105 protein-coding genes and 1 pseudogene (1 of these 106 cut by a window edge) are annotated in these 112,027 nt (G+C 61.8%); 63 read left to right on the top strand and 43 right to left on the bottom strand.

The features are described 5' to 3' along the window. Window positions 1–102: 102 nt before the first annotated feature. Entirely contained in the window at window positions 103–300 is a 198-nt protein-coding gene (locus AC0VX3_RS19240) for a CsbD family protein (RefSeq protein WP_475521860.1), read from the bottom strand. A gap of 158 nt (window positions 301–458) precedes the next feature. Here AC0VX3_RS19240 and AC0VX3_RS19235 point away from each other — a divergent pair, with 158 nt between their 5' ends. Continuing rightward, on the top strand, window positions 459–2,261 hold the full coding sequence (locus tag AC0VX3_RS19235; RefSeq protein ID WP_475521859.1) for a sensor histidine kinase: 1,803 nt from the start codon (window positions 459–461) through the stop codon (window positions 2,259–2,261). Window positions 2,262–2,383: 122 nt separating this feature from the next. Here AC0VX3_RS19235 and AC0VX3_RS19230 read toward each other — a convergent pair whose 3' ends face one another. From AC0VX3_RS19230 to AC0VX3_RS19220, 3 genes are all read right to left on the bottom strand, one after another. Further along, window positions 2,384–2,590 (bottom strand): hypothetical protein, encoded by a 207-nt coding sequence (locus tag AC0VX3_RS19230; RefSeq protein ID WP_342893912.1) that lies wholly within the window; start codon window positions 2,588–2,590, stop codon window positions 2,384–2,386. A 120-nt stretch (window positions 2,591–2,710) separates the two neighbouring features. Then, the gene (locus AC0VX3_RS19225) at window positions 2,711–3,220 is read right to left on the bottom strand and encodes a Dps family protein (protein WP_475521858.1); all 510 of its coding nucleotides are present in this window, start codon (window positions 3,218–3,220) and stop codon (window positions 2,711–2,713) included. 40 nt (window positions 3,221–3,260) lie between these two features. Then, window positions 3,261–3,473 carry a hypothetical protein gene (locus AC0VX3_RS19220; RefSeq protein WP_475521857.1) on the bottom strand — a complete coding sequence of 71 codons (213 nt, stop codon included), beginning with the start codon at window positions 3,471–3,473 and terminating at the stop codon, window positions 3,261–3,263. A gap of 651 nt (window positions 3,474–4,124) precedes the next feature. On the opposite strand from AC0VX3_RS19220, the gene AC0VX3_RS19215 reads away from it, so the two are divergent. The 3 genes from AC0VX3_RS19215 to AC0VX3_RS19205 are packed head-to-tail and all read left to right on the top strand — an operon-like array spanning window position 4,125 to window position 6,010. Then, window positions 4,125–4,460 (top strand): ElaB/YgaM/YqjD family protein, encoded by a 336-nt coding sequence (locus tag AC0VX3_RS19215; RefSeq protein ID WP_342893915.1) that lies wholly within the window; start codon window positions 4,125–4,127, stop codon window positions 4,458–4,460. Continuing rightward, window positions 4,460–4,879, top strand: a complete 420-nt coding sequence (locus AC0VX3_RS19210; protein ID WP_475521856.1) for a hypothetical protein — start codon at window positions 4,460–4,462, stop codon at window positions 4,877–4,879. Before AC0VX3_RS19215 ends, AC0VX3_RS19210 begins: the two co-directional genes overlap by 1 nt. A gap of 51 nt (window positions 4,880–4,930) precedes the next feature. Further along, on the top strand, window positions 4,931–6,010 hold the full coding sequence (locus AC0VX3_RS19205) for an AI-2E family transporter (RefSeq protein ID WP_475521855.1): 1,080 nt from the start codon (window positions 4,931–4,933) through the stop codon (window positions 6,008–6,010). Between the two features lie 451 nt (window positions 6,011–6,461). Here AC0VX3_RS19205 and AC0VX3_RS19200 read toward each other — a convergent pair whose 3' ends face one another. Next, window positions 6,462–6,758, bottom strand: a complete 297-nt coding sequence (locus AC0VX3_RS19200; RefSeq protein ID WP_475521854.1) for a hypothetical protein — start codon at window positions 6,756–6,758, stop codon at window positions 6,462–6,464. A 190-nt stretch (window positions 6,759–6,948) separates the two neighbouring features. Between AC0VX3_RS19200 and AC0VX3_RS19195 the strand changes: the two genes are divergently transcribed. Further along, entirely contained in the window at window positions 6,949–7,953 is a 1,005-nt protein-coding gene (locus tag AC0VX3_RS19195; protein ID WP_475521853.1) for an amidoligase family protein, read from the top strand. Beyond that, window positions 7,950–8,675, top strand: coding sequence for a gamma-glutamyl-gamma-aminobutyrate hydrolase family protein (locus tag AC0VX3_RS19190; protein ID WP_475521852.1), 726 nt, complete (start codon window positions 7,950–7,952; stop codon window positions 8,673–8,675). The genes AC0VX3_RS19195 and AC0VX3_RS19190 overlap by 4 nt, the downstream gene beginning before the upstream one ends. Before the next feature lie 81 nt (window positions 8,676–8,756). On the opposite strand, the gene AC0VX3_RS19185 is transcribed toward AC0VX3_RS19190, so the two are convergent. The 4 genes from AC0VX3_RS19185 to AC0VX3_RS19170 form a co-directional block, all read right to left on the bottom strand. Beyond that, window positions 8,757–9,578: an amidohydrolase family protein gene (locus tag AC0VX3_RS19185; protein ID WP_475521851.1), complete on the bottom strand. Its 822-nt coding sequence runs from the start codon at window positions 9,576–9,578 to the stop codon at window positions 8,757–8,759. After that, the gene (locus AC0VX3_RS19180) at window positions 9,575–10,006 is read right to left on the bottom strand and encodes an RbsD/FucU family protein (RefSeq protein ID WP_475521850.1); all 432 of its coding nucleotides are present in this window, start codon (window positions 10,004–10,006) and stop codon (window positions 9,575–9,577) included. The genes AC0VX3_RS19185 and AC0VX3_RS19180 overlap by 4 nt, the downstream gene beginning before the upstream one ends. Continuing rightward, the gene (locus tag AC0VX3_RS19175; protein WP_475521849.1) at window positions 9,996–11,048 is read right to left on the bottom strand and encodes an aldo/keto reductase; all 1,053 of its coding nucleotides are present in this window, start codon (window positions 11,046–11,048) and stop codon (window positions 9,996–9,998) included. Before AC0VX3_RS19175 ends, AC0VX3_RS19180 begins: the two co-directional genes overlap by 11 nt. Before the next feature lie 78 nt (window positions 11,049–11,126). Beyond that, entirely contained in the window at window positions 11,127–11,840 is a 714-nt protein-coding gene (locus AC0VX3_RS19170) for a GntR family transcriptional regulator (protein WP_475521848.1), read from the bottom strand. A gap of 107 nt (window positions 11,841–11,947) precedes the next feature. Here AC0VX3_RS19170 and AC0VX3_RS19165 point away from each other — a divergent pair, with 107 nt between their 5' ends. The 6 genes from AC0VX3_RS19165 (at window position 11,948) to AC0VX3_RS19140 (ending at window position 18,774) form a co-directional block, all read left to right on the top strand. After that, on the top strand, window positions 11,948–13,474 hold the full coding sequence (locus AC0VX3_RS19165; protein ID WP_475521847.1) for a UxaA family hydrolase: 1,527 nt from the start codon (window positions 11,948–11,950) through the stop codon (window positions 13,472–13,474). Between the two features lie 42 nt (window positions 13,475–13,516). Continuing rightward, window positions 13,517–14,272 carry an SDR family oxidoreductase gene (locus AC0VX3_RS19160; RefSeq protein ID WP_475525208.1) on the top strand — a complete coding sequence of 252 codons (756 nt, stop codon included), beginning with the start codon at window positions 13,517–13,519 and terminating at the stop codon, window positions 14,270–14,272. Window positions 14,273–14,307: 35 nt separating this feature from the next. After that, window positions 14,308–15,834, top strand: coding sequence for a sugar ABC transporter ATP-binding protein (locus tag AC0VX3_RS19155; protein ID WP_475521846.1), 1,527 nt, complete (start codon window positions 14,308–14,310; stop codon window positions 15,832–15,834). Then, window positions 15,831–16,835: an ABC transporter permease gene (locus tag AC0VX3_RS19150; protein WP_475521845.1), complete on the top strand. Its 1,005-nt coding sequence runs from the start codon at window positions 15,831–15,833 to the stop codon at window positions 16,833–16,835. The genes AC0VX3_RS19155 and AC0VX3_RS19150 overlap by 4 nt, the downstream gene beginning before the upstream one ends. A 72-nt stretch (window positions 16,836–16,907) precedes the next feature. Continuing rightward, the gene (locus AC0VX3_RS19145; RefSeq protein ID WP_342893928.1) at window positions 16,908–17,852 is read left to right on the top strand and encodes an ABC transporter substrate-binding protein; all 945 of its coding nucleotides are present in this window, start codon (window positions 16,908–16,910) and stop codon (window positions 17,850–17,852) included. 67 nt (window positions 17,853–17,919) lie between these two features. Next, window positions 17,920–18,774, top strand: coding sequence for a fumarylacetoacetate hydrolase family protein (locus AC0VX3_RS19140; RefSeq protein WP_475521844.1), 855 nt, complete (start codon window positions 17,920–17,922; stop codon window positions 18,772–18,774). A 310-nt stretch (window positions 18,775–19,084) separates the two neighbouring features. Here AC0VX3_RS19140 and AC0VX3_RS19135 read toward each other — a convergent pair whose 3' ends face one another. Beyond that, a complete protein-coding gene (locus AC0VX3_RS19135; protein ID WP_475521843.1) occupies window positions 19,085–19,648 on the bottom strand; it encodes a helix-turn-helix transcriptional regulator in 564 nt (187 codons plus the stop codon). Between the two features lie 94 nt (window positions 19,649–19,742). On the opposite strand from AC0VX3_RS19135, the gene AC0VX3_RS19130 reads away from it, so the two are divergent. From AC0VX3_RS19130 to AC0VX3_RS19005, 26 genes are all read left to right on the top strand, one after another. Then, window positions 19,743–21,068, top strand: coding sequence for an acetylornithine deacetylase/succinyl-diaminopimelate desuccinylase family protein (locus AC0VX3_RS19130; protein WP_475521842.1), 1,326 nt, complete (start codon window positions 19,743–19,745; stop codon window positions 21,066–21,068). Continuing rightward, complete coding sequence (locus AC0VX3_RS19125; protein ID WP_475521841.1) at window positions 21,055–22,539, top strand: ABC transporter substrate-binding protein; 1,485 nt, start codon at window positions 21,055–21,057, stop codon at window positions 22,537–22,539. Before AC0VX3_RS19130 ends, AC0VX3_RS19125 begins: the two co-directional genes overlap by 14 nt. Before the next feature lie 92 nt (window positions 22,540–22,631). Further along, on the top strand, window positions 22,632–23,579 hold the full coding sequence (locus AC0VX3_RS19120) for an ABC transporter permease (protein ID WP_475521840.1): 948 nt from the start codon (window positions 22,632–22,634) through the stop codon (window positions 23,577–23,579). After that, window positions 23,580–24,410, top strand: coding sequence for an ABC transporter permease (locus AC0VX3_RS19115; RefSeq protein WP_475521839.1), 831 nt, complete (start codon window positions 23,580–23,582; stop codon window positions 24,408–24,410). It abuts the gene before it with no gap. Next, entirely contained in the window at window positions 24,407–25,996 is a 1,590-nt protein-coding gene (locus tag AC0VX3_RS19110) for an ABC transporter ATP-binding protein (RefSeq protein ID WP_475521838.1), read from the top strand. Before AC0VX3_RS19115 ends, AC0VX3_RS19110 begins: the two co-directional genes overlap by 4 nt. A 10-nt stretch (window positions 25,997–26,006) precedes the next feature. Beyond that, window positions 26,007–27,461, top strand: coding sequence for an aldehyde dehydrogenase family protein (locus tag AC0VX3_RS19105; protein ID WP_475521837.1), 1,455 nt, complete (start codon window positions 26,007–26,009; stop codon window positions 27,459–27,461). A 371-nt stretch (window positions 27,462–27,832) separates the two neighbouring features. Further along, the gene (locus AC0VX3_RS19100; protein WP_475521836.1) at window positions 27,833–28,573 is read left to right on the top strand and encodes an SDR family oxidoreductase; all 741 of its coding nucleotides are present in this window, start codon (window positions 27,833–27,835) and stop codon (window positions 28,571–28,573) included. Window positions 28,574–28,833: 260 nt separating this feature from the next. Then, window positions 28,834–29,776, top strand: a protein-coding gene (locus AC0VX3_RS19095) for an IS630 family transposase (RefSeq protein WP_475521835.1) whose coding sequence is annotated in 2 segments (ribosomal slippage) — window positions 28,834–29,169 and window positions 29,171–29,776 — 942 coding nt in all. Because the reading frame shifts where the segments join, the coding sequence is not laid out codon by codon here. 136 nt (window positions 29,777–29,912) lie between these two features. Continuing rightward, window positions 29,913–32,207: a bifunctional salicylyl-CoA 5-hydroxylase/oxidoreductase gene (locus AC0VX3_RS19090; protein ID WP_475521834.1), complete on the top strand. Its 2,295-nt coding sequence runs from the start codon at window positions 29,913–29,915 to the stop codon at window positions 32,205–32,207. Then, window positions 32,204–32,947 carry an SDR family NAD(P)-dependent oxidoreductase gene (locus tag AC0VX3_RS19085; protein WP_475521833.1) on the top strand — a complete coding sequence of 248 codons (744 nt, stop codon included), beginning with the start codon at window positions 32,204–32,206 and terminating at the stop codon, window positions 32,945–32,947. The genes AC0VX3_RS19090 and AC0VX3_RS19085 overlap by 4 nt, the downstream gene beginning before the upstream one ends. Next, window positions 32,947–33,426 carry a MarR family winged helix-turn-helix transcriptional regulator gene (locus tag AC0VX3_RS19080; RefSeq protein WP_475521832.1) on the top strand — a complete coding sequence of 160 codons (480 nt, stop codon included), beginning with the start codon at window positions 32,947–32,949 and terminating at the stop codon, window positions 33,424–33,426. The genes AC0VX3_RS19085 and AC0VX3_RS19080 overlap by 1 nt, the downstream gene beginning before the upstream one ends. Beyond that, window positions 33,419–34,219 carry an enoyl-CoA hydratase family protein gene (locus AC0VX3_RS19075; protein ID WP_475521831.1) on the top strand — a complete coding sequence of 267 codons (801 nt, stop codon included), beginning with the start codon at window positions 33,419–33,421 and terminating at the stop codon, window positions 34,217–34,219. The genes AC0VX3_RS19080 and AC0VX3_RS19075 overlap by 8 nt, the downstream gene beginning before the upstream one ends. Beyond that, a complete protein-coding gene (locus tag AC0VX3_RS19070; RefSeq protein ID WP_475521830.1) occupies window positions 34,219–35,373 on the top strand; it encodes an acyl-CoA dehydrogenase family protein in 1,155 nt (384 codons plus the stop codon). The genes AC0VX3_RS19075 and AC0VX3_RS19070 overlap by 1 nt, the downstream gene beginning before the upstream one ends. Before the next feature lie 3 nt (window positions 35,374–35,376). Continuing rightward, window positions 35,377–36,996 carry a benzoate-CoA ligase family protein gene (locus AC0VX3_RS19065; RefSeq protein ID WP_475521829.1) on the top strand — a complete coding sequence of 540 codons (1,620 nt, stop codon included), beginning with the start codon at window positions 35,377–35,379 and terminating at the stop codon, window positions 36,994–36,996. A 167-nt stretch (window positions 36,997–37,163) separates the two neighbouring features. After that, complete coding sequence (locus AC0VX3_RS19060) at window positions 37,164–38,300, top strand: ABC transporter substrate-binding protein (protein WP_475521828.1); 1,137 nt, start codon at window positions 37,164–37,166, stop codon at window positions 38,298–38,300. A 53-nt stretch (window positions 38,301–38,353) separates the two neighbouring features. Continuing rightward, window positions 38,354–39,274 carry a branched-chain amino acid ABC transporter permease gene (locus tag AC0VX3_RS19055; protein ID WP_348150553.1) on the top strand — a complete coding sequence of 307 codons (921 nt, stop codon included), beginning with the start codon at window positions 38,354–38,356 and terminating at the stop codon, window positions 39,272–39,274. Next, on the top strand, window positions 39,271–40,254 hold the full coding sequence (locus AC0VX3_RS19050; RefSeq protein ID WP_475521827.1) for a branched-chain amino acid ABC transporter permease: 984 nt from the start codon (window positions 39,271–39,273) through the stop codon (window positions 40,252–40,254). The genes AC0VX3_RS19055 and AC0VX3_RS19050 overlap by 4 nt, the downstream gene beginning before the upstream one ends. Then, a complete protein-coding gene (locus AC0VX3_RS19045) occupies window positions 40,247–41,026 on the top strand; it encodes an ABC transporter ATP-binding protein (protein ID WP_475521826.1) in 780 nt (259 codons plus the stop codon). The genes AC0VX3_RS19050 and AC0VX3_RS19045 overlap by 8 nt, the downstream gene beginning before the upstream one ends. After that, window positions 41,023–41,712, top strand: coding sequence for an ABC transporter ATP-binding protein (locus tag AC0VX3_RS19040; RefSeq protein ID WP_475521825.1), 690 nt, complete (start codon window positions 41,023–41,025; stop codon window positions 41,710–41,712). Before AC0VX3_RS19045 ends, AC0VX3_RS19040 begins: the two co-directional genes overlap by 4 nt. A 56-nt stretch (window positions 41,713–41,768) precedes the next feature. Further along, window positions 41,769–42,164, top strand: coding sequence for a RidA family protein (locus AC0VX3_RS19035; protein WP_475521824.1), 396 nt, complete (start codon window positions 41,769–41,771; stop codon window positions 42,162–42,164). A gap of 256 nt (window positions 42,165–42,420) precedes the next feature. Then, window positions 42,421–43,143, top strand: a complete 723-nt coding sequence (locus AC0VX3_RS19030) for a FadR/GntR family transcriptional regulator (RefSeq protein WP_475521823.1) — start codon at window positions 42,421–42,423, stop codon at window positions 43,141–43,143. Continuing rightward, a complete protein-coding gene (locus AC0VX3_RS19025) occupies window positions 43,136–44,302 on the top strand; it encodes an aminotransferase class I/II-fold pyridoxal phosphate-dependent enzyme (RefSeq protein ID WP_475521822.1) in 1,167 nt (388 codons plus the stop codon). Before AC0VX3_RS19030 ends, AC0VX3_RS19025 begins: the two co-directional genes overlap by 8 nt. Before the next feature lie 43 nt (window positions 44,303–44,345). Beyond that, a complete protein-coding gene (locus AC0VX3_RS19020) occupies window positions 44,346–45,602 on the top strand; it encodes an ABC transporter substrate-binding protein (protein WP_475521821.1) in 1,257 nt (418 codons plus the stop codon). After that, window positions 45,599–46,528 carry a carbohydrate ABC transporter permease gene (locus AC0VX3_RS19015; protein ID WP_475521820.1) on the top strand — a complete coding sequence of 310 codons (930 nt, stop codon included), beginning with the start codon at window positions 45,599–45,601 and terminating at the stop codon, window positions 46,526–46,528. The genes AC0VX3_RS19020 and AC0VX3_RS19015 overlap by 4 nt, the downstream gene beginning before the upstream one ends. A gap of 1 nt (window position 46,529) precedes the next feature. After that, window positions 46,530–47,378, top strand: coding sequence for a carbohydrate ABC transporter permease (locus AC0VX3_RS19010; RefSeq protein ID WP_342893959.1), 849 nt, complete (start codon window positions 46,530–46,532; stop codon window positions 47,376–47,378). Window positions 47,379–47,390: 12 nt separating this feature from the next. Then, window positions 47,391–48,467, top strand: a complete 1,077-nt coding sequence (locus AC0VX3_RS19005; protein WP_475521819.1) for an ABC transporter ATP-binding protein — start codon at window positions 47,391–47,393, stop codon at window positions 48,465–48,467. Window positions 48,468–48,571: 104 nt separating this feature from the next. Here the strand turns inward: AC0VX3_RS19005 and AC0VX3_RS19000 are convergent, their stop codons facing one another. Then, entirely contained in the window at window positions 48,572–48,763 is a 192-nt protein-coding gene (locus AC0VX3_RS19000) for a hypothetical protein (RefSeq protein WP_475521818.1), read from the bottom strand. 318 nt (window positions 48,764–49,081) lie between these two features. Here AC0VX3_RS19000 and AC0VX3_RS18995 point away from each other — a divergent pair, with 318 nt between their 5' ends. From AC0VX3_RS18995 to AC0VX3_RS18970, 6 genes are read left to right on the top strand one after another with little or no spacing between them, the layout of a single operon-like run. After that, window positions 49,082–50,107, top strand: a complete 1,026-nt coding sequence (locus AC0VX3_RS18995; protein ID WP_342893961.1) for a LacI family DNA-binding transcriptional regulator — start codon at window positions 49,082–49,084, stop codon at window positions 50,105–50,107. 38 nt (window positions 50,108–50,145) lie between these two features. Further along, the gene (locus tag AC0VX3_RS18990) at window positions 50,146–51,096 is read left to right on the top strand and encodes an ABC transporter substrate-binding protein (protein WP_475521817.1); all 951 of its coding nucleotides are present in this window, start codon (window positions 50,146–50,148) and stop codon (window positions 51,094–51,096) included. Further along, on the top strand, window positions 51,093–51,908 hold the full coding sequence (locus AC0VX3_RS18985) for an ATP-binding cassette domain-containing protein (protein WP_475521816.1): 816 nt from the start codon (window positions 51,093–51,095) through the stop codon (window positions 51,906–51,908). The genes AC0VX3_RS18990 and AC0VX3_RS18985 overlap by 4 nt, the downstream gene beginning before the upstream one ends. Continuing rightward, window positions 51,905–52,909 carry an ABC transporter permease gene (locus AC0VX3_RS18980; RefSeq protein ID WP_342893964.1) on the top strand — a complete coding sequence of 335 codons (1,005 nt, stop codon included), beginning with the start codon at window positions 51,905–51,907 and terminating at the stop codon, window positions 52,907–52,909. Before AC0VX3_RS18985 ends, AC0VX3_RS18980 begins: the two co-directional genes overlap by 4 nt. A gap of 1 nt (window position 52,910) precedes the next feature. Next, window positions 52,911–53,981: a phosphotriesterase family protein gene (locus AC0VX3_RS18975; protein WP_475521815.1), complete on the top strand. Its 1,071-nt coding sequence runs from the start codon at window positions 52,911–52,913 to the stop codon at window positions 53,979–53,981. Window positions 53,982–54,008: 27 nt separating this feature from the next. Then, complete coding sequence (locus AC0VX3_RS18970) at window positions 54,009–54,779, top strand: glutamine amidotransferase (RefSeq protein WP_475521814.1); 771 nt, start codon at window positions 54,009–54,011, stop codon at window positions 54,777–54,779. 21 nt (window positions 54,780–54,800) lie between these two features. Here the strand turns inward: AC0VX3_RS18970 and AC0VX3_RS18965 are convergent, their stop codons facing one another. Further along, complete coding sequence (locus AC0VX3_RS18965) at window positions 54,801–55,697, bottom strand: ribokinase (protein WP_475521813.1); 897 nt, start codon at window positions 55,695–55,697, stop codon at window positions 54,801–54,803. A 28-nt stretch (window positions 55,698–55,725) separates the two neighbouring features. Here AC0VX3_RS18965 and AC0VX3_RS18960 point away from each other — a divergent pair, with 28 nt between their 5' ends. From AC0VX3_RS18960 to AC0VX3_RS18950, 3 genes are read left to right on the top strand one after another with little or no spacing between them, the layout of a single operon-like run. Further along, window positions 55,726–56,568, top strand: coding sequence for a BtpA/SgcQ family protein (locus tag AC0VX3_RS18960; RefSeq protein WP_475521812.1), 843 nt, complete (start codon window positions 55,726–55,728; stop codon window positions 56,566–56,568). Then, a complete protein-coding gene (locus AC0VX3_RS18955) occupies window positions 56,565–57,233 on the top strand; it encodes a TenA family protein (RefSeq protein WP_475521811.1) in 669 nt (222 codons plus the stop codon). The genes AC0VX3_RS18960 and AC0VX3_RS18955 overlap by 4 nt, the downstream gene beginning before the upstream one ends. Then, the gene (locus AC0VX3_RS18950) at window positions 57,230–58,522 is read left to right on the top strand and encodes a Zn-dependent hydrolase (protein ID WP_475521810.1); all 1,293 of its coding nucleotides are present in this window, start codon (window positions 57,230–57,232) and stop codon (window positions 58,520–58,522) included. The genes AC0VX3_RS18955 and AC0VX3_RS18950 overlap by 4 nt, the downstream gene beginning before the upstream one ends. Window positions 58,523–58,616: 94 nt before the next feature. Here AC0VX3_RS18950 and AC0VX3_RS18945 read toward each other — a convergent pair whose 3' ends face one another. The 7 genes and pseudogenes from AC0VX3_RS18945 to AC0VX3_RS18915 form a co-directional block, all read right to left on the bottom strand. After that, the gene (locus tag AC0VX3_RS18945; protein WP_342893971.1) at window positions 58,617–58,757 is read right to left on the bottom strand and encodes a hypothetical protein; all 141 of its coding nucleotides are present in this window, start codon (window positions 58,755–58,757) and stop codon (window positions 58,617–58,619) included. Further along, window positions 58,758–60,167, bottom strand: a complete 1,410-nt coding sequence (locus AC0VX3_RS18940; RefSeq protein ID WP_475521809.1) for a metallophosphoesterase — start codon at window positions 60,165–60,167, stop codon at window positions 58,758–58,760. Between the two features lie 179 nt (window positions 60,168–60,346). Continuing rightward, on the bottom strand, window positions 60,347–61,864 hold the full coding sequence (locus tag AC0VX3_RS18935; RefSeq protein ID WP_475521808.1) for an ABC transporter substrate-binding protein: 1,518 nt from the start codon (window positions 61,862–61,864) through the stop codon (window positions 60,347–60,349). 27 nt (window positions 61,865–61,891) lie between these two features. Then, a pseudogene (locus tag AC0VX3_RS18930) lies at window positions 61,892–63,876 on the bottom strand (dipeptide ABC transporter ATP-binding protein). After that, window positions 63,873–64,727 (bottom strand): ABC transporter permease, encoded by an 855-nt coding sequence (locus AC0VX3_RS18925; protein ID WP_475521807.1) that lies wholly within the window; start codon window positions 64,725–64,727, stop codon window positions 63,873–63,875. The pseudogene AC0VX3_RS18930 and the gene AC0VX3_RS18925 overlap by 4 nt, the downstream one beginning before the upstream one ends. After that, on the bottom strand, window positions 64,724–65,662 hold the full coding sequence (locus AC0VX3_RS18920) for an ABC transporter permease (protein ID WP_342893977.1): 939 nt from the start codon (window positions 65,660–65,662) through the stop codon (window positions 64,724–64,726). The genes AC0VX3_RS18925 and AC0VX3_RS18920 overlap by 4 nt, the downstream gene beginning before the upstream one ends. A gap of 8 nt (window positions 65,663–65,670) precedes the next feature. Then, the gene (locus AC0VX3_RS18915; RefSeq protein WP_475521806.1) at window positions 65,671–66,558 is read right to left on the bottom strand and encodes a proline iminopeptidase-family hydrolase; all 888 of its coding nucleotides are present in this window, start codon (window positions 66,556–66,558) and stop codon (window positions 65,671–65,673) included. 231 nt (window positions 66,559–66,789) lie between these two features. On the opposite strand from AC0VX3_RS18915, the gene AC0VX3_RS18910 reads away from it, so the two are divergent. Both AC0VX3_RS18910 and AC0VX3_RS18905 read left to right on the top strand, forming a co-directional pair. After that, window positions 66,790–67,557 carry a helix-turn-helix transcriptional regulator gene (locus tag AC0VX3_RS18910; protein ID WP_342893979.1) on the top strand — a complete coding sequence of 256 codons (768 nt, stop codon included), beginning with the start codon at window positions 66,790–66,792 and terminating at the stop codon, window positions 67,555–67,557. Window positions 67,558–67,664: 107 nt separating this feature from the next. Continuing rightward, window positions 67,665–68,555: a proline iminopeptidase-family hydrolase gene (locus tag AC0VX3_RS18905; RefSeq protein ID WP_475525207.1), complete on the top strand. Its 891-nt coding sequence runs from the start codon at window positions 67,665–67,667 to the stop codon at window positions 68,553–68,555. 10 nt (window positions 68,556–68,565) lie between these two features. On the opposite strand, the gene AC0VX3_RS18900 is transcribed toward AC0VX3_RS18905, so the two are convergent. Genes AC0VX3_RS18900 through AC0VX3_RS18890 form a run of 3 tightly spaced genes read right to left on the bottom strand, consistent with a single transcriptional unit; the run spans window position 68,566 to window position 71,443 of the window. Further along, window positions 68,566–69,864 (bottom strand): TRAP transporter large permease, encoded by a 1,299-nt coding sequence (locus tag AC0VX3_RS18900; RefSeq protein ID WP_342893980.1) that lies wholly within the window; start codon window positions 69,862–69,864, stop codon window positions 68,566–68,568. Continuing rightward, window positions 69,861–70,469, bottom strand: a complete 609-nt coding sequence (locus AC0VX3_RS18895) for a TRAP transporter small permease (protein WP_475521805.1) — start codon at window positions 70,467–70,469, stop codon at window positions 69,861–69,863. Before AC0VX3_RS18895 ends, AC0VX3_RS18900 begins: the two co-directional genes overlap by 4 nt. After that, window positions 70,466–71,443: a sialic acid TRAP transporter substrate-binding protein SiaP gene (locus AC0VX3_RS18890; RefSeq protein ID WP_475521804.1), complete on the bottom strand. Its 978-nt coding sequence runs from the start codon at window positions 71,441–71,443 to the stop codon at window positions 70,466–70,468. The genes AC0VX3_RS18895 and AC0VX3_RS18890 overlap by 4 nt, the downstream gene beginning before the upstream one ends. A 235-nt stretch (window positions 71,444–71,678) precedes the next feature. Between AC0VX3_RS18890 and AC0VX3_RS18885 the strand changes: the two genes are divergently transcribed. Beyond that, window positions 71,679–72,449, top strand: a complete 771-nt coding sequence (locus AC0VX3_RS18885) for a GntR family transcriptional regulator (RefSeq protein ID WP_475521803.1) — start codon at window positions 71,679–71,681, stop codon at window positions 72,447–72,449. A 90-nt stretch (window positions 72,450–72,539) separates the two neighbouring features. On the opposite strand, the gene AC0VX3_RS18880 is transcribed toward AC0VX3_RS18885, so the two are convergent. After that, a complete protein-coding gene (locus tag AC0VX3_RS18880) occupies window positions 72,540–72,998 on the bottom strand; it encodes an Lrp/AsnC family transcriptional regulator (protein ID WP_475521802.1) in 459 nt (152 codons plus the stop codon). Between the two features lie 141 nt (window positions 72,999–73,139). Here AC0VX3_RS18880 and AC0VX3_RS18875 point away from each other — a divergent pair, with 141 nt between their 5' ends. Beyond that, a complete protein-coding gene (locus AC0VX3_RS18875) occupies window positions 73,140–73,574 on the top strand; it encodes a universal stress protein (RefSeq protein WP_348150493.1) in 435 nt (144 codons plus the stop codon). A gap of 21 nt (window positions 73,575–73,595) precedes the next feature. After that, a complete protein-coding gene (locus tag AC0VX3_RS18870; protein ID WP_342893986.1) occupies window positions 73,596–75,137 on the top strand; it encodes an alanine/glycine:cation symporter family protein in 1,542 nt (513 codons plus the stop codon). An 831-nt stretch (window positions 75,138–75,968) separates the two neighbouring features. On the opposite strand, the gene AC0VX3_RS18865 is transcribed toward AC0VX3_RS18870, so the two are convergent. The 3 genes from AC0VX3_RS18865 to yghU form a co-directional block, all read right to left on the bottom strand. Continuing rightward, on the bottom strand, window positions 75,969–77,402 hold the full coding sequence (locus AC0VX3_RS18865) for an NAD(P)(+) transhydrogenase (Re/Si-specific) subunit beta (RefSeq protein ID WP_475521801.1): 1,434 nt from the start codon (window positions 77,400–77,402) through the stop codon (window positions 75,969–75,971). 12 nt (window positions 77,403–77,414) lie between these two features. After that, complete coding sequence (locus AC0VX3_RS18860) at window positions 77,415–78,986, bottom strand: Re/Si-specific NAD(P)(+) transhydrogenase subunit alpha (protein ID WP_475525206.1); 1,572 nt, start codon at window positions 78,984–78,986, stop codon at window positions 77,415–77,417. Between the two features lie 406 nt (window positions 78,987–79,392). Next, entirely contained in the window at window positions 79,393–80,262 is an 870-nt protein-coding gene (yghU, locus tag AC0VX3_RS18855) for a glutathione-dependent disulfide-bond oxidoreductase (protein WP_475521800.1), read from the bottom strand. Window positions 80,263–80,700: 438 nt separating this feature from the next. On the opposite strand from yghU, the gene AC0VX3_RS18850 reads away from it, so the two are divergent. Together AC0VX3_RS18850 and AC0VX3_RS18845 are read left to right on the top strand one after the other, a co-directional pair. Further along, window positions 80,701–82,101 carry a selenium-binding protein SBP56-related protein gene (locus tag AC0VX3_RS18850; protein WP_475521799.1) on the top strand — a complete coding sequence of 467 codons (1,401 nt, stop codon included), beginning with the start codon at window positions 80,701–80,703 and terminating at the stop codon, window positions 82,099–82,101. A 12-nt stretch (window positions 82,102–82,113) separates the two neighbouring features. Then, window positions 82,114–82,764, top strand: coding sequence for a hypothetical protein (locus AC0VX3_RS18845; protein WP_475525205.1), 651 nt, complete (start codon window positions 82,114–82,116; stop codon window positions 82,762–82,764). 110 nt (window positions 82,765–82,874) lie between these two features. Here the strand turns inward: AC0VX3_RS18845 and AC0VX3_RS18840 are convergent, their stop codons facing one another. From AC0VX3_RS18840 to AC0VX3_RS18825, 4 genes are all read right to left on the bottom strand, one after another. Then, window positions 82,875–83,309 (bottom strand): universal stress protein, encoded by a 435-nt coding sequence (locus AC0VX3_RS18840; protein WP_342893990.1) that lies wholly within the window; start codon window positions 83,307–83,309, stop codon window positions 82,875–82,877. Continuing rightward, window positions 83,306–85,942: a TRAP transporter permease gene (locus AC0VX3_RS18835; RefSeq protein ID WP_475521798.1), complete on the bottom strand. Its 2,637-nt coding sequence runs from the start codon at window positions 85,940–85,942 to the stop codon at window positions 83,306–83,308. The genes AC0VX3_RS18840 and AC0VX3_RS18835 overlap by 4 nt, the downstream gene beginning before the upstream one ends. A 184-nt stretch (window positions 85,943–86,126) precedes the next feature. After that, the gene (locus tag AC0VX3_RS18830; protein ID WP_475521797.1) at window positions 86,127–87,095 is read right to left on the bottom strand and encodes a TAXI family TRAP transporter solute-binding subunit; all 969 of its coding nucleotides are present in this window, start codon (window positions 87,093–87,095) and stop codon (window positions 86,127–86,129) included. Between the two features lie 58 nt (window positions 87,096–87,153). Then, window positions 87,154–88,023, bottom strand: coding sequence for a MurR/RpiR family transcriptional regulator (locus AC0VX3_RS18825; protein ID WP_475521796.1), 870 nt, complete (start codon window positions 88,021–88,023; stop codon window positions 87,154–87,156). A gap of 292 nt (window positions 88,024–88,315) precedes the next feature. Between AC0VX3_RS18825 and AC0VX3_RS18820 the strand changes: the two genes are divergently transcribed. Next, a complete protein-coding gene (locus AC0VX3_RS18820) occupies window positions 88,316–89,194 on the top strand; it encodes an alpha/beta fold hydrolase (RefSeq protein WP_475521795.1) in 879 nt (292 codons plus the stop codon). 59 nt (window positions 89,195–89,253) lie between these two features. Here the strand turns inward: AC0VX3_RS18820 and egtD are convergent, their stop codons facing one another. Together egtD and egtB are read right to left on the bottom strand one after the other, a co-directional pair. Beyond that, on the bottom strand, window positions 89,254–90,201 hold the full coding sequence (gene egtD, locus AC0VX3_RS18815) for an L-histidine N(alpha)-methyltransferase (protein ID WP_475521794.1): 948 nt from the start codon (window positions 90,199–90,201) through the stop codon (window positions 89,254–89,256). Further along, window positions 90,198–91,463, bottom strand: a complete 1,266-nt coding sequence (egtB, locus tag AC0VX3_RS18810; protein ID WP_475521793.1) for an ergothioneine biosynthesis protein EgtB — start codon at window positions 91,461–91,463, stop codon at window positions 90,198–90,200. Before egtB ends, egtD begins: the two co-directional genes overlap by 4 nt. Window positions 91,464–91,981: 518 nt before the next feature. On the opposite strand from egtB, the gene dapA reads away from it, so the two are divergent. After that, entirely contained in the window at window positions 91,982–92,863 is an 882-nt protein-coding gene (dapA, locus tag AC0VX3_RS18805) for a 4-hydroxy-tetrahydrodipicolinate synthase (RefSeq protein ID WP_475521792.1), read from the top strand. Window positions 92,864–93,250: 387 nt separating this feature from the next. Next, entirely contained in the window at window positions 93,251–93,925 is a 675-nt protein-coding gene (tssD, locus tag AC0VX3_RS18800; protein ID WP_475521791.1) for a type VI secretion system tube protein TssD, read from the top strand. 1 nt (window position 93,926) lies between these two features. On the opposite strand, the gene metG is transcribed toward tssD, so the two are convergent. The 3 genes from metG to AC0VX3_RS18785 all read right to left on the bottom strand — a co-directional run bounded on the left by metG (window position 93,927) and on the right by AC0VX3_RS18785 (window position 98,132). Then, the gene (gene metG, locus AC0VX3_RS18795; RefSeq protein ID WP_475521790.1) at window positions 93,927–95,453 is read right to left on the bottom strand and encodes a methionine--tRNA ligase; all 1,527 of its coding nucleotides are present in this window, start codon (window positions 95,451–95,453) and stop codon (window positions 93,927–93,929) included. A gap of 325 nt (window positions 95,454–95,778) precedes the next feature. Then, window positions 95,779–96,774, bottom strand: a complete 996-nt coding sequence (locus tag AC0VX3_RS18790; RefSeq protein ID WP_475521789.1) for a YeiH family protein — start codon at window positions 96,772–96,774, stop codon at window positions 95,779–95,781. Between the two features lie 20 nt (window positions 96,775–96,794). Further along, window positions 96,795–98,132, bottom strand: coding sequence for a cytochrome-c peroxidase (locus AC0VX3_RS18785; protein ID WP_475521788.1), 1,338 nt, complete (start codon window positions 98,130–98,132; stop codon window positions 96,795–96,797). On the opposite strand from AC0VX3_RS18785, the gene AC0VX3_RS18780 reads away from it, so the two are divergent. Next, window positions 98,115–98,597 carry a tetratricopeptide repeat protein gene (locus AC0VX3_RS18780; RefSeq protein WP_475521787.1) on the top strand — a complete coding sequence of 161 codons (483 nt, stop codon included), beginning with the start codon at window positions 98,115–98,117 and terminating at the stop codon, window positions 98,595–98,597. The two genes, AC0VX3_RS18785 and AC0VX3_RS18780, sit on opposite strands and share 18 nt — an antisense overlap. Window positions 98,598–98,707: 110 nt before the next feature. Here the strand turns inward: AC0VX3_RS18780 and AC0VX3_RS18775 are convergent, their stop codons facing one another. The 6 genes from AC0VX3_RS18775 to AC0VX3_RS18750 all read right to left on the bottom strand — a co-directional run bounded on the left by AC0VX3_RS18775 (window position 98,708) and on the right by AC0VX3_RS18750 (window position 104,598). Continuing rightward, on the bottom strand, window positions 98,708–99,766 hold the full coding sequence (locus AC0VX3_RS18775; protein WP_475521786.1) for a TRAP transporter substrate-binding protein: 1,059 nt from the start codon (window positions 99,764–99,766) through the stop codon (window positions 98,708–98,710). A gap of 28 nt (window positions 99,767–99,794) precedes the next feature. Beyond that, a complete protein-coding gene (locus AC0VX3_RS18770) occupies window positions 99,795–101,288 on the bottom strand; it encodes a TRAP transporter large permease (protein ID WP_475521785.1) in 1,494 nt (497 codons plus the stop codon). After that, entirely contained in the window at window positions 101,288–101,878 is a 591-nt protein-coding gene (locus AC0VX3_RS18765) for a TRAP transporter small permease (RefSeq protein WP_475521784.1), read from the bottom strand. Before AC0VX3_RS18765 ends, AC0VX3_RS18770 begins: the two co-directional genes overlap by 1 nt. Window positions 101,879–102,038: 160 nt before the next feature. Then, window positions 102,039–102,554 (bottom strand): flavin reductase family protein, encoded by a 516-nt coding sequence (locus AC0VX3_RS18760; RefSeq protein WP_475521783.1) that lies wholly within the window; start codon window positions 102,552–102,554, stop codon window positions 102,039–102,041. Beyond that, window positions 102,554–103,444 carry an aldo/keto reductase gene (locus AC0VX3_RS18755; protein WP_475521782.1) on the bottom strand — a complete coding sequence of 297 codons (891 nt, stop codon included), beginning with the start codon at window positions 103,442–103,444 and terminating at the stop codon, window positions 102,554–102,556. The genes AC0VX3_RS18760 and AC0VX3_RS18755 overlap by 1 nt, the downstream gene beginning before the upstream one ends. Continuing rightward, window positions 103,444–104,598 (bottom strand): LLM class flavin-dependent oxidoreductase, encoded by a 1,155-nt coding sequence (locus AC0VX3_RS18750; protein WP_475521781.1) that lies wholly within the window; start codon window positions 104,596–104,598, stop codon window positions 103,444–103,446. Before AC0VX3_RS18750 ends, AC0VX3_RS18755 begins: the two co-directional genes overlap by 1 nt. A gap of 182 nt (window positions 104,599–104,780) precedes the next feature. Here AC0VX3_RS18750 and AC0VX3_RS18745 point away from each other — a divergent pair, with 182 nt between their 5' ends. Beyond that, entirely contained in the window at window positions 104,781–105,491 is a 711-nt protein-coding gene (locus AC0VX3_RS18745) for a GntR family transcriptional regulator (protein WP_475521780.1), read from the top strand. 33 nt (window positions 105,492–105,524) lie between these two features. After that, window positions 105,525–106,649 (top strand): Gfo/Idh/MocA family protein, encoded by a 1,125-nt coding sequence (locus AC0VX3_RS18740; RefSeq protein WP_475521779.1) that lies wholly within the window; start codon window positions 105,525–105,527, stop codon window positions 106,647–106,649. 54 nt (window positions 106,650–106,703) lie between these two features. Here AC0VX3_RS18740 and AC0VX3_RS18735 read toward each other — a convergent pair whose 3' ends face one another. Next, window positions 106,704–107,141, bottom strand: a complete 438-nt coding sequence (locus tag AC0VX3_RS18735; RefSeq protein WP_475521778.1) for a hypothetical protein — start codon at window positions 107,139–107,141, stop codon at window positions 106,704–106,706. Window positions 107,142–107,382: 241 nt separating this feature from the next. Here AC0VX3_RS18735 and AC0VX3_RS18730 point away from each other — a divergent pair, with 241 nt between their 5' ends. After that, window positions 107,383–109,989 carry an SH3 domain-containing protein gene (locus tag AC0VX3_RS18730; protein WP_475521777.1) on the top strand — a complete coding sequence of 869 codons (2,607 nt, stop codon included), beginning with the start codon at window positions 107,383–107,385 and terminating at the stop codon, window positions 109,987–109,989. A gap of 47 nt (window positions 109,990–110,036) precedes the next feature. Here the strand turns inward: AC0VX3_RS18730 and AC0VX3_RS18725 are convergent, their stop codons facing one another. After that, window positions 110,037–110,453, bottom strand: a complete 417-nt coding sequence (locus AC0VX3_RS18725; protein WP_475525204.1) for an Lrp/AsnC family transcriptional regulator — start codon at window positions 110,451–110,453, stop codon at window positions 110,037–110,039. Between the two features lie 141 nt (window positions 110,454–110,594). Between AC0VX3_RS18725 and AC0VX3_RS18720 the strand changes: the two genes are divergently transcribed. Continuing rightward, the gene (locus AC0VX3_RS18720; protein WP_475521776.1) at window positions 110,595–111,869 is read left to right on the top strand and encodes an aminotransferase class V-fold PLP-dependent enzyme; all 1,275 of its coding nucleotides are present in this window, start codon (window positions 110,595–110,597) and stop codon (window positions 111,867–111,869) included. A gap of 14 nt (window positions 111,870–111,883) precedes the next feature. Further along, a protein-coding gene (locus tag AC0VX3_RS18715; protein WP_475521775.1) for a class II glutamine amidotransferase crosses the window boundary here: on the top strand, window positions 111,884–112,027 show its beginning. The gene runs 645 nt beyond the window's last position; only the first 144 of its 789 coding nucleotides appear in the window; the start codon lies at window positions 111,884–111,886; its stop codon lies beyond the right edge, outside the window.

The raw sequence follows: 112,027 nt of genomic DNA, 5'->3' as shown, positions 1-112,027 counted from the left end.
CAGCATCGTGCCGACTGAAGTCCGATATTCGGAACGAAGATCTTGCTTGAAAAAAAAATTGAAACGGTCGGAGAGAAGGCGGGCATTGCCCGCCTTCCTCTGTCAGTTGCTGGAAAGCCAGCTGTCGATTTCCTGCTCCGCTTCATCGCGGGTCTTGCCGTACTTCTGCTGGATCAGGCCGGCGAGTTCGGTGCGGCGGCCTTCGATACGGTCGAACTCGTCGTCCGTCAGCTTGCCCCACCGGGCCTGCGCCTTGCCCTTGAATTCCTTCCAGTTGCCTTCGATCTGGTCCCAGTTCATGGTTGAATATCTCCTTGATTTCGTTGACATCAGGGAAACGGTTCCAGACGGTGAAGGTTCCGGTAAAAAGTGTCGGCAATCAACAAACAGACCACCGCAAACAGCGTGGTCCGGAAGGACGGGAATGACCGATCACCCACGAAGGGAGCCGGTGTGAGATGGCCGATCTTCTGACTTATCTTTTCGGCGCCGCGTCGTTCATCCCGCATGGCTATTGCCTGCTCTGGCGGCCCGACCTGGTGGCTCTTCACGCGGTCTCGGACGTGCTGATTGCACTTGCCTATATCGCCATTCCCGTGGCGATGCTGACCTTCCTCCACAAGCGGCCCGATATTCGCGGAAATTCGCGCAAGATCGGCTATCTGTTCGTGGCGTTCATTCTGGCTTGTGCCCTGACGCATCTGTTTGATCTGGTGACCCTTTGGTGGCCTGCATACGGCGCTCAGGGACTGGTCAAGGCGGTCGCCGCCCTGATTTCCGTGGTCACCGCCGTGGTAGCCTGGCTGATGCTGCCGAAGCTCCTCGCGATTCCCTCCCTGCGCGACCTTGAACGGGCCAACGAACTGTTGGAAGTCGAAAACCTTGAGCTGAACACCGAAGTTGGCAAAAGCCGGAGCGAACTCAACCGGATCAACGACCGCTTCGAAAAGGCACTGACCGGGTCGAATATCTCCGTCTTCTCCCAGGACGCCGATCTGCGCTACACGTGGATTCACAATCCGAGATTTGGATTTGACCCGGGGGAGCTGACCGGCAAGAGGGACGAGGACGTGCTGCCGGCGGAAACGGTGGCCGAAGTGGTTCCCCTGAAGCAACGGGTGATGGAGACCGGCGAATCCGCGTCGGCCTATGTCGCGATTGAAAACGAGGAAACCGGAACTGTCTTTCTCGATCTGATCGTCCACGCCACCCGGGACGCGGATGGCGTGACGGACGGTGTTCTGTGCACGGCCGTCGACATGACGGAAAAGCATCTTTACGAGATACGTCTTGCCACCATGGCCAGCCAGCTCGCCGATGCGAACATGCGGTTCGAAAAGGCTCTTTCCGGGTCGCTGATCACCGTTTTCGAGCAGGACAGCAATCTGAAATACGTTCACGTCGTCAATCCGCCTCCCGGTCTGACGGCCGAGTTCTTTCTGGGCCATTCGGATTCGGATCTTTTTTCCGAGGAAGACCAATTGCAGATGGTTCCGGCCAAGCAGGCCGTTGTCAGGTCGGGTGAAAGCAAGGTCATCGAGGTTGACGTGGACATCGACGGCGGCACGAGGAACTATCATGTCCGGCTCGATCCGGCCAAAGACGGCGAGGGCACCGTCACCGGTGTGATCGGAACCGCGGTGGACATGACGCAAGAGCGTGAGAACGAGCGCCAGATGCACCTCGTCATGCGCGAGTTGACCCACAGGTCGAAAAACCTTCTGGCGGTTATTCAGGCAATGGCCCGGCAAACGGCTGCGAGATCGGACACCACAGACGATTTTGTCGACAGCTTTTCAGCCAGATTGCAGGCGATGGCGGCCAGTCACGACCTGCTCGTGTCGCAATCCTGGTCCGGCGCGGACATAGGCGAGCTTGTGCGCGCCCATCTCGGCCAGTCCATCGATCTGGGCAGCTCCCAGATCAATATTCACGGCGACGCAAGAACGATCTCCGCCGACGCCGCGCAAAACCTGGGACTTGCCCTGCACGAGCTGACGACAAACGCGGCGAAATACGGCGCGCTTTCGGTTCTGGAAGGACATCTGGAGGTGTCGTGGGAACAGGTCGGGGAGGTGATCCGGCTGACCTGGACGGAAACCGGAGGGCCGGAAGTGGTCGAGCCGAAGAGAACCGGCTTTGGCCGAAAGCTTCTGGAACGGCTGGTCGGGCCCTCCCTGGATGGAGATGTCACGATCATGTTCAAGCCGGAAGGGCTGAGCTGCGTGATCGAGTTTCCGGTTCACCTCCTGGCAAAATGACCGGCAAAGGTGGTTGATCACGGTCTTTGACGCCAGTGGCTGAACGCCGAAACCGGCCACCGTGCCGTTCAAGGGGTTTGGCAATGCAGATCCCGTTGGACAGACCCGGTGGAGGACCGGGGTTATCGGCGCAATTGCTTCAAGGCCGCATCGATCTCGCAAATCAACCGGTCGCGGTCGGCCTGACCGCGCGGTCCGTAGGTCGCATGGGACAGGGTCGCGCGCCATGTCTGGAGCGCCGTCCATTTCTGCGCTCTCGTCAGGCCCGGATCGTCCAGTACGCCGTAGGGAGATTGAAAGCCCGCAAATCTGTGAGGTACGCTGATCATGGCCTTGCTGCGCCTGCCTGGAATTTTGCGCAAGGGCCGCGCACCGCCGGATGCGGCATGCGGCCCTCGAGGTCGGGTCCTTGCCCTCGCTCTGCGCGGTTCAATCGGAGCTCCGCGCGGTCACTCGGCAATCAGGGCGCGCAACATCCATGCCGCCTTTTCGTGGAAGGCGATCCGCCCGGTCAGCAGGTCTTCCGTGACCACGTCGCTGTGATCGCCGGCATAGGTCGCCATGTCGCGCATTTCGGCGGCAATCATCTCATGACTGCGGACAAGATCCTGAACCATGTCATGAGCGTCCGGCAGACCGCCGGACGGCAGGCTGATGGTCAGGTTCAATTTGCCTTCATCGACATTGATCGGCGCACGGTGGCCGAGGGCCCGGATCCGTTCGGCAAGCTCGTCCGTTGCGGCAAACAGGTTTTCATAGTGGTTTTCCGTCAGATCGTGGATCGACTTGAACAGCGGGCCAACCACGTTCCAGTGATACAGATGCGACTTCACGGTCAGCATGTAGGTTTCCGCAAGGACCACGGACAGGTGCTTGGCGAGCTGTTCGCGCACGTCATCTGCGACGCCGGTTTTCAGGTCGTCGACTGCGGGGGTTTCGATATTCAGAACACTGGACATGGGATTTCCTTCTTTCTTTGAGGGGACCTGCGGCACGGGATCATTGGCTCGGCCGGGAGCCGGTTGCCCCTGCGCCGGGAGCGCTCTCGATGATGCCGAGGTCCGGCAGGACGCCGGTCGTTTGAAGCAATGCAAGACAGGCAAAACCGATCACCACCAGCGCGATGCTGGCGACGAGGACAGCAAGAACCGGGCGGCCGCGTTCGGCCTGTCGCGCCTGCGTCGAGGTCCGTTCCGTTTCCTGGGTCTTCATGACTTTTGCCTTCCGGTTCGTTTCGAGCGTTGGATACGTTTGGTAAAGTTCCCTGAAGTGCTAAAGTTCCGGACAAAGGAACGAAAAGATTTTTTCCGAAATCGAAATAAACGTAGAGATGTATCCGAGAGCTTTCATCGGGTGTTGCCTTGGTTTTGCAGATATTCGAAACCGTTGCGAAAATTGTTTTCAAGGCTGAGTCAAAGGAATGACTTGCCGAAGTTTTCCGCGAAGATTCGGATCTTTCCGGAAACGTTCAAAAATTTCGGAAATGTGGATTTTGATCTGAGTGATCATTCATTTTTCGTAGGTCGCGAGGGACGGCGCGCAGCACGGCCCACCTGGAACGGAGGGCGGTGCACCAACGGTCCACGGGCGCCAATGGTCACCCAGAAGCTGACTGATGAAGGCCGCATGCAAGTGGGCGGGCAGGATCTGATCGATGCCTTGCGGACTTGAAGCACGCGCGAAAAGTGCGGTTGGCGGGCAGGGCGCCGGGAACCAATTGGACCTCCGGCAGTTTACCCGGTGCGCCGCGCTTGATGCGGTCGCAACCCGGCAGAGCCGACCGACAGGATCGCCGGACACGAAATTCCGCCGTATCCGCTCCGTGAGCGGGCGGCCTGTCTCTCAACCCACTGGAGTGAAATGATGGCTACTGCAAAGACCGCAACCGGAACTGCCGCGAATGATTCCGTCAATGCGCATGACATCGAGGTGGATATCGAGCGCATCCGTGGCGATATCGCGGCCCTCGCCGGGTCCTTGAAGAAATACGGCGCCGGCAAGTCCGACGAATACAAGTCCCGCGCAGCCGCGGCCGGTGAGGATCTGACCAAGATGTCCCAGGATGCTCTCAGCGATCTTGCCGCCGAGCTCAAGGGCTACGAGCGCGCCCTGACCAGCGAAGTCCGCCGCCATCCGCTGCAGGCCATCGGCATCGCCGCCGGCATCGGCTTTCTCGTCTCGGTTCTGGTGCGCCGCTGATGATGCGTGCGCTCCCGCTTGCGCTGTCCGCGGCCACACGGGACGTGCGCGGCGTCTTCCGCCGCGCCAGGCGCAATGCTGCCCTGATGCTGATTTCGGGCATCTGTTTCGGCACAGCTTATCTGGCCGCCCTCGTGGCGGCCGGGGCGTATCTGGCTCCGATTTACGGTCCGGTGATGGCCGCGCTCCTGATTGCGGCGTCAATGGCCGGGATCGGTATCGTGATCCTCGTTGTGATCAAGGTGCTGAAGCACCTTGAAAAACGCAGGCATGCGCGCCGGAACGCCGCCACAAGGCTGTCGGCCGCGGCCGCCATCTCCATTCTGCCGCAGATTACCGGGTCCAAGGGTCTTCTCGTGGTCGCCGCTCTTGGCGGTCTGGCCTACCTGGTTGCCCAGGGGCAGGGCGGGGAAGAATAAAACATAATGTTGCCGCCAGCCGGCGCCGGTCAGGCGTCCAGGGAGCTACCGATGACACATCAGGCAGGCATACCAGCAGATCGCGAGGCGCCAATGCCCCCGCAGCCTGCCTGGCCAATCACGGTCGATCCCGTTACCAGGGGCGCACTGGTCGTTCTTAGCGCGATTGCCATTGTCGCGGCATTGGATATCGGCCAGATCATTTTCGCGCCGGTCTGCCTGTCGATTGTGGTCGGCTCGATCTTCGGGCCGGCCGCCGACAGATTCACGCGCATGGGCGTGCCGACATGGATTTCGGCCATCGTCATGGTTGTCCTCTTCGTCCTGCTGTTGCTGACGGCGGGCGCAGCCTTCATGGTGCCCCTGTCCGACTGGCTCGACAAACTTCCGTTGATCTGGTCCCGGCTGCAGTCCCAACTGGTCAGCTGGCAAGGGTTCTTCAGCTCGGTCAGCAGCCTCCAGCAGGAACTGCAGAGCGCCATGGGCCAATCGGACAGCATGCAGGTCAGCGTCGACGACACCTCGGCGGTCGAAAGCGTGTTCTATTTCGCGCCTGCTTTCATCGCTCAGGTCATTCTGTTCCTGGCGAGCCTCTATTTCTTCATCCTGACACGGCCGTACCTGCGCCGGTCGGCCCTGGAGCTGTCGCCCGACAGCGACAGCCGCCGGAGTATTCACACAATGCTCAAGACCATCGAGACGCGGCTCACCACCTATCTTTTCTCGATCACGCTTGTGAACCTGGGGCTCGGGGGTGCCGTCGCGCTGGTGATGTGGCTGCTCAACGTCCCGTCTCCGCTGCTGTGGGGCATGCTGGCCGGCATGTTGAATTACGTCGTCTATGTGGGCCCCGCCGTCATGGTTCTGGTGCTCACCTGCGTCGGTCTGGCGACCGGTACCACGATTGTCGCGATCCTGACCCCGCCGGCGGCCTATCTGTGCCTCAATCTCATCGAGGCGCAGTTCGTCACACCCACGGTGCTCGGACGCACGATGACGCTCAACCCCTTCCTTGTCTTCCTGACTATTGCCTTCTGGATCTGGCTCTGGGGACCGGCTGGCGGGTTTGTTGCCGTGCCCCTTCTGCTCGTGGCGGGGTCCATCATGGAAATCATGTCGGAGCGGCCTTGAAACCCGCTCCGGTCTCACCATTCACCCCGGCTGTACCGCTTCTCAGGCAGGCGCGGGCAGCCAGGGTGCATTCATTGTTGCCGCCAAAAAGAGTGACCGACCTCTTTGAGGGCGGTTTCAGAGTGTTCGCATGGATCTGTTCTCATCGGTGTCATCCCCGCACGCAGCGAAGGTAACTTCCGGGGTCGGGGAACTGATGGGTATTCAGGGGAGCTTGAAGCCTGAAGCCAGCAGGGCCCGGGTGTTCGTCTGCAAGCAGGCAGACCTCGGCTTTTACCGGGGTGCCTGGGAACCGTGTCCGGGCTTTCTCGCCTGACAGGGGCCAAGGTCAACGGAATTTGCCGAGGTCGCGCAATCAAGCACGGTCCTCGGCAAATTTCGCTGGCCTTGCACCGGGCCGGCGCAGGCAGAACAGGTTGTGTTGACCATCGAGGCCTCCAGAGTCCATGTGTCAGTCTCTATAGGCCATCAGGTCAGGCGCGACGGGCCAGCCGGTGCAGGACGTCTTCTGGAAGCTTGCGACACAGCGCATCGGGCGTTCCTTGACATCGGACAGTTTGACCTTCAGGTCGCCTTTGCCGGTGGTCGCGGTTGTCTCGGCCATGGCGATCACCCGTTTCGAACCGGCTGTCGCTTCGACAGCGTCGTCGGACATGATCTCGACGGCTCCAAGAGCGCTTGCCATGAAGGCGGTTCCGAATATCACCGGCGTGCTTGCAGCCAGTATGCGTTTGCGAAAAGTCATCATATCACTACCTCCACCCAGCAAACGCACGAGTTAAGAAAAGGTTTCAAAAAGGGCCGCCGGGCGGCGTTTGCCGGTGCCGGCTCGACACTGGATTCCGGAAATCACGCACCGGATTGCCGGCTGCCGTCGCCGCCTTTGTGGAACGATTCCCGGGGGAGACACGTTTGCCCCCTGAACAAGGGTGATCGTTATGAAACAGTCAGAACAGCATGAACTGGACACGACGCGCGTGGAGGACACCTCCGGGCGCGCGTCTCTCGAGGACACCTCCGGGCGCGCGTCTCTCGAGGACAGGCGCCGGGTCGGCGTGGAAGTCGAATTTGGCGGCATGAGCGCGCGTCAGGCCGCGGAAATCGTCCAGTACCACCAGGGCGGTGTCATCAACGAGATTGATGCTCATCGGTTTTCCGTCAAGGAAACGCGCATTGGCGGCATTCTTCTGGAACTCGACAGCAAGTATGTGCACAGCCCGCAGGAAGCCTCCGGCCTGGAGCGCCAGGTGCGCCGCATTGCCGGTGACGTGACCGGTTCCCTCGTTCCGACGGAACTCGTGACCGATCCCCTGCCGGTGTCGGACCTGCCGGAAGTCGACCGGCTGATCGTTCATTTGAGCGAAGCCGGCGCGCTCGGCACGCAGCAGCCTCATCTTGCCTGCGGTCTTCACCTCAACATCGAATGGCTGGACCGGGACGTCACGTCCATCCTGCGCGTGCTTCAGGCCTATCTGCTGATGGCGCCGGCGCTGCGCGAAGCCATCGACCTGGACACGACGCGTACTCTTCTGCCCTTTATCGGGCGCTTTCCCAAGGCCTATGAAGCCAGGGTGCTGGATCCGGACTATCAGCCCGATTTCCAGACCTTCGTGCGCGACTATTGCAAGTCGAACTCTTCGAAAAACAGGGAACTGGACCTGCTGCCGTTGCTCGCCTCCATTGACGCGAACGCGGTCAGGGAAGCCCTCGGGCACGAGCAGGAAGCCGTCAGGCCGACGTTCCATTACCGCCTGCCGAATGCCCGTCTTGGCGATCCCGACTGGTCGATCGTGGCGGAATGGAAGCGTTGGCTCACGGTGGAAGCGCTGGCTTCGGACCGGGTGCGGCTCCGCGAGCGCCTGTGCGAGTGGCGTGGCCGCAATGGCAGGTCCGACCCTGTCCGGTCCATCCGGCAACTGTTCAATCGGGTGATAAGCCAATGAAACCCCTGATAGGTGTCTCCACCTCGGTGCGCGGCGGCTGGCGGTCGTTCCTGGCCATCCGTTTCGCCTTGTGGCGTGTCGGCGCGAAAGCCCGCCGGATCACGGCGGCAACGGCGCAAGAGGCCGACTTCGACTTTGACGAATTCGACGGACTGATAGCCGGCGGCGGCGACGACATCAGCGCCACGCTGTATGGCGGCGAACTGACGCCTGACGTGCGCCTGGACCCCGAGCGCGATGCGCTGGAAACCAGGCTGATCTCTGCTGCTGTCGAGCGCGGTATTCCGGTACTCGGGATCTGCCGAGGAGCGCAGATGATCAATGTCAGCTTCGGCGGCAGCCTTCACACCGACGTGTGGGAAGTGTTCGTCAAGGCTCCGAAGCTGAGAACGGTGTTGCCGCGCAAGAAAGTCAACATCAACCGGGGAACATGGCTGAGCGCCGTTCTGGACTGCAATCCCTGCCGTGTGAACGCGTTGCACCACCAGTCGGTGAAGGATCTGGGCAGGGGTCTGAAGGTGAGCGCCGTGGACGACTTCGGCATCATTCAGGCCATCGAGGGAACGTTCGAGACGCAGGTGATCGGCGTGCAGTGGCACCCGGAGCTGATGCCGTTTTCGCACAGCCAGACGGATCTGTTCACCTGGCTTGCGAACAGCGCCAGGAACCGGGTGCTGATCGAACAGCAGTGTGACCCCGGCGCCCTGCGGGAAGCCTGCTGAACCGGTGGGGGCGCCGTGACCGCCTGCCCTGGCCGACTGAGCCAGGGTGCCGCTGCAGCCGCATTGCCTTGCTGCGGTTTCCTAAAGGTAGACGCGCGCCGCTGTTCCCCCCATGACGGCTTCCCGCTCGGACGCGCCCAGGTCTTGCAGAAGGTCATCTGTGATCCGGGCCCATTCATCATAGGAACAGGCCAGGGTGCAGACAGGCCAGTCGCTGCCCCAGATCAGCCTGTCGGGGCCGAATGTCTCCAGAAGATGGCCGACATAGGGTCTGAGATCGTCAAGGGTCCAGTTGTCTCCGGCTTCCGTCACCAGTCCTGACAGCTTGCAAACCGCGGAGGTGTTGCCCGCAATGGTTCTCATGTCCGCTGCCCAGTCCTCAAAGTCTCCGTTTGCGATCCTCGGTTTCGAACCGTGATCCACCACCATGCGCAGGTCCGCATGCCGATCGGCCAGGCGCAGCAGATTGGGAAGGTGCTGGGGCAGCGTAAGGGCATCAAAGACGAGATCGGCGTCAACGAGTGCCCGGTAAGCCGGGTCGAGGCGGGAGTGCAGCATCCAGCCCGGATCGGCGATGTCCTGGATCATCGGCCGCAGACCGACGAGCTTGGGGTCGCTGGCGAGCGCCGCGATCTGGTCGGGGGCGTCGGCGGCCTCGAAATCGGCCCAGCCGACGACGCCCTTGATAAAATCGTTCTGTCGGGCCAGATCCAGCAAGAACCGGGTCTCCGCAACCGTCGGCGCGGCCTGCACCAGGATGGTTCCCTCGATCCCGTGACGCTCCAGCAAGGGAGCCAGATCTTTCGGCAGAAAGTCCCGGTAGAGCGGAGCAAGCTCGGCAGTCAGCCAACCGTAATCCGCGCGCGCAAGCTTCCAGAAATGCTGGTGCCCATCCAACCTCATGGTTCGATGATGCCCTTTGTCAGGATGATATTGCCGTAAAGGCGCTGTTCGCCGGTCTGGACGACGGCAAAGCCCGAGCTGGCCATGTCGTAGAAAGCCTGCCGTTCCAGCGTGCCGATCCGGGCCGGCTTGTCGGCGACCTCGTCGATGATGGACTGGAACGCGGCCACGATTTCGGGAACCGCGTCCGGGTCGCCGACCACCTGCATCGTCTGGGCCGGCTCAGGCACGAATGTGTCCAGCGGCATCAGCGTGAGGACCGCCCGCAAGATGTCCGTGGCTGAAATGCCGTCCAGACGAAGGCAGTCAGGACCGGAGCTTTCACCCGGAAAATTGGCATCGACGATGGCGATGCGGTCACCGTGCCCCATGGCCGCAAGCGTGTAGAGCAGGGACGGGCTGAGGAGAGGGGGCAGATTACGCAGCATTGGAAGCCTCATTGGGGAGCGGTGCATCCGGGCGGACAAGTCCTTCGGTGCGAAGGTCCGACCAGAATGCAGGTGGAATGATCCTGTGAAGGAGCGCGATATTGGCTTCCACCTCGGCGGCGTTTACCGCGCCGGGGATGACCGTTTTCACGCAAGGGTGACCGAGAACGAACTGGAGCGCCGCGGCAATCAGCGGCACCGAATGAGCCGCGCAGACCGCTTCGATCCGCCGGACCCGGTCGAGGATGTCGGGCGGGGCGTCCGCATAATTGTATTTGGCGCCCTCGACGGCGCCCGTCGCCAGAATGCCGGAATTGTAGGGTCCGCCCAGAATGATGCCGACATCGCGCTTCTCGCACAGGGGCAGAAAGCTCTCCAGAGCGTCCTGTTCCAGAAGCGTATAGCGTCCGGCAAGCAGGAAACAGTCGAAATCGGCAAGGCCGAGCAGTTTCTCGCAGACCTGCCACTCGTTGACGCCGGCCCCGATCGCGGCGATCTCGCCGGCAGCCTTCAATTCGCTGAGCGCCTTGTAGCCGCCGTCGTCGAAGAGCTCGCGGACGCGGGCGTCGCTGGCTTCCTGCGAGCCTTGCGAGAACGCGCAAACGTCATGCACGAACACGATGTCCGCGTTGGCGACCCGAAGCCGCTCCCTGCTGGCCTCGTAACTGCGCATGACACCGTCATAGCTGTAGTCGAAGACGATCCGCTTTTGCGGCACGTCGACAAACGCTTCCGGCGTCACTTCATCCGGCTCGCAATCGAGCAGCAACCGCCCGATCTTGGTGGAGAGCTGAACGGACTGCCGCCCGAAGCGTTCGATCGCCTCGGCAAAGCGCATTTCCGAGAGGCCAAGTCCGTATTGCGGTGCCGTGTCGAAATAGCGGATGCCGTGATCGAAGGCGGCCTGAAGCGCCGCCTGGGCATCCGCCTCGGCGACCTTCCGGTAGAGGTTTCCGAGCGGCGCGCCGCCGAATCCCATCACCGTCAGATCAAGTCTGCGGGCGGTTCTGGCGTTCAGCCGCCGCGTGGTCAGTGCGGTCATGAAATCTCCCTGGGCGGTTTCTGTCTTTGTCTGTCCGCTTTTGCTTCGGACTTGCGTGTCGGGCCCGAAGGCCGGTTTTCAATCAAACAGATCGGGCCGGCTGACCGCCAGCGGTTCCAGACGCGTTACCAGTTCGCTCAAGTGCATTTGCATGGCCTTGCGGGCGCGTTCCGGGTCATGATCGCGGATGGCTTCCAGAATGATCCGGTGTTCCTCATGAGCCTCCTGTGCCCGACCGCGCATCGGCAACAGCAGTTGCCGGGCCCGGTTCACCTGGATCCAGCCGGTGGCCGCGAAGGCGTTCAGCTTCGGATAGCCGGTGAAGGACAGGATGAGCTCGTGCATGCGCTCGTCCTCCCGGTAGAAACCCGTCTCGTCATTGTCGTCCAGGCACAGCGCCTGAAGCCGGAGGTTCCGGGTCAGCTCCGCAAGCTGTTCTTCCGAGTGTTCCGCGGCCACCTTTGCCACGGCGGCCAGTTCGATCGCCTCACGCAGGAACGCGCCCTCGCGGATTTCCGACATCGAAAACTTGGTGACACGCGACCCCGATTGCGGAATGACCTCGACGAGCCCTTCGCCCGCAAGCCTGGTGATCGCCTCTGTGACCGGGGATCGCGACACACCGAGCTGTTCGCAGATCATCTGCTTTTTCAGCGGCGTTCCCGGCGGCAGATCCATGGCCAGAATGGCCGTTCTCAGGGCCTCGTAAACACGCTGCGCCAGAGAACCGGACAATTTTCCGATGTCCGGAAGCGTGATTTCTGGAAGATCTTGTTCGGGTGTCAGGGACATGACTATCTCGATTAGAATGCTAACATGTTAGTTGACACAGATAGTCTGTCAAGCTAATCCTGAGCCAGGAGCGGTGCTCGAAAAGCGCCGGACAGGGAGAGACTTTCGTGCTGCAGCCTCATGCCAACTCGATTCTTCTCAACAACGAGGACAACATCGTTGTCGCGCTTCAGGACATAGAAGCGGGGACAAAGGCGGCCTTCGTGGAAGTGCCGCTGCCCGGCCAGATCCAGCGTGGCCACAAGATCGCGCGCGGCCCCATCGCGGCCGGTGAAAACGTCATCCGCTACGGACAGATCATCGGGCAGGCGAAATGCGACATCGCCCCGGGCGCGCATGTTCATGTTCATAATCTCGGCATGGGCGATCACAGTCAGGACTACCAGCACGCGGAGGCCTCGGTTCCTCTCGAGCCGATCGCGCAGGAGCGGACCTTTCAGGGATACCGCCGGGCAACCGGGCGGGTCGGTACGCGCAACTATATCGGCATCCTGACCTCGGTGAACTGCTCCGGGTCGGTTGCGAAATTCATCGCCGAGGCGGTGGAAAAATCGGGCCTCCTGGACGCCTATCCGAATGTCGACGGCATCGTGCCGATCGTGCACGGCACCGGCTGCGGCATGTCCGGCAAGGACGAAGGCTACGCAACCCTGTTCCGGACGCTGTCCGGATACGCCCAGCATCCCAATTTCGCGGCGATCCTGCTGATCGGGCTCGGCTGCGAAGTCATGCAGATCGCCGATCTTGTCGGCGACCGCAAGATCCGGCCGGACGGCGATCTCAGGTACATGACGATCCAGCAGACCGGCGGCACCCGCAAGACCATCGAGGCGGGTCTCGAACATATCAAGGACCTGGCGGAACTGGCCAGCAAGGCCGTGCGCACGCCGGTGCCGGTGTCGGAGATCACCGTCGGTATGCAATGCGGCGGCTCGGACGGCTATTCCGGCATCACCGCCAACCCGGCGCTGGGCATTGCCTCCGATCTTCTCGTGCGCCACGGCGGCACCACAATCCTGTCCGAGACCTCGGAGATCTATGGTGCCGAACACCTTTTGACCCGCCGGGCGGTGTCCGTCGATGTCGGCAGGAAACTGATCGAGCGTGTGCGCTGGTGGGAGGATTACACCGCCCGCAACGGCGGCGAGATGGACAACAATCCGTCTCCCGGCAACAAGCGCGGCGGATTGACGACAATCCTGGAAAAATCCCTCGGCGCGGCGGCCAAGGGCGGCTCGGCACCTCTGGTCGATGTCTACAAGTTCGGCGAACCCGTTGACAAGAAGGGCTTCGTCTTCATGGACAGCCCTGGTTTCGACCCCTGTTCCGTGACCGGCCAGATTGCTTCGGGCGCCAACATCATCGTGTTCACGACGGGACGCGGCTCCGTTTCCGGATACATGCCGACGCCCTGCATCAAGCTTGCCACCAACAGCGAGATGTACGGCCGCATGTCCGAGGATATGGACATCAATTGCGGCGACATCATTTCGGACAATGTCAGCCTCGAGACCAAGGGGCAGGAGATCTTCGACAGGATCGTCGCGGTGGCCTCGGGCGAGAAATCCATGAGCGAAGACCTCGGCTTCGGCGGTGTCGAGTTCGTGCCCTGGCAGATAGGCGCGGTGATGTAGCACGCCTGCATGAAGACAATGTCCCCATAGGGTATCGGGAGGATTTCAGTGCGATTGAATAACAAGAACATTCTGGTCTCGGCAGCTGGCCAGGGCATCGGCCGCGCAAGCGCGATTGCCTGTGCACGGGAAGGCGCGAAAGTTTTCGCCGTCGATATCAACGAGGCGACGCTGGCAACCCTTGCTGAGGAGTGCCCGGAGATCCAGGTCCACAAGCTGGATGTGTGCGACCGCGGCCAGATCAACGCGCTGGCTGAAAAGCTGCCGCAACTCGACGGTCTCTTCAACTGTGCCGGCTTCGTTCACCACGGCTCGGTGCTGGACATCTCGGAAGAGGACTGGATCTTCAGTTTCGACCTGAACGTCACCTCCATGTACCGCATGATCCAGGCGTTCCTGCCGGGCATGCGAGAGCGCGCGAAGGTGCAAGGCACGGCGTCCATTCTCAACATGTCGTCGATGGCCTCTTCCCTGAAGGGCTTTCCCGTCCGCACGCTCTACGGCACCACCAAGGCTGCCGTTCTCGGGCTGACCAAGGGCGTCGCCGCCGATTTTGTCCAGGAAGGCATCCGCTGCAACGCGCTGTGCCCTGGAACCGTCGATACGCCATCCCTTCGGGGCCGGATCGCATCGGCGCCCGATCCGGTCGAGGCGGAAAAGAATTTCATTGCCCGCCAGCCCATGGGCCGGCTGGCCACCGTCGACGACATGACCCCGATGGTCGTCTATCTGCTGTCCGATGAAAGCCGGTTCGTGTCCGGACAGGCACTTCTTGTCGATGGAGGTGTCACCATCTAGGTGGCACATCCGTCGCTGTTTGGGAGGACTGCGCGATGACAGACCTGGTCAGGATGACGGGAATCGAGAAACGGTTCCCGGGCGTTCATGCCCTCAAGAATGTCAGCTTCGACCTGGGTTCCGGCGAGGTCCATGCGCTCATGGGCGAGAACGGTGCCGGCAAGTCCACGCTGATGAAGATCCTGTCCGGCATCTACCCGAAGGACGGTGGCGAGATCCTGGTCAACGGCGGGGAAGCGGACCTCGACGGTCCGAGGGCCGCTCAGGACCTGGGGATCGGCATCATTCATCAGGAACTCAGCCTGATGAACGACCTGACGGTGGCCCAGAACATCTTCATCGGCCGCGAGCCCCGTCTCAGGTTCGGCCGGCTGGACGAGGCCGCGCTCAATGCAAGGGCGGTCGAGATCTTCAAATCCATGAACCTCAAGCTGGACCCGAGGACGATCGTCGGCGAACTGACGATTGCCCGGCAGCAGATGGTGGAGATCGCCAAGGCCCTGTCCTACCGCTCCCGCGTGCTCATCATGGACGAGCCGACCGCCGCCCTGAACGATGCCGAGATCGCCGAGCTGTTCACCATCATCCGGCGCCTGAAGGCGGACGGCGTCGGCATCATCTACATCAGCCACAAGATGGACGAACTCAAGCAGATCGCCGACCGGGTGACCGTGATGCGTGACGGCGCCTATGTCGGAACGGTCGGGGCAAAGGAAACGCCCGTTGCCAAGATCATCTCCATGATGGTTGGACGAGATGTTGCCAGCGAACCTGTCGACATTCCCGATTTTGATAACGCGGAAACTGTTCTGGAAGTTCGAGGGCTCTCGCGGGGACGCGAGATCCGTGACGTCAGTTTTTCGGTCCGCAAAGGTGAGATCCTCGGTTTTGCCGGGCTCATGGGAGCAGGCCGGACGGAAGTCGCCCGCGCCATTTTCGGCGCAGATCGCCGGGACAGCGGCGAAATCCTCGTTCACGGCAAGCCCTGTGCAATCTCGCAGCCTTCCGATGCGGTGAAGGCCGGGATCGGTTACCTGTCGGAGGACCGAAAGCATTTCGGCCTGGCCACCGGCATGGATGTACGGACCAACATTGCGCTGGCCAGTTTCGATCGCTTCTCGAGCCGGCTCGGTGTCCTTTCCGAAGAGGGCATGCGCCGAACGGCGCAGGATTATATCGGCAAGCTTGAAATCCGCACGCCCTCGGACAGGCAGGAAGTCCGGCTTCTGTCCGGCGGTAACCAGCAGAAAGTTGTTATCGCCAAGTGGCTTTTCCGCGATTGCGACATTCTGATTTTCGATGAGCCGACCCGCGGTATCGATGTCGGTGCCAAATCTGAAATCTACAAGCTGTTGAAGAATCTCGCGAGCGAAGGGCGGGTGGTGATCGTGATCTCCTCCGAGCTTCCGGAAATCATGCGGCTCAGCCACCGCATCGCGGTCATGTGCGAGGGACGCCTGACTGGCATCCTGCCGGGCGGGGATGCGACCACCCAGGAAGACATCATGCACCTGGCGACGCTTCGGGCGCCATCCATGCAGCCAGAGGGATATCCGCAATGACGGCCGTCAACACAAGTTCCACACCATCCTTTGCCGCCCGCCTGTTCGAGGCGGGCGCGCATCAGAAATTGCTGGCCTTCGCCAGTCTGGTACTGCTGCTGATCGGGTTTTCGATTGCGTCACCCAACTTCATGCAAACATCGAACATGATCGCGATCCTGCAGGCGACTTCGGTCAACGGCGTGCTGGCGGTGGCGGCGACGCTGGTCATCATCACGGGTGGTATCGACCTGTCGGTCGGTACTTTGATGACATTTTGCGCGGTTATTGCCGGAGTTGTGCTGACCAATCTGGGTCTGCCCCTGCCGCTGGGTGTGATCGCGGCCATTGCCGCCGGAGCCTTTTGCGGTTTGTGCTCGGGCACCTTTGTCGCAAAGATGAAGATTCCACCCTTCATCGCAACCCTCGGGATGATGCTGATCCTCAAGGGCCTGTCGCTGGTGATCTCCGGTACAAGGCCGATTTACTTCAACGACACACCCGGTTTCGACCAGATTTCTCTTGGATCCATCATTGGCAAAGTTGTGCCGTCCCTGCCGATTCCGAACGGTGTTCTGATACTCTTCCTTGTGGCCGGCTGTACCGCCTGGATACTGAGCCGGACCGTTCTCGGCCGCTATTGCTTCGCGCTTGGCAGCAATGAGGAAGCTGTGCGCCTGTCCGGCGTCAATACAGACCGCTGGAAAATAGCCATCTATGCGTTGGCAGGGTCGATTGTCGGCATTGGCGGACTGGTCATGGCCTCACGCCTGAATTCCGCTCAACCGGCACTGGGTCTGGGATACGAGCTGGAGGCGATTGCCGCCGTGGTGATCGGCGGGACATCGTTGTCGGGTGGCCGCGGCACCATCGTGGGCACCTTGATCGGTGCGCTCATCATGGCCGTTCTGACCAACGGTCTGCGCGTGTTGTCCGTCGCCCAGGAATGGCAGACGGTGGTGACCGGAGCAATCATCATTCTTGCGGTCTATGCGGACATGGTTCGCAGGCGGAAATCGTGAATCTACCAATCAGAAGAGGGTACCAAAACCCCACGAAACAAAGGTTTTATCCAAAAAACGAAGGAGAGGAATATGTTCAACAGGCGTCATATCATCGGGGCAGCGGGCGCTGTCGCGTTCATGCTGTCCGGCAACCTGGCCTCGGCCGAGGACAAACTCTACGTTCCGCTGATTTCGAAAGGCTTTTCGCACCAGTTCTGGCAGGCGGTGAAGATCGGCTCGGAGAAGGCCGCTGACGAATTCAACGTCGAGGTCACATTCGAAGGCCCGGACAACGAAGGTCAGGTGGACCGGCAGATCGATATGCTGGCCGCCGCATTGGCAAAAAAACCGGCTGCAATCGGGTTTGCTGCGGTGGACAGCCAGGCTTCAATTCCGATGTTGCGCAAGATCAATGAGGCCGGCATTCCGGTGATTGCCTTCGACAGCGGCGTCGACAGCGAAATTCCGGTGACCACGGCAACAACCGACAACGTCGCCGCCGCCGCGCTTGCTGCGGACAAAATGGCCGAAGCCATCGGTGGTGCCGGCAAGGTCGCGGTAATTTCGCACGACCAGACCAGCCGCACCGGCATCGATCGTGTGGATGGTTTTGTCGACCGGATTGCGAGCAACTATCCTGATATCGAAGTCGTATCGGTTCAGTATGGCGGTGGTGACCACCTGATTTCGACTGAAATCACCAAATCGATCCTGACGGCCAATCCCGACCTGAAGGGTATGTTCGGTGCCAACGAAGGTTCGGCTATCGGCGTGGTCAACGGTGTGAAGGAAGCCAAGGCTGATATCGTGATCATCGGTTTTGACAGTGGCGCGGCACAGAAAGAAGCCGTTCGCTCGGGCATCATGGCCGGCGCGATCACACAGAACCCGGTGGGTATCGGATATGAAACCGTGAAGGCAGCCGTCAGAACCCTGAACGGGGAAAGCGTGCCGAAAATCATCGATACCGGCTTCTACTACTATGACAAGAACAACATGGATGATCCCGAGATCGCTGCCGTGTTGTACGATTGATCGAATCGAAGACCTGTGAGCCCGGCCGTCAAACTGGCCGGGCTCCGTCCATTGAGGATAGCTGAAAATGAAATTGCTGCGATTTGGCGCACCCGGTCAGGAAAAACCCGGCCTTCTTGACGCCGACAACCGTGTTCGCGATCTGTCTGCCATTGTGCCGGACTTTTCGAACGATGCTCTCTTGCCGGAGAGCATCGAGCGTCTTCGCGGACTTGATATTTCGACTTTGCCTCTGGTTGAAGGCACACCCCAGGCGGACCTGCGCCTCGGACCCTGCGTCGGCGCCATCGGCAAGTTCATCTGCATCGGCCTCAACTATGCCGACCATGCCGCCGAATCCGGTATGGATGTGCCTCCGGAGCCGGTGGTCTTCAACAAGTGGACCTCCGCGGTCGTCGGTCCCGACGATGACGTCAGAATTCCGCGCGGTTCGGAAAAGACCGACTGGGAAGTCGAGCTCGGCGTCGTCATCGGCAAGGGTGGATCCTATATCGACGAAGCCGATGCGATGGGTCATGTCGCCGGTTTCTGCGTCGTCAACGACGTGTCTGAACGCGAATATCAGCTCGAGCGCTCCGGCACCTGGGACAAGGGCAAGGGCTGCGACACCTTCGGCCCGACCGGCCCCTGGCTGGTGACACCGGACGAGGTCGGCGACCACGACGACCTGGGCATGTGGCTCGAGGTCAACGGCAAGCGCTATCAGAACGGCTCCACGAAGACGATGGTCTACCGGGTGCCGTTCCTGGTTTCCTATCTCAGCCGCTTCATGAGCCTGCAGCCCGGCGACGTCATCTCCACCGGCACGCCTCCGGGCGTCGGCATGGGTCAGAAACCGCCCGTGTACCTGAAGGGGGGCGAGGTCATGAAGCTTGGCATCGACAAGCTCGGCAGCCAGACCCAGAAGGTGGTCAAGGCCTGAAGCCGATTGAAGGGCGCCGTGGCGAGACCACGGCGCTTTCGCCCGCATCATTGCCGGCTTCAGTGGCCGTTCCTGCGCGGGCAGGGCGGTTGGGCTGCTGTGTGACGCCTCCGGCCCGGAAGCGCCGGCACGCCTCACGATTGTCATCCCGGCCGCAGCGAAGCGGAGAGCCGGGACCCCGGACCCACCGAGGCCTGCAATGAGTTTCCGCGCGGATGATGAAGAATCCTGGGTCTCCGCTTTCGCGGAGATGATACTCTGATGCGCGGTAGCCCTTCAATGTGACCGCCGCCTCCGCCGCCGCTCTTCCTCACCATCCCGTGTTGCCGCTGCCATGCCCGGACAACCGTGCCAGCAGAACGGCCACGTTCTTCACCTGAAACTTCTTCAGGAGCCTAGCGCGCACGTCCTCCACCGTGCGCGGCGACAGGCCAAGCACCCGCGCCATTTCCTTGCTCGTCTGGCCCTTTGACAACAGCAGCAGAACTTCGCGCTCGCGTTCCGTGAGTTTCGGGCCTTCGGTCGCATTGTCGATCAGGGCAAAGCTCAGCACCGTGCGTTCGAGCGGGGCTTCCGGTGTCAGGGTACGGGCGCGGAACCGGCACCAGACCCGGGTCCCGTCAGCCCGGCGCATCAACCGCTCGTCGGTGTAGGGCAGGGACTGTCGCAGGGGTTCCAGGCCGATGTCCCGGATCTGGTGAAACTCCTGGTCGGTTCCGTAGAGCAGTCGAAAGCTTCGGCCGATCAGCTGATCCTTGCGGTAGCCGAACATGGCGGCGAAGGTCTGGTTGCAGGCACGGATTGTCCTGTCTTCTGTCAGGGCAAGCCCCATCGGGGCGTTGTCGTAAGCAAGCTGGTCGAGATCGATCGTCATGGCTATTGGGGTCACCGTGAAACTACGGTATTGGCACCGTAGGATGAGGGTAGCATAGTTTCCTGATGGTTTTGCCGATGGAGATGGCGCCGATATGCCGCTTGCAGACAGACTGATCCGGGAAATCGATGCCAGGCGCGACGATCTGATCGCGCTGACACAGGATCTGCTGCGCATTCCGACCTTGAATCCGCCTGGCGAGAACTACCGAGACATCTGCGAGTATCTCGGCAAACGCCTGCAGACGTCCGGCTTCGACATCGAACTGGTTCGTGCCCATGGCACCCCGGGCGACAGCGAAAAATATCCCCGCTGGAACGTGGTGGCCCGCCGCGAAGGCGGACGAACAGGTGAATGCATCCATTTCAACAGTCATGTCGATGTCGTCGATGTCGGCCTTGGCTGGACGAAGGACCCCTTCGGCGGCGAACTGATCGACGGCAGGATCTACGGCCGGGGCGCCTGTGACATGAAGGGCGGTCTGGCGGCAAGCATCATAGCCGCGGAGGTGTTCCTGGCGGTGTCGCCCGAGTTCTGCGGGGCGATCGAGATCAGCGGCACGGCGGACGAGGAATCCGGCGGCTATGGCGGCGTCGCCTATCTTGCCGGCAAGGGCTATTTCAGTCCGGACCGCGTCCAGCATGTCATCATTCCCGAACCGCTCAACAAGGACCGGATCTGCCTTGGCCACCGGGGTGTCTGGTGGGCCGAGGTCGAGACCTATGGCGAGATCGCCCATGGCTCGATGCCGTTTCTGGGGGATTGCGCGGTCCGGCACATGGGGGCGGTCGTTGCGGAAATGGAAGACAGCCTGTTCCCCGCGCTTGCGCAAAAACGCACGGAAATGCCCGTGGTTCCCGAAGGCGCGCGCCAGTCGACCCTGAACATCAACTCCATTCACGGAGGTCAGTCCGAAGGCGATGCCGACTTCACCGGCCTGCCCAGCCCCTGCGTCCCCGACAGTTGCCGGATGGTGATCGATCGCAGGTTCCTGATGGAAGAGAACATCGACGAGGTCGAGGCGGAGGTTCTGGAAGTCCTGAAGACCGTCGAGGGCCGGCGCGACACATTCCGCTATGATGTGCGCGAGTTGCACCGGGTGCTGCCGAGCATGACCGACAGAAATGCCCCGGTTGTGACCACGGTCGCCCGGGCGATCGAAAAGACGATGGGACGGGAAGCACAATATGTCGTCAGTCCCGGCACCTATGATCAGAAGCACATCGACCGGATCGGCAAACTGAAAAATTGTATTGCCTATGGCCCGGGCATTCTGGACCTGGCGCACAAGCCGGATGAATATGTGGGTGTGGAAGATATGCTCGACTCGGCGAAGGTGATGGGCCACGCGCTGATCGATCTTCTGGCCGGGGACCACGATCGGCCGAAGGAAGAAGGGGGAAGTCATGCGTTTTCGTAACATCGGACTGGGCATCATCAGTGCCCTGGCGTTGACCGCGAGCCAGGGGCTCGCGCATGCCAGGGGCGACATCGTCGTCGCCATGCAACTGGAACCGCCGCATCTGGATCCCACCAGCGCGGCCGCGGGCGCCATCGACTCCGTTCTTTATGCCAACGTCTTCGAGGGCCTGACCCGGTTCGGACCGGACGGCTCGGTCAATCCGGGCCTGGCCGCAAGCTGGGACATTTCCGCCGACGGCAAGACCTATACGTTCACCCTGCAGGACGGCGTCAAGTTTCACGACGGCACCGACCTGACGTCCGAAGACGTCAAGTTCAGCCTGGACCGTGCCCGGTCCGACGACAGCCAGAATGCCCAGAAGGCGCTTTTTGCCGGCATCGAGGCGGTGGAAGCGGTCGATCCGCTGACGGTCAAGGTCACCCTCAAGGAGCCGAACGGCAATCTCCTGTTCAATCTGGCCTGGGGCGACGCGGTCATCGTGGCCCCGGAAACCATCGGCGGCATCAAGTCCGCTCCGGTCGGGACCGGGGCCTTCAAATTCGCCCACTGGGTCCAGGGTGACCGCATCGATCTGGAGAAAAATCCGGACTACTGGGGCACGGCCGCCAAACTCGACAAGGTCACCTTCAAGTTCATCTCCGATCCGACGGCCGCCTTCGCGGCAGTCATGGCCGAGGATGTGAATGCCTTTGTCGGGTTTCCGGCGCCCGAGAATCTGCCGCAATTCGAGGCCGATCCGCGCTTCCAGGTTCTGGTCGGCTCCACCGAGGGCGAGACCATCCTTGCCATCAACAACAAGCTGCCGCCGCTCGACAACGTCAAGGTCCGCGAAGCGATTGCCCATGCGATCGACCGTAAGGCGATCATCGACGGAGCCATGTTCGGCTACGGCACCCCGATCGGCACCCATTTCGCGCCACATCACCCGGATTACGTCGACCTGACGGAAAAGAGCCAGTACGATCCCGAGTTGTCCAAAAAGCTGCTGGCGGAAGCCGGCTATGCGGAGGGCTTCTCGACCACCTTGAAGCTGCCGCCACCGTCTTATGCGCGCCGGGGCGGGGAGATCATCGCCTCGCAATTGCGTGCCGTCGGCATCCAGACCGAGATCTCCAACCTGGAATGGGCGCAGTGGCTGGAACAGGTGTTCAAGGGCAAGGATTTCGGCCTGACCATCGTCAGCCATACCGAACCGATGGACATCGGCATCTATGCCCGTCCGGACTATTACTTCCAGTATGACAATCCCGATTTCCAGAAGCTGTTCGAGACCCTGAGCGCCGAAAACGATCCGGACAAGCGCTCCGCGCTGTTGAAGCAGGCGCAGGAAACGATTGCCGGAGACTACGTCAACGGCTTCCTGTTCCAGCTGGCGTTCCCGACGATTGCCGACGCCAGGATCAGGGGGCTGTGGATGAACCAGCCGACCCAGGCAACCGACCTGACGGCCGCCTACTGGGTGGACTGACCTGCCGACAGCCGGATGGCCTCGCGCGGGCGGGGCCATCCGGCAGAGTTTCTCTTTCCTTTCCCGGGTCCCGGACGGCGAATGACGCACACATGCTGCAGTATTTCCTGAAACGACTGCTGTCCCTGGCGCTGAGCCTGGTGGCCGCGTCCGTGGTCATTTTCCTGACCCTGGAAGTGGTGCCGGGCGACCCGGCGGCCTATATGCTCGGCCTGAATGCCCAGGAGGACACGCTGGCGGCCCTGCGCGAGGAACTGGGTCTGGGCGGCACCCTGGTGCAGCGGTATGTTTCCTGGTTCGGCGGACTTCTGGTCGGCGATTTCGGCACGTCCTACACCTACCGGACACCGGTCGCGGACATGATCGGCGACCGGCTCTGGGTGTCCCTGCCTCTGGCACTCTACGCGCTCGCTTTGAGTACCCTGATTGCCTTTCCGGCGGGCATTTTTGCGGCGTCCCGGCGCGGGTCGACGGCGGATGCCGCCGTCATGGGCGTCACCCAGCTCGGTGTTGCGATCCCCAATTTCTGGTTCGCCATGCTGATGGTGCTGGTTTTCGCCATCAACCTGCGCTGGTTTTCCGCCGGCGGATTTCCCGGCTGGAACGCCGGTTTCTTTCCGGCGATGAAAGCGCTGACCCTGCCTGCGATCGCCCTGGCCCTGCCGCAGGCGAGCATCCTGACCCGGGTGATGCGCTCCAGCCTGCTCGACACCCTCAACGAGGATTTCATCCGCACCGCCCGGGCCAAGGGGCTGTCACGGGGCCAGGCCCTGTGGCGGCATGCGGTGCGCAACGCGCTGATCCCGGTGCTGACGATCCTCGGGCTGCAGTTTTCATTCCTGCTGGCCGGTGCGATCATCATCGAGAACGTGTTTTTCCTGCCCGGTCTCGGCCGGCTGGTCTTCCAGTCGATCAGCGCGCGCGACCTGATCGTGGTCGAGAGTGTCGTGATGCTGCTGGTGTTCGCGGTGATCCTGGTCAATTTTGCGGTCGACATGGCCTATGCTTGGGTGGACCCGCGCCTCAGGGGGCGCAGGTAGATGGCCCCGTTCTTTCACAGCCGCACGCTCCTTCCGGGGGCCATCCTCACGCTGATTTTTTCCGGCGCCGCGCTGATCAGCCTGTTCTGGGTGCCCTATGACACGACGGTGCTGGACATTGCCAACCGCCTGAAACCGCCGAGCTGGATGCATCCTTTCGGCACCGACCAGTTCGGCCGGGACATCCTCAGCATGATCATGGTCGGCGCGCGTACCTCGATTGCCGTGGCCCTTGTGGCCGTCGGCATCGGCATGCTCGCCGGCGTGCCGCTGGGTCTTGCCGCAGCCGCCGGCAAGGGCGGACTGCCGGACGAGGTCATCATGCGCGGCAACGATCTGGTCTTCGCCTTTCCCAGCCTCCTGATCGCGGTCATGATCACCGCCGTCTTCGGCGCCTCCGCGCTCAACGCCATCATCGCCATCGGCATCTTCAACATTCCGGTGTTCGCGCGCCTGACGCGCGGGGCGGCGCTGTCGCTTTGGAACCGGGAGTACATTCTGGCGGCAAAGGTCGCCGGCAAGGGAAGGGCACGGATCTCGCTGGAACACATCCTGCCCAACGTCGCCAACCTGCTGATCGTCCAGGGCACGATCCAGTTCTCGCTCGGCATCCTGGCCGAAGCGGGCCTGAGCTATGTCGGGCTCGGCGCGCAGCCGCCGCTCGCCAGTTGGGGCCGCATGCTGGCCGACAGCCAGACGATGATATCGCTCGCGCCGCATCTGGCCCTGTTTCCCGGATTGGCGATCCTGTTGACGGTGCTCGGCCTGAACCTGCTGGGCGACGGTCTGCGCGACCTGCTCGATCCGAAACTGAGGAGGGCGCGCGTGTGAGCCTTCTCAAGATCGACAACCTGTCGCTTGCCATTCACGGACAGCCGATCCTTGATAACGTCTCCATGGAGGTGGCGCCGGGCCGCATTCTGGGGGTCATCGGGGAAAGCGGCTCCGGCAAGTCGATGACCGCCTTCTCCGTGCTGCAACTGCTGCCGGACGGTGCGGCCTGTTCCGGACGCATCACGCTGTCCGGCAAGGATATCCTGTCGCTGTCAGAAGCAGGACTGTGTGGCTTGCGCGGGCGGGATGTCGGCATGGTCTTTCAGGAACCGATGACCGCGCTCAACCCGCTGAAAACCATTGGCGATCAGGTCGCGGAAACCATCCTGGTCCACGAGCGGGTGTCCAGATCGGCGGCGATGGACCGTGCCGCGCAGGCGCTGCGCCGGGCGGAGCTGCCACAGGACAGGTTTCCACTCTCCCGCTACCCGCATGAACTCTCCGGCGGCCAGCGTCAGCGGGTCGTGATCGCCATGGCGATCGCGCTCCGGCCGAAGCTGCTGATCGCCGACGAGCCGACCACCGCACTCAACGTCACCACCCAGGCCCAGATCCTCGATCTCCTCAAGCGACTGGTCACCGAGGATGGCATGGGCCTGATGCTGATCAGCCACGATCTGGCCGTCGTCGCCGATCTCGCCGACGATCTGGTGATCATGAAGGAAGGCCAGGTGGTCGAGAGCGGGTCTGCCGCCGACCTATTCAGGTCCCTGAGCCATCCCTATTCCCGCGCGTTGCTGGAAGCGTCCGGCCATGTGCCGGAGCGAACCGGCACGCCCGTGCAGACACCCCTTCTTGAGATGCGCGATGTGGTGCGGGACTACACCGGTCATTCCCATGGCTGGTGGGGCCGGAGCACGCGGTTTCGCGCCGTCGATGGGGTCAGCTTCGAAATACGCAAGGGCGAGAGCCTCGGGCTGGTCGGCGAGAGCGGCTGCGGCAAGTCCACGCTGACCCGCGCCATTCTCGGTCTGGAGGAGGTGCAGGGCGGCGAGATCCTGTTCGACGGCGCACCTGTCTTCACCCATCATCACGCCAATGTCGCGGTGCGCCGGCGCATGCAGGTGGTGTTCCAGGATCCCTATGGCAGCTTCAATCCGCGCTGGAAGGTCGACCGGCTGATTACCGAGCCGTTTCATCTTCTGGAAACCCCGCCAAAAGGGCGGGACAGGTCGGATGCGGTGTCCGAGGCGCTGGAAAGCGTCGGTCTGAGCGCTGCGGACGGTGGCAAGTACATTCACGAGTTTTCCGGCGGCCAGCGCCAGCGGATCGCCCTTGCGCGCGCGCTGATCATCCGGCCCGATCTGATCATCCTCGACGAGGCGGTGTCGGCGCTGGACGTCTCGGTCAGGGCGCAGGTGCTCGACCTGCTGGCGGATCTGGGCGGCAGGCTCGGCCTGACATATCTGTTCATTTCTCACGATCTCGGCGTGGTGCGCTCGATCACCGACCGTGTGCTGGTGATGAAATCCGGCAAGATCGTCGAGGAAGGCCCGACCGGTGCTGTCCTCGATCAGCCCCGGCATCCCTACACACAACAGCTTGTCGCCGCCGCGCCGGTTCTCCCGGCGCAGGCGACTTGAAGGAGAAATGATGACCCGGGAGCTGGACCTTTGGTTCGATCCGGCGAAATGCCTGATCAACGGACAATGGCTTTCTCCGTCCGGCGGACAGGAGTTGCCCCTGAGCGACCCGTCGACGGGGGCGTGTATCGGCGCCATCGCGCGCGGCGGGGCGGCGGATATCGACGCGGCTGTTGCCGCAGCGGAGGCGGCGCTCGCCGGAGACTGGGGCCGGGCGAATGCCGTGGAGCGCGGCCGGGTTCTCTTCCGCCTGCAGCAGCTTGTTCTGGAAAAGGTCGATCACCTGGCCCGGATCGAGGCGATCGATGTGGGCAAGCCGCTGAAACAGGCCCGGGCCGACGCGGTGGCGCTGGCGCGCTACCTGGAATTCTACGGCGGGGCCGCCGACAAGCTGCACGGGCAGACGATCCCGTATCTGGACGGCTACACGGTCTACACCCTGCGCGAACCTCATGGGGTCACCGGGCACATCGTGCCTTGGAACTATCCCATGCAGATCATCGGCCGCTCGGTCGGCGCGGCGCTGGCAACCGGCAATGCCTGTGTCCTGAAACCGGCGGAAGACGCCTGCCTGACCGCGCTCGCCTTTGCCGATCTCGCCCGTCAGGCAGGTCTGCCGGACGGCGCGCTCAACGTGGTGCCGGGTCTCGGCTCGGAAGCCGGCGCGGCACTGACCGCGCATCCGCGCGTTCATCACATCAGCTTCACCGGATCGGTCGCCACCGGGGTGCATGTGCAAACGGCGGCGGCGCAAAACGTCGTGCCTGTGACCCTGGAACTCGGCGGCAAGTCGCCCCAGCTCGTGTTTGAGGACGCGGATCTTGAGGCCGCCCTGCCGTTTCTTGTCAACGCGGGAATCCAGAATGCCGGCCAGACCTGTTCGGCGTCCTCGCGCATTCTGGTGCACCGGTCGCGGCTGGACGAGGTCACCGGTCTGATGGCCGCGCGCTATCGAGCTCTCAAGGTGGGACCGGCGCTCGCCGATCTGGATGTCGGACCTTTGATCTCGGCAAGGCAGAAAAGCATTGTCTCCGGGTTCCTGGACCGGGGCGCGGACCTTGAAAAGGCCGCCGAAGGGGGGCTCCGGGATGCGCCTGAAGGCGGCAATTATGTGCAGCCGACGCTGTTTGCCGGCGTCACGCCGGATCATGTACTGGCGCGGGACGAAATCTTCGGTCCGGTACAGGTGATCATTCCCTTCGACGACGAGGATGAGGCCATAGGGATAGCGAACGGCACCGACTACGGACTGGTCGCCAGCATCTGGACCCGCGACGGGGCTCGTCAGATGCGGGCCGCAAAAAAGATCCGCAGCGGCCAGGTCTTCATCAACAACTACGGCGCCGGAGGCGGCGTCGAGCTGCCCTTCGGCGGCACGGGCAGGTCCGGCCACGGCCGGGAGAAAGGCTTCGAGGCGCTCTACGGTTTCACCACGCTGAAGACCGTGGCCGCCTACCACGGATGACAAACGTATTTCTCTTCGGCGCAGTGGGGCCGCAGCGATAAGCAGCTTGGAGAACTTAGGAGACAATCGAAGCAACCAGTGCCTGCCTTCCCGGACGCAGCTTAGCGAAGATCCGGGATCCAGTACCCTTGGCGCCGGTTTAGGTTCCGGAACTCATGGGGTACTGGGCTCCTGCCTCCGCAGGGGCGGTCAGGGAGAGAGGGCCCCGAAAACTCAAGCCTTTTCCAATGTAAATTCAAACCGGACAGCCGTGTGGCATGCCCTGCAATGACGTCAGTTGATTGGCGCGTGAACACCCGGTGCCCGGCGACATGTGAATTCGAACCGATGTGGAAAACTCGCTACTGGTTCGAGACAGACAGGAGACACACATGAGACTTGAGGGAAAAAAAGCCATTGTCACCGGTGGCGCGTCCGGTTTCGGGGCGGGGATCGTGCGCAAGTTCGCGGCTGAAGGCGCGAAGGTGATGATCGCGGATCTGAACATGACACTGGCCGAAGAGATCGCGGCGGAAGTGGACGGACTGGCGCTCAAGACCGATGTCTCCAGCAATGACAGTGTCAGCCATCTGGCCGATGTCGCATCGACACTGCTCGGCCCCGTCGACATTCTGGTCAACAACGCCGGTATCACCCATCTGCCAAAGCTCATGCAGGACGTGAGCGAAGAGGAATTCGACCGGGTCATGGCGGTCAATTGCAAGTCGGTCTATCTGACCGCCCGGCATTTCGCTCCGGCCATGATCGAGGCGGGCAGGGGGGCAATCCTCAACATCGCCTCAACCGCCGGCCTCAGTCCGCGTCCGAAACTCAACTGGTACAATGCCTCCAAGGGCTGGATGGTGACCGCGACGAAAACCATGGCTGTCGAACTGGCGCCGTCCGGCGTGCGCGTCAATGCCCTGTGTCCGGTCGCCGGCGAGACGCCGCTCCTGAAAAGCTTCATGGGCGAGGACACGCCGGAAATGCGCGCCAAGTTCCTGTCGACGATTCCGATCGGCCGGTTCTCGACCCCGGAAGACATGGGCAACGCCGCCTGTTTCCTGTGTTCGGACGAAGCGGGCATGATCACGGGAGTGGCGATGGAGGTCGATGGCGGGCGTTGTATCTGACCGCGTTGTGACAAGTCCCAAAGACCCCCACTCCTAACCCCAGCCCACAAGGAGGAGGCGGAATCGGCCGCAACTGCTGACAGTCCTTTCGTCGACTGGTCTTTCCCTGAGGTCGAGGCCTTCCGGTTGGTGCTGCGTAGGTCCCCTCTCCCTTGTGGGGAGGGGCTAGAGCGGTTCATGTTTATTCAGAATCGTAAGGGATTCCCATTTTCTTTGATTTGTGATTCAAGATTGATGCTGGATTTGGAGGCCAGGATCACATGACAGCACCTCTTTCCAATGATCTTCGCAAGCGGGTAGTCGCGGCGGTTCTTTGTGGCGAAAGCTGCCGATCTGTTGCCACGCGTTTTGGCGTTTCGGTGTCTTCCGTTGTGAAGTGGTCTCAGCGCTATCGCGAGACGGGCTCGGTGGCACCGAAACAGATTGGTGGTTATCGGAAGCCGGTTCTGGAGCCGTATCGTGACTTCATCATCGAACGGATCAATCAAACACCGCATCTTACTCTTCATGGTCTGAAAGAAGAGCTGTCCGCACGCGGGGTTAAGGTCTCGCACAATGCGGTCTGGCAGTTCTTGCGGCGCGAGGGCCTCCGGTTCAAAAAAAACACTGTTTGCTCTTGAGCAAGCTCGCAATGACGTCGCGCGAAGGCGGCGGCGTTGGAGATCCTTTCAGGGGCGTCTTGACCCGGAACGTTTGGTTTTCATCGACGAAACCTGGATCAAGACCAACATGGCTCCCCTGCGTGGTTGGGGGGCAAAGGGCAAACGCCTTCGTGGCTTTGCGCCGCACGGTCACTGGCGCACACTGACCTTTCTCGGCGCGCTGCGCTGGCATGGCCTGACCGCACCGTGTGTCTTTGATGGTCCGATCAATGGACAATGCTTCCGCGCCTATGTCGAACAGATCCTCGTCCCGACGCTCAAAACAGGCGACATCGTAATCCTGGACAATCTGGGAAGTCATAAGTCAGCCAGCGTGCGTCAGTTGATCAAGGCCGCCGGAGCCAGGATCTGGTTCCTGCCACCCTACTCACCGGATCTCAATCCAATCGAACAAGCATTTGCCAAAATTAAGCATTGGATGCGAACTGCTCAGAAACGTTCAATAGAAGACACTTGGCGACACGTCGGCGCCCTCGTCGCAGATATTCAGCCAGGCGAGTGTGCAAACTATATCACAAACGCCGGATATGATTCCGTCTAAACATGAAACGCTCTAGGGGCGGGGGTGCTTTCGACTGTTCGCTGCATTCGACAAAATTATTTCAAGCTTGAAGTTTCAGACTTGAAATAAATTCTCCTCTGTGGTTCGCTGATCCTGTCACAACACGGAGGGTCACATGCGCATAGCTTGTCTTGGTGGAGGACCTGCCGGTCTCTATTTCGCCATTTCGATGAAACTGCGTGATCCGTCCCACGAGATCGACGTGATCGAGCGCAACCGGGCCGATGATACATTCGGCTGGGGTGTGGTGCTCTCCGACGAGACCCTGCAGAACCTCGCCGCCAACGATCCGGTCAGCGCGAAGGCCATCGGCGAGAATTTCGCCTACTGGGACGACATCGCCCTGCATCTGCGCGGTGAGCGGCTGGTCTCCACCGGCCACGGCTTCTGCGGCATCGGTCGCATGAAGCTGCTGCTTCTGCTGCAGGACCGGGCCCGCGAACTCGGCATCAATCTGAAATTCGAGACCAATGCCGACAGCGCCGAGGACTATTGCAACAACTACGATCTGGTGGTTGCCAGCGACGGCCTGAATTCCAGGACACGGACGCTCTACCAGGACACGTTCAAGCCCGATATCGAAGAGCGGCTGTGTCAGTTCGTCTGGCTCGGCACGCACCAGAAATTCGCCGACGCCTTCACGTTCATCTTCGAGGAAACCGAGCACGGCTGGGTCTGGGCGCATGCCTACCAGTTCGATGACGACACGGCGACCTTCATCGTCGAGTGCGCCCAGGACACCTATGACGCCTTCGGCTTCGGCGAGATGAGCCAGCAGGACAGCATCCGGGTGTGCGAGGAGATCTTCAAGGACCATCTCGGCGGCCATCCCCTGATGACCAACGCCAACCACATCCGTGGTTCCGCCTGGATCCGTTTCCCGCGGGTTCTGTGCGAGAAGTGGAGCCACGAGAACGTGGTGCTGCTGGGTGATGCCGCGGCAACGGCGCATTTTTCCATCGGTTCAGGCACGAAACTTGCCGTGGAATCCGCGATCGCCCTGGCGGACTGTCTGCACAACGAACGGGACATGGCCTCGGCTTTCGCCCGCTATGAACAGGACCGCCGCCTGGAAGTGCTGCGCCTGCAATCGGCCGCGCGCAACTCGCTGGAGTGGTTCGAGCATGTCGAACGCTATCTGCATCTCGACCCGGTGCAGTTCAATTATTCCATGCTGACCCGGTCCCAGCGGATCAGCCACGAAAACCTGCGCCTGCGTGACCCGCAATGGCTGCAATCGGCAGAGCGCTGGTTCATGAACCAGGCGGGTGTCTCTCCCGAGGCACCGGTGCGCACGCCCATGTTCACGCCGTTCAGCCTGCGCGCAATGGAACTGAAGAACCGCATCGTCGTCTCGCCGATGGCGCAGTACAAGGCGGTCGACGGTGCGCCCACCGACTGGCATCTGGTGCATTATGGCGAGCGCGCGAAAGGCGGTGCGGGCCTTGTCTTCGTCGAGATGACCTGCGTCAGCGCGGAAGGGCGGATCACACCCGGCTGCCCGGGCCTCTATGCACCCGAACACGAGGCTGCCTGGAAGCGCCTGACCGATTTTGTCCATGCCGAGACCGATGCGAAAATCTGTTGCCAGATCGGTCATTCCGGCCGCAAGGGCTCGACCCGGATCGGCTGGGAAGGCATGGATCAGCCGTTGACGGACGGCAACTGGGAGCTGGTCTCGGCCTCCGCCATTCCCTGGTCGGACGGCAATGCCGTGCCGCGCGAAATCACACAGGCCGAAATGGACGACATCAAGGGCCAGTTCGTGGCCGCGGCTGAAATGGCCGAGCGCGCCGGTTTCGACATGATCGAACTTCATGCCGCCCACGGCTACCTGCTGTCCTCCTTCATATCTCCGGTTTCCAACGTGCGCACAGATGCTTACGGTGGATCTCTGGAAAACCGCATGCGCTGGCCGCTGGAAGTCTTCGGGGCGATGCGCGCTGTCTGGCCGGAGGAAAAGCCGATGTCCGTGCGCATTTCCGCGAACGACTGGGTCGGCGATGAAGGCGTGACGCCGGACGAGGCGGTCGAGATTGCACGCATGTTCCGGGACGCCGGTGTCGACCTGGTCGATGTGTCCGCCGGTCAGACCACGCCCACAGCGAAGCCGGTCTACGGGCGCATGTTCCAGACGCCATTTTCCGACCGGATCCGCAATGAGGGCGGACTGCCGACCATGGCGGTCGGCAACATCTTCGAGGCCGATCACGCCAACTCGATCCTGATGGCCGGACGGGCGGATCTGGTTGCCGTCGGCCGGCCCCATCTGGCGGATCCCTACTGGACCTTCCATGAAGGCGCCAGGATCGGCGACCGCGATGCGTCCGACTGGCCCAAGCCTTATCAGCCCGGTCGCGATCAGCTCTGGCGTCTTGCCGACCGCGAAGCGGAGATGGAAAAGGTATGAGCGTGAAGGACCGTCATATCGTCGTCACCGGCGGTGGCAGCGGCGTCGGCGCCGCCTGCGCGCAGCTCTTTGCCGAAAAAGGTGCGAAGGTCACGATCTTCGGGCGCACTGCAACAAAGCTGGCCGAACAGAAGCTGTCCTGTCAGGTCTGCAACGTCACCGATGCGGATGCCGTCCGCGCGGCCATGACCGCCGCCCGCCAGGAGCATGGTCCCGTCGACGTGGTCGTCGCCAATGCGGGCGCGGCCACCAGCAAGCCGTTTGCGAAGACCTCCCCGGAAGACTTTGAGGCCATGCTCGCGGTCAATTTCTTCGGCACCTCGAATGTCTGGCAGGCAGCCCTTGACGACATGAAGGACCGCGGCTGGGGACGCATGATCGCGATCGCCTCGACCGCAGGGCTCAGAGGCTATCCCTATGTCAGCGGCTATTGCGCGGCCAAACATGCGGTCGTCGGCCTGACCCGATCGCTGGCGCGCGAGCTGGCCAGGACCGGCATCACGGTCAATGCGATCTGCCCCGGCTTCGTCGACACGCCGATGCTGGAAAAATCCATCGATCTGATCGTCGACAAGACCGGCATGACCCGCGAGGCGGCCGCCGATACACTCAAGGCCGACAATCCGCAGGGACGGTTCATCCAGGTCTCGGAAGTGGCCGAAGCCGCGCTTTACCTGTGTTCGCAGGGTGCAAGATCCGTCAACGGACAGGCCTTGACCCTGGCGGGAGGAGAACTGTGATGCCGGATCCCGGCCCTGCAAACGAACATTTGTCCAAGGCGCGTCTCCGCCTCTGGCTGAAGCTTTTGAAATCCGTCAACGGCATCGAGGCGGAAATCCGCCGGAACCTGCGCGAGCAGCATGGCACCACGTTGCCGCGCTTCAACGTCATGTCCGCGCTGGCCAGGTTTCCCGACGGGCTGAAAATGTCGGACCTGTCCACGTATCTGAAGGTCTCCAACGGCAATGTCACCGGCATTGTCGACAAGTTGACCGAAGAAGGGCTTGCCGTGCGGGTGGCCGTGCCCGGCGACCGGCGGGCCCAGCAGGCCCGGCTCACACAAAAGGGCAGGGACACGTTCGCGGACCTTGCCAGCCATCATGAAAACTGGATCAACGACCTTCTGGACGGCTGGCTGCCTGAGGACATCGACGCGCTGTCGGCGCGGCTCGACACGGTCCTGAACCGTCAAAACCAGGAGGAGGCAGTCAATGGGTGAGAATGTGACGCATTTCAGGTGCGACATCGACGGCGGAATCGCACGCATTTCGCTCGACCGGCCGGAACGCAAGAACCCGCTGACCTTCGAAAGCTACGCGGAACTGCGCGACTGGTTCCGGGACCTGCATTATGCCGAAGACGTTCATGCGGTGGTGATCCTGCCCAATGGCGGCAACTTCAGTTCCGGCGGCGACGTGCATGACATCATCGGCCCGCTGACGAAAATGAACATGAAGGAGCTTCTGGCCTTCACCCGCATGACCGGCGATCTGGTAAAAGCCATGCTGAATTGCGGCAAGCCGGTGATCGCCGCCGTCGACGGCATCTGCGCCGGGGCCGGGGCGATCATGGCCATGGCCGCCGATCTGCGCATCGCCACCCCCGAGGCGAAGGTCGCCTTCCTGTTCAACCGGGTCGGCCTTGCCGGCTGTGACATGGGCGCCTGCGCGATCCTGCCGCGCATCATCGGCCAGGGCCGGGCCGCGGAACTTCTTTATCTCGGCCGCTCGATGAAGGCGGAGGAGGGCCACGCCTGGGGCTTCTTCAACTCCGTCGTACCGGCAGCCGAGCTCGAAAGCGCCGCGCTGGAGATGGCCGGGCGCATTGCAGCCGGCCCGACCTTCGCCAATTCCATGACCAAGACCATGCTGGCCCAGGAATGGTCCATGACCCTGGAACAGGCCATCGAGGCCGAAGCCCAGGCCCAGGCGATCTGCATGCAGGGCAATGACTTCCGCCGCGCCTATGAGGCGTTCGTGAAAAAGGAAAAGCCGGTGTTCAAGGGGGACTGATGTCGGATAAATCCTTCTTGCATTGGCCGTTTTTCGACGACACGCACCGTGCGCTGTCCGAGGATCTGGAAAACTGGGCAGACGCAAATCTGGTGCCTGCCGATCACAGCGATACGGACATGGCCTGCCGGGATCTGGTCGCACGGCTGGGCAAGGCCGGATTTCTGCAGCACTCGGGGGCCGGGGACGGGGTTCTCGATGTCCGCAGCCTGTGTCTGATCCGCGAAACGCTCGCGCGTCACGACGGCCTCGCGGATTTCGCCTTCGCCATGCAGGGTCTTGGCACCGGTGCGATCTCGCTGTTCGGCACCGACGCCCAGAAGGCCGACTGGTTGCCGAAGACACGGTCCGGAAAGGCCATCTCGGCCTTTGCGCTCACGGAGCCGAAATCGGGCTCCGATGTCGCCAACTCCACCATGACCGCCACGGATGACGGCGATGCCTATGTGCTGGATGGCGAGAAGACCTGGATATCGAACGGCGGCATTGCCAACGTCTACACCCTGTTCGCACGGACCGGCGAGGGGCCGGGCGCGAAGGGCCTGTCGGCCTTCATCGTGACGCCTGATCTGCCGGGGTTCGAAGTCGCCGAACGCCTGGAAACGATCGCTCCCCATCCGCTCGCGTCCCTGCGGTTCACGGGCTGCCGGGTCCCGAAGGCCAATCTCCTCGGCGCGCCGGGGGCGGGGTTCCGGATCGCCATGTCGGTGCTCGACATCTTCCGCTCGACGGTTGCCGCTGCCGCGCTCGGCTTTGCCAGGCGGGCACTGGATGAATCCCTCTCTCGTGTGATCACGCGGGAAATCGGGGGGGCGCCGCTGTTCGACCTGCAACTGGTGCAGGGCCACATCGCGGATATGGCCCTCGACATCGATGCGGCCGCCCTGCTGGTCTACCGGGCCGCCTGGACCAAGGACAGCGGAGCGCCGCGCGTCACCCGCGAAGCGGCCATGGCCAAACTGTTCGCCACCGATCAGGCGCAGGCGGTCATCGACAAGGCCGTGCAGCTTCATGGCGGTGACGGCGTACGTTCCGGTTCGGCGGTCGAAAAACTCTACCGGGAGATCCGCGCCCTGCGCATCTACGAGGGGGCTTCGAACGTCCAGAAAATCATCATCGCGCGCCAGACGCTTGGCGCCTTCCAGGGAGACTGATCCATGCTAGGTCCCTCCGCCCATATCGATACCTTCACGCGGGACAATCTGCCGCCCGAGAGCACGTGGCCCGATTTCCTGCTCGACGGGTTTTCCTACCCGGAGCGTCTCAATGCAGGCGTTGAATTCACCGACAGGCTGGTCGCCCAAGGGATGGGCGATCACACGGCGCTGATCGGCAACGGCCGCAGGCGCACCTACAAGGAACTGGCCGACTGGACCAACCGCCTGGCTCATGCGCTCACCGAGGATCTGGGCGTGAAGCCCGGCAACCGGGTGCTGATACGCTCGGCCAACAATCCGGCCATGGTCGCCTGCTGGCTCGCGGCCACAAAGGCCGGCGCGGTTGTCGTCAACACCATGCCGATGCTGCGGGCAGGGGAACTCGCCAAGGTCGTCGACAAGGCGGAAATCGAGTTCGCTCTCTGCGATACGCGTCTGATGGACGAGATGGTCTCCTGTGCAAAGTCGTCGCCGGTCCTGAAAAAAGTCGTCGGTTTCGACGGCACGTCCAATCACGATGCCGAGCTGGACCGGCTGGCACTGGAAAAGTCCGTCCGCTACGACGCCGTGCCGACAGGGCGCGACGATGTCGCGCTGCTGGGGTTCACGTCCGGGTCGACCGGAACACCCAAGGCGACCATGCATTTCCATCGGGACCTGCTGATCATCGCAGACGGCTATGCGAAGGAAGTCCTCAACGTGACACCGGAGGATGTCTTCATCGGGTCGCCGCCGCTCGCCTTTACCTTCGGTCTCGGCGGCCTGGCGATTTTCCCGCTCCGGTTCGGCGCGGCGGCAACGCTTCTGGAAGCCGCCACACCGGCGAACATGATCGAGATGATCGAAAAATACAAAGCCACCGTCTGCTTCACTGCGCCGACCGCCTACCGGGTCATGCTGCAGGCAATGGACGCGGGTGCGGACCTGAGCTCGCTGCGGGCTGCGGTTTCGGCCGGCGAGACCCTGCCGGCACCCGTCTACGATGCCTGGAAGGCGAAGACCGGAAAGCCGATGCTCGACGGTATCGGTGCCACCGAAATGCTGCACATCTTCATTTCCAACCGGTTCGAGGATCATCAGCCGGCCTGCACGGGAAAACCCGTCAGCGGCTACGAGGTCAGGATCATCGGCGAGGACGGCCAGCCTGTGCCGGCCGGAGAGGTCGGCCGGCTCGCGGTGCGCGGTCCGACCGGTTGCCGTTATCTCGCCGATGAGCGCCAGAATGACTATGTGGTCGAGGGCTGGAACATCACCGGCGACAGCTTTTCCATGAGCGCGGACGGCCATCTGCATTTCGCCGCCCGCAACGACGACATGATCATCTCCGCCGGGTATAACATCGCGGGCCCGGAGGTGGAGGCCGCGTTGCTGGCGCATCCGGCCGTCCTGGAATGCGCCGTGATCGGTGTTTCCGATGAGAGCAGGGGCGCCATCGTTCAGGCTCACGTGGTTTTGGCCGCCGGCAGCGAAGCGTCAGAAGATCTCGACAAGGCCTTGAAGGATCACGTGAAGGCAACGATCGCGCCCTACAAGTATCCGCGTTCGATCGTGTTTACCGAGACATTGCCGAAAACCGAAACCGGCAAGATCCAGCGCTTCCGGCTGCGTCCGGATGCCTGAGGCTGGTCTGAGACTGGCCTGAGACAGGCCAGAGACAGAAAGGACACCCGTGCGGGGCGCGCGGGAATAACAACAACGCCCCGACGCCGACCGAACTCGAACAATGAAGCTAGGCGGCACTTTGACTTGAACGGGAACAGCAGGTCCTAGACCAAGAGGAGCAACAGATGAAATTCACACTTATGGCTGCCACGGCGGCTCTGGCGATCGGTCTTTCCGGTGCCCAGGCCGAACCTGTGAAGGTCGGCATGATCACGACGTTATCGGGAGGCGGTGCCGGTCTCGGGATCGACGTGCGCGACGGTTTCATGCTGGCGGTGAAACAGTCCGGCAACACGGACATCGAGGTCGTCATCGAGGACGACCAGCGCAAGCCGGACATCGCGGTGCAACTGGCGGACAAGATGGTCCAGTCGGAAAAGGTCAACGTCCTGACCGGGATCATCTGGTCGAACCTGGCCATGGCGGTGATCCCGTCCGTGACCGCGCAGGGCAAGTTCTACCTGTCACCGAATGCGGGTCCCTCCGCGCTGGCGGGCAAGGGCTGCCATCCGAACTATTTCAACGTCGCCTGGCAGAACGACAACCTGCACGAAGGCGCAGGGGCCTATGCCAATTTCCAGGATTTCAAGAACAGCTTCATCCTGGCGCCGAACTATCCGGCCGGCAAGGACGCGCTGACCGGCTACAAGCGCTTCTACAAGGGCGACCTGGCCGGTGAAGTCTATACCAAACTCGGCCAGACCGACTACGCATCCGAGATCGCGCAGATCCGCGCGTCGGGGGCCGACAGCGTGTTCTTCTTCCTGCCGGGCGGCATGGGGATCTCATTCCTGAAGCAGTACAAGGATTCAGGTGTCGACCTGCCGGTGGTCGGTCCGGCGTTCTCGTTCGACCAGGGGATCCTGCAGGCGGTCGGCGATGCCGCGCTGGGCGTGAAGAACACCAGCCAGTGGAACAAGGACATCGACAATCCGACCAACAAGGCGTTTGTCGAGACGTTCCAGGCCGAATACGGCCGGCTGCCGTCGCTGTATGCCTCCCAGGGGTTCGACACGGCCAACCTCTTGCTGTCGGCAATGGCCAAGGCGGACGTGAGTGATGCCGACGCGTTCCGCGCGGCGCTGGAGGAAGCCGACTTCAAGTCGACGCGCGGCAACTTCCGGTTCGGTCCCAACCATCACCCGATCCAGGACATCCATGTCCGCGAGGTGATCAAGGAAGGTAACGTCTACACCAACAGGACCATCGGCACGGCGCTGACCAGCCACGCCGATGCCTACTGGTCCGAGTGCAGCATGTAACGTATTGACCCCGGGCCGGCGTGTTTTGCGCCGGCCCGTCAGGTGGGAATTTCATGTCACTGATATTGCTCCTTGAGCAGGTTCTCAACGGCCTGCAATTCGGCATCATGCTGTTTCTGATGGCCGCCGGACTGACCCTCATCTTCGGCGTGATGGGACTGATCAATCTCGCGCACGGTTCGCTCTACATGATCGGGGCGTTCTGCGCCGCGGCGGTTGCAGCGGCGACGGGATCGTTCCTGCTTGCCCTGGTGGCCGCGCTTGCCGGGGCGGCGCTCGCCGGTGCGTTGGTGGAACTGGTTGTCATCCGGCGTCTCTACGGCAAGGACCATCTCGACCAGGTGCTCGCGACCTTCGCGCTGATCCTGATCTTTTCGGAAGGCACACGCTGGATTTTCGGGTCCTTTCCGCTGTTTTTGAATGTTCCGGAAGCCCTGTCCGGACCGGTCACGCTGCCGGGAGGGATCGAATACCCGCTCTACCGGCTGGCCCTGATCGTCGTCGGGCTTCTGGTCGCGGTCGGATTGTGGCTGCTGATATCCAGGACCCGTCTGGGCGTCCAGATCCGCGCCGGAGAGAACGACCGCGAGATGATCGCCGCTCTCGGTGTCGACATCGCGCGTCTCTACACCATCGTGTTCGCGCTCGGCGCGGCCCTGGCCGGTCTGGCCGGGGCCCTGGTCGGCGCCATCCAGTCGGTCCAGGTGGGTATGGGCGAACCGGTGCTGATCCTGGCCTTCGTGGTCATCGTCATCGGCGGCATCGGGTCCATCAAGGGAGCGCTGATCGGGGCGATCCTGGTCGGACTGACCGACACGCTCGGCGGCATCTTCCTGCCGGAGCTCTTGAAACTCGTTCTCGATCCGTCGACCGCGACCTCCGTCGGGTCCTCGCTCGCCTCCATGGCGATCTACATCCTGATGGCCGCGGTGCTGATCCTGCGGCCCGCCGGACTTTTCGGAGCGCGCGCATGATCCCCGAACGGTACGTCAACGCCGCGACGCTCCTGGCCCTCGTCGCAATCCCGCTCTGGGCCCTTGTCGCCGACGAGCCCTTCACCATCACGCTGATGACCCGGGCCGCCATTTTCGCCATCGCGGCGGTTGGCCTCAACATCGCGCTCGGCCTCGGCGGGCTGGTCAGTCTCGGGCACGCGGTGTTCTTCGGTCTCGGCGGCTATGCCATGGGTATTCTGGCCCACCACGCCCAGACCTACACTGCGCTCAGCGAGTGGCCGGTCCTGATCGAGGGTACCAAGTCGATGCCGGTGATCTGGCTGGCAGCCGTGCTGGTGTCATCGCTGGCCGCGCTGGTGATCGGCATCCTGTCGCTCCGGACGGCAGGTGTCTATTTCATCATGATCACCCTGGCCTTCGGACAGATGTTCTTCTTCTTCGCGATCTCCTGGGCCGAATATGGCGGCGAGGACGGTCTGTCGATCTATGTCCGCAACAATTTTCCGGGCCTCAACACGCTGGATCTGATCCAGTTTTACGGGCTGTGCCTCGGGTTGCTGTGCGTGGTGCTGGTGTTCGCCTGGCGTCTGGCGGGATCGCCCTTCGGTCTTGCGCTCAACGCCGCGCGCCAGGCGCCGGTGCGCGTGGAAACGGTCGGGCTCGATCCGGTCCGCCTCAAGTTGGTGGCCTTTGTGCTCTCCGGAGCCATAACCGGCTTGGCAGGTGCGCTCTTCGCCGATCTCAACCGCTTTGTCAGCCCGACCATGTTCAGCTGGCAGACCAGCGGCGAGATCATGATCTTCGTGATCCTCGGCGGTGTCGGGCGCCTGTTCGGTCCTGTGGTCGGCGCGTTGGTTTTCGTCGCCCTGGAGCACTGGCTCGGCGGTCTCAGCGATTTCTGGCACATCTGGCTCGGGCTGTTGCTGCTGGTCATCGTGCTGTTCGGCAGGGGCGGTCTGATCGGCATGATCTGCGGACGGGAGGCGGTTCATGACTGATGCTGTTGTTCAGGCTCCTGTCCCTGAAATCCCGGTTCTGGAAACAAGAGGGATCAGCAAGAGCTTCGGTGCGCTGCGCGCCAGCCGGAACATCTCTATCGATCTGCTGCCGGGTGAAATACACGCCGTCATCGGACCGAACGGGGCCGGCAAATCAACGCTGATCGCCCAGATCTGCGGCACGCTGAAACCCGATGCCGGATCCGTGCATCTGCTTGGCCAGGACGTCACCGATGTGCCGACCCGCACACGCGCCCGCGCCGGTCTGGGGCGGACATTCCAGATCTCCGCGCTGGCCATGGAGGACACGGTTCTGCAGAACGCGCTGCTCGGGGTTCTCGGGTCGAGCGGCAAGCCCTGGCGGTTCTTCGGCAACGCGCTGAAGGACGGCGCGCTGCGGGCGCGCGCGGAACAGGCACTCGAACGGGTCGGCCTTCAGGATCAGGCGCGCATGCGCACCGCCGAACTCAGCCACGGCCAGCGCCGCCAGTTGGAAGTTGCCGTCGCCCTGACGCTGGACCCAAAAGCGCTGGTGATGGACGAACCGATGGCCGGCATGGGCGCGGAAGGCTCCAGGACCCTGACCGGTTTTCTCGACGCCTTGCGCCAGGAGGCGCCGATCCTCCTGGTCGAACACGACATGGACGCGGTCTTTTCGCTGGCCGACCGGATCAGCGTCCTGGTCTATGGCGAGGTGATCGCCACCGGCACGGTCGACGAGATCCGCGCCAATGCCGCCGTCAGGGAAGCCTACCTGGGAGACGAGGCATGAGCGCACTGTTGAAACTGTCCGGTGTCACCGCCTCCTATGGCGCCAGCCAGGCGCTGTTCGGCGTCGATCTGGAGATCAACGAGGGTGAGGTGCTGGCGCTGCTGGGGCGCAACGGCATGGGCAAGTCGACCACTGTCAAATGCATCTGCCGGATGCTGGCAGCCGACGGAACACTGAGCTTCGATGGCCACGACCTGTCGCGCCTGCCGAGCCACAAGGCCGCGCGGCTCGGGCTCGGGCTGGTGCCGGAAGGCCGCCGGTGTTTCCGCGATCTCAGTGTTCAGGAAAACCTGATCGCCGCCGCGCGCAAGGGAGACTGGACCTTCGAACGGGTGACCGGTCTGTTCCCGCGTCTCGGGGAACGGCGCGGCCAGCGGGCCGGGTCGCTGTCGGGCGGAGAACAGCAGATGCTCGCCATCGGCAGGGCGCTGATGACCAATCCCAGGCTCCTGATCCTGGACGAGGCCACCGAAGGCCTTGCACCGGTGATCCGGCAGGAGATCTGGGCCGTGGTCCGGCAACTCAAGGCCGAGACCGGTCTCGCGATCCTGGTGATCGACAAGTCGATCCGGGAATTGCGTCAGGTGTGCGACCGGGCGACCATTCTGGAGCGCGGAAAATCGGTCTGGACCGGATCGGTTGACGCGCTCACGGACAACGTCACCGCCGGCTATATCGGAGTATGAGCCGTGTTTCTCTCCGGTCAGGTCAAGATGCAGCAACTCAAGGAAAGTCAGGATCAATGACGCTCAAAACCATTCAACCGGAAGGCTGGGCGCCTGCCAGAGGCTATGCGAACGGGATGCTGACACAGGGCAGGACCCTGCACATCGGCGGCCAGATCGGCTGGAACAAGGACCAGGTCTTCGAGACCAGCGATTTTGTCGGCCAGATGGAACAGACGCTCGCCAACATCGCCGCCATCGTGGAAGAAGCGGGCGGCACGGTTGCCGACATTGCGCGGCTGACCTGGTTCATCACCGACAAGCAGGAATACCTGGCGCGGCAGAAGGACGTCGGCGAGGCTTACCGCCGGGTCTTCGGCCGCCATTTTCCGGCCATGTCCGTTGTGGTCGTCGCCGGTCTCATTGAGGACGAAGCGCTGATCGAGATCGAGGCAACTGCCCAGATCGGCTGATCGCTTTTCCATCAGTCACCTAAACGCAGCCCGGCAATGTGCCGGGCTGTTTTGTTTTGTGAAACCGGATGTCCGATTCCGTGCATCTGACACGGTGACGTGGGTCAAACGCGTCGCCAGGTTTTTTCCTTAAGATAAATAAATCAGTAAGTTACATCGGGATTTTGACTCGCAAAAATTATGTCAGACATAATGTTTACATTGTCAGACAAAGTGGTATCGTTGGCGGGCTAACGAGAAAGGCGCTCCCCACCTGATGCCCGAAAATGCCCTCCAGAAAGCTCCCGACGCAGGCCGGACCGAAGGTCCGCGGGACGTGCCGCGAGCCCTGATCACCCTGATCGAGGAAGAGGGGCTCAAGGTTGGCGACCGCCTGCCGCCCGAGCTTGAGCTGGTGCGGCGTCTCGGCTTCGGTCGCTCGACCATTCGCGAAACCCTGAAGACATGGGAAAGCATGGGCGTCGTCAGCCGAAACAAGGGTGCCGGCACGCGGCTCATCGCGGAAATTTCGAGAAACACGCTGCGCGTCGCCCTGACGATCAAGCACGAGGCGCAAAGCCTGTTGCGCATGCAGCAGGTGCGCCGTCCGCTTGAAATCGAGGCGGTCCGGATCGCCACGCGTCAGGCGACCCCGGAGCAGCGCAGGATCATCAATGCCCGCGTGGCGGAGCTGATGGCGGTTTTTGAGGCCGGCGAGGACTGGCGGCCGGCGGACCACCGCTTTCACGATGCCGTTCACGAGGCCACGGGCAATCCGCTGTTCAGGCAGTTCATCGCAGAGATCCAGAAGGCCTTTCACGGCATCTACGATACCCCATTCGGCAAGGCCCATCTCGGTCAGGAAACCATACCGCTTCACAGGCCGCTCGCCGACGCGATCATTGCCGGGGACGAGAACAGGGCCGCCGAGCTGACCGCGACCATCATCGACATGGTGTGCATCGAAACCCAGAAGATTTCAGAGGAACACGATGGCTGACGCTGAGCCGGGCGGATATTCGATCGAGACCATGCTGGCCGCGGCAGCTTCCGGGTTCGGCGGCGCGGTCGCACCGCCGATCGTGCAAACGTCGCTGTTCACCTTCGACAGCTACAAGGCGTTCGAGGACCGCATGGCCGGCCGCTCGGGCGACCCGCTTTACACGCGCGTCCAGAACCCGACGGTGGCTGCCTTCGAAAACCTGATGGCGAAAGCGGAAGAAGGCGAAGCCGCGGTTGGCTTCGCCTCCGGCATGGCCGCAATCTCGTCAACGGTGCTGGCCTTTGTGCGTCCGGGTGAACGGATCGCCTGCATTGAACATGTCTATCCGGATGCCTACCGCCTGTTCGAGCGAATGCTGCGCCCGTTCGGTATTGGCGTGACCTATCATTCGATGGAAGAATTTCAGAACGATCCGGATCTGCTCAAGGGCGTCAGGCTCGCCTATCTGGAGAGCCCGAATTCTGTGGTGTTCCAGACATTGGATCTGGCAGCCGTTGCCGCCCATGCCAGACGGCACGGCACGCTGACCGTGGTCGACAATTCCTGGGCGACGCCGCTGTTTCAGCGTCCGCTGACCCTTGGTATCGACATCGTTGTTCACTCGGCATCCAAATACCTGTCCGGCCATTCGGACACGGTCGCGGGCGTTGTCGTTGCGGGCACCGATCTGATCGGCCGCATCCGGGATCTCACCCTGACGCTGCTCGGCGGCAAGCTGGCGCCCTTCGAGGCGTTTCTCCTGACCCGCGGGCTGCGCACCCTTGGGCCGCGCATGCGCCAGCACCAGGAAACGGCGAACATCTTTGTCGACAGGCTGTCGGCCCATCCCAAAGTCTCCGCGGTGCTCTCACCCGGCCCGAATTCGGTTCCGGGCCTGACCGGCCGGTCCGGACTGATGTCGCTTGAACTGGACGAAAGCGTTGATATTCCGCGCCTGGCGGACGCGTTGAAACTGTTCCGGCTGGGGGTCAGCTGGGGCGGCTTCGAAAGCCTGGTGCTGCCGACCCGGATCGGCCTGGCCCAGGCCGGCGAACAGAATTCCATGCAGCGTTTCGGCGTGTCGGACCGAGTCCTGCGCCTGAGCCTGGGTCTGGAAGACCCGAACGATCTTTGGGCCGATTTCGAAGCGGCCCTGAGCACAAGCGCCCGATCATAAGCGGCGCGACCAGAACGAAACCTTTCAGCAAGTGGAGTTGATCATGAGGGGATTGATAGGAGCAATTAGCGCTTTGGCGTTTCTGTCGGGCACGGTGGCCGGCGCGGAAACCCTGAAGCTGGTGGAAGTCATCACCAGCCCGGAACGCACCAAGGTGCTGCAAGGCCAGGTCGATGCTTTCGAGGCAGCCAATCCGGGCACCGAGGTCGAGATCGTCTCGCTGCCATGGGGACAGGCCTTCGAGAAATTCGCCACCATGGTGGCCGGCGGCGACATTCCCGATGTCGTGGAAATGCCGGACCGCTGGGCGGGGATCTACAAGGACAGGCTTGTCGACCTGAACAGCCGCATCGCCGACTGGGAACACGGCGATACCCTGACCCAGAAGACCCTGGACATGGGCCGCCAGACGGACGGCAAGTCCGCCCGGATGATACCCTACGGCTTTTACCTGCGCGCCCTGTTCTACAACAAGAAACTGCTTGCGGAAGCGGGCGTCGAAGGACCGCCGAAGACCATGGAAGACTTCATGGCGGCCTCGAAGGCGGTTTCCGAACTGGACGGCAAATACGGCTATTGCCTGCGCGGCGGCCCCGGCGGCCTCAACGGCTGGATCATGATGGCCGCCACCATGAACGGCAGCAACACCTTCTTCGACGCGGACGGCAAGAGCACGCTCAACCAGCCGGGTTCGGTGGAAGGCATCCAGTTCCTGATCGACATGTATCAGAACGGCTACGCACCGAAGGATTCGGTCAGCTGGGGCTTCAACGAGATTGTCGCCGGCTTCTATTCGGGCACCTGTGCGTTCCTGGATCAGGATCCGGATGCGCTGATCGCGGTGGCCGAACGCATGGAAGCGGATGATTTCGCCGTTGTTCCGATGCCGGTCGGTCCGGCGGGCAAGGCTTTCCCGACCATCGGTTTCGCGGGATGGGCGATGTTCGACAACACGGACAACGAGGACCTGTCCTGGAAGCTGATCGCGCATCTTGCCAGCCCGGAAGCCAACAAGGACTGGGCGAAGCGTGTCGGGGTCATTCCGATCCACGAAGGCGCCGAGCAGGACCCGCACTTCAAGACCGAACAGTTCGCCGGCTGGTTCGAAACCCTGAACGGGGAGGCCTACATCCCGACGGTGATGCCGACCTATCTGGAACAGTTCGGTTACTTCGCCGATTCCGTCGCACTTGAGACCAGCCAGGAAGCCCTGCTTGGCCAGATCAGTGCCCAGGAGATGGCCGATCAATGGGCCGCGTTCCTGACGGAAGAATACGGCCGCTGGAAAGCCGCGCAATGAATTCCGCAAAATCAACCGCGCCCGGGACTTCCCGGGCGCGGCCCTCCTTCTATCTCCGCTACATGGTGGAACCGTATCTTTATATCTCGCCGGCGCTCGTCCTGATCGGCCTGGTGATGCTGGTTCCGCTGGTGATCGGGATCTCCTACGCCTTCCAGTCCGTCAACCTGCTGCGCCCGTTTCAGTCGGGCTGGGTCGGAGTCGACAACTTCCAGGCGCTGTGGAGCGACCGGAAATTCTGGCTGGCACTGACCAACACCTTCTGGTGGACGCTGGGCTCGATCTTCTTCCAGTTCTTTCTGGGCCTTGGCCTGGCTCTGCTTCTCAACACGCAGTTTCATGGCAAGCGCCTCGTGCAGGCGCTGGTGTTCCTGCCCTGGGCCGTGCCGACCTTCCTGTCGGCCCTGACCTGGGCCTGGCTGTTCAACCCGACCATCGGACCGCTGCCGCACTGGCTCGCCGCGCTCGGCATTCTTCCCGAACCGTTCAACATTCTGGGCGACCCGGACCTGGCCATGTGGGGCCCGGTCACCGCCAATGTCTGGTTCGGCATTCCGTTTTTCGCCATCACTCTCCTGGCCGCCCTGCAATCGATTCCGAACGAGCTCTACGAGGCCGCGGAAATCGACGGTGCCACGCCCTGGCAGTCCTTCACCAAGATCACGCTGCCCTTCCTGGCGCCGATGATCGCCATCACCGTCATGCTGAGGACGATCTGGATCGCGAATTTCGCCGATCTCATCTTCGTCATGACCGGCGGCGGGCCTGCCAATTCCACGCAGATCCTGTCGACCTACATTTTCACCACCGCCTTCCGGAAACTGGATTTCGGCTACGCCTCGGCGATCGCGGTCGCGCTGCTCGCCCTTTTGATGCTGTATGCCGTCATCCTGCTGGTGTTGCGCCGCAAGCTGGTCAGGATCTGAGATGTCCCTGAGAACGCTCCGAAAAAACTCGCCGCTGGCGGTCACGGGAAAGTACCTGGCTCTGGCCCTTTATGTCGGCTTCGCCCTGTTCCCGCTCTACTGGCTGGCGAAGATCGCCATCACGCCGGACAAGCTGATCTATTCGGAAGGAACGGCGTTGTTCCCCAGTTCGGTCACTTTCGAGAACTTCCGGACCGTCCTGCTCGCGACCGATTTCCTGGCCTATTTCAGGAACAGTGTGATCGTCTCGCTGGTCACGGCGGCCGTCACGACCTGTGTCGCTGCGGCGGCAGGCTATGCCTTCTCGCGCTTCGATTTCCGCGGCAAGCGGCTCGTGGTGGCCCTGATGCTGATCACCCAGATGTTTCCGCTCCTGATGATCATCGCGCCGATCTACAAGATCGTCGCCGCAGTCGGCCTCCTGAACTCACTGACCAGCCTGATCATCGTCTACACGGCCTTCAACATTCCCTTCGCCACCTTCCTGATGCAGTCGTTCTTCGACGGCATTCCCAAGGATCTGGAGGAAGCGGGCATGATCGACGGCTGCACCCGGTTCGAGGCGCTCAGGAAGATCATCCTGCCGCTGACCCTGCCGGGGCTGGCCGCAACTCTCGGCTTTGTCTTTACCGCCGCCTGGAGCGAACTGCTGTTCGCACTCATGCTGATCAATTCCAACGACACCATGACCTTCCCGGTCGGGCTGTTGACCTTCGTCTCGAAATTTTCGGTCGACTGGGGGCAGATGATGGCGGCCGGCGTGCTCGCGTTGGTGCCGTCCTGCCTGTTCTTCATCTTCATCCAGCGCTATCTGGTCCAGGGGCTCACCTCTGGCGCCGTCAAGGGGTAGGGGACCCGGCTCATGGCTCGCATCGAACTTCAGAACATCGCCAAGAATTACGGTCCCGTTGAAGTCCTGCGCGACATCAACCTGGAGATCGAGGACGGCGAATTCATCGTGCTGGTCGGCCCGTCCGGCTGCGGCAAGTCGACCCTTCTGCGCATGATCGCCGGGTTGGAGCCGATCACGGACGGGGAGTTCCGGGTCGATACGCGCCGCATGAACGAGGTGCCGCCGCGCGACCGCGACATGGCCATGGTGTTCCAGTCCTATGCGCTCTATCCGCATATGGATGTCGCCCGGAACATGGGCTTCTCGCTTGAAATCCGCAAGGCTGCAGCGGCGGAGCGTAACGACAAGGTCGGCAACGCGGCCGGCGCGCTGGGGCTGAGCAGCCTGACCGCCCGGCTGCCCAAACAGCTTTCCGGCGGCCAGCGCCAGCGGGTGGCCATGGGCCGGGCCATCGTGCGTGACCCGAGCGCCTTCCTGTTCGACGAGCCGCTCTCGAACCTCGACGCAGCTTTGCGCGTCGAGATGCGCCTGGAAATCGCCCGCCTGCACCAGCGTCTGAAGGCAACCATGATCTACGTGACCCATGACCAGGTCGAGGCGCTGACGCTGGCGGACCGGATCGTCGTCCTGAATGGCGGCGACATCCAGCAGGTGGGAACGCCGCTCGACCTCTATGAGCGGCCGGCCAACAAGTTCGTCGCGCAGTTCATCGGCTCGCCGACCATGAACATCCTGGAAATCGAGCCGGGCGGTAACGGCATTCTGCTGAAGGACGGAACGGCCCTGCCGCTCGGCCTGAGCGAAAGTCAGGGGCGCGCGAAGGAGCTCGGCGTGCGGCCGGAGCATCTCGACATTGTTGCTCCGGCAAGGGCGCACATGATCGGCAGCGCCGAACTGGTGGAGCATCTGGGCTCGGACACCAACATACATGCCAATGTCCCGGGGATCGGCCAGGTGCTGGTGCGCGAGCATGGCCATTTTCCGCTGAAGTCGGGGGATGCCGTGGGCATTGCCATAAACCTGGAAAAGGCCCATCTGTTCGATGGCGCGGGTCGCAGTTTGCCTAAGCCAGCTACGCAGGTCTGACCCGCTTGCAACCTGACCATTGCGCTCAGATCTTCGCCGCCAATTGAAGCAGGCACAGCTGCAGGACCGGTCTTGCGCGATCGGCATGTCTCCTGTTGGCGCACTCAGTTTGCCGAGCAATTCCAGGTTTCGCAGGCCAGCCGGCTGACAGCGCTCTGCGCGCAGGCATAGGCGTGCCAGTTCGACGAATTGACCGGACTTCGCGGTGCCTTCATCGCACAAGGTTCAACGAAGCGTTGGCGCAGATTGTCGCCGCTCTCGATCCGGGTTGCCAGCGCGGCACGGGTCGCCGACACCTGTGGCCTGAGCCCTGACGCCTCGAATGAGTGCAAACGAACAGGCGTCTGCCCAAGACAGAATATCTGCTCAAGACTCCGGCAAACCGCAACGCGGCATCGAGCGTTATGGCATCAGACCAACACGCACGACTTTCGCGATGCCCATCGAAAGCCCTTTGCTGGTAACGGATTCTCCTCGAGCGCAGGGCCTCTGAGGCCTTTTTCCCGGGCATGCCTGTTTTTTCATCTGCGACGCAACGGGAATCCAATTGACAGCGATAAATATATGGAAGAGGCTTTGTAAACCGATTTACTAAATCGCTTTACGAGACAAACATGGCCGAGCGAAGAACGACAAGTCTGAAGGATGTAGCCAAGGAAGCAGGCGTTTCCGTGACAACTGTTTCGCGCTTCCTGAATGGCAAACTCGACCTGCCGGACTCCACAAAAAAGCGCATAGAATCTTCCATTGCCCGCCTCGAGTACGAGCCCAATCCCCATGCCCGGCGATTGAGCCGCGGTCAGACGGATACGATCGGTCTGGTGGTTCCGGACATCGCCAATCCCTTTTTCGGCACTCTGGTTGCGGCGGTTGAAGAAGCCGCAGACAGCCGCGGTTTGGCAGTGACCCTTTATGCCACCCTCAACCGTGCGGACAGGGAACTGGCCTATTTGAGCCGGATCGAGCGGAACCACGTGGACGGCCTGGTCTTTGTGACCAATCACCCGGACAACGGAGACCTGGCGGCTTTGATCAATCGCACGGGAAAGGTCGTGGTGGTCGATGAAGACGTCCCGCTTGCGACCGTCCCCAAGCTCTTTTGCGACAACGAGAACGGCGGCTTTCAGGTCGGCCGGCATCTGGCGGAATTCGGTCACCAGCGGGTACTTTATATCGGAGGTCCCGAGGAGATGATCTCCACGCAGCGGCGCTACAAGGGACTTGAACGCGCGCTACAGCAAGATTTCGGCGACAGGGCTGTGATCGATCGTTACGTCGGCGCCTACACCATTGAATTCGGGCGGGAGGCAGCGCGCCGTTTCATCGCTGACAACCAGCCAGCAACCGCCATCTTCGCGGCGTCGGACGAAATCGCCATCGGGCTGATCGAGGTGTTCCGGGAAAGCGGTATTTCAATCCCGGCCGACGTGTCCGTCATCGGATTTGACGACGTCGGCCCGTTACACCTTTTCGGGCCGCCTCTGACTGCAATCCGTCAGCCTGTGCGTGCTTTGGGCCAGCGCGCCCTCTCTCTTCTCATGGATACCGATTGGCAGCGGGACGCCCCTATAGCGTCGGAAGAACTGCTGCCGGTTGAAATCGTCGTACGGGATTCTGTTGCACCTCCGGCGAAAAAATAAAAGCAACGCACCACCACCTAACAGAGGACTATCAAACAATGAGATCTCTCACCCGCAGGACTTTCGGTGCTGCTCTCGCCGCGACAACGGCGCTGGCCTGCCTCGGTGCAGCTCCTGCCTTTGCAAAAGACAAGACATACGCGCTTATCCAGATCAATCAGCAGGCGCTGTTCTTCAATCAGATCAATGAAGGTGCTCAGGAAGCTGCTGACAAGAGCGGCGACAAGCTGGTGATCTTCAATGCCAACAACGACCCTTCGGCGCAGAACAGCGCGATGGAAACCTACATCACCCAGAAGGTCGACGGGTTCATCGTCGTCGCCATTGACGTCAATGGCATCATGCCGGCCGTTGAAGCCGCCAGCGAAGCCGGTATTCCGGTGGTCGCCATCGACGCGGTCCTTCCGGAAGGCCCGCAAAAGGCACAGATTGGTGTCGACAACGGTCAAGCTGGCGCGGACATGGGCGCTTATTTTGTCGACTACGTGAAAAGCGATATGGACGGCAAGGCCAAGGTTGGCATCGTCGGAGCCCTGAACTCGTTCATCCAGAACCTGCGTCAGAAAGGCTTCGAGGACGTGATCAAGGACAAGGACGGCATTGAAGTCGCGGGTGTTGTCGATGGCCAGAACATTCAGGACAACGCTCTGACGGCGTCAGAAAACCTGATCACCGGCAATCCGGATCTGACCGCCATCTATGCCACCGGTGAACCGGCTCTTCTGGGCGCGATCGCAGCCGTTGAAAGCCAGGGCAAACAGGACGACATCAAGATCTTCGGTTGGGACCTGACGGCTCAGGCCATTTCCGGCATCGATGCAGGCTATGTCGCCGCCGTCGTTCAACAGGACCCGAAAGGGGAAGGTGTTGCCGCCGTCGAGGCTTTGGACAAGATCACATCCGGCGGCACCGTCGAGAAGGGCATCGACATCCCCGTAACCATCGTGACCAAAGCGAACGTCGATCCTTACCGAGACACATTTAAATGATCGATGACCAACAGCCATCTACCGCTGTTGGCGGCACCGGGGATCCCAGCGATCCCCGGTCAGTCGGCATGGCGGCCGCCACTGCGCCGGCTGTATCGTTGCGCGGTATCCGCAAGACCTTCGGCTCTCATGAGGCTCTGCGCGGGGTCGACCTGGATCTTTATCCCGGCGAATGCCTCGGATTGGTGGGCGACAATGCCGCCGGCAAGTCGACGCTCTCCAAGATCATTTCGGGAACCCATATCCCCGATGAGGGAACCATCACGCTGAATGGCAAGACCGTGCGTTTTTCCGGTCCGGCGGAGGCACGGCGAAGCAGCATCGAAATGGTGTTCCAGGACCTCAGCCTGTGCGACCACATCGATGTGGTGGGTAATCTATTTCTGGGACGAGAACTGACCAAAGGGCCTTTTCTCGACCGCAAGAAAATGATCGAGGAAGCCCGGAAGATGCTGGATTCCCTTGAAATCCGCATTCCGCGCCTCACCGCAAAGGTGGAGAAACTGTCCGGCGGCCAGCGTCAGGCAATTGCCATCGCCCGCGCCGCGTCCTTCCAGCCCAAGGTTCTGATCATGGACGAACCGACTTCGGCGCTCGCGGTTGCGGAAGTGGAAGCGGTGTTGTCCCTCATCAACCGCGTCAAGGCCAGGGGTGTTGCCGTCGTGCTCATCACCCATCGCCTGCAGGATCTCTTCCGCGTCTGCGATCGCATTGCGGTCATGTACGAGGGAACCAAGGTGGCCGAACGCAACATAGCTGACACCGATCTGGAAGATCTGGTGAAACTGATTGTCGGAGAGGAAAGACATTGACGGTCTACACCGAGCGTACCAAAGGGCATCCGTTCGCCGATTTCCTCGGTGAGCATGCCCAGGTCCTGTCCATCGCCTTCTTTTTCGTGGTTTGTGTCGTGTTCTTCTCTCTCATGACGACGACATTCTTCTCCGTCGGCAATGTCCTGAACATCGTGCGCCAGGCCGCGCCGATCCTGGTCGTGGCGATTGCCATGACCCTCGTTATTCTGACGGGCGGCATCGATCTCTCCGTGGGATCTATGGTGGCACTGATCAATGCAATTGCCGCGATCGTTTTGGCTCTGGGAGTGCCCTGGCCGCTTGTCATCATCGCGATGCTGGTTCTTGGAGGCGTCATCGGTCTGATGCAGGGCTGGTTTGTCTCTTATCAGGGTATTCCCGCCTTCATCGTCACACTGGCAGGCCTGTCCATCCTGCGCGGCTTTGCCCTTTATCTGACCCAGGGCTATTCCATTCCGATCCGTGACGTTCCCGGCTTCTTTTTCATTGGTCGGGGCGAACTCTTCGGCATGCCCTTTCCCGCCATTCTGGGAATTCTGGTCGCGATTGCCGGGTTTGTGGTGATCTCGGTCACCAAATACGGCCGTCAGGTTGTCGCCGTGGGGTCCAATCTGGAGGCGGCCCGCCGGGTCGGCATGCCGGCCAAGTGGATCGTGGCATCCGTGTACATGGTATCGGGGTTCGCCTGCGCGCTTGCCGCGATTCTGATCTCGGCCCGCCTCGGCTCCGGGTCGTCCAATGCGGCGGTCGGTTTCGAGCTGCAGGTCATCGCGGCGGTTGTTCTCGGCGGAACCTCACTCATGGGCGGACGGGGAACGATGATCGGTACGGTGCTTGGCACCCTGACGATTGCGGTGATCGGCAACGGCTTGATCCTGATGCATATCTCGCCATTCTTCACCCAGATAGTAACCGGTGCGATCATCCTGCTGGCCATCTGGCTGAACACCCGGATATTCACCACCAATTTCCGGTTTGGCGGCAAGAAGCGGAATTGACATGAGCAAGACGGAACTTTCTCCTGGCCATGTGGGCTCCGGACAGGTCATGAGTGTTCAGGGCCCCATCCCGGTGGAACAGCTCGGCGTCACGTTGATGCACGAGCATATCCTCAACGACTGCCGCTGCTGGTGGAACCCGCCCCGTACCCGGGACCGCCAGTATCTGGCCGACAGTTTTGTCTGCACGGAGATCCTCGGCGAGTTGCGCCAGGACCCCTTCGTGAACAAGGACAATATTTCGCTGGACGACGAACGTCTGGCCATCACCGAACTGGCGGCGTTTGCCCGGCAGGGCGGCAACACTGTCGTCGAGCCGACCTGTCAGGGCATTGGCCGGAATCCGGAAGCACTCGCCCGAATCTCCAAGGCGACCGGTCTCAACATCGTCATGGGTGCCGGTTTCTATCTGGATGGGTCGCATCCGGCGAGACTGGCGGACATGTCCATCGAACAGATCGCGGACGAGATCGTCACTGAAGCCGTTGACGGTGTGGACGGGACCGGTCTGAAGATAGGACTTATCGGCGAAATCGGTGTCTCCGCGGCCTTCACCGCCGCCGAACGCAAATCCCTGCGCGGTGCTGCCCAGGCCCATGTGCGCACGGGACTTCCGCTGATGATCCATCTGCCCGGCTGGCTCCGCCTCGGTCACGAGGTTCTTGACCTCGTCGCGGAAGAAGGCGTGGACTTCCGCCACACCGTGTTGTGTCACATGAACCCTTCGTGGGACGACCTGACGTATCAGAGCGAACTCGCCTCCCGGGGAGCTTTCATCGAATACGACATGATCGGAATGGATTTCTTCTATGCCGACCAGCAGGTGCAGTGCCCGAGCGATGACCAGGCCGCGGCCGCGATCGTCAAGCTGGTGGACGAGGGATACCGGGACCGGATCCTGCTCTCCCATGACGTCTTCCTGAAGATGATGCTCACCCAATACGGGGGCAACGGGTACGGCTATGTGCAGCGCCACTTCCTGCCACGCCTGAAGCGGCATGGACTGGACGACGATAGTCTGACCGTCTTCCTGCGTGACAACCCCAGATCGGTTTTCCAGGCAGCAGCCTGAACTTAAGTACACAAGATTGGAATAGTAATGACCACCAAAGTCCTCCTCGTTGGCGAAAGCTGGGTCAGCTCTGCCACTCACTACAAGGGGTTCGACCAGTTTGGCAGCGTGACCTTTCACCTGGGTGCCGAACCCCTGGTGAAAGCCCTGAAGGGCAGCGAGTTCGAACTGACCTACATGACCGCGCACGACGCCGTCGAGCAGTTCCCGTTCGAGATGGAAGGGATTGACACCTACGACGCGATCATCCTCTCCGACATCGGTGCAAATTCCCTTTTGCTGCCTCCACAGGTCTGGCTGCATTCGCAAACGGTTCCAAATCGTCTGAAGCTCATCCGGGCCTGGGTCGAAAAGGGCGGGAACCTCCTGATGATCGGCGGATATTTTTCCTTCCAGGGCATAGACGGCAAGGCGCGCTGGCGGCGTACGCCGGTCGAGGACGTTCTTCCGGTGACATGCCTTCCCTATGACGACCGGATCGAAATCCCCGAAGGCACCGGTGCCGATATTCTCAAGCCGGATCACCCGGTCTTTGCCGGCATCGAAGGTGAATGGCCGCCGATGTTGGGCATCAACGAAGTGGAAGTGCGCGAGCGTGAGGATGTCGAAGTCGTCGCCAGGCTGCCGGAAGACCAGGGTGGTTTTCCGCTGCTGGTACTGGGCAGCTACGGCAAGGGCCGGACCGCAGCCTGGACATCGGACATCGGTCCGCACTGGCTGTCGCCGGCGTTTTGCGAATGGGAGCACTACGGCAGGCTCTGGAAGAACCTGCTTGGCTGGATGACTGAAAACAGGTGAGGTGAAGCGGACAAAACCGGATCAATCGGCAAGAATGTCTGCCAGTTCCTTTTCACTCGGGAAGGCAGAACGCGTTCCACACCGGCCGACCGTCAAGGCGGAGGCGGCCGAGGCATGGCGCAGGGAGCGCTCGTCCAGGTCGCAGCCGCGCAGGGCGGAAGATGCGATGGCAACGGCCATGAACGTGTCGCCGGCTCCCGTGGTGTCGAGCACCGTCGCCGGAGAGGCCGGGGCGGTCACGAAACCCGTCCTGTCCGCGAGCGTGGCTCCTTCGCCCCCTGCCGTCAGCACCACCTGGCGCACGCCCTTGGCGAGAAGCTCCCGCGCGGCTGCTTCACCATCGGCACCGGTCAGGCTTCGAGCCTCGCCCTCGTTGAGGAAGGCAAGGTCGACGTCCGGCCAAAGATCATGGAAGTAGGACCGCAAGGGGGATGGGTTGAAGGCGGTAACCAGGGCTTTCTCACGTGCCTTCTTCAGGATACCGCGAGTCACGGTTTCGGAGAGGTTTCCCTGCAGGACGACAATATCGCCGGGTTGCGCTTCGCAAAGGGTGGGAAGCACGGCATCGAGCGTAAGGCTTTCCGCCGCTTCGGTGGTCGTAACGATGGCATTCTCGCCGTCAGGAGTGGTGAAAACGATGGAGAAATCGGTTGGGACGCCGCTGAGACGGATCAAATCGCTCTTGATGGGTTCCTGGGCGAGCTGCTCCTGGATCATCCTGGAGCGGAACCCGTCGCCAACGGCGGCGATCAGGGTGGTCGCAAGGCCGCAACGGCCGCAGACAACCGACTGATTGGCGCCCTTGCCCCCCAGGTCGCGGCTTTGCTCGCGGCCCAGAAGAGATGCCCCGGCTTGCGGGAAGGCAGAAACAGAGATGGTTTCGTCGATGGCGACGTTCCCGATTACGTAAGCACGCATGTGTAGCTTTCGCTCAAAAGGAAAGAAAATGCAGGACGTTTCAAACAAGTCATCCAGCGCAATACGGGAAATATTCGGTACAGACAAGGCATTGATCGGAATGGTGCATTGTCCACCCTTTCCCGGTGCTCCACGCTATTCAGGCGCTGCAATGGACGGTATCTACGATGCCTGTATGCGCGATGCGGATGCTCTGATCAAGGGCGGTCTGCACGGACTGATAATTGAAAATCACGGCGATGTACCCTTTTCGAAGCCCGAGGACATCGGTCATGAAACCGCGGCTTTCATGTCCGTTGTGACGGACCGCATCGCGCGCGCCACAGGCATGCCGCTCGGCATCAATGTCCTCGCCAACGCACCGCTGCCAGCGTTCGCGGTTGCAGCGGCCGGAGGCGCCGGTTTTATCCGGGTCAACCAATGGGCAAACGCCTATGTGGCCAACGAAGGCTTCATGGAAGGCCGTGCGGCGGAGGCGTTGCGCTACCGCTCCCTGTTGCGCTCCGGGCATATCAAGGTCTTCGCCGACAGCCACGTGAAGCATGGCGCTCACGCGATCACTGCCGATCGGACAGTCGAGGAACTGACCCGGGATCTCGCCTTCTTCGATGCGGATGTTGTGATCGCCACGGGTCAACGCACCGGAAACTCGGCCACTCTGGAAGAAATCGACCAGGTCGGCACTGCCACCAGTCTGCCGGTGGTTGTCGGTTCCGGCGTTACTCCTGAGAATGTTGCCTCCATTCTGGAGCGGACCGACGGTGTGATTGTCGCGTCTTCCCTGAAGGAAGGAGGCGTCTGGTGGAACCCGGTCGATCCGGTCCGGGTAAAAACCTTCATGGAGGCTGCGGCCCCGGCGCTGCAGCCATGAACACAGTGCCGGAACCTCTTTCGGAACAGATCCTGCGCGAGAACCGAACGGTCTTCGAGGCGATGGTGAACCATCGTTTCGTAAAGGACATCAAGGCTGACCGCCTGGACCGTGTCACTTTCGACCGTTACCTCGTTTACGAAGGCGCCTTTGTCGATACCGCGATTTCCATCTTCGCCTATGCCACGGCGAAAGCCGTGACGATGTATCAGAAGCGAAAGCTGATCTCCATTTTGGATGCGCTGGCCAATCAGCAGATCGCCTTTTTCGGGAGAGCATTCGCGGAACGCGGCATCGATCCGGCTATCCATGACACCTCCCGCCCGGAAGTTGCCGCTTTTCAAGACGGCATGTTGGACATCGCCCGGGAGGGCGGTTTCCTGGACATAGTCGCAGCAATGTTCGCGGCCGAGTGGATGTACTGGACCTGGTCCAGGGCGGCGGTGGATTGCACGTTCTCCGATCCCCTGTTGAAGGAATGGATCGAGATGCATGTGGAGCCGGGCTTCGAAGCCCAGGCCTGCTGGTTGAAAGATATCCTGGACTCGGCGGGCAAGACCCTCGGTCACGAGGACCGGTCTCGTCTCAGCATGATATTTGGCCGTGTCCAGACGCTGGAAATCGCCTTCCATGATGCGCCCTATCTTGAAGAGATCGTCAAATGAACACCCGTCACACGATAAACGGCAATCGTCTTCTCCTGCGGCTGGAAGAGTTCGCGCGGATCGGGGCAACGGCAAAAGGTGGCGTCAACCGCCAGGCGCTGACCGAGCTCGACCGCCATGCGCGCCAACGTCTGACGGACCTTGCCCTGGCGCGCGGGTTTTCCGTGTTTCAAGACCCTGCGGCCAATCTGTTCGTACGACGTGAAGGACGTAATGCGGAGCTGCCTCCGCTTTTGATCGGAAGCCATCTGGACAGCCAGCCGACCGGTGGCCGGTTCGACGGCGCTCTGGGTACTCTTGCCGCCTACGAGGTGCTGGAAAGCCTTGAAGACAAGGGCATTGAAACCGAATGCCCGGTCGAGGTCATTGCCTGGATGAATGAGGAAGGATGCCGTTTCGCGCCAGGATGCATGGGCTCTTCCGCCTTTGCTGCAGGCGCTATTCCCGCGAGTTGGGCCACGATTGTCTCCACGGACGGTTCGTCTTTGAAAGAGGAACTCGCAGCCACGCTGGAAGCTCTGCCGGAAGCGGTCATGCGTCCTCTTGGATTTCCCATAGCCGCCTATCTCGAAGTCCATATCGAGCAAGGGCCGTCGCTTGAAAAGGAAGGCATTCCCATCGGGATCGTCACAGGCATCCAGGGCACGCGATGGCTTGAAGTCAAGGTCACCGGCCAGGCCGCTCATGCAGGCACCACGGCGCTTGACTATCGGCGCGATCCCATGCGTGCCCTGAGCGAAGCTCTCGCCGACCTCTTCGGAACGGTGATGCCCCAAGACGAGAGAGCCCGGTTCACAGTCGGACAGGTGACGCTTTCACCCGGCGCGGTAAACGCCATTCCGGAGATTGCGTGCTGCACCGTCGATGTGCGCCATGTGGAAACCGGTCTTCTGGACAGTCTTGTGAAGCGCATCGGAAAGACTCTGAACAGCCACGCAGAGAAAAATGGTTGCACAGTCGAGCTGCGCGAGACCTTCAACATGGCGCCGGCGACTTTTGCAATCGATATGCTGGACGCCCTCTCCACCGCCGCGCAAAAGGCAGGACTTCAATCGAAGGAACTACTCTCCGGGGCCTTCCATGACGCCCTCTTCGTGAACCGTGTTGCCCCCTCGGCAATGATATTCGTGCCGTGCCGCGACGGTCTCAGCCACAACGAAGCCGAATTCGTGGAGCCGGACTGGTCCATTGCGGGAGGCAACATGCTCTTTTCCGCGGTGATGGAGCTCATCACGAGAAGCGTCTGCACCGGGTCAGGTGGGCATTCAGCGGGCACCCGTCCCGTGTGAGCCCCGATCCGCTCGGTATCGGCCTTAGCCGACGATCTTCAGAACCGGACTTCCCATCGGCTCGGAGAGGGGGCATCGGCAAGTCCCGGGTCGGTCACATTTCGCACAGCGTGCCGGCCATCCGGGTGCCAGCATAACAAATGCCACGTTCGCCCGCGCCAATGATGGCGATGTCCAATGCTCTGGTCTTGCCGTCCTGAGCGGCGGTTTCTTGCATCTGGATATCGGGCCACACTCAATTCGCCTTGCAGTAACAGGCCTCATAGGCGTCTTCACTGACGGCGCTCTGGGCGCAGGCATAGGCCTGCCAGTTCGACGAGTCGATCGGATTGTCCGGTGCCTTCACCGCGTAGAGCTCGGTGAACTGCTGCCTCGGCAACGTGTCGCTCCTGATCCGGCTTGCCAGCGCCGAGCGGCTTGCGGGGGAGAGGTCCTGGAGGGAATAGGTGCTGCGGTAGACATATTCGAGCTGCCAGTCGGGCGGGGCGCCCTGTGCGGCGGCGGCAAGGTTCGACAGATAGAATGTCGCCGAATCCAGCAGATCCCCGCTTGTGCGGTTGTAGAGAAAAACGGCGAACGCCGGATTGTTGCCGAAGATCGGGCTGACGGCCGGCGTGATCTGGCTGGCGATCAGCGGCGTGCCGTCCGTGTCGTTGATGATCGCGAAACTGTCCATGTGGGTATGGCCGGAAAACGTGTAGTCGACGATGCCGGAGTATTCGCGCATGAGATCCAGAAAGCCTTTCGAATAGCGTTCATGCCAGAAAGGGCTCAGCCGGCTGTCGCAGGGGCCGGAGCCTCGGACCGTGCTGTAGGCATTGAAACCCGGTGGGACATGCAGCAGGATCTGGGCCTTTCGTCCTTCCTGCCGGGTCTGCTCAAGCTGCTTTTTCAGCCAGGTCATCATCGCGCCGCCCGGATCACCGCCTCCGGAATTGCATCTGTCGGAGTAGCGCGGCGTCCAGAAGATATTGTTGAGGGCGATGACATCCTGATCCGCGAGGGTGGGATGGGCGACCTTGTAGTAGCCGCCTGTCCTGAACCGGTCGAACCGGTCCGGCTGCCGGCTCAGCGCAGCCCATTGATCCTTGAGACCGGCTGTAAAGGCGCTGTCCGGCGCGATCTCGTAGTCGCCGCAAGCGGAATCGGTATTGCCCATCACACCGAGGATGGGACTGCCGGCGAAGGTTTCGTTCAAGAGGTGGGAAACATACCGCGCGGTCTTGATGGCGAATGAGGTATGACCCTGAGGCGACGGCCCGGCAAGGGCCTGATACTTGGAATTGAAATCGTGGCTCAGGTAGTCTCCGGTGTAGAGCACATAGTCGTATGTCATGTTCTGCGCCGCGGCAGCTTCCAGAGCCGACCGCGTCAGGAAATAGCCGGCATCGTGATTGTAACCCCGGGGGTTTCCGCCGGTGCCGGTCTTGAAGATCGCCGACCAGTCGGAAACCGGGCTCCGGTCCAGCTTCGGCACCAGAGACGGCTCGGTGAACGGATCGAAGTGGATGTCCGTCACGATCAGGAAAAGCCCTTCGTCCGGGCCAGGCTGGAGCGGGGCGGCGGTCTGCTGGGCGTAAGCGCCGGCCAGCGGCAGCATCACGGCGGCAAGCGCCGCAATAGAGAAAGCAATCCTGCCAGCCATACCAGATTTCCTTGGATTGCGCGTGGGGCTGGCGCCACCCTATGGCGTTTTGCCCTTCTAAGGAAGTCGGGAAGTCCGGCACATACCGAAGTTGTGCGCGCATGCGGCCGGAGCGCTGTCCTTTCGGTCGGCCCGGGTCCCACCCGGGCCATCCTGTGGTCAGTGGAACACGACCCGGTCTAGTTCTTCACGGTGTCTTCGAGGAAGAACCGCCCGAGCGGGTTCTGGTAGAAGCCGTCGATATTGGACCGTGAGACGTTGCGGTACGGGCTGTAGTAGAGATCGATCCAGTTCACGTCGTCCTTGGCGATTTTCTGAAGTTCGACATACATGTCCTCGCGTTTGGCCGAATCCATTTCCACGCGAGCATCGGCCACGAGCTGCTTGACCGTGTCGTTGCTGTAACGGGTCATGTAGTTCATGTTGGTGTCGTGGCCGAGGACGAAGGTCGTCTTCTGGTCCGGGTCGAGAATGTCGTTCGTCCAGTACATGACCGACAGGTCGTAGTCACCGGCGACCAGCATGTCCCAGGTCTGGCTCGGGTCCATCTTGATCAGGTTGACGGTGATCCCGGCCTGGGCGAGCTGTTGCTGCAGCAGGATGGCGATCTGCTCGTCGACCTCGTCGCCGGCATTCACCAGGTAATCGAGCGTGAGTCCTTCAGCGCCTGCATCGGCCAGCATCTGCTTGGCTTTTTCAGGATCGTAGGGGCGCTTGAGATTGTCCGCATAATGGTAGAGGGCGCCCTTCGGGATAAAGGAATAGGCGATCTCGCCGATGCCGAAAGTGACCGCGTCCACGACCGCCTTCTTGTCGATGGCGAAATCAAGAGCCTGCCGGACTTCCTTCTTCGCCAGCTCGGGGCTCTCGTGGTTGATCAGAAGATGATCCTCACGGGTGGATGGATCCAGTTCAACCTTCAGATCCGGGTTCTGTTTGAGTTGCTCGATACGGGAGAAGGGCACGAAGATGGCGGCATCCAGCTCACCGGCCTCGATCTTCAGCATGCGGGTATTGTCGTCGGGAATGGAGATCCATTCCACCCCGTCGAGCGACACCCGGTCCGCTTCCCAGAATTCGGGGTTCTTGGCGAGAATGACCCGGTCGCCGCGCAACCAGTCGTCGACCACGAACGCACCCGAGGCGACAGGTTTTTCCGCATAGGCTTCAGGCCCCATGCTTTCCATGCCCGCCTTCGAGATGATTGACGCGCCGGGCATCGCCAGGGACGAAAGGAAGGGAGCGGAGGCCTCCGACAACGTGAGGACAAGTGTCTTTGGGTCAGGTGTCTCCATGTTCGAGATGACCTTGTAGGAATCGCTCCACAGCGACCCTTCGTCGTCGCGGATGCGTGTCAGACTGAAGGCGGCATCCTCTGCGGTGATCGGCGATCCGTCCGAAAATTTCGCGTCGCGCATGGTGAAGGTGTAGGTGAGGCCGTCGTCGGAGACCGTCCAGCTTTCGGCGAGACCCGGTTCCAGCTTTGTCCCTGTCTTGTCGACGCGTACCAGAACGTCATAGACATTGGCGAAGACCCAGAAATCGATGTTCTGGGCAGTCTTGATCGGGTCGAAGGTGGAGGAATCCTCCCGCCGTCCGATGGTCAGTACACCTGCTGCTTCCGCGATGCTTGTACCGAGTGAGAGCGCCGAGAGGGCGGTTGCCGCCGCTAGGCGTATGAGTTGACGTTTTTTCATCTGTCCTGTTCCCCTTTTATGGTCGGTTCAGCTTCTGATCTCCCCGGGAGGGAGAATGCATGCGGCCCTGTGGGGCCCATCTGGGCCCAGCTGGGGCGGCTCGCCGGTGCTGCATACTGGTAGGGCTTTCGGGCACCGGGGATGGAAGGCGCATCCGGAGGGAAGCGCGATGGGACTGGGAGGTTCGCCGGCCAGCGGGTTTTCGGGCAGGCCGCGATCCGGGTCGATGTCTGGAATGGCACTCAGCAGTGAAGCCGTATAGGGATGCCGGGGAGCCGTGAACACCTGTTCGGTCGGTCCGGTCTCGACGATCCTGCCCAGATACATGACAGCGACCCGGTCGCAGAGACGGCGCACGATGGCAAGGTCATGGGCAATGAAGATGATCGCCATGCCGATCTGCTCGCGCAGATCCATCAACAGATTGATGATCTGTCCCTGGATCGAGACGTCGAGCGCGGCGACGCATTCGTCCGCTACGATCAGCTTCGGTTCGACCGCAAGAGCCCGCGCGATGCCGACCCGCTGGCACTGGCCGCCGGACAGGTCCAGTGGCCGAGAGCGGGCATAGCCCGCATCAAGGCCGACCAGATTGAGAAGCTCCGCGACCCTGTCGGCAACCCATTCGGGGGGAACTTTCTGGTGGACACGCAGCACTTCCGCGATCGCGTCGCCGACACGCATGCGCGGATTGAGCGCGCCGTAGGGATCCTGAAAGATCATCGCGCTCTGTCGGCGTAACTGGTTCAGGTCGCCAAGCGTGGCCCGCGCGATATCGACACCGTCGAAATTGATTTCGCCCGATGTCAGTTCTCCGAGCCGAAGGATGGCACGCCCGAGGGTGCTCTTTCCGCTCCCGGATTCGCCGACAAGGCCAAGGGTTTCGCCGGGCATGACCGAAAGCGACACGTCGTTGACGGCCCGAAGAGGCGGTGTGCGCAGCGCCGGGATCAACCCCTTGCCGCCGAAATGCACGTTCAGCCCGGTCGCTTCCAGTAATGGGACGGGTTTGGCACTCATGGCGCTGCCTCCACCAATTCAGGCCCGATCGGGTGGTGGCAGGCGACAGAATGACCGGGCTCCGAGGACACAAGTTCCGGACCGACCGCCGAACAGGTCCCGTCGGCGCGCGGACAGCGGGGATGAAACCGGCAGCCCGGCGGCATGTGTCCGACACGCGGCGGCTGGCCGGCGATGGTGCGGACCCGTTCACCCGGCTGTCCCTCGGCCGGCTGGCAGGCGACCAGTCCGGCGGTGTAGGGATGCCGGCCGTTGCCGATCACCTCGCGCTTGCCGCCGAGTTCCACGATCCGTCCGCCATACATCACCGCGACCCTGTCGCAGATCTGCGAGACGATACCCAGGTCATGGGTGATGAAGATGATGGAGACCCCGCGCGCGTCGCGCAGGTCGGTGAGGAGTTTCAGGATCTGCGCCTGAACCGTCACGTCAAGGGCCGTTGTCGGTTCGTCGGCGATGAGAATGTCCGGGTCGCAGGCCAGCGCAATGGCGATCATCGCGCGCTGACGCATGCCGCCGGAAAATTCGTGCGGATAGGCATCGTAACGCCGTTCCGGATCGGGAATGCCGACCTGCCTCAGGATTTCCACGGCATGATCGCGGGCCGTCCTCCCGGTCACGGCCTTGTGGAAGCGGATGCTCTCTGCGATCTGCTTGCCGATGGACATGACCGGGTCGAGATGGCTGGACGGGTTCTGGAAGATCATGCCGATAGATCCGCCGCGCACGGCGCCCATGGCGCGCTCGTCAAGCGACAGGATATCCTCGCCCTTGAGGAGTGCGCTGCCGCCGGATATCGCCAGGCGGCTGCCCGGCAGCAATTGGATCAGAGCCCGTGCGGTCATGCTCTTGCCCGAGCCGCTTTCCCCGACCAGCCCGAGAATTTCTCCGCGCCGCAGGTCGAAGGCGACCCGGTCCAGGATTGTTTCCGGCGATCCGTCGCCGCTGGTGACCACCGACAGGTCGCGCACGCTGAGAACGGTCTCGCTCATTCGCGCACCCCCAGCAGTTCGCCCAAACCGTCGGCAAGCAGACTGAACCCCATGGCCAGCGTCACGATGGCCATGCCAGGAAATGTGGTGATCCACCAGGCGGAAGTGATGAAACTCTGACCTTCCGCGATCATGATGCCCCATTCGGCCGTGGGCGGCTGCACCCCGAGACCGAGATAACTGATCGCCGCTCCGTTGAGCAGGACCAGAACCGCGTCCGACATGGAAAAGACCACAGATCCGAGGATCGCATTGGGCAGCAGATGGCGGAAAATGATCCTGGAGTGGCCGTAGCCGAGGCTGGTGGCGGCCAGGACAAAATCGGAGGACTTGATCACCAGGATCTGTGCCCGCACGAGACGGGCATAGGAGACCCAGCCAACCAGGGCCATGGCGACATAGAAGCTGGACAGGCCCGGTTTCAGTATGACGATGATCGCCATCATCAGGACCAGGAACGGAAAGGCCAGCACCACGTCGATGATGCGCATCAGGACCGTATCGATCCAGCCGCCGAAATAACCGGCGCAACTGCCGAGCGTCGTTCCGATCACAAACGGGAAGACAACGCCGAACAGGGCGATCTGCAGATCGATCCGCGCACCCCAGACGATGCGCGAAAGGATGTCCCGGCCGAAATTGTCGGTGCCGAACCAGTGGGCGGGGCTCGGCGGCTGCAGGCGGGCAGCAACATCCTGAAAGATCGGGTCGTAGGGCGCAATGACGGGCGCAAGAACAGCCAGAGCGAACCAGATCAGCAGGATCGTGCCGCCGAGATAAAGCGGCAGCGGACCGCCTCCGAACCTCAGGCGGAAGCCGGTGCGCGCCGTTTCCGTTCGCACGAGGCTCATAGCTTGACCCTCGGATCCGCGGCGACCGTCAGGATGTCCGCCAGGAAATTGACCAGAACGGTGGCCAGCGCGAAACACATGGCGACGCCCTGCACGACCATGTAGTCGCGGGTGAAGATGCCGCGGACCAGTAACTGCCCCATGCCGGGAATGGCGAAAACGCTTTCCAGAACCACCGTTCCGCTGATCAGCCAGCCGATATTGATGGCCAGCAGGTTGATGGTCGGCACCAGCGAATTCGGCATGACGTGCCGCCAGAACACCTGTCCTTCCGGGAGGCCGCGGGCGCGGGCCGCCGTTGCCTGGTCGGAATTGAGCTCGGCCAGGAGACTTGCGCGCAGGTTCCGCGTGAGAACCGCGGACAGGGCCAGGGCCGCCGTCAGGCAGGGCAGCACCATATGGTGAACCTTGTCCAGGAAGGTGCGGCCGTAACCGCTCACCGGAAACAGGTCGAGCTGCACCGAGAACACGATGATCAGCATGATGCCCAGCCAGAAGGCGGGGAATCCCAGTCCGGCGGTGCTGACAAGGCGGATCAGGTGATCGGCGAGGGAGCCGCGCTTGCGGGCTGCGATGGCCGCCAGCGGGACGGCGATCAGGAGCGCGAGGCAGACGGCGCCGGTGACCAGAACGGCCGTCGGCTCGATCCGGGTCGCGATCAGTTTCAGGACGTCGACCTTGTAGAGGATCGACTTGCCCATTTCCCCGCGGAAGAGGTTCTTGACGAAATAGAGATATTGCATCCAGAGCGGTTCGTTGAGGCCGAACTGTTCGCGGATGCGCTCGATCGCGCTGGCGGTGCTGCGTGGTCCCAACAGCACGCGGACGGGATCGCCCGGTATGGAGCGGATGAGAACGAAGGTGATGATGCTGATGCCCACGAGGACGGGCAGCAGTTGAAGCGGGCGGAAAAGGACGAAGCGATATCGGTTCAACGGCGGCCTCAGGCTCTGTTTCGCTTCAGGAAGTCAAGAAGCACGGGGTAATAGGCATCCGGTTCCTCGTAAAACGGCATGTGGCTGCTGTTGGGAAACACATGCAGTTCCGCATCCTTCAACGCGAGTTTCATCTTCATCGCGCAGGCGGGTGTCAGTTCGTCGTGCTGGCCGGTGGTGATCAGCGCGGGGACCTGGATGCGCGGCAGGTCCGGGACACGGTTCCAGTCCTTCAGATTGCCGACATAGAGAAACTCGTTCGGCCCCTGCATGGTTTCGTAAGGGGCCTTGTTCCAGTCGTCCAGCGACCGGTTTATCGGCGCGGGCCATGTGCTCAGGCGGCATACGTGACGGTAATTCAGCAGGGTGATCGCAGCCTGATATTCCGGATGGTCCATCGTTCCCTGCGCTTCGTGACGCTGCATCATCGCCACGGTCTCCGAGCCGAGGGCACAGCGCAGGCGGTTCAGTTCGTCGGCAAGATGCGGCATGTCGGCGACGGTGTCTTCCAGGATCAGCGTCTTCAGCGCCTCCGGATAGGTCAGTGCATAATCGATCCCCAGCCAGCCGCCCCAGGAATGTCCCAGAAGATGCACCTTGCCGAGGCCAAGCGCCCGGCGCACGGTCTCCACTTCTTCCACATAGCGGGAGATGTTCCACAGGGAGACGTTGTCCGGACGGTCGGAGCGCCCGGTGCCGAGCTGATCGAAGGCGACGACCCTGTAGCCTTCCGCGGCCAGGCAGGAATGCGCCTCGCGCAGGTAGTCGCAGGGCAGGCCCGGGCCACCGTTCAGGCACAGGACGACCTCGTCGCCCGCGCCGAAACTGTAGGTCTTGACCGTATAGCCGTCCACGGTAACGTCCCGGGTCTGGTCGGGCTCAAGCTCGCGCCACATATCAGCAGTTCCTGCCTGTTCGTTGCATTTTCGGATCTGTCGAAAGGCTAGGAGCGGAGCCCGGAGGCCGCTAGCTATCAATTGTTATAGAATGACGGACCCGTTGCCGATTGCTCGGAAATGACTAATATGTGCTCATGAGTAAGAATGGGGCAATTCAAAAAGCCGTCGGCTGACTTGTCCCAAGGCCGGACCCCGGCTCCTCTTTTCGCAGATAGGTGGTTTTCCGGAATGCTGGAAACGCTGGATGTTCTTGATCAGACGCTGTGCAAGGCGGCAACTCTGGACGACAAGGTGGAAGCCGCGATGGTGTCTCTCAGCGCCATCGGCTTCACGTCGCTGGTCTATGACTACACACCCGTGGTCAGGAGCTTCGAGGGAGACCTGATGACCCCGTCCCACCTGAGTCTGAGGAACGTCCCGGACGACATGCGTTCGCTCTGGTGCGACGCCGGGTACTACCAGAAGGACCCGGTCCAGCTCATGGCGATCCGCTCGACGACACCTTTCATCTGGTCCTACCGGCAGACGCGCGACAAGACCCAGCTCACCAATTTCATCTGCCAGGACCACGAACCGGTGGTGTCGTACCTGCACGATGCGGACCTGACCTGCGGCATCACCGTGCCTGTGCATCGGACCCGTGGCGACATGGCGACCTTCACGGCGATCCAGAAGGGGGCAGGGCGCCGGTTCGTCAAGGAAGCGCGCGAACATCTGGCGGTGTTCGGCCTGCTTGGGCAGGTCTTTCACGAACACGCCTATCCGCTGTTGAGCGAGGAAGAGCGGCGAACGGGCAAGACCAGACTGACACCGCGCGAACGGGAATGCCTACTTTATTCATCCGAGGGGCTGACCGCCAAGGAGATCGCCTACAAGATCGGCCGCTCCGTGCCCACCGTCATCCTGCACATCAATTCCGCGACGAAGAAGCTCGGTGCGCGCAACCGGCTGCACGCGGTCATGCTCGCCAGTCACTACCGCTTGCTGGATGGGTAGCCGGGCCGGACCTTCAACCGCATTTCTATAAGAATTGAGAGCTTATCGGGCGCTTTCTCTACCGACTAACCTGTTGAGGCTGCTAACAGGAGGTTGCAAGAGTGCGCATGCTGATGATCGAGAATTACGCGCCCTTCGGTGCCTACAGGACCTGGTATCGCATCACCGGAGACCTCGGCAGCGGGCGGACGCCGCTGATTGTCGTGCATGGCGGGCCTGGCTGCACCCACGACTATGTGGATGCTTTCGCGGACCTTGCGGAAAACGGGCGGCCGGTCATCCACTACGATCAGCTGGGCAACGGCAATTCCACGCGGTTGCCGGAAAAGGAGGCCGAATTCTGGACGGTCGATCTGTTTCTTGCCGAACTGGACAATCTGATCAATCACCTCGGGATCGCCGGCGGTTACATGCTCCTGGGCCAATCCTGGGGAGGCATGCTGTCCAGTGAGCACGCCGTGCGCAAACCGGACGGCCTGAAAGCGCTGGTCATCGCCAACTCGCCGCCGAGCATGCGTCTGTGGGTGGAGGAGGCCAACCGTCTGCGGCGGGATCTGCCGGACGATGTTCAGGAGACACTGCTGGCACATGAAAAGGCGGGAACGATCGCCAGCGAGGCCTACAAGGCCGCATCGATGGTGTTTTACGGACGTCATGTCTGCCGGGTGGTGCCCTGGCCGGCGGAGGTGGCACGCACCTTCGAAATCATGGACGGCGACTCAACCGTCTACAATGCCATGAACGGGCCGACGGAATTTCACGTCATCGGCACGTTGAAGGACTGGTCGGTGATCGACCGGCTGCATCATATCGACGCGCCGACCCTGTTGATCTCGGGCCGCCATGATGAGGCAACTCCGAAAGTGGTCCAGCCCTTCGCGGACAAAATTCGCGACGTGCGCTGGACCGTCTTCGAGGACAGCAGCCATATGCCGCATGTGGAGGAACGCAAGGCCTGCATGCAGGTCGTCGGAGCGTTTCTGTCCGAATTCGACTGAGCCGGCAGCTTTACCTGTAGATCAGGTTCGGCAGCCACATGGAAAAAGCCGGCACGAACGTCAGCAGCAGCAGAACCGCCACCAGAGGCACCAGGAACGGGGCCGTCGCCGTCACGCATCGCTCGAAGGGCACTTGCGCAACCTTGGACAGCACGTAGAGCACCATGCCGACGGGCGGTGTCAGCAGGCCGATCATCAGGTTCAGGATCATGATGATGCCGAAGTGGACAGGATCGATGCCGAGACCGACCGCCACCGGCAGCAGCACCGGCGTCAGGATGGTGATCGCGGCGATGGTTTCCATGAACAGTCCGATGACCAGCACGATCAGCGTGATGATCAGGAGCAGGGCGATCTTGTTGTCGGTGAAGGCGACCATCAGCTCGGAAAAATGCCGGGCGGTCTGGTTGGCTGTCAGGATCCAGGCGAAGATCGTCGAGGCCGCAACGATGAGCATGATCGCGGCGGTCGTTTCCACGGTTTCGAAGGAAACCTTCAGGATTTTCCGGAAGTTCAGCGTGCGGTACACCCCCACGCCGAGAAAAATGCACCAGGCGACGGCGGCAATGGCCGCCTCGGTCGGTGTGAACAAGCCGAACATGATGCCTCCGATGATGATCATCGGTGTCATCAGCGGCAGCAGCGCATCCAGAAACGTGCGGCCCAGGCGGCCGAGCCGGAAATCCAGGTCGCGCGGATAGTTCCGGCGGCGTGAATACCAGGACACCATCGCCATCAACGCGAGCGCCATCATCAGACCGGGCACGATGCCGGCCATGAACAGCTGGCCGATGGACGCGTCCGCGATCACACCGTAGATCACCAGAGGCAGGGACGGGGGGATGATCGGCCCGATGGTGGACGAGGCCGCCGTGACACCGACCGCGAAATCCGTGTCGTAGCCGGCATCGCGCATCGCCTTGATCTCGATGTTGCCAAGCCCGCCGGCATCAGCCACGGCCGCACCGGACATGCCGGCGAAAATGACGCTGGCGCCCACGTTGACGTGTCCGAGACCGCCATGCATCCAGCCGACCGCGGCGCGCGCGAAGGCGAAAATGCGGGTGGTGATGCCGGCGGAATTCATCAGGTTGCCGGCCAGGATGAAGAACGGAACCGCAATCAGGGGAAAGGAATTGATGCCGTTGACCATGTTGGCCAGCACGATCATCGGCGGCAGGCCCTCAAAGACGACGAAGGCCAGGCAGGCCAGTGCCAGGGCAGCGGCGACCGGAACGCCGATGATCATGAGCACAAAGAGAAACAGGATCATCAGGACGATGGCCATGCGCAAACTACTTTCGTTCAATCGGTGGTCAGGTGGTCGTCCATCGACCGGACGATGTCCTCCGGCGATTGGCGCAACCGGCGCCACAGCCACAGGGCCGAGTAAATCGTCATGATGCCGAGCGAGATCACGCAGATCGTGTAGATCCAGGCCTTCGGGATCGGCAGCGAGATCATTTTCTGGCGGGTCTTCTGGGTCAGCTCGATCCCGATCCAGGTCATCGCCCCGAAGAAGCCCAGGGTGATTGTCTGCGAGAGAAGGGTCAGCCCCTTTGCGGCGACAGGCGGAACGATGCGCATCAGGAATTCCAGCGTGATGTGCGCGCCGCGCCGTGTGGCCGTGATCGATCCCAGAAAACAGACCAGGATCAGAAGATAGCGTGCCACCTCCTCGGTCCAGGCCAGGGAGTCGTTCAGAACATAGCGGGTGAAGAACTGCAGGAACACGACCACCGCCAGGATCCAGAAGACGAGGATACCGGGCGCATCGATCCAACGGATGGCGCTGAGGTCGGTCGACGTGTCTTCGAACTGCAGCAGGTCGGGCGCGCCACCGGCGCGCCCTTTCCGGTCTTCAACGGCGGTGGGATCGTTCGATCCGGCCGCCGTTTCGGTGTCCTGGCTCATTGAGCGAGAGCCTGTATCCGTTCATAGTGCTCCTGGGTGTAGGGCACCTTGGATTCGTCTGTCAGGATGGGAGCGACCGCGGCCTGAAAGGCAGCCTTGTCGACTTCATTCACCTGAATGCCCTGGTCTACGAACCATTGCGCCAGATCCTGCTCGGACTGGTAGATTTCGTCCGCGTTCTGCGCCAGTGCGTCCTTGACGACCGCATCGACGATCGCCGCGTCGTCTCCCAGTTGGCCGACGGCGTTCTCGGAGACCACGACAATCAGCGAGTTGCCGATATGACCGGTCAGATTGATGTTCGACTGGACCTCGTAGAATTTCTTGAACTTGATGGTCGGCAGCGGGTTTTCCTGCGCATCAACGACACCCTGCTGCAGGGCCAGATAGACTTCCGAGAAGGCGATGGGCGTCGGATTGGCGCCGACAGCGTTCGGGAACAGCACCATGAGCGGCGAATCCGGAACGCGGATCTTCAGGCCTTGCATGTCCGCCGGTTTGGTGATCGGGAATTTCAACGTCACATGCCGATAGCCGTACCAGGTGATGCCCATCACCGAATGACCGGTGGCGTCCCGGTAGCCGTCGGACAGCTCCGTGAACAGGTCGCTGTCGCGGTAGGCTTTCCAGTGATCATAGTCCTTCAGCATGAAGGGATAGTCGGAAATGGCGATCGGGCCAAAGTCGCGCTCGGCGAAACTGGGGCCTGTGTAGATCATGTCGACCGAACCGATGGTCAGGCCTTCGTTGATCTCTGCTTCCTTGCCGAGGGATGAGGCCGGAAACACCGTGATTTCAACACGGCCTTCGGTCTTGTCCTTGATCTGTTCGGCGGCCCACAGCGCCCATTTGTGATAGCTGGAGCCTTCTTCGTAGACGTGCGCCCATTTCAGGTCGGCAGCCCAGGCCTGGCCGGCAAGGCCAAGCGTCATGGCGGCGGCCATCAGGCCCCGCGTCATCGTTCTTCCAATCATGTCAATCCTCCCATCGGCCGGGAACGAGCTCCTCAACTCGGGTGGCCGTAATTTGTATAACTAGTATACAAGATAATTTACGTATATGACGTAGTGTCGCATTGCAACTCAAATCGAGTAGCCAGGCAGCAGGCGGCCTGTTAGTGGAGTGCCCGGAACAGGGTGAATCCTTTAAGTTTTGAGGCGGATCGATGCCGTGCCTCAATTCGCGCCATACCCGGTTTTCGGAGACGAGATGGCCGCACCACCGAAAAAATCGCCTTTGCAGCGGGCGAAAACGCGCAAGCCGAGGGCACCGAACTCTCCGCCGCGCAGCTCCGCGGCAAAAGTTCCCGGGCAGGCTAGGCGCAATTCCGAAATCGTCTACCGGGATCTGCGCGATCAGATCATGAACCTCACGCTGTCGCCCGGCACCCCGCTGGCCGAGAACGACATCGCTGACAGATACGGCCTCAGCCGCACTCCGGTCCGCGAAGCGATCCTGCGTCTGGCGGAGGAGCGTCTCGTCAACGTCTTCCCCAAATCAGGAACCTTTGTGGCCAGAATACCGATGACGGAACTGCGGGAGGCGATCGTCGCCCGGAAGGCGCTGGAAGAAGTCTGCGTCCGCGAAGCGACCGTGAAGGCGAGCGAGAGCTGGCGGGCAGAACTGAGGGCCATCGTCCAGCGGGAGCGTGACCTGGCAGAAGCCGGTGACGCCCAGTCCTTCCACGAGGCCGACAATGCCTTCCATGCCGGGATCGCGGCGGCGGGCGGTTATCCGGGCATCTGGACCATGATCGAGAAGATCCGACTCCAGGTGGAGCGGTACCGCCGGCTGACCCTGCCGCAGGAGGGCAGGATGAACCTGGTCGCCGATGAACACGCGGCGGTGCTCGATGCGATGGAGCAGGGCGATGCGGATACGGCGGTTGCGCGCATGAACAGCCATCTGAACAAGCTGCAGATCGACATCGGGACCTTCAGGCACCTCTGGCCGGACTATTTCCTGTTCGACGACCAGTAGCGCCGGGCAAGCGGGACCGGTCGGCGGCACCGGACAATGGCATCGGGCAGGGCGCCGTGCGGACCCGTGCCTGTCGGCCGTTCGAAAACCTCATTGTTCCAGATGAAGGCCCCGGAACTCCTTGACCGTGCTCAGGCTGAGCAGGGTTTTCATCTGCGAGACCGACGGGATCTGGGACAGCCGGTTCCGGTAGAGCTTTTCATAGGCCGCCGTATTCTTCGTGATCAGCCGGATCAGGTAGTCGAATTCTCCCGAAATCAGATGACACTCCAGAACCTCCGGCATGCGATCTATCGCGTCCTCGAACGCGGTGATGTCGTCCTTGCGCTGGCTGGTCAGTTTGACCTCGATGAAAACCTGGATCTCCAGGTTGAGGGCCGCGCGGTTCAGGCGCACCGTGTATCCGGAAATGAAACCGTTGGCCTCCAGCAGCTTGACCCTGCGGTGGCAGGCCGAAAGTGACAGCCCGATTTGCTCGGAAAGCTTCGCCATGGAGACCCTGCTGTCCTTTTGCAAGGCTGAAAGAATTTTCTGATCAAGCCCATCCATGAAAAAATTTCCGATTTTTCCCAGTAATTTCAACAATTATTCATAAATTATCCGAAATCGATCAAAATTCGAGAACATTTCTGTTTTTTAGCAGGGTAAATTCTTCCTACGGCAAATTGCCGCATGACAGGGGAACAGAACATGTCAAAGAAAATCGTCGTCGGATATGACGGCAGTGAAGGCGCCGCGAATGCGCTTGAATTCGCAGCTGGTCTCGCCAAGGCCAGTGGGGCCGGACTTGTGATTGCTCATGTGTTGGAGTGGTCGCCCTATACCTTCCTGACACCCAATGAAATCGAGGAACGTCACGCGAGGCGCAAGGAGGAGCTGGAACGCGCGGACAAGGCGGTTTTGGCGCCTGTTTTGAAGAAACTGGAAGGCAGTGGCCTGGAAGTCACCTCGGCGCTGCGCTACGGCCACATTGCGGAAACGCTGATCAAGATTGCCGAAGAGGAACACGTTGAACATCTGGTGATCGGCCGAACGGGCCATTCCAGTCTTTCGACCCGCATCTTCGGCTCCGTGGCCGGCAGCCTGGCGCAGGCCGCTCCGGTGCCGATCACCATCGTTCCGTGATTTCAGAAGGTGAATTCCAGCATGAAAAATTTCAGCGCTGCGGCTTTTGCCGCGACAGCCTCGCTCTGTGCGTCCGCACCGGCCATGGCTCAAACGATCGATGAACAGGTCAATGCCGTGTTTGCCAGCTCGACGGGCTGGTTCGTCAGTTTCATCTTCAGTCCCTTTCCCGGAACGTCGTTCCCCTGGATCGTGGCCTGGCTCGTGGTCGCGGCCACGATCTTCACGCTCTATTTCGGTTTCATTCAGTTCAAGGCGTTTCCGCATTCCATCGCGCTGGTGCGCGGTGACTACTCGGATCCGAATGATGCCGGAGAGGTCAGTCACTTCCAGGCCCTGGCAACCGCGCTGTCGGGCACCGTGGGTCTGGGCAACATTGCAGGCGTGGCCGTTGCGGTCGGCATCGGCGGGCCCGGGGCAACGTTCTGGATGGTCCTGGCCGGTCTCATGGGCATGGCGTCGAAATTCACCGAGTGCACGCTCGGCGTGAAGTACCGCAACGAATACGCGGACGGCACGGTGTCCGGCGGCCCGATGTACTACATGACCAAGGGTTTCGAGGAACGCGGCTTCCCCGCAGGCAAGGTGCTGGCCGTCGTGTTCGCGGTTTTCTGTATCCTCGGCGCGCTCGGTGGCGGCAACATGTTCCAGGCCAATCAGGCGCATGCCCAGATCTCGAATGTCGTGGGTGACTATCCGGGCTGGATCACGGGCATCATCTTTGCCGGGATCGTGTTCGCGGTCATCGTCGGCGGTCTGAAGTCCATTGCTTCGGTGACCGAAAAGGTCGTGCCCTTCATGGGGGTTCTCTATGTCGTCACCGCTCTGGTGATCATTCTCATGAATGCCGACAAGATCGGCTGGGCCTTCGGTCAGATCTTCGAAGGCGCTTTCAGCGGTCTGGGTGTTGCGGGCGGCATGGTCGGTGCGCTGATCCAGGGCTTCAAGCGGGCAGCCTTCTCCAACGAGGCAGGCGTCGGTTCGGCCGCGATCGCCCACTCCGCCGTTCGCACCAAGGAACCGATCACGGAAGGCTTCGTCTCCCTGCTGGAGCCGTTCATCGACACGGTCGTCATCTGCACCATGACCGCTCTGGTCATCATCATCACGGGGCAACTGGTCGCGGATCCGACAACGGGCCTCTACTTGCTCAACGAGAGCGGCTCGGCCATTCAGACGGTCGAGGGCAATTCCGGCGTGGCCCTGACCTCGGCGGCGTTCTCCTCGGCCTTCGGCTGGTTCCAGTACGTGCTGGTGATCGCGGTGGTGCTGTTTGCCTTCTCCACCATGATCAGCTGGTCCTACTACGGGCTGAAAGCCTGGACCTTCCTGTTCGGCGAAGGCAAGTCAAAGGAACTGGTGTTCAAGATCCTGTTCTGCATCTTCGTCGTGATCGGCGCGGCTGCGAGCCTGGGGCCGGTGATCGACTTCTCCGACGCGGCCATTTTCGCCATGGCGGTCGTCAACATCATCGCGCTTTACGCCCTGATGCCGATCGTCAAGAAGGAAATGAACAGCTACCTGAGCCGGCTGAAATCCGGTGAGATCAAGAAGTTCAAATGAGAACGTTCCTGATCTGGTGAAAAACCGAAGCCGCCCTTCGCAGGGCGGCTTTCTGCTGACGAACCCTCGGTTCGCCATTCCGGACAAGTGCGGCAAGGCTGCGCGATGGTCCGGAAGCCGCAATGTCAGTGCGAGCGAATGCGAGCGCCACAGCAATTCAAGTATCAGAAATCATGAATAAAGACGCGTTAGCGGCGCGAAGTTGACGCTAGAGCATGTCGCATTTAAACGGAAAAATCAGCATCGCTTTTTGCGTTGGAACTCCCGGTTCCAGAAAGCGAAAAGCGATTCCGATTAAATGCGAATTGCTCTAGGCTCCGGCTCTGGCCATGCAGCTCTGCTGCAGACCGTTCGGGAATGTTTGTCTCAGGTGATGTCATGATGGGACTGGTCTCCCGGAAAGAAATTCCGGGAGACCAGTGACAGGCGACCGTGCCGGGGTGACCCGGATGGGGAATTGGTCCGGTAAACCTGAGCTGCGATCCCCGGCATCCCCCCACCCTCGGGGTCACCCCGGACGCAGCGCAGCGAAGATCCGGGGCCTACTCGTTCGCAGAGGCTTTGTTGGGTGTCCCGGAGAACGCGGCATATGCTGACCTTCTGGCAAGCGTAAGGAGCGCAGCCGTTCGCAGCACGGCTTGCGCAAACCGCTGCTACCTCAGCAAGCGGCATCGCGAGTAGGCCCCGGCTCTGCGCTGCGCTTGGCCGGGGTGACGCCGAGGGAGGCGATCAGCATCTCTTTCTTTCAACAGAGTTGATGACCGCCCGAATATGTCAACAAGCTGAGCCACCCCGGGGCCGGGGTGGCTCGAAGTCGAAAAGACTGCCTTCTCAGCTGATCTGGGTCAGCAGCTTGTCGAGGCTGGCCTTGGCGTCGCCGTAGAACATCCGCGTGTTTTCCTTGTAGAACAGCGGGTTCTCGATACCTGAATAGCCCGTGCCCTGGCCGCGTTTGGAAACGAAGACCTGCTTGGCCTTCCACACTTCCAGCACCGGCATGCCGGCGATCGGCGAATTCGGGTCTTCCTGTGCGGCCGGATTGACGATGTCGTTGGAGCCGATCACGATGACGATGTCCGTATCCGGGAAGTCCTCGTTGATCTCGTCCATTTCCATGACGATGTCGTAAGGCACCTTGGCTTCGGCCAGCAGCACGTTCATGTGGCCGGGCAGGCGCCCGGCGACCGGGTGGATCGCGAAACGGACAGTCTTGCCCTTTGCGCGCAGGCGCCGGGTCAGCTCGGCGACATTCTGCTGGGCCTGTGCCACCGCCATGCCGTAGCCCGGAACGATGATGACGCTGTCCGCGTCTTCAAGCGCGGCGACCACACCATCGGCGTCGATGGCGATCTGTTCGCCTTCCACTTCCATCGCCGGCCCGGTGGTGTTGCCGAAGCCGCCGAGGATCACGGAGATGAACGAGCGGTTCATCGCCTTGCACATGATGTAGGACAGGATCGCGCCGGAGGACCCGACCAGGGCACCGACGACGATCAGCAGATCGTTGCCGAGCGAAAAGCCGATGGCCGCCGCGGCCCAGCCCGAATAGGAATTCAGCATCGACACCACCACCGGCATGTCGGCGCCGCCGATGCCCATGATCAGGTGATAGCCGATGAAGAACGCCAGCAGCGTCACCAGGATAAGCGTCCAGATGCCCGCGCCGTTCAGGAACAGGATCAGCAGGATCAGGCTGAGGATGCCCGCACCGGCATTGAGCATGTGGCCGCCCGGCAGCTTTTCCGCCTTGGAGGTGATCTTGCCGGCCAGCTTGCCGAAGGCGACGACCGACCCGGTGAAGGTGATCGCGCCGATGAAGACGCCGAGAAAGACCTCGACCTTGAGGATCGACTGTTCGACCGGGCTCTTGTGCGCCAGGATCGCGGCAAACCCTTCCAGGGCTTCGCGTTCCTCGGCTCCCATGGCGAGGACCCGTCCGAGTTCGATATCAGCGTTGAAGCCGACGAAAACGGCGGCCAGGCCCACCAGCGAATGCATCGCCGCAACCAGTTGCGGCATCTCGGTCATCTGCACGCGCTGTGCCACGTAGTAACCGATGATCCCGCCGCCGGCGATCAGCAGCACCGACAGGAGCCACAGGCCGGAGCCCGGGCCGATCAGCGTGGCGGCAACCGCCAGCGCCATGCCGGCAATGCCGTACCAGACCGCGCGTTTCGCGCTTTCCTGCCCCGAGAGGCCACCAAGAGAAAGAATGAACAGTACAGCTGCAACCACATAGGCAGCCGTCGTGAAACCGAATTCCATGGCTCGGCCTCCTTAGGATTTCTGGAACATGGCAAGCATGCGCCTGGTGACAAGGAAACCGCCGAAGATGTTGATCCCGGCCATGAAGATGGACAGACCGGCCAGCAGGATCACCAGGAAGGACCCGGACCCGATCTGCATTATGGCGCCGAGGATGATGATCGACGAAATGGCGTTGGTCACCGCCATGAGCGGCGTGTGCAGGGCGTGGCTGACATTCCAGATCACCTGGAAACCGACGAAGACGGCGAGCACGAAGACGATGAAATGCTGCATGAAGCTGGCCGGGGCGATCAGCCCCACGAGCAGCAGCAGAAGACCGCCGCCGACCAGCAGAGACACTTGCTGCCTGGTCTGCGCCTTGAAGGCGGCAACTTCTGCGGCACGCTTCTCCTCCGGCGTCAGCTCTTTCGGCTTTTCCTTGGGTTTGGCCGCGATGGCCTGAACTTTCGGTGGTGGCGGCGGGAAGGTTATTTCGCCTTCATGGGTCACCGTCGACCCGCGGATGACGTCGTCTTCCATGTTGTGAACGACCCGGCCGTCTTTCTCCGGTGTCAGGTCGGTCATCATGTGACGGATGTTGGTGGCATAGAGCGTCGAGGCCTGTGTCGCCATCCGGGACGGGAAATCGGTATAGCCGACGATGGTCACGCCATTGTCGGTGACGACCTTCTCGTCCTTGACCGTGCCTTCCACGTTGCCGCCGCGCTCGGCGGCGAGATCGATGATCACCGAGCCCGGCTTCATGGCCTTGACCATGTCTTCCAGCCACAGTTTCGGCGCGTCGCGGTTCGGGATCAGCGCCGTGGTGATGACGATGTCCATTTCCGGGGCGAGTTCGCGGAACTTGGCGAGCTGGGCTTCCCGGAACTCGGGGGAGGAGACACTGGCATAGCCGCCGGTCGCGGCGCCGTCCTGCTGCTCTTCCTTGAAATCCAGATAGACGAATTCCGCACCCATGGATTCGACCTGTTCGGCCACTTCCGGGCGGACGTCGAAGGCATAGGTCACCGCGCCGAGCGACGTGGCCGTGCCGATGGCGGCAAGACCCGCGACACCGGCGCCGACGACCAGCACCTTCGCCGGCGGAACCTTGCCGGCGGCGGTGATCTGGCCGGTGAAGAATCGGCCGAAGTTGTTGCCGGCCTCGATCACCGCACGGTAACCGGCGATGTTGGCCATGGAGCTGAGTGCGTCCATCTTCTGCGCGCGCGAGATCCGCGGCACCATTTCCATGGCGATCACGCTGGCACCCTTGGCCCTGGCAGCTTCAAGTCCGGTTTCGTTGCCGCCCGGGTTGAAGAAGGAAATCAGGGTTTTGCCCTTGGCAAGATAGCCTGTTTCCTTTTCGTCCGGCTGACGCACCTTGGTAATGATGTCGGATCTTTTCCAAAGGCTCGGGGCCGTCTTGACGATTTCAACACCCGCTTCCTGATAGGCCGCGTCGGAAAAACCGGCGGCCTTGCCGGCGCCGCTCTGTATGAGGCAGGTATACCCGAGCTTCTGCAGCTGCTTTGCGGACTCCGGCGTCATCGCCACCCGGTTCTCCCCGGGAAAGGTTTCCTTTGGTGTACCGATTATCAGGGCTTCAGGCATGCGTCGCTCCAACAAGGTGTCGAGGAAAGGGATGATCGGTTGACCTGGCGAATGGACTCCCCCGCATCGCCCGGTCCCTCACAAACATGAGGCGAATTTAGAAACGATATTCTTACTGATGACAAGGTGTGATTGCCTTGAATATGCACGGTTTCGCCACACTTCGGCTGCGGCCCATAGCGGGACATTTTCACGGCGTGGGCGCGGTTCCAGGATCCGAAACGGCCCCGAAACGGCCCCGGAACGGGACAATGGCCCGGTTTCCCGGAAAGGACGGCTTTCACGAAAACGGTCCCGGGCCGCCGTTCTCAATTCGGTTTGACCAATTGCCGCACAGGCGCATTTGCTGACGCGGCGGACGGACGCGCTTCGGTCCGTCCGCCGTCGTCCGGTGCTACTCCGCCGCGTTGCCGAGGCCGGTCTTGGCATCCAGGTCGCTGGCGTCATGGCGCTCCGCAAGCTGCTCGTGGTCCTCGCCCGTGACCTTGTTGACCATGCGGCCGCGCACGACAGCGGTGCGGGCGTCGATCTTCTCGGCCCATGCGGTGAGGTGCTTGTATTCGTGCACCGACAGGAATTCTGCGGCGCCGTAAGCCCGCCCGAGTACCATGCCGCCATACCAGGGGAAGATCGCGATGTCCGCGATGGTATAGTCGTCCCCGGCAATGTAGGGCCGCTCGGCAAGGGTCTTGTCGAGCACGTCGAGCTGGCGCTTGGTCTCCATTGCGAAACGGTCGATGGGATACTGGAATTTCTCCGGCGCATAGGCGTAGAAATGCCCGAAGCCGCCGCCAAGATAGGGGGCGGACCCCATCTGCCAGAACAGCCAGTTCAGGGTTTCCGTGCGCGCCGCCGGATCCTGCGGCAGGAATTCTCCGAATTTTTCCGCCAGATAAAGCAGGATCGAGCCGGATTCGAACACGCGTGTCGTGGGCTGCGTCGAGTGATCGACCAAGGCCGGTATCTTTGAATTCGGGTTCGCACCGACAAAACCGCTGGAGAACTGGTCGCCGTCGCCGATCCGGATCAGCCAGGCATCATAGTCCGCGCCTGCGTGGCCGCGTGCCAGCAGTTCTTCCAGCATCACGGTGACCTTGACCCCGTTGGGCGTCGCCAGGGAGTAAAGCTGCAGGGGATGCTTGCCGACCGGCAGCTCCTTGTCATGGGTCGCGCCTGAAACGGGCCGGTTGATACTGGCGAACTGGCCACCGCTCGGCTGGTCCCAGGTCCAGACTTTTGGCGGGGTGTAGGTGAGGTCACTCATGAAGCATGTCTCCGCAACGGGTCAGGCATTGATCGGCGGCGAACGGCGACGCGCCTGCGCACGCAACCTATCGCAATCTTACGATAAAATAGGCGGCGGCAGTCGCAATGCCTAGTACCGTTCTCGGTTTGGAGGGTCTAAATTGCGCGAAGTGATAAAAAAATAGAACCTGGTTGTCGTCAGTTCTCCTGTTGCAATCCATTGATGCTGCGTTGGCGGTCAAAGTTAGGATGTGTTTTCACCATCGACCCGCATGGGTTAATCGGGCATGCTCTGCTGATTGCAATCGGAAGGCAGCATTTTGGCAGACCGGTGCGCGGTCTTCGGAAGGTTGCAAGAAGCATCAAAACAGCGTCTGCGGCTTTTCGGGAATTCCGCAAAATCAAGAACATAACGGAACTCCCGTCTTGAATTTCGTCGTATTCGAGGGAGGACGTCATGAATTTGAGACCAGATCCGAGTTTTTACCCAACCGCGCGCATGGCAATGGAAGCGCCGGCGGAAAAACTGGCCTTTACCCTGATGCTCAGTCCGGATTTCTCGCACCCGGACGGTCTCGCCGTTGTCAATGTCGACCCGGAGAGCCCCGACTACAGCAAGATCGTGCACACCGTTCTCATGCCGAACAAGGGAGATGAGTTCCATCATTTCGGCTGGAATGCCTGTTCCTCTGCCCTGTCTCCGCTGACCGGACATGCCTTTCTCGAGCGCCGCTATCTGATCATTCCGGGCATCCGGTCATCGCGGATCTACGTCATTGACGTGAAAGAGCCCCTGAAGGCGAAAATTCACAAGATCATCGAACCGGAAGAGGTTTTCTCCAAGACCGGCTATTCCCGCCCGCACACGATCCATTGCGGCCCGGAAGGGATTTACGTATCGACGCTCGGTGGTGGTGGACCGGACGGCACGGACGGACCTCCCGGGATCTTCATCATGGACTGCGAAACCTTCGATATTCTCGGCCGCTACGAGATGGATCGCGGCATCCAGGACAAACACTATGATTTCTGGTGGAACCTGCCGCGCGACTACATGGTGTCGTCGGAATGGGGATTGCCGCCACAGTTCGAGAACGGCATCGTCGCGGAAGACCTTCTGTCCAACAAATACGGACACAAACTGCATTTCTGGGATTTGCGCGGACGGAAGAACATCCAGAGCATCGATCTGGGCGAAAATCACCAGATGGCTCTCGAGATCCGGCCCGCCCATGATCCGGCCAAGCAATTCGGGTTCTGTGGGGTCGTGGTCGATACGACCAATCTGCAGGGCGCGATCTTCACCTGGTGGCGCAACGACGATGGCACCTTCGAAGCCAAGAAGACCGTCACCATCGACCCCCAGCCTGCCGATCCCGCGGATCTGCCGGATCTCCTGAAGGGCTTCTCGGCCGTGCCGCCGCTGGTAACGGACATCGATCTGAGCCTGGACGACAGGTTTCTCTATGTGGCCTGCTGGGGTACGGGAGAAATGCACCAGTATGATGTGTCTGATCCGATGAACCCCAAGCTGGCCGGCAAGGTCGAGATCGGCGGGATCGTGAAAAAGACGCCGCATCCCAATGGACAGGCGTTCGGCTATGGACCGCAGATGGTCGAGATCAGCCGGGACGGTCAGCGGGTTTACTGGACCAACTCGCTCTATTCCACATGGGACGACCAGTTCTATCCGGGCGAGCGCGGTGCAGCCATGGTCATGGCACGGGCCGTGCCCGGTGGCGGGCTGTCACTGGATCCGGATTTCTGGGTGACCTTTCCAGACGGCTACCGCTCGCATCAGATCCGGCTCGAGGGTGGCGATTGTTCGACCGACAGTTTCTGCTTTCCGTCGGTCTAGACCTTGGACGAGATGAGCGTGGCGGCCCTGTGGTGGGCCGTCATTGCATCTGGTCTGTATCACGGACTGAACCCGGGCATGGGCTGGCCGCTGGCGGTGTCGGCCGCTCTCATGGAACAGCGGGTGCTGGCCCTGCCGCGCGCGCTGCTGGCGCTGGCGGCCGGCCATCTGGCGGCAATGCTGGTGATACTTCTCCCCTTTTCGGCGATGATCACGCTGGTGGCTCTGGAAAGGGAAATCCGTCTGGGGGCTGCCTTGCTGGTCATCGGGTTGGGAATTTACTTGCTCGTCAATACGCGCCATCCGCGCTTTCTGGCACGAATTTCACCGGCCAGACTTGGTCTCTGGTCGTTCCTGGTCGCCATTGCCCATGGCGCCGGGCTGATGCTCGTGCCGATCTATCTGGGCATTTGCGCGGTCAATGCGGATGCCGGGCACGACGCTGCGGGAACCCTGATGGCGGCAGATGTCCGCATGGCGCTGATCGTGGCTGCCGTTCATACCCTGGCCATGGCCGTTGCCGGCTGTCTGCTGGCCTTCGGGGTCTACTCCTGGCTCGGGCTTCGGTTCCTTCAGAAGGCCTGGTTCAACCTGGACCGTGTGTGGGCGGCAAGCCTTGTCGTCGTGGGCGTGTTTGCCCTGGCGCTGACCCTCCGGGTGTGATCCCGGAGGGCATTCGCACCGTGACGGCCAAAGGCGTGCCCGGCCGCGGTCGCTCAGTCGTGAGGCCGAGCGGCTAAATGCGCCTTGCCGGCAGGCGGTTGACCACAGGATTACTCGCCGCGCACGACATATACCGAGCATTTCGAATGGCGGACGACCCGGGCGGCGTTGGGCCCGAGCAGATATTCACTCAGATGAGGCTGATGCGCGCCGATGACGATCAGGTCGGCGCCGGTCTTCTTCGCCACTTCAAGGATTTCCTCGTAGATCGATCCGGTCGCCACGAGGTGGCGGATATCCTTGTTGCGCTCTTCACCGAGCACGGTTCCGACCTTCTCGGTAAGCTTTTTCCTCGTATCCTCGACCATCTGGCCCTGGAAGTTTTCGTCGAAATAGGAAGCCACCATGTTGATCCCGGCGCTGGGAACAACGGAGATGACGTCCAGTTGGGCATTCTCGAGGCGGGCGAGCTTGTCGGCAATCTGCAGCACCTTGGTATCGTGGTCCTGCTGCACGTCGACCGCGCACAATACGGATTTCGTCATGCCGTTACTCCTTCTTCACGGACAGCATTGCCGGCCCGGCTTTTCTGCAGCAGGTAGACGAGCAGCAGCAGCAGCAGACCCGGAATGAAGATCAGTTCCTTCGGCAACTGGTCGGCTTCGATATTCGCTTCTTTTACGATGACCGGGTCATCTCCGTAAAAGTCGAAATTGCCCAATTGCTCGAAATAGGGTGTTCCCGGGAAAGGTTCGTCGAGCTTCAGCACGCCGTCCTCGTCCAGAGTGGTCAGGCCGAGAGCGGTGAGCCGTGCCTCGCCTCCCGTTTCCGGTCCGGGGTTCAGGAGGATCCTGGTTTCGGTGATGTCGCCGGTATCGAAGTCGGGACCGCTCAGAACCATCCGGACTTCGCTTCCCTCCGGCGCGTCGCCGATGGCGGACACGATGTTCGCGGGCTGCACCGTTTCAAAGGGAGGCTGGATCAGGTTCATGAAGTAGTCCGGCCGGAACAGGACGAAAGCGATCAGCACCAGGGCGACGCTTTCGTAGATGCGGCTCTTGGTGACGAAGTGCCCCATGGTTCCGGCCGTGAACACCAGAATGGCGATCGTCGACACAATGAAGACCAGAATGCCCTGGGTCACCGTGACATCGATCAGCAGCAGGTCGGTGTTGAAGATGAACACGAAGGGCAGGGCGACTGTTCTCAGCGAATAGAAGAACGCGATGAACCCGGTCTTGATGGCATCGCCCCCCGACACCGCCGCGGCCGCGAAGGACGCCAGTCCCACCGGTGGCGTCACATCCGCCATGATGCCGAAATAGAACACGAACAGATGCACCGCGATCAGGGGCACGATCAGGCCCGACTGGGCGCCGAGTTCAACCACGACACCGGCCATGAGAGACGACACCACGATGTAGTTCGCGGTGGTCGGCAGGCCCATCCCCAGCACAAGCGACAGGATGCCGACGAAGATCAGCATCAGGATCAGGTTGCCGCCGGAGACGAACTCCACCAGGTCGGCCATCACCTGGCCGATCCCCGTGAGCGTGACCGTGCCGACGATCACGCCGGCCGTCGCGGTCGCAAGGCCGATGCCGATCATGTTGCGGGCACCGTCGATCATGCCGTTCAGCAGGTCGACGAAACCGGCCTTCGTGGCCTCGAAGGTTTCGCTTTCACCCCGGAACACGGTCTTGATCGGCCGCTGGGTCAGGAGGATCACGAACAGCAGCGCGGTTGCCCAGAAAGCGGACAGACCCGGAGACTTCTGCTCGATCATCAGGAAATAGACCAGTACGACGATCGGCAGCAGGTAATAGAGCCCGGCCTTGTAGATCTCGGGGATTTCCGGAAGTGTGACTTCCTTGGCGTTCGGGTCGTCCGGGTGCAGGTCGTCTACGGTGGAGGCCAGTTTCAGGAGCGCCAGATAGGCGGCGAACACCAGCAGGGCGAGCACCCAGCCGGCGCCTTCCGGAACCATGGCGACGACCCATCCGATCGGATACTGGATGCCGTAGCACAGCGCGGCGAACCCGGCGAAGAAGAAGAACATTCCCAGCACCGTGCGCAAGGTCGACACGGCCTTGTGGCCGATGACGGGCATGTTCCGCTTCACTGCCTCCAGATGCACGATATAGACCAGCGCGATATAGGAGATAACCGCGGGCAGGAAGGCATGCGTGATCACTTCCACGTAGGAAATGCCGACATATTCGACCATCAGGAAGGCGGCTGCCCCCATGACCGGCGGCATGATCTGGCCATTGACGGATGAGGCGACCTCAACGGAGCCGGCCTGCTCGGACGAGAAGCCGACCCGCTTCATCAGCGGAATGGTGAATGTGCCGGTCGTGACGACGTTGGCGATCGAGGAACCGGAAATCAGGCCGGTCGCGGCGGAGCCGACGACTGCGGCCTTTGCCGGGCCGCCCTTGAGGTGGCCGAGCGCACCGAAGGCCATCTTGATGAAATAGTTGCCGGCTCCGGCCTTGTCCAGCAGGGCCCCGAACAGGACAAACAGGAACACGAATTTGGTGGAGACGCCGAGGGCGATGCCGAACACGCCTTCCGACGTGATCCACATGTGGCTCATCGCCTTTTGCAGCGATGCCCCCTTCCAGCGAATGACTTCCGGAACCCATCCGGAAGATCCGAAAAAGACGTAGAGCAGGAAGACGGTGGCGACCAGGGCCATGGCGGGACCCAGAGCCCGGCGCGCGGCTTCGAACAGGACAATGATGCCGGCAAGCGCGAACCACTTGTCTGTATGATCGGCCAATCCGCCATTGGCGACGATCTTGTCATAGAAGAAGAAGCCGTACAGCGAGATGAAGGCGCCGAAGAACGCCAGAGCCCAGTCCTGGATCGGAATGCGGTGCCGTGGACTGCTCTTCAGGGCGGGGTAGGCCATGAAGGCCAGGAACATGGCAAAGGCCAGGTGCAATTGCCGGCTGTTGTTGATCAGGTCGGACGGCAGCACGTAGTAGACGATGGGAGAGGCAAGCAGCACCTGGTAACAGGACCAGGCCAGCGCAATGCCCGCGATCATGAGGCCGACGGGGCCGGCGGGGTTCCTTGATCCGGAATCGGAGGAGGCGACGAGTTCCTGAAGTTCCGCTTCGGACAGGCCTTGCCGCGTGTCCCGGCCGTTCGGCTGGTTCTGATCAGACATGAAGTTCCCCCGGTCTTCCGGCTGAAAGTCAGCGCCGGCGCTGTGCACAATAGGGTCCGGTCGGTTGTTGCCCGCCGGAACATGTTTTGTTCAAAATTTCATAGGCGCGCATCGGACAGGCTGTTTGGTCCTGCGTGCGAAAACGGGCCCGGTACAAGACCGGACCCGCATGTTGTCGTCAGGCTTAGTTGATCCAGCCCTGTTCCTTGTAGTATTTGGCTGCGCCCGGATGAAGCGGAGCGGACAGGCCGTCCTTGGCCATTTCTTCCGGCTTCAGGTTGGCAAATGCCGGATGCAGCTTCTTAAACGCATCAATGTTCTCGAAGACCGACTTCACCAGGACGTAGACGGTTTCCTCGGGGACGTTCGCCGAAGAGATGAAGGTGGCGCCGACGCCGAAGGTCTTGGTGTCTTCGTCATTGCCGCGGTACATGCCGCCCGGGATCGTCGCCGTACGGTAGTAGCTGTTCTCGTTCACCAACTTGTCGACCGCTGCTCCGTCGACGTTCACCAGAACGGAATCACATGCGGTGGTGGCTTCCTGGATGGAACCGGACGGGTGACCGACCGTGTAGACCATGGCATCGATCTGGTTGTCGCACAGGGCCGCGGACTGTTCGGCCGCTTTCAGTTCGGTCGCCTGGGTGAAATCATCGGTGGTCCAGCCCATGGCTTCCATCAGCACTTCCATCGTGCCGCGCTGACCCGAGCCCGGGTTGCCGATGTTGACGCGTTTGCCCTTCAGGTCGCTGAAGTTCTTGATGCCGCTGTCGGCGCGGGCAACCACGGTGAACGGCTCCGGATGCACGGAGAAGACAGCGCGCAGCTCTTCGAACGGACCCTTGTCCTCGAATTTCGAGGTGCCGTTGTAAGCATGATACTGCCAGTCTGACTGGGCCACGCCGAATTCAAGCTCGCCTTCGCGAACGGTGTTGATGTTGTAGACCGATCCACCGGTGGATTCGACCGAGCAGCGGATGCCGTGCTCCTTGCGGCCCTTGTTGACCAGACGGCAGATCGCGCCGCCCGTCGGGTAATAAACACCGGTCACACCGCCGGTCCCGATGGTGATGAACTCCTCCGCGGAGGCAGCGCCGGTGAATGCGATGCTGGTCGCCAGAACGGCGCCTGCAAGGTTCAGTTTCATCGTCATTTGACTAGGCTTCCCTCTTTTTATGAAACTCTTGAGTCAAGGTGTGGCTTTTCCCACCCTAGACATTTTCAAACTCGTCGAGCAAGCGGTTGTGCTTGTCAACGTCTCTGATCCGGGCTTCCGCTTCGGATCCGGCTCGCGCGACCAGCATGCCTGTGATGGTTTCGATAAGCACAAGCGTGGCCGCGTAAGATGAAAAAAAGTGTGGACTTTCAGTGCGTTGTATGAAGTGGAAGTCGGCGAACCGCAAGCCTGGAAACGCGTGGCTGTCGGTCAGCACGATGACCTTCGCACCGCGATCGGCGGCAACCTCGGCGGCGCGCACGGAGCGGTGGGCATAAGGGTGCTTGGAGATGATCACCACCGTATCGGCCGACGAGACCCCGGCCAGGGTGCTGCCGAGCGTGGCGCCGTTGCGGCCCGCCACGACCCAGCGGTCATCGAACCACTTGGCGAGATAGGCGAAATAATCGGTGAACCCGGCAGAGGCGAGGGCGCCGATCAGGACGATCTTGCGGGATGCCTCAAGGCATTCGACGGCAGCTTCAAGGGTGGCGGGATCGATGTCGTCGACAAGGGCCTTGATGTTGTCGATACACGCCGACACCTGACGTGGCAGCAGGGGCTGGCCGGCATCCGATTGCAGCCGCCTCGCCTTGTTCTGGAAAGTGTCGTCTCCCCTCCGGCTGAGTTCCGCCCGTGCCTGCTCGCGCAAGGTCTCGTAATCCGGGTAGCCGAGGGCCCGCGCAAGCCGGGTATAGCTCGCTGGCGAAACTCCGCTCGCCGATGCCACGGCACGCAGGCTGCGTGTGGCAATTTCGACCTGGTTTTCAGCTACATAGTCGGCCGCGATGCGCAATGTCTCGCTGAGATCGGTGTAATTGGCCGAAATTGCGGATTTGAGCTGTGGCGGCGAAATGGTTTCCATAGGGTTACTGTTTCATTTGTCTTTCGCCTTGTCAATTTTTGAAACAAATGTTTCGCCGTCAAGAAATCCCGAGAAGAACCCGACGTAAGTCCGGTGCGTGCTGCCGTCTGGTGACCTTCGCCAATCCGGATGATTGCCGAGGAGTCCGGGCCATTTGAGCGTATTTGCAATGATAAAAATACACGTATAAATTGAATCTTTTTAGCATGTACACTTTATGGTTTAAATAGTGTTACAATCCATTGGGGAGACTGGGCTTTTCCATTTGTTGGAGTAGGGAAGGATTAAGATCATGACTGTTTTCAGAACCAATGCGCTGGTGTCCGGTGTGCTCTCGCTGGTCTTAAGCGGGCCCGCCTTCGCGGGCGGTTATTTCGAGGTCGAACCGGGTGTCGATATCTATTACGAGGACCAGGGATCGGGGCAGCCGATCGTGCTGGTGCCCGGATGGACATTCACAACCGAGGTTTTCGAACACCAACTCGCGGCTTTTTCGAAAACCAACCGGGTGATCGCCTTCGACCCGCGCAGCCACGGCCGGTCCACGGTGACGATGGAAGGCAACAACTACGTCACCCAGGGTGCGGACCTTGGCAGCCTGCTCGACTATCTGAAGGTCGAAAAACCTGTGCTGGTCGGCTGGTCGTTCGGATGTCTGGCGACGTGGGAGTTCATCAAGGTCCGGTCGACAGACGCGGCCTCCGCGCATATGTGCATCGATCTGTCGCCGACACCCCTGACCGGCAGGGACGGTGACTGGGCCGAGGGCAGCGTGTCCGAAATCGCCGAGTTCTACGGCGGTGTGCAGACCGCCGAAGGGCACCGCGATGTCATCAACTGGTATGCCGATGAAATCATGATCGAGCAGGACTACACGCCCGATCTCGAGCGCTGGATCGTCGACCAGTCGACACAGTCACCGCCCTGGGTGGCAGCGGCCTATCTCGCGGCGGGCAATTTCAGCAACTACCTGGAAACCGCAAGGGAGGTGGATGCGCGCATGCCGTCGTCCTTCGTGATCGCCGATCACTGGGCGGACACCGCGAAGGCCTACCTTGCCAAACACACGCCGAACAGCAACGTCCATGCCTTTGGCGGTCACATGATGTTCTGGGAGTATCCGGAGAAATTCAATCCGATCCTGTCCGGATTCATCGCACGGATCGAATAGGCTTGCAGAGTTTGGTCCGGTGCCGGCACGCGGCCGACACCGGACCGGTCACATGCCGCTCAGCACGTTTGAAGCGTGTAGACGGCGAACAGGCCGTCCGGGTCCGTATCCGCGTCCAGAATGCGCCAGCCGCCCTGGCCGGCAATGGCGGAAAAGGCCTCCGGGCTGTACTTGTGAGAATTCTCCGTGTGGATCGTCTCGCCCCGGACGAAGGAGATGTCTTTGCCGGCAATCGTCACAGTCTGGGCCTTGAGGCTCTCCAGATGCATCTCGACACGGCTTTCCGGGGCGTTCCAGACCGCCTTGTGCGTAAAGGCGGCCAGGTCGAAATCCGCATCCAGCTCCCGGTTGATCCGCTGGAGCAGGTTCTGGTTGAAAGCCGCCGTGATCCCGGCGGGATCGTCATAGGCCTCCAGGAGAACGTCTTCCGCCTTGGGCCGGTCGACACCGGCGATCAGCGTCGCACCCGGCATGGCCTCACGGATGTTGCGCAACAGCCGCGCGGCTTCGGCCGTTTCGAAGTTGCCGATGGTGGAGCCGGGAAAGAACACGAGCACCGGCAACTCCGGCAACAGCGGCAGTTTGCCGAACGGCTGGGTGAAATCGGCTGCGACCGGGATCACGGCAAGCGACGGATAGGCCCGGCGCACCCGCTCGGCGGCGGCTTTCAGGTGGTTGGCCGAAATATCGATCGGCATATAGACCGACAGATCCTGGAAGGCATCGAGCAGCAGGTCGGTTTTGCGGCTCGAGCCGCTGCCGAGTTCCACCATGGCACCGCGTGCGCCCGGCAGACGCCGGTATTTCGCGGCATTTTTCTTGAGGATCTCCAGTTCCGTGCGTGTTGGATAATAGGCGTCGAGCTCGGTGATCGCTTCGAACAGATGCGAACCGACATCGTCGTAGAGCCACTTGCTGGAGATCGTCTTGCGCTCGCGCGTCAGGCCATCAAGGATGTCCTCGCGGAAAATCTGCACCTGTTCGTCGGGAATTGCATGTTTGGTCATTGATCGCCCGCCAGTCTGAGGCCCAGCATCTGCCAGCGCTGGTGTGGATAAAAGAAGGTGCGGTAGGACGCGCGCATCTGGCGTTGCGGCGTGGCGCAGGAACCGCCGCGCAGGACCATCTGGTTCACCATGAACTTGCCGTTGTATTCGCCGATCGCGCCCTCAGGCGGCGTGAAGCCGGGATAGGGGGAGAACGCGCTGGAGGTCCATTGCCAGACATCGCCCCACAGGCCGGGCCGGCGGCCGACCGGAACCAGTGCGCCGCTGTCCAGAAAATTTCCCTGGATACGGGTCGCCGCGGCGGCAGCCTCCCATTCGGCTTCCGTGGGCAGACGGTGCCCGGCCCAGCGGGCGAAGGCGTTAGCCTCGTAGTAGCTGACATGCACCACGGGGGCGGCAAGGTCGACCGGCCGCGGTCCCTGAAGCGTGAAGGTCCACCACGCGTCGTCCTGACGCCACCAGTAGAGCGGGCTGTCCCAGCGGTTTTGCTCCTTCACGGCCCAGCCTTCCATCAGCCAGAGCGTCTGGTCGGTGTAGCCGCCGTCTTCCATGAAGGCGATCCATTCGCCGTTGGTGACCGGACGGTCGGCAAGCCGGTAGGGCTCCAGCCAGACCTTGTGGCGCGGACCTTCGCAATCATAGGCGAAGCCCGTGCCGTCATGACCGATCTCGAGCAGGCCGCCGTCGTGACAGGTCCAGCCGGGCGTGCTGACCGCACTGACCTGGGCAGGGCTAGGGGCGCGATAGGCGGGCAGCAGGGGATTGTAGGAAAAGGCGTTGAGAAGATCGGTGACCAGCAGTTCCTGGTGCTGCATCTCGTGATGGCAGCCAAGCGTGATCAACTCGTCGAGCCGGTCTCCCTCCAGTTCGAACGCGTCCCGGTCAAGACCGTCGCGAAGGGCGTCCTCCACATGGGCACGGTAGCTCAATACGTCGGGAACGGACGGTCTGGACAGAAGCCCGCGCCTGGACCTTGTGTGCCTGGGGCCGGCCTGGACGTAGTAGGAGTTGAACAGCAATGCGAAGCGGTCGTCCCTGGGCTGGTAGCCCGGAAGCGAGGGCTTCAGGATGAACTCCTCGAAAAACCAGGTCGTGTGCGCCAGATGCCATTTGGGAGGGCTGGCATCCTCCATCGATTGCAGGCCCATGTCTTCGTCACTCAGGGGAGCGGCGAGAGCGAGCGATTGCGCCCGCGTCGCCTCGAACAGGTCTGAAGCGGACGCTTCCCGTGACGGTTCCGTCCGTCCGTCCAATAGTGTCATCTTGATCCCTCCACGCGGGCGCCGGCTGTGCCTCCAGCCGGACCGTTGAGTGCCACCAGGTTGCCTGAAGGTAGGAGCGGAGGCCGGATTTCCAATGCAGGGAATTGCACCGCCAGCGTGCATAAATGCGCTGCCGGACACCTTGAACCCAATGTGTTTACGATTTTAAACATTGTTTTGTTTTTGCTCAATTTGGCTTTCTATGGATGGTAAATGCGCAAGTGATTGAAATTATGCGCAATCGGCTTTTCGCACCCTTGCGCCGGTCAGGGAGCAGGGTGCCGGAACCTTAAAAAAGCCCTCCTGACAGCGGAGCGTCAGGAGGGCTTTGATCCCGACTTCACATTGATGTGAGGACGTGCCGATCGAGTTTTTCGCGGCCGGATTTCGAGGAGGGCGGCAGGCATCGGCGCGCGAGGTTGCCTTGTGGGCCGGTTTGATGGCACAGCTTGTTTCCAGAACAACAAATCGACACGGAGCGGCGCGATTAAGCGGAACCAGCTCCGGGAGGACGCCGCATGCTCGATATCAAGGGATCCATCCCCGCGCTCGTCACGCCTTTCAGGGACGGCAAGGTGGACTGGGAGGCGCTCGAGCGTCTTGTCGAATGGCACATTGCGGAAGGCAGTGACGGTCTTGTGGCCGTGGGCACCACCGGCGAAAGCCCGACCGTCGCCAAAGACGAGCACAAGGACATCATCAGGCGCGTGGTCGGCCAGGTCCGTGGTCGCATTCCGGTAATCGCCGGCACCGGTTCCAACGCCACCGCCCAGTCGCTCGACATGCTTCTGGCTGCCGAAGCCGCCGGCGCCGACGCGGCGTTGATCGTCACGCCCTACTACAACAAGCCGAACCAGGCGGGGCTTTTGGCGCACTACCGGGTTCTTCACGACAGCAGCAATCTGCCGATCATCCTTTACAACATTCCCGGCCGCAGCGTGATCGACATTCTGCCCGACACAATGGCCGAACTGGCGCGCTGGCCGAGGATTATCGGCGTCAAGGATGCCACCGGCAGCATGGAACGGGTCAGCCGGCAGCGCGCCCTGTGCGGCAAGTCCTTCATCCAGCTCAGTGCGGAAGACGCCGCCGCGCTCGGCTTCAACGCCCATGGCGGCCGGGGCTGCATCTCCGTCACCGCCAACGTGGCCCCGCGCCTGTGCGCCGAATTCCAGAAGGCTTCCCTGGCCGAGGACCTGGAACGGGCCCGGGACTGCCAGGACCGCCTTCTGCCGCTTCATTCGGCGGTCTTCCTGGAGCCGCCGGCGGCTTGCGTGAAATACGCGCTCTCCCGCCTGGGCCATTGCCTGGAGGACACCCGGCTGCCGCTGACGCCCGTGACCGGCGAAACCAGGCAGGCGATCGACCGGGCGATGGAGATTGCGGGCCTCCTCAGGTAACAAACGGTCCGATTGCCGGGCAGAAGGCCGCACACCAGCCGGTCAAGTTGGGTGGCGGAGCCATTTTCAAGCCGTTGCGGACCCCTGTGCGCCTGCAGATGACCCTTCGGGAACCTCATTTTGTGATGTTCGTCACACTTTGGCTGCGCATGTTTGTTCGCACCCTGGGGCGTACTGTGCAGATTTCTGCACATAGCCATATTTCACGAGGCCCGGAGAATTGTCGGTTCAGGTAATAAAATCAATAGTTTGATGTTTTTTCGGCAAACTGGCACACCCGTTGCAATTCAACTGGTATCGGCGCCACACACCAACGGCGCCCCGGAAATCAGGTAACATCGCATTCAGGCAACATTGCCTTCAGGTCAGCCAGCAAGGAGTACTGAAATGTCCAACATCGCTTACATCACCGTCAAGGGCGCAACCCAGGGCGACATGACAGCCGACGCGACCACCGCCGACAGCATCGGCAACCTGTGGCAGGAAGGCCATGAGGGCCAGTCCCTCGTGTACCACTTCGAGCAGAACGCCGTTGTTCCGCGGGACCCGCAGTCCGGGTCCATCATCGCCACCCGCCGCCACATGCCGACCACCTTCATGAAACCGGTCGACAAGGCCACCCCGCTGTTGTGGCAGGCATTGGCCACCGGTGAGGCTCTGGAGATCGAAGTGCACTTCTGGCGCACCTCCACGGCCGGTGTTCAGGAGCACTACTACACGATCAAGTTCACCGACGCGGTTCTGGTGGAAGGCAAGACGATCCTGCCGGAACGTCACCGACGACAAGAACGCCTCGCGCGGCGACACCGACAAGTGGTCCTTCACCTACCGCAAGGTGGAATGGACCCACGAAAAGGCCGGCACAAGCGCTTCGGACGACTACCGCGCTCCGGTCACCTGATCGCCAGGACTGACTTCAAAACGAAATTGGGCCGCTTTCTGCGAAGCGGCCCATGCAGCCGGCAGGACGCCCCTCCCGCCGTCTGGAACCGCCCGGCCCTGCACCGGGCGGTTCTTTTTCGTCACAAGCCGGGACGTTCTTTCGAACTTGCGGCCTGGTGATCTACTGCACTCGTGGAAACAGCGTTTCGATCTCGCCAAGGTCGCTGTCGCCCTGCAGCCGATCCAGCTCCGGTTTCCACGGATGGACGGCGTCCGGCGCGTTCAGCATCGTCAGCGCCCGGCCGGCGGATCCCGGGATCACCTGGGTGAGCGCTTCCATGACGACGCGCAGGCAATCGAGGGTCACATAGATCACCGTCTGGCACCGTTCCCTGGTGTCGTCGTTCTTGATCAACTCCCACGGCGCCTGTTCGGCGAAATAGTTGTTCATCTCGTCGGCCACGGTGATGATCGACTGCATCCGGGCCGGGATTTCGGCCAGGCTGATCCAGCCGCCGAGGCCTTCCGTTGCCGCGATCACCGACTTGCGGATGGCTTCGTCGGCTTCCGTAAGGGCGCCCGGCGCGGGCAGTTTGCCGTCGAACCGCGCCTTGGAGAATTTCGCCGCGCGCGACAGCAGATTGCCGATCTTGTTGCCCAGTTCGGTATTGTAGGTCTGCTTGATGAAATCGACAGAGATCTGGCTGTCGCTGTCGGCGCGCATGTGCCGGGCGAGATACCAGCGCAGGGCATCGACGCCGAGTTCCGCGATCACTTCCATCGGGTCGACCACATTGCCGATGGACTTGGACATCTTCATGCCGCCGGCGCCGACCCAGTGGCTGTGCACGGACAGTTTCTTCGGCAGCGGCAGGCCGGCCGCCATCAGCATGATCGGCCAGTAGACACCGTGCGGCTTGAGGATGTCCTTGCCGATCAGGTGCTCGCATTCGGCCCACCAGGGCGCGTAGCTTTCGTCCGGCCAGTCGATGTTGGTCAGGTAGTTGGCGAGGGCGTCGAACCAGACATAGGTGACGAAGTCGGTGTCGAACGGCAGTTCCACGCCAAGGGTCACGCGGGTCTTCGGCCGCGAGATGCACAGGTCGTCCAGCGGCTCGGACAACATCTGCTTCAGCTCGTTGCGGAACGCCTCCGGCTGAACGAAGTCCGGATGGTCCGCAATGTGCTGCAGCAAGCGCTCGCGGAACGGCTCCATCTTCAGGAAATAATTGGTCTCGTCCGTCTGCTCCACCTTCATGGTCGGGTGCAGCGGGCACTGGCCTTCTTCCGTCAGGTCTGATTCTTTCTTGAACTCCTCGCAGCCCTTGCAATAGGTGCCGGTGTAGTTCTTCTTGATAATCAGGTCCCTGTCGAAGATCGACTGCTCCATGCCGGCGACGGCCTGTTTGTGGCCCTCCCGGCTGGTGCGCACGAAATAGTCGTAGGCGACGTCCAGCTTGTCGAAGACACCCTGGAATTCCTTGCAGCGCATGGCGAGAAAGTCGTCGATCGGCATACCCAGATCGGCGGCGGCTTCCTGGTTCTTCTGGCCGTGCTCGTCGACGCCGGTGGACAGCTTCAGTTCATGCCCCAGCGCCATACGGTTGCGTTTCAGGATATCGGCCATGATGGAGGTGAAGGCGTGGCCGATATGCGGGGAACCGTTGACGTAGTAGATCGGGGTCGTGATGTAGCTTTTCATCGACATGCTTTCGGATTTCCGGCTGAAGCGGGCGGAGCGCCAAGATGTGCTGCCGCGCCGTCGCTGGGACAAGCCCAACAATGAGGTTGAAGCTATATTTCACACTCATGAGGTCAAGAAAAGCCCCGCCTCGGGTTTTGCGGGCTCCGGCTTCAGCGCGGGCTTGCCCGATCGACCTGTCCAGAACCATCAGTCAGGTGGTCCGGTTCCGGAAAACGCGTTGGTTAACCGGCCGCCCCGACCTTGAGCCGGGGCCAGCTTCGCGAGTTCTGGGGCAGGTTCCGGATCGAGTCCGGGACAGCGGGGAGGCAACGGTTGGGTATCCTTCCACTCACCCGATCAGCCAGATCCCGCCAAGCACGAACAGGGCCAGGAATGCCGTCTGGGTGGCGAGCATCCAGATCGCCGGGCCGCCGACTTCCAGAAGTTTCGGGATCGAGGTCTTCATGCCGACCGCGGCAATGGCCGCCAGCAGCGCCCAGCGGGACACCTGACCGGCCAGGTCCTTGGCGGGCTCCGGAATCAGGCCGAGGGAATTGAGCGCCGCCAGCACCAGAAACGCGATCACGAAACCCGGCATCAGCGGCGGACGGGCAGCGTCCGGTCCGGTGCTGCTGCGCAGGATCAACGCGGCAACGAGCACGATAGGCGCCAGCAGCGTCACGCGGATCAGCTTGACCAGGGTGGACAGGTCACCGGTTTCCTCGGAGATCGAGAAGCCGGCACCGACCACCTGGGCGACATCGTGGATCGTTCCGCCCAGGAACACCCCCGTCTCGTCCATGGAAAGCCCGAGCGCACTCGTCAGGATCGGATAGAAGATCATGGCCAGCGTCGACAGCACCGTCACCGTGATCACCGTGAATGCAAGATCCCGCTCCGCGTGCTCCCGTTTCGGCAGGATCGACCCGATCGCCATTGCCGCTGACGCGCCGCAGATGGCGACGGCGCCGCCGGAAAGAAACGAAAACAGCCGGTCCTTGCCGAACAGTCGGCCGATCAGCAGCGAAAAGCCGATCGTGGCCAGCACGCCGCAAATCACCAGCAGCAGAAACGGCAGGCCGAGGGCCTGGACCATGTCCACGCTGATACGCACCCCGAGCAGGGCGACGCCGAGCCTGAGCAGGCTGCGCGCGGAAAAGGCAATGCCTTCCGCCGTGCGCTGTTCCTCCGCCAGAAAATTGAGCGGCATGCCGAGCAGGATCGCCATCAGCATGGCGGGCGCACCGTAATGCTCGTTCAGGAACTGCGCCGCGATGGCGACCAGTCCGGCAATGACGAGGCCGGGGAACAGCCGGTTGGCCCGGTCCTTCAATGGTGCAACCAATGTGTGTCCTTTTGCTTTTCTTATCTGTCGACCGGCAGGCCGCTCGGGACCGTGGCGGGAATGCCGAAGGGCGGAGCGGCCACGGAGCCGGTCCCGGTAAGTGCCTTGAGGAACGCCACCAGGTCGGAAATCTCCGCCTCCGCCAGCGCGACAGGCCCAATATCCCTGAACCGGGCATGGCGCGCCATCTCGCGGGCGTCGTTCCAGACCGCGAAATCGACGGCGGCAAGCCAGGGCGCGTCGGGCAGGGCGGCCGTGTCCGGGGCCCATGCCTGCAGCATTCTGTCAGGGGCTAGATGGTGGCGGATGATGCCGTCCAGGGTCGGATAGGCGCCATTATGGCCGTAGGGCGCTGTCAGCTCCACATTCCGGAGCATGGGCGTGCGGAACCGGTAGGCATCTTCCAGCCGGTCGCTTTCGCCCATGCGGCCGACGTCGCGCACCATGGGGTCGAACCGGCGGGTCCGGCCCGGTCCGAAGGGCGGCAGTCCGATCGCGTGGAATTTCTGGTCGCTCATCAGCTTGCCCGAATGGCAGCTCGCGCAATTCGCCTTGCCGTAGAAGAGCGCCATGCCGCGCGTCTGCGCTCCATCCAGGGCTGTCGTGTCACCGGCAATATAGCGGTCGAACGGACTGTCGAGGCTCTGCCATTCGATCGCCTGGAAGGCGGCGAGGGCGTTGGCGATCTCCACGATGGTGACCTGCTCCGGGGTGTCGATATGATCGAAGGCGTCGACGAACAGACGGCCGTAGTCCGGGATCACGCGCACCCTCTTGGCGAGGATCGGCCAGGCGGCATCGATGCGATCGTGGATCGCGCCGGCGATTTCGTTTTCCCTCGGGTTGCCGGACATCTCGAACTGGGCAACCAGCGGAAACACCGCCTGTGCGGCCAGCAGGGAATTGAAGCCGTCGGGCAGCCATTCCTCCGCCGGTGAATTGAAGCCGTTGTCATAGGTGTCCGCAACCGAGAGCCGGCCATCGTGGAAGAGGGTGTGAAGCTCTTTTGTGCCAAGATTCCAGAGGCCTGGAGCGTTTCTCGGAATCCGTTTCCTGATCCGGTCGCCGCCTGTTCCGGCAAGTCGGTCCGGTCCCAGTCCTTCCCCGCCTTCGCCGATGCCGAGCGACAGCCCGTCGCCGGTGCCGTGCCGCGGGTGATGGCATGTGGCGCAGGCAATATTCCTGTTGCCGGACAGGATCCTGTCGTAAAACAGGAGCTGGCCGAGCGCGGCCTGCCTGTGGTCGAACGCAAGGAAATCGGCTTTGGTCAGCGGGGCGGGCAGCTCTGCCGCCAGGGCGGGCACCGAGACAAGAACCAACAGAGGAAACGACAGGACACCATGAAGACGACGTTGCAAGCCGCGATGCTGTATTTTGCCGTTCTGGCCGGGCCGGCTTTCGCCGAAATCGAACAGGCGCGCGACCTGATGGAGGCCAACCGTTACGAGGAGGCGATGAAGGAGCTGTGGCCGGCGGCGCGCTCCGGCAATGCCGATGCCGAGGAGCTGATCGGCGTGATGTACGCCATGGGTCTTGGCGTGGAACGCGATGACCGGCGCGCCTTCGAATGGTATCTTCGAAGCGCCATGAAAGGCCATCCCGGTGCGCAGTCTGGGGTCGGCTGGTACTACGAGGTCGGTCGGGGACTGCCGGCGCCCGATCTCGTCAGGGCCTACATGTGGTACACGCTCTCGGCCATCGGTGGCGATCCCGATGCGGCGATCTCTCTGGAAGAGGTGGTCAAGAAGATGACCGGCGAGGAAATTGAAAAGGCGCATGTCCTGGTCGATGACTACAAGGTCTGGATGTATCCGTTCCGGTGAGGGTCGGTTCTGATCGGATCAAGGCTCCACGCTGAAACCTTCATCGGATTGGAACCGCAATGAAATTGCCGAAGGCAGGAACCCGGCCGTAGCCGGGTTCCCTTGTCAGATCAGTTCAGGTCCGCGTCGCGGGCCCCGTTGACGTCGGTGTCTGCAGCCTGAACGGCTTCTTCCAGCGCGCCGAAGATTTCCTCGCCGCGGCCGACATTGGCCTTGAACCAGTCATAGACCGGTGCGGCGGCTTCCCTGAAGGCGGCCTTCTGATCCGGGGTCGGCACGTAGAGATCGCCGCCGCCGGTAACGAAGTCCTCATAGGCCTGGATGGACTTGCGCTTCGGCGAGGCGAAGGTCGCCTGCTGAAGGGCGTAGAAGCCGTCGACGACCACGCGGCGGAGGTCTTCCGGCATGGACAGGAACTTCTCGTTGTTCATCCACCACAGCGCGCCCATGTAGGCGTGGCCGTCCAGGGTGACATATTGCAGGCCTGCATCCGGGAATTTCATGCCCATGATGTCGGTGATGCCGTTCTTGGAGCCCTCGACGACACCGGTCTGGAACGAGGTGAACAGCTCCGGCCACGGGATCGGGGTCGGGGAAGCGCCAAGGGCCTTGACCAGTTCCTGCGGCAGGTCGGCGACAACGGTGCGGATCTTCAGGCCCTCCATGTCGGCGGGCTCGGCCACCCGGCGCTTGGTGTTGGCGAAGTTGCGCCAGCCGCCGGTGTTGCCGACGGTCATCAGGCGGATGGAATTGTCACTGTCTTCAAGCGCCATGGTGCGCATGGTGCGCACGAAATCGCCGGACAGGACATGTTCGGCGATGCGGTCGTCGCTCATCATGTAGGGCAGGTCGAGGACCTGAACATACGGAAAGATGCCCGATGCGCCGCCGGAGGTGGAGATGTAGATGTCGATCGCGCCGCCGGCGATGCCCTGCAGGCACTCTGCGCCGTTGGAGCAAAGCTGGGTACCGATGAACAGTTCGACTTCGATGGCACCGTTGGAAGCGGCTTCAACGAAGTTCTTGAAGACGACGAGACCGTCATAGTCCTCGTCGTTCTCGTTGGAGTTGGCGGTTGCACGCAGCGTATAGTCCGCGGCCATGGCACTCATGGCCGAGCCGGCGAGCATCGCCGCGACGGTGAGTGTCTTCAAAGTGGTTTTGAGCATCAGGTTCCTCCCATTATAAAGCTCAGGATCAGTTGGCAAATCCGGTCAAACGCGGGATCGTCATCGAAAGTGCCGGGATATAGGTGATCAGGAAGATCACCGCGACCTCCACCGCCAGAAACGGCAGAATGGCCTTGGCTATGGTTTCAACCCGTTCTCCTGAAACCGAAGCCGCGACGAACAGCACCAGCCCCATCGGCGGCGTCGCCAGACCGATGGTCAGGTTGACGCTCATGATGATGGCGAAGTGGATGGGGTCGACCCCCATCGAGATGAAGATGGGGCCGAGGATCGGTCCCAGAATGATGATCGCCGGCCCCGCGTCCAGGAACATGCCGACGATGAACAGCAGCAGGTTGATCAGGAACAGCAGGATCAGGGGATTGTCGGACAGGCTCAGCACGAAACCGGCCATCAGTTCCGGCGCGTGGCTGAGACTGACGACGGTCTTGAAGGCCATCGCCGCGCCGACCAGCAGCAGCACCACGGCGGAGGTGATGCCGGCCCGGTTGAGCACACCGGGAAGTTCTGCCGGCTTGAGCGAATGCAGCACGAAGAAACCGATCACGAGGGCATAGGCAACGGCAACGGCCGCCGCTTCCGTTGGCGTGAACACGCCGAGCAGGATGCCGCCGAGGATGATGATCGGCGTCTGCAGCGGCGCGACCGCCTTCTTGCACACCATGCGGAAGTCGCTGGAGACCGCCCCGCGCAGGCTCATCAGCAGGGCATGGACCAGAACGAGAAACACCGCGAAGAGCAGAAGGGTCATCGCCGTGGAATAGTCCGCAATGCCCAGCCCTCTGGCGGCGATCCCGGCACATGCGGTCGCCAATCCGGCCAGGTTGATCCGCAGCACCACGAACGAGAACCAGTATTCGACAGGCGCCATGGCCTGGCCCGGGTTGACGATCCTTTGGGCTTTCGGCAGATCGTATTTGTCGGCCATGACCCGAACCACCAGCATCAGGCCGATGCCGACCATCACGCCGGGAACGATGCCGGCCAGGAACAGCGCGGCGACGCTCTCGCCCATGACATAGGCGTAGATGATCATGATGCCGGACGGTGGTATGATCGGGCCGATGACGGAGGAGGCGGCAGTCACCGCGGCGGCGAACTTGCGGGTATAGCCCTGTTTTTCCATGGCCGGGATCAGCATGGAGCCGAGCGCGGACGTGTCGGCTACGGCCGACCCCGAAAGGCCGGCGAACAGCATCGACGACAGGATGTTCACATGGGCCAGGCCGCCGCGCAGGTGGCCCATCAGAGCCTGGGAGAACTCCACAAGGCGCATGGTGATGCCGCCCTTGTTCATCAGCTCGCCGGCAAGCATGAAGAACGGAATCGCCATCAGAGGAAAACTGTCCATGCCGTTGTAGACGTTGCGGTAGAGCAGCGTGATGTCGCGCTCCTGGCCGTTCATCCACAGAAGGATGCCAGGCGCGGCCAGCAGGCCGAAGAAGACCGGCAGGCCGATCATCAGGAACAAGAGGAAGACGGGGAGGAACCAGATCAGCATCAGTCAGCCCCCGCCATGTCCGCGTCCGCGATCACCGGCAGGCGCTCAGCTCCGCCCAGGGTGTCGATCAGGTTGCGCAGGATCAGTTCGGCATTGACCAGGATCAGAAGGCCGACGCCGACCAGCAGCGAAGCCATCATCCAGCTGCGCGGGACGCGGATCCACTCGGTGAGCATGAGATTGCCCGGGACATATAGGGAGGCGGTCGCGAACCGGCCGCCGAAGCCGGTGACTTCGGCATAGCCGATCTGGACCGCGACAATGAGGACAGCGAGTGAAATCAGCAGCAGCAGCAGCGACAGAAGGTTGCCGACAAGGCGGGGAAGGGCATGGGTCAGCATGTCGATGGCGACGAACCCGCCGCGCCGGAAGGCGGTCGGGGCCATCAGACCGGTCATCCACAGCATGCAGAAGCGCGCGGCCTCGTCGGGCCAGGGCAGCGCGTTGTTGAAGACATAGCGAAACACGACCTGAATCAGGATCGCGACCACCATCAGGGCCACGGCAGCAATGCCGATCCAGCGTCCGATCCGCAGCAGATGCGAATTGAGCCAGTCGAGCGGTGCAAGGACCGCCAGCAAAACGCCCATGCGGGCTCCTCCCTGGATCGACCTGTTTTCACGAGACATCGTGTGAAAGCGGAAAGCCGATCTTTTTTATAGTGTTAGAGAGACTTTCTTTTTCCGCTCACAGGCGGTGCCTTCTCCAACCTTCCCCTGGTCCAGGCCGCCCACCGGCCTGTCGCCGCGCTTATTCTGGCGCGATTTGTCCGAGTTTGCCTGCAAAAAACGTCAATGCGTCTCCCTGGCGCATTTCCGCCTGCACGACCTCGCCCAGAACGATCAGATGATCGCCGCCGTCATAGGCCGCATAACGTTTGCATTCGAAGCGGGCGAGACAGTTCTCGATCAGCGGCACGCCGTTGTCGTCGACCCGGTAGGTGAGCTGGTCGAAGGCATGGGCGTTGCGCACGAAACCGTTGCAGACTTGCTGCTGCTGATGGCTCAGCACATGGATGGCGTAATGGTCCGCCGGTTCGAAATAACGAAAGCGGCGCGAGCCCTTGTCCGGCATCCAAAGCACCAGCGGCGGCTCCAGCGACACGGAGGAAAAGCTGTTGGCGGTGATGCCGACCGGACCATCCTTCGATCCGGTGGTCACGACCGTGACACCGGTCGCGAAACGGCCGAACGCGTCCCGGAGCAGACGCGTGTTGTCTGCATCCGGTTCGAAGGTAACGGGATGATTGGCTGTCTGCATGGTCATCAGGGCACCTCTTGTCCAAGGGCCGCCTCGTAAAGGCGAAACCAGGTCTGCCGGTCCAGATTGACCTTCAGGGCATCGGAGATCTTGGCGATCCGGTCCGGATTGTTCGTGCCCAGAACCGGCAGAAGCTGTGCCGGATGCGCCAGCAGGAAAGCGACGGCAACCGCGGACCGGTCGACACCGTTTTCAGCCGCGATTTCGTCCAGAACGGCGCCGAGCGGACCGTCTTCGGACATCAGAGATCCGCCGCCGAGCGGCGACCAGGCCATCAGCCTGGTTCCGAGCCGCTGGTGGAACGCCAGGTCGCCGTTGGTGAAGGGCGCGGCTTCCTTCAGGGAGATCTCGATCTGGTTGGTCACCAGCCGTGCCGTCATGGCCGATTGCAGCAGTTCCCAGTCCCAGGGACGGAAGTTGGAGACGCCGACGGCCTTCACCTTGCCGCTTCTGACCAGATCGTCGAGCGCGGCGCCGGTTTCGTGAGCGTCCATCAGCGGATCGGGACGGTGAATCAGCAACAGGTCGATCGTCTCGATGCCCATGTCGGCCAGCGAAGTCTCGACGGACTTTTCGAGATGGGCGCGGGACGTGTCGTAGTGCTTCACCCTGGCGCCGGCGTAGCGGCCCACGGGCGCGACGATGTCGCACTTGGTCACGATTTCCATTTTTCCGCGCAAGGAAGGATTGGCTTTCAACGCACCGCCGAGCACGGCTTCGGCCGTATACCCGCCGTAGATATCGGCCTGGTCGAAGGTGGTGATGCCCTGGTCGAGACAGGTCTGGATCTTTCGCTCCACATAGGCGGGCGAGGTGTCGCTGTCGTCGCCGAGCCGCCACATGCCGTAGATCAGGCGGGAAAATTCGAGCGAGCCGGAGAGTTTGACACGGTCCATTAGCGACGGGCTCCATTGCCGAGCGGGGTGAGTGGGGTTTCGGCCGGAACGCGGCCATAAGCGTGGGGAAGAGAGCAGGTCTTAAGGTTCGGCAGCACCCGTGCCCCGAAATGCTTCGCTTCTTCCTCGTGGGGATAGCCGGAGAAGATGAACGCGCGGATGCCCATTTTCCGGTAGGCCTCGATCTTCGACATCATCTGGTCGGTGGACCCGACCAGGGCTGCTCCGCAGCCGGACCGTGCCCGGCCGACGCCGGTCCACAGGTTGGGTTCGATATAGCCGTGGGCGTCGGCAATCTCGCGGTTCTTCGCCTGATGGCTCACGCCGAGGGATTTGGCATCAAGCGCGCGTTCGCGGATGGCCGTGCCCTGGTCGTCATCCAGCCTGGAGACGATGTAGTCGGCATATTCCTGCGCTTCCTTTTCGGTGTCGCGCACGATCATGTGGACACGCAGGCCGTAATCGAGCGTGCGGCCAAAATTTTCGGCAACCGCATTGACCGCCTTCATGCGGCCTTCCAGCTCTTCGATCTTTTCCGGCCACATCAGGTAGACGTCGCAATGCTGGCCGCACAATTCGAGCGCGGCCGGAGAATACCCGCCGAAATAAAGCAGGGGGCCGCCGGTCTGATAGGGTTTGACGGGATCGGTGGTCAGCCCCTTGAAATTGTAGATCTCGCCTTCGTAGCTGATCTCGTCCCGCGTCCACGCCTGCTTCAGGATTTCGACCACCTCGCGCGAGCGCTGGTAGCGGTAGCCGCTGTCTGCCTGCTCGCCCGGAAAATCGGACGAGATGATGTTGACCGTCAGGCGGCCTTTCAGCATGTGGTCGAGTGTTGCGATGGTCCGGGCCAGCATGATCGGCTGCATCTCGCCGCAGCGGACCGCCGCAAGCAGATTGATCTTGTCTGTGATCGGCGCGCATCCGGCAACGAAGGACAGGGTGTCCTGGCCGACCTGGTAGGACGAGGGGCACAGAATGTTTCGAAAGCCCTGGGCCTCGGCGGTCTTGACGATCGACGAACAGTGCTCCCATGAGGAGCGCAGGCGGCCTTCGGGAACCCCCAGAAACTGATAATCGTCGGAGCACAGTGCGGCAAACCAGGAAACCTCCGCAGCATCGAGATCCGCTGATGTGACCGGAACTACTGTCATGAATCGCCTCTTCCCTGGAGCGCCGGAGTCTTGCCGTCCAGGCCTCTTGGGCGAACGGGTCTCCGTGGTTTTCGTTTGTTTTCGATTGGCTTCATTTCACCATCGATTTTTTCTTGCATATCACCCGGTTTGATGTAAATCAATAGTGTATCAATTTTGCAGGTTAGACAACCGGAACCGCCATGCCAACCGCTTCGCAGTCGCCGAACGCGCTGCCGCTCTACGTCCAGATAAGCGAGCTTTTGATCCGGGATATTGCGTCCGGGCGGCTGATCGACGGCGAGCGCCTGCCCCCTGAACGGGACATGGCGGAAGAGCTGGGGATTTCGATCGGGACCCTTCGCAAGGCCTTGGCGGACCTGACGGAAAAGGGCCTGCTTGAACGCATTCAGGGCTCGGGAAACTACATTCGTCAGGGCGGCACCCAGGAAAGCGTCTACGCCATGTTCCGGCTGGAGCTGCTGTCGGGAGGCGGCTTGCCGCGCGCGGAGATCCTGGACGTCGAGCGCATGCGCAAACCTTCGGACCTGGCCGCCTTCGGCACCAGCGAGGAGGGCACCCGCATCCGGCGCCTCAGGTATCTCAACGATGTCCTGATCGCGGTCGAGGAAATCTGGCTCGACGGCGACGCCGGAACGGTCAGGCGCGATCTCTTGTCCGATTCACTCTACCGTTTTTACCAGAAGCATCTGGGGTTCTGGATTGTCCGTGCCGAGGACAGGGTGACCATCCTGCCGCTGCCGGACTGGACGCCCGGCGTGTTCCAGAAAGCACCGGGCACCATCACGGGGTTCATCGAACGGTTCAGCTGGGCGGACCGCCCCGATCCGATCGAATATTCGCGCACCTGGTTTGACACCGACAGGGCGCATTACGTACAGCGACTGAAATAGCGGATGGAAAATCCGCATTACCGGGAGGAAAACATGGCTGCAAAGGTCAGATACGGCGTCATCGGCTGCGGCATGATGGGGCAGGAACACCTTCGCAACATCGCACTTTTGCCGGACACGGAAGTGGCCGCGATCTTTGAGCCGGATGCGGCAATGGCCGCCGCGGCGGCGGAGATCACGCCGCGCGCGATGTTTGCCGCTTCGGTGTCCGAACTGCTTGATGTCGGCGCACTGGATTGCATTCTGATCGCCAGCCCCAACCACTGCCACATACCGCAGATGGAGGAAATCCGGCGCAAGCGGCCCCTGCCGCTGCTCGTTGAAAAGCCGCTTTTCACCGATCCCAGAGATCTGGCCGAACTGGATGCCTTCAAGGCGGCCTATCCGGCGCCGGTATGGGTGGCCATGGAATACCGCTACATGCCGCCGATCGCAGCGCTGATCGAGCAGGCAGAGCGGGTGACCGGCGGCATCAAGATGCTGACCATCCGCGAACACCGTTTTCCCTTCCTGGACAAGGTCGGTGCCTGGAACCGCTTCAACCGCTATTCAGGCGGCACATTTGTTGAAAAATGCTGCCATTTCTTCGACCTGATGCGCCTGATCATGAAATGCGAGCCGGTGCGCATCATGGCCTCGGCCGGCCAGGACGCCAACCACAAGGATGAAATGTACGATGGCGAACAGCCGGACATCCTCGACAACGGCTATGTCATCGTCGATTTTGAAAACGGCGCGCGGGCCATGCTGGAACTGTGCATGTTCGCAGAAGGGTCACGCTATCAGGAAGAGGTGATCGCGGTCGGCCCGGAAGGCAAGATCGAAGCCTTCGTGCCGGGGCCGGGTCGTTTCTGGCCCGCGGATCTTGGCGATCCGCCGGTGCCGCAACTGGTCGTGTCGCCCCGCAATCCCAAGGGGCCGCGTCAGATCGACATTCCGGTTGACCCCGCAATTCTGGAGGCCGGCGATCACAATGGGTCCACCTTCTACCAGCACGCCGGTTTCGTGGCGGTCGTGCGCGGCGAGAAGACGGACCCCGAAGTGACGCTGGAGGACGGCCGACGGGCCGTCGAAATGGGTCTGGCCGCCCAGAGGTCCGCGCGAACCGGCCAGTCCGTGTCGTTCACGTCACCGGCCGTTTCCTCCGTTGCCTGCTGACAGGCAACCCTCTGTTGCGGGTTCTGCCGGCAAACGCGCCTGCGCGGGCTCCCGTCACTGCCAGTTGTCATTGGGCAGGTGCCGGGCGACGGCATCGGTGCTGTAGCCGTCCCGGCCGCGGCGCATGTTGAGCGCACGGACAGGCACCTGGTAGTTGCGTCCCGTGTCCGACTGCCGGCATTGCCGAGTGCGGTAGGCAATGTTGTTCGGCACGCCGATTGTGTTTTGCACCAGAACGCAGAAGACCTGATACTGGCCATTGAGGGGCACCTCGCGCCGGGCGCCCTGCGCCACGACGATCTGACGGTGCCGATTGAAAGACCGGTCGAACAGCAGAAAGTTGCAATATTTGGAACTGCCGTCGGGCCCGCGGGTGCTCTGGCAGTAGAACACCTCCGCATTGGCCTGGCCGGCGGAGAGAAGCGGCAGAAGCAAGCCTGCGAAGACAGCGGCGGCGGCACCTGCAAGGGCGGTTCGGTAAGCGGTCGGCATGAGATCGGATCCCTGAATTCGTCGCGGATGGTGCAAGTGTCATCTTGCAGCCGGAATATGGCTTCCCGGACTGGAAGCTGAATGTGCCGCGCATCACTGGACATTTCACGGCCGGCTGCGCAGGATCCGATATCCATGTCTTGGCTGATCCGTTTTTCAGTCGATACCGTGCCGAAGCCTGGATCAACCAGCCGGTCACCCACGCGGGAGAAAGCCAGTGCGCAAGGTCCTTTCAGTCCTCATGTCCTCAACCCTTCTTCTCCAGACGGTGCTTGTGGAAGGCGTGCTGGCCGCGCCGGCGGTTACCACGGCCAACGTCAATTTCCGCCAGGGGCCGGGAACCGGTCACGGGTCCCTGGGCACGGTGCCGAACGGGACGCCGGTGGACCTGGAAAATTGTGATGACAGCGGCGCCTGGTGTTCGGTCAGCTACAACGGCCAGAACGGCTTCATCAGCGGCCGGTACCTGCAACTGACGGAGCCGGAGGAGACCACCGGCTGGCCCCGTTCGTTCCGCACGGATGCCGGGGCCACGCTCGTGCTCTATCAGCCGCAATTTACCGAATGGGACAACTTCAAGACGCTCAAGGCACTGGTTGCCGCCGAGTATCTCGAAAACAAGGATGCCAAGCCGGTCTTCGGCGTGATTGGCGTGAGCGGTCAGACCGTGGCGGACCCCGACAAGGGCGACATCAATGTCAGTGCGCTCCAGGTGACACGGCTTGATTTTTCCGCGCTCGGGCGCGAAGCGCTTACGGATCTTTCGCTGCAGGTCGGCAAGATCATGCCCACCGGCACGATCACGGTGAAGGAGGACCGGATCACCGCGGGCCTCGCCGAATACCAGCGCATGGAGGATGTCCAGGGCCTGGGAACGGAGGCCCCGCCGGTTTTCGTATCCACCGAGCCCGCCATTCTCGTGCAGACCGAAGGGGCCCCGATCTTCGCGCCGGTCAAGGGCGTGCAGGGCCTCGGTTTTGTCGTCAACACCAACTGGGACATTCTCAAGATCGACGAAACCGGAGAGCTTTATCTGCGGGACGAAAAAGCCTGGATGTCGACGCAGGACGTATCGGCGGGCTGGCAGCCGGTGACCGAATTGCCCGAGCCTATCAGCAAGCTGCCCGACGACGACAACTGGAGTGACACCCGGGAGGCCATTCCCGCTCAACCGTTCCCCGACAACAAGGCGCCGAAGGTCATTTATTCCGACAAGCCGGCCGAAATGATCCTTTTCGATGGCGAACCGAAACTGGAACCTGTCGAAGGGACCGAACTGGAATGGGCGTCCAACACGGACAGCGACGTGTTTTTCCTGAAGTCCACGTCCACCTGGTACATTCTGGTCTCCGGGCGCTGGTTCAGATCGTCGTCGCTGGAGGGTCCCTGGGTCTTCACCACGCCGGACATGCCCTCGGATTTCCTGAACATTCCCGAAGACGCCCCCTACTACTCGGTGCGCGCCACCATTCCCGGCACCTCGGAAGCCGCCCAGGCCCGCCTGAAAGCGAGTATTCCGACGACGGCGCGGGTCGAGACCGGTTCGCTCAGCGCGGATGTGGCCTATGCGGGGGATCCGGAGTTTACACCGATCGAAGGGACCTCGATGTCCTATGCGCTCAACACGAGCGACCAGGTCATCCAGGTCGGTGCGAAATACTATGTGCTCCAGGACGGTGTCTGGTTCGTCGGCGACAGTCCGGAGGGGCCGTTCGAGGTGGCAACCTCGGTTCCCGACCAGATCTATACCATCCCGCCGTCCTCGCCGGTCTACAACACCACCTATGTGCGGATCTACGAAACCGAACCCGGTGCGGTCTGGTACGGCTACACGATGGGGTATCTGACGGGATTCCTGGCCTGGGGTGTCTTCGTCTACGGCACGGGCTATTATTACCGGCCCTGGTACCGTCCCGGTGTCCGGCCGATCTACTTTCCGCGGCCGGTGACTTACGGCATCGGCGCCTTCTACAATCCCGTGCGCGGCACCTACGGCCGCTATGGCTATGCCTATGGGCCGCGGCGCGGCATCGCCGGCGGCGGCATCTACAATCCGCGCACCGGCGGTTACATTCGCGGCGGTGCCATCAGCGGGCCGCGCGGCAGCGCCGGCTTCATCTCCGCCTATAACCCGCGCACCGGCAATCGCATTGTCGCGGGCGGCGCCAGGGGGATCTACGGTTCGTGGGGTGGCAAGGTCGTCACCGGACCGCAGTGGTCCAGAACGCGCGCCCTTCAGGCCGATGGGGCGAAGCGCTGGCAGCAGGAAGGCGCGGCCGGACGGGTGGCCAGTCTCGATCGGCGCGGCGATGTCTTTGCCGGACGGGACGGCTCGGTCTATCGGCGCGAGGGCGAGAACTGGCAGAAATTCCAGGGCGGCAGATGGGGAGAGGTCGCGGCACCCTCGCGTGACGACATCCGGAACCGGCTCGGGAATGCCGGCGCGGGGGCGGCTATCGGCGCGGGCGGAGCGCTGGCGAACCGGCCGGCCGGCGACAGGACCCGGCCCAATGTCCAGCGCCCCAATGTGCAGCGCCCAACGAATCTGCCGGCCGGCCAGCGGCCAAATGTTCAAAGGCCGAACGTGCAGCGGCCGGCCCAGCGACCGAACGTGCAGAGGCCGCCCGCGCAACGGCCAAATGTGCAGCGGCCCAATGTCCAGCGGCCGGCGCAGCGCCCCGCGACCCGTCCGGCACAGCGGCCGCAGGCGCCCGCCCACCTCAACCGCGACCGCAGGGCGCGTCAGTCCGGCAACAGCCAGGTCAACCGGCAGCGCAACGTGCAGCGGTCCCGGCCGCAACAGGCACGGCCGAAGCGCGGCGGTGGTGGCGCACGCCGCCGCCGCTGAGGCGATCCTCATTCGCGGTGCTGGAGGCGTCTTTCTGTTGAAACACGCTAAATGGGCAGGTCGCGGGCAACCGCGATCGCCTCCATGGTCATGTAGGACGTGACCGTGTCCAGGTCGACCTTCTCGATCAGGCGCTGGTAGACCCTGTCAAAGGCGTTCATGTCTTCCACGACCACTTTCAGCATGTAGTCGTAGTCGCCCGCGATCCGGTAGAAGTCGATCACGTTCGCAAGACCCGTGACCTCGCCCCGGAAGGTTTCCAGCCAGTCCTTGGAATGGTGCCGGGTGCGGATCAGAACAAACACTGTCAGGTCGAGCCCGAGCCGTTCGGGATCGATCCGCACCGTATGACCCTCGATAAGTCCGCTTGCGTAGAGCGCCTTCAACCGACGCCAGCAGGCGTTCTGGGACAGCCCGACCGTGTCTGCGAGTTCGCGCTGCGACAGCCGGGCGTCCTGCTGCAGGGCGCGGACCTTATCGGACGGTTGCGCGCCGGATTGATCGGCGAGGGGGCGACGATTGCCGGTCCGTTCGGCGACTAGGAGCTGATCTATGCCGATTATTTCGCCTCGGGACGGGCCCTGCGCCAGATCGAGGATTTCGTCATGGAGGAGGTGCTGCCGGTTTACGCCAACAGTCACACCCAGGCCTCTTATTGCGGCAACGCCATGACCTGCATGCGCGAAGCGGCCCGGTCGGAAATTTCCCGGATCTGCGGTGCGGATGACACCTTCGCGACGGTTTTCTGCGGCTCGGGCGCAACCGCGGGACTGAACCGGCTGGTGCATCTGCTCGGGGTATCCGGCGCGGCGGAGCAGGGGGAATTTCCTCTGGTCGTGATCGGACCCTACGAACACCATTCCGACATCCAGCCCTGGCGCGAGAGCGGTGCCGAGGTCATCGAAATCGGCGAGGCGCATGACGGCGGACCCGATCTGGACGAACTGGAGACGGTTCTGCGCGCCGGCGGCGGGCAACGCCTGATCGTCGGTGCCTTTTCGGCGATGTCGAATGTCACCGGGATCGTCACCGACGAGGATGCGGTCACGCGAGTGCTGAAGCGGTATGGCGCTCTCGGCGTCTGGGACTGTGCCGGCTCCGCGCCGTATCTGACCGTCGACATGAAGGCGGGCACGGATATGCAGAAGGACGCCGTCGTCCTGTCGCCGCACAAGTTCATCGGCGGCCCGGCGGCCTCCGGGATCATGATCGTGCATAAGGACGCCGTCCGCAAGGACACGCCGGTGTTCCCGGGGGGCGGCACGGTGCGTTTCGTCTCGCCCTGGGCCCACGACTACGCCGGCAACGTCGCCGCGCGCGAGGAGGCGGGCACGCCGAATGTGATCGGCGACATCCGCGCGGCACTCGCGTTTCTCGTCAAGGAGACCATCGGCCAGAGCCGGATGGACGAGCGCAATGCCGCCTGGCGTGCCCGGGCGCTGGCGGCCTGGCGGGACAATCCGGCCATCGAAATCCTGGGCAACGGCAATGCCCGCCGTGCAATGCCGGTCTTTTCCATTCGCGTCCGCGACCTGGCACGGGGCGGGTACATCCACCCGCAACTGGTGACGCGCATGCTGTCCGACCTCCACGGCATCCAGGCCCGCGGCGGCTGTGCCTGCGCCGGTCCGTATGCTCACCGGCTGCTCGGCATCGGCGAGGCCCGGTCCGAGGTGCTGCGCCGGGGCATTCTCTCCGGTGAGGAACTGGCGAAACCGGGATGGACGCGGCTCAATTTCTCGGTGCTGCTGAATGAGGAAAAGGCGGACAGGATCATCGCCGCCGTTTCGGAACTGGCCCTCAATCCGTATCCGGTAGCGGATTTTTACGACTGCGACAGAATGACGGCCAGGTTCAAAGCCGTGCAGGATGCCGCCTGAGAAAGGTCTGACACATGTGCCGCTGGGCTGCCTGGAGCGGGACTCCGAAATATCTGGAAGAAGTCATTTGCGATCCGGCGCATTCGCTGATCGAACAGAGCCGGAATGCGTTGTCCTGCAAGATGCCCGTGAATGCGGACGGATTCGGAGTCGCCTGG

This window comes from Roseibium sp. QJM3NY_11, assembly GCF_056173175.1.
The sequence above is the reverse complement of the archived record's forward strand: the minus strand, read 5'-3'. Positions and strand labels throughout refer to the sequence as shown.

Excerpts from the sequence above, each read along its gene's own strand:
- AC0VX3_RS19175 (WP_475521849.1), bottom strand. The coding sequence starts at position 11,048 with ATGACCGCACTGACCACGCGGCGGCTGAACGCCAGAACCGCCCGCAGA.
- AC0VX3_RS18890 (WP_475521804.1), bottom strand. The coding sequence starts at position 71,443 with ATGATTGGAAGAACGATGACGCGGGGCCTGATGGCCGCCGCCATGACG.
- AC0VX3_RS18875 (WP_348150493.1), top strand. The coding sequence starts at position 73,140 with ATGTCAAAGAAAATCGTCGTCGGATATGACGGCAGTGAAGGCGCCGCG.
- AC0VX3_RS19135 (WP_475521843.1), bottom strand. The coding sequence starts at position 19,648 with ATGACGATCGATCTCGACCAGCTTGCTTACGACAACGCCCCGATGGGG.
- AC0VX3_RS19035 (WP_475521824.1), top strand. The coding sequence starts at position 41,769 with ATGACGCTCAAAACCATTCAACCGGAAGGCTGGGCGCCTGCCAGAGGC.
- AC0VX3_RS19170 (WP_475521848.1), bottom strand. The coding sequence starts at position 11,840 with ATGTCCCTGACACCCGAACAAGATCTTCCAGAAATCACGCTTCCGGAC.
- AC0VX3_RS19130 (WP_475521842.1), top strand. The coding sequence starts at position 19,743 with ATGCCGCTTGCAGACAGACTGATCCGGGAAATCGATGCCAGGCGCGAC.
- AC0VX3_RS19180 (WP_475521850.1), bottom strand. The coding sequence starts at position 10,006 with ATGCTGCGTAATCTGCCCCCTCTCCTCAGCCCGTCCCTGCTCTACACG.
- AC0VX3_RS19150 (WP_475521845.1), top strand. The coding sequence starts at position 15,831 with ATGACGGCCGTCAACACAAGTTCCACACCATCCTTTGCCGCCCGCCTG.
- AC0VX3_RS18990 (WP_475521817.1), top strand. The coding sequence starts at position 50,146 with ATGAGATCTCTCACCCGCAGGACTTTCGGTGCTGCTCTCGCCGCGACA.
- AC0VX3_RS18770 (WP_475521785.1), bottom strand. The coding sequence starts at position 101,288 with ATGCTGATCTGGTTCCTCCCCGTCTTCCTCTTGTTCCTGATGATCGGC.
- AC0VX3_RS19045 (WP_475521826.1), top strand. The coding sequence starts at position 40,247 with ATGACTGATGCTGTTGTTCAGGCTCCTGTCCCTGAAATCCCGGTTCTG.
- AC0VX3_RS19060 (WP_475521828.1), top strand. The coding sequence starts at position 37,164 with ATGAAATTCACACTTATGGCTGCCACGGCGGCTCTGGCGATCGGTCTT.
- AC0VX3_RS18910 (WP_342893979.1), top strand. The coding sequence starts at position 66,790 with ATGCTGGAAACGCTGGATGTTCTTGATCAGACGCTGTGCAAGGCGGCA.
- AC0VX3_RS19200 (WP_475521854.1), bottom strand. The coding sequence starts at position 6,758 with ATGATGACTTTTCGCAAACGCATACTGGCTGCAAGCACGCCGGTGATA.
- AC0VX3_RS18720 (WP_475521776.1), top strand. The coding sequence starts at position 110,595 with ATGGAGGAGGTGCTGCCGGTTTACGCCAACAGTCACACCCAGGCCTCT.
- AC0VX3_RS18745 (WP_475521780.1), top strand. The coding sequence starts at position 104,781 with ATGCCAACCGCTTCGCAGTCGCCGAACGCGCTGCCGCTCTACGTCCAG.
- AC0VX3_RS18970 (WP_475521814.1), top strand. The coding sequence starts at position 54,009 with ATGACCACCAAAGTCCTCCTCGTTGGCGAAAGCTGGGTCAGCTCTGCC.
- AC0VX3_RS19105 (WP_475521837.1), top strand. The coding sequence starts at position 26,007 with ATGACCCGGGAGCTGGACCTTTGGTTCGATCCGGCGAAATGCCTGATC.
- AC0VX3_RS19145 (WP_342893928.1), top strand. The coding sequence starts at position 16,908 with ATGTTCAACAGGCGTCATATCATCGGGGCAGCGGGCGCTGTCGCGTTC.
- egtD (WP_475521794.1), bottom strand. The coding sequence starts at position 90,201 with ATGACCAAACATGCAATTCCCGACGAACAGGTGCAGATTTTCCGCGAG.
- AC0VX3_RS19195 (WP_475521853.1), top strand. The coding sequence starts at position 6,949 with ATGAAACAGTCAGAACAGCATGAACTGGACACGACGCGCGTGGAGGAC.
- AC0VX3_RS18730 (WP_475521777.1), top strand. The coding sequence starts at position 107,383 with ATGTCCTCAACCCTTCTTCTCCAGACGGTGCTTGTGGAAGGCGTGCTG.
- AC0VX3_RS18905 (WP_475525207.1), top strand. The coding sequence starts at position 67,665 with ATGCTGATGATCGAGAATTACGCGCCCTTCGGTGCCTACAGGACCTGG.
- AC0VX3_RS18985 (WP_475521816.1), top strand. The coding sequence starts at position 51,093 with ATGATCGATGACCAACAGCCATCTACCGCTGTTGGCGGCACCGGGGAT.
- AC0VX3_RS18775 (WP_475521786.1), bottom strand. The coding sequence starts at position 99,766 with ATGCTCAAAACCACTTTGAAGACACTCACCGTCGCGGCGATGCTCGCC.
- AC0VX3_RS19015 (WP_475521820.1), top strand. The coding sequence starts at position 45,599 with ATGAATTCCGCAAAATCAACCGCGCCCGGGACTTCCCGGGCGCGGCCC.
- AC0VX3_RS19005 (WP_475521819.1), top strand. The coding sequence starts at position 47,391 with ATGGCTCGCATCGAACTTCAGAACATCGCCAAGAATTACGGTCCCGTT.
- AC0VX3_RS18755 (WP_475521782.1), bottom strand. The coding sequence starts at position 103,444 with ATGGACCGTGTCAAACTCTCCGGCTCGCTCGAATTTTCCCGCCTGATC.
- AC0VX3_RS19040 (WP_475521825.1), top strand. The coding sequence starts at position 41,023 with ATGAGCGCACTGTTGAAACTGTCCGGTGTCACCGCCTCCTATGGCGCC.
- AC0VX3_RS18935 (WP_475521808.1), bottom strand. The coding sequence starts at position 61,864 with ATGAAAAAACGTCAACTCATACGCCTAGCGGCGGCAACCGCCCTCTCG.
- AC0VX3_RS19125 (WP_475521841.1), top strand. The coding sequence starts at position 21,055 with ATGCGTTTTCGTAACATCGGACTGGGCATCATCAGTGCCCTGGCGTTG.
- yghU (WP_475521800.1), bottom strand. The coding sequence starts at position 80,262 with ATGAGTGACCTCACCTACACCCCGCCAAAAGTCTGGACCTGGGACCAG.
- AC0VX3_RS19020 (WP_475521821.1), top strand. The coding sequence starts at position 44,346 with ATGAGGGGATTGATAGGAGCAATTAGCGCTTTGGCGTTTCTGTCGGGC.
- AC0VX3_RS19155 (WP_475521846.1), top strand. The coding sequence starts at position 14,308 with ATGACAGACCTGGTCAGGATGACGGGAATCGAGAAACGGTTCCCGGGC.
- AC0VX3_RS18765 (WP_475521784.1), bottom strand. The coding sequence starts at position 101,878 with ATGGGCGTTTTGCTGGCGGTCCTTGCACCGCTCGACTGGCTCAATTCG.
- AC0VX3_RS18870 (WP_342893986.1), top strand. The coding sequence starts at position 73,596 with ATGAAAAATTTCAGCGCTGCGGCTTTTGCCGCGACAGCCTCGCTCTGT.
- AC0VX3_RS19230 (WP_342893912.1), bottom strand. The coding sequence starts at position 2,590 with ATGATCAGCGTACCTCACAGATTTGCGGGCTTTCAATCTCCCTACGGC.
- AC0VX3_RS19070 (WP_475521830.1), top strand. The coding sequence starts at position 34,219 with ATGTCGGATAAATCCTTCTTGCATTGGCCGTTTTTCGACGACACGCAC.
- AC0VX3_RS19075 (WP_475521831.1), top strand. The coding sequence starts at position 33,419 with ATGGGTGAGAATGTGACGCATTTCAGGTGCGACATCGACGGCGGAATC.
- AC0VX3_RS18845 (WP_475525205.1), top strand. The coding sequence starts at position 82,114 with ATGAGCGTGGCGGCCCTGTGGTGGGCCGTCATTGCATCTGGTCTGTAT.
- AC0VX3_RS19085 (WP_475521833.1), top strand. The coding sequence starts at position 32,204 with ATGAGCGTGAAGGACCGTCATATCGTCGTCACCGGCGGTGGCAGCGGC.
- AC0VX3_RS18780 (WP_475521787.1), top strand. The coding sequence starts at position 98,115 with ATGAAGACGACGTTGCAAGCCGCGATGCTGTATTTTGCCGTTCTGGCC.
- AC0VX3_RS19140 (WP_475521844.1), top strand. The coding sequence starts at position 17,920 with ATGAAATTGCTGCGATTTGGCGCACCCGGTCAGGAAAAACCCGGCCTT.
- AC0VX3_RS18850 (WP_475521799.1), top strand. The coding sequence starts at position 80,701 with ATGAATTTGAGACCAGATCCGAGTTTTTACCCAACCGCGCGCATGGCA.
- AC0VX3_RS19100 (WP_475521836.1), top strand. The coding sequence starts at position 27,833 with ATGAGACTTGAGGGAAAAAAAGCCATTGTCACCGGTGGCGCGTCCGGT.
- egtB (WP_475521793.1), bottom strand. The coding sequence starts at position 91,463 with ATGACACTATTGGACGGACGGACGGAACCGTCACGGGAAGCGTCCGCT.
- AC0VX3_RS19030 (WP_475521823.1), top strand. The coding sequence starts at position 42,421 with ATGCCCGAAAATGCCCTCCAGAAAGCTCCCGACGCAGGCCGGACCGAA.
- AC0VX3_RS19080 (WP_475521832.1), top strand. The coding sequence starts at position 32,947 with ATGCCGGATCCCGGCCCTGCAAACGAACATTTGTCCAAGGCGCGTCTC.
- AC0VX3_RS18955 (WP_475521811.1), top strand. The coding sequence starts at position 56,565 with ATGAACACAGTGCCGGAACCTCTTTCGGAACAGATCCTGCGCGAGAAC.
- AC0VX3_RS18950 (WP_475521810.1), top strand. The coding sequence starts at position 57,230 with ATGAACACCCGTCACACGATAAACGGCAATCGTCTTCTCCTGCGGCTG.
- AC0VX3_RS18975 (WP_475521815.1), top strand. The coding sequence starts at position 52,911 with ATGAGCAAGACGGAACTTTCTCCTGGCCATGTGGGCTCCGGACAGGTC.
- AC0VX3_RS19240 (WP_475521860.1), bottom strand. The coding sequence starts at position 300 with ATGAACTGGGACCAGATCGAAGGCAACTGGAAGGAATTCAAGGGCAAG.
- AC0VX3_RS19065 (WP_475521829.1), top strand. The coding sequence starts at position 35,377 with ATGCTAGGTCCCTCCGCCCATATCGATACCTTCACGCGGGACAATCTG.
- AC0VX3_RS18895 (WP_475521805.1), bottom strand. The coding sequence starts at position 70,469 with ATGAGCCAGGACACCGAAACGGCGGCCGGATCGAACGATCCCACCGCC.
- AC0VX3_RS19190 (WP_475521852.1), top strand. The coding sequence starts at position 7,950 with ATGAAACCCCTGATAGGTGTCTCCACCTCGGTGCGCGGCGGCTGGCGG.
- AC0VX3_RS19205 (WP_475521855.1), top strand. The coding sequence starts at position 4,931 with ATGACACATCAGGCAGGCATACCAGCAGATCGCGAGGCGCCAATGCCC.
- AC0VX3_RS18760 (WP_475521783.1), bottom strand. The coding sequence starts at position 102,554 with ATGACCATGCAGACAGCCAATCATCCCGTTACCTTCGAACCGGATGCA.
- AC0VX3_RS18915 (WP_475521806.1), bottom strand. The coding sequence starts at position 66,558 with ATGTGGCGCGAGCTTGAGCCCGACCAGACCCGGGACGTTACCGTGGAC.
- AC0VX3_RS18735 (WP_475521778.1), bottom strand. The coding sequence starts at position 107,141 with ATGCCGACCGCTTACCGAACCGCCCTTGCAGGTGCCGCCGCCGCTGTC.
- AC0VX3_RS18940 (WP_475521809.1), bottom strand. The coding sequence starts at position 60,167 with ATGGCTGGCAGGATTGCTTTCTCTATTGCGGCGCTTGCCGCCGTGATG.
- AC0VX3_RS19115 (WP_475521839.1), top strand. The coding sequence starts at position 23,580 with ATGGCCCCGTTCTTTCACAGCCGCACGCTCCTTCCGGGGGCCATCCTC.
- dapA (WP_475521792.1), top strand. The coding sequence starts at position 91,982 with ATGCTCGATATCAAGGGATCCATCCCCGCGCTCGTCACGCCTTTCAGG.
- AC0VX3_RS19010 (WP_342893959.1), top strand. The coding sequence starts at position 46,530 with ATGTCCCTGAGAACGCTCCGAAAAAACTCGCCGCTGGCGGTCACGGGA.
- AC0VX3_RS18880 (WP_475521802.1), bottom strand. The coding sequence starts at position 72,998 with ATGGATGGGCTTGATCAGAAAATTCTTTCAGCCTTGCAAAAGGACAGC.
- AC0VX3_RS19120 (WP_475521840.1), top strand. The coding sequence starts at position 22,632 with ATGCTGCAGTATTTCCTGAAACGACTGCTGTCCCTGGCGCTGAGCCTG.
- tssD (WP_475521791.1), top strand. The coding sequence starts at position 93,251 with ATGTCCAACATCGCTTACATCACCGTCAAGGGCGCAACCCAGGGCGAC.
- AC0VX3_RS19235 (WP_475521859.1), top strand. The coding sequence starts at position 459 with ATGGCCGATCTTCTGACTTATCTTTTCGGCGCCGCGTCGTTCATCCCG.
- AC0VX3_RS18825 (WP_475521796.1), bottom strand. The coding sequence starts at position 88,023 with ATGGAAACCATTTCGCCGCCACAGCTCAAATCCGCAATTTCGGCCAAT.
- AC0VX3_RS19225 (WP_475521858.1), bottom strand. The coding sequence starts at position 3,220 with ATGTCCAGTGTTCTGAATATCGAAACCCCCGCAGTCGACGACCTGAAA.
- AC0VX3_RS18840 (WP_342893990.1), bottom strand. The coding sequence starts at position 83,309 with ATGACGAAATCCGTATTGTGCGCGGTCGACGTGCAGCAGGACCACGAT.
- AC0VX3_RS18740 (WP_475521779.1), top strand. The coding sequence starts at position 105,525 with ATGGCTGCAAAGGTCAGATACGGCGTCATCGGCTGCGGCATGATGGGG.
- AC0VX3_RS18960 (WP_475521812.1), top strand. The coding sequence starts at position 55,726 with ATGCAGGACGTTTCAAACAAGTCATCCAGCGCAATACGGGAAATATTC.
- AC0VX3_RS18965 (WP_475521813.1), bottom strand. The coding sequence starts at position 55,697 with ATGCGTGCTTACGTAATCGGGAACGTCGCCATCGACGAAACCATCTCT.
- AC0VX3_RS18750 (WP_475521781.1), bottom strand. The coding sequence starts at position 104,598 with ATGACAGTAGTTCCGGTCACATCAGCGGATCTCGATGCTGCGGAGGTT.
- AC0VX3_RS18995 (WP_342893961.1), top strand. The coding sequence starts at position 49,082 with ATGGCCGAGCGAAGAACGACAAGTCTGAAGGATGTAGCCAAGGAAGCA.
- AC0VX3_RS18820 (WP_475521795.1), top strand. The coding sequence starts at position 88,316 with ATGACTGTTTTCAGAACCAATGCGCTGGTGTCCGGTGTGCTCTCGCTG.
- AC0VX3_RS18865 (WP_475521801.1), bottom strand. The coding sequence starts at position 77,402 with ATGGAATTCGGTTTCACGACGGCTGCCTATGTGGTTGCAGCTGTACTG.
- AC0VX3_RS19210 (WP_475521856.1), top strand. The coding sequence starts at position 4,460 with ATGATGCGTGCGCTCCCGCTTGCGCTGTCCGCGGCCACACGGGACGTG.
- metG (WP_475521790.1), bottom strand. The coding sequence starts at position 95,453 with ATGTCGATGAAAAGCTACATCACGACCCCGATCTACTACGTCAACGGT.
- AC0VX3_RS19220 (WP_475521857.1), bottom strand. The coding sequence starts at position 3,473 with ATGAAGACCCAGGAAACGGAACGGACCTCGACGCAGGCGCGACAGGCC.
- AC0VX3_RS19185 (WP_475521851.1), bottom strand. The coding sequence starts at position 9,578 with ATGAGGTTGGATGGGCACCAGCATTTCTGGAAGCTTGCGCGCGCGGAT.
- AC0VX3_RS19050 (WP_475521827.1), top strand. The coding sequence starts at position 39,271 with ATGATCCCCGAACGGTACGTCAACGCCGCGACGCTCCTGGCCCTCGTC.
- AC0VX3_RS19025 (WP_475521822.1), top strand. The coding sequence starts at position 43,136 with ATGGCTGACGCTGAGCCGGGCGGATATTCGATCGAGACCATGCTGGCC.
- AC0VX3_RS19055 (WP_348150553.1), top strand. The coding sequence starts at position 38,354 with ATGTCACTGATATTGCTCCTTGAGCAGGTTCTCAACGGCCTGCAATTC.
- AC0VX3_RS18925 (WP_475521807.1), bottom strand. The coding sequence starts at position 64,727 with ATGAGCCTCGTGCGAACGGAAACGGCGCGCACCGGCTTCCGCCTGAGG.
- AC0VX3_RS19090 (WP_475521834.1), top strand. The coding sequence starts at position 29,913 with ATGCGCATAGCTTGTCTTGGTGGAGGACCTGCCGGTCTCTATTTCGCC.
- AC0VX3_RS19215 (WP_342893915.1), top strand. The coding sequence starts at position 4,125 with ATGGCTACTGCAAAGACCGCAACCGGAACTGCCGCGAATGATTCCGTC.
- AC0VX3_RS18835 (WP_475521798.1), bottom strand. The coding sequence starts at position 85,942 with ATGTCTGATCAGAACCAGCCGAACGGCCGGGACACGCGGCAAGGCCTG.
- AC0VX3_RS18885 (WP_475521803.1), top strand. The coding sequence starts at position 71,679 with ATGGCCGCACCACCGAAAAAATCGCCTTTGCAGCGGGCGAAAACGCGC.
- AC0VX3_RS18830 (WP_475521797.1), bottom strand. The coding sequence starts at position 87,095 with ATGACGATGAAACTGAACCTTGCAGGCGCCGTTCTGGCGACCAGCATC.